102 protein-coding genes, 6 tRNA genes, 1 pseudogene and 1 other annotated feature (1 of these 110 cut by a window edge) are annotated in these 114,556 nt (G+C 58.9%); of the genes and pseudogenes, 57 read left to right on the top strand and 52 right to left on the bottom strand.

The genetic code is table 11. The features are described 5' to 3' along the window. Positions 1-246: 246 nt before the first annotated feature. The gene (locus AB5Y82_RS04885) at positions 247-1,932 is read right to left on the bottom strand and encodes an aspartate:alanine antiporter (protein ID WP_111900129.1); all 1,686 of its coding nucleotides are present in this window, start codon (positions 1,930-1,932) and stop codon (positions 247-249) included. Positions 1,933-2,069: 137 nt separating this feature from the next. Between AB5Y82_RS04885 and AB5Y82_RS04890 the strand changes: the two genes are divergently transcribed. Further along, complete coding sequence (locus AB5Y82_RS04890; RefSeq protein ID WP_159143790.1) at positions 2,070-2,234, top strand: hypothetical protein; 165 nt, start codon at positions 2,070-2,072, stop codon at positions 2,232-2,234. Positions 2,235-2,705: 471 nt separating this feature from the next. Here the strand turns inward: AB5Y82_RS04890 and AB5Y82_RS04895 are convergent. Continuing rightward, positions 2,706-2,781, bottom strand: a tRNA-Asn gene (locus AB5Y82_RS04895). A 133-nt stretch (positions 2,782-2,914) separates the two neighbouring features. Here AB5Y82_RS04895 and uvrB point away from each other — a divergent pair. The 3 genes from uvrB (at position 2,915) to AB5Y82_RS04910 (ending at position 6,008) form a co-directional block, all read left to right on the top strand. After that, positions 2,915-4,927: an excinuclease ABC subunit UvrB gene (gene uvrB, locus AB5Y82_RS04900; RefSeq protein ID WP_005336898.1), complete on the top strand. Its 2,013-nt coding sequence runs from the start codon at positions 2,915-2,917 to the stop codon at positions 4,925-4,927. After that, positions 4,924-5,181 carry a YkvA family protein gene (locus AB5Y82_RS04905; RefSeq protein ID WP_043820318.1) on the top strand — a complete coding sequence of 86 codons (258 nt, stop codon included), beginning with the start codon at positions 4,924-4,926 and terminating at the stop codon, positions 5,179-5,181. Before uvrB ends, AB5Y82_RS04905 begins: the two co-directional genes overlap by 4 nt. Positions 5,182-5,360: 179 nt before the next feature. Continuing rightward, a complete protein-coding gene (locus tag AB5Y82_RS04910; RefSeq protein ID WP_047437729.1) occupies positions 5,361-6,008 on the top strand; it encodes a DedA family protein in 648 nt (215 codons plus the stop codon). A gap of 78 nt (positions 6,009-6,086) precedes the next feature. Here the strand turns inward: AB5Y82_RS04910 and dsbB are convergent, their stop codons facing one another. Both dsbB and nhaB read right to left on the bottom strand, forming a co-directional pair. After that, positions 6,087-6,608 (bottom strand): disulfide bond formation protein DsbB, encoded by a 522-nt coding sequence (gene dsbB, locus AB5Y82_RS04915; RefSeq protein WP_005336895.1) that lies wholly within the window; start codon positions 6,606-6,608, stop codon positions 6,087-6,089. 98 nt (positions 6,609-6,706) lie between these two features. Continuing rightward, on the bottom strand, positions 6,707-8,287 hold the full coding sequence (gene nhaB, locus AB5Y82_RS04920) for a Na(+)/H(+) antiporter NhaB (protein WP_120414355.1): 1,581 nt from the start codon (positions 8,285-8,287) through the stop codon (positions 6,707-6,709). 333 nt (positions 8,288-8,620) lie between these two features. Here nhaB and fadR point away from each other — a divergent pair, with 333 nt between their 5' ends. The 6 genes from fadR to AB5Y82_RS04950 all read left to right on the top strand — a co-directional run bounded on the left by fadR (position 8,621) and on the right by AB5Y82_RS04950 (position 14,232). Next, a complete protein-coding gene (gene fadR, locus AB5Y82_RS04925; RefSeq protein WP_111900130.1) occupies positions 8,621-9,334 on the top strand; it encodes a fatty acid metabolism transcriptional regulator FadR in 714 nt (237 codons plus the stop codon). 265 nt (positions 9,335-9,599) lie between these two features. Continuing rightward, positions 9,600-9,740, top strand: a complete 141-nt coding sequence (locus AB5Y82_RS04930) for a TIGR02808 family protein (RefSeq protein WP_005345965.1) — start codon at positions 9,600-9,602, stop codon at positions 9,738-9,740. A 189-nt stretch (positions 9,741-9,929) separates the two neighbouring features. Next, complete coding sequence (locus AB5Y82_RS04935; protein WP_111900131.1) at positions 9,930-10,487, top strand: YaeQ family protein; 558 nt, start codon at positions 9,930-9,932, stop codon at positions 10,485-10,487. Positions 10,488-10,499: 12 nt separating this feature from the next. Continuing rightward, positions 10,500-11,384: an AEC family transporter gene (locus AB5Y82_RS04940; protein WP_159143789.1), complete on the top strand. Its 885-nt coding sequence runs from the start codon at positions 10,500-10,502 to the stop codon at positions 11,382-11,384. A 264-nt stretch (positions 11,385-11,648) separates the two neighbouring features. After that, entirely contained in the window at positions 11,649-12,113 is a 465-nt protein-coding gene (locus tag AB5Y82_RS04945; RefSeq protein WP_042055892.1) for a hypothetical protein, read from the top strand. 283 nt (positions 12,114-12,396) lie between these two features. After that, positions 12,397-14,232 carry a sigma 54-interacting transcriptional regulator gene (locus AB5Y82_RS04950; protein WP_159143788.1) on the top strand — a complete coding sequence of 612 codons (1,836 nt, stop codon included), beginning with the start codon at positions 12,397-12,399 and terminating at the stop codon, positions 14,230-14,232. A 170-nt stretch (positions 14,233-14,402) separates the two neighbouring features. On the opposite strand, the gene AB5Y82_RS04955 is transcribed toward AB5Y82_RS04950, so the two are convergent. From AB5Y82_RS04955 to AB5Y82_RS04985, 7 genes are all read right to left on the bottom strand, one after another. Next, a tRNA-Val gene (locus AB5Y82_RS04955) sits at positions 14,403-14,479 on the bottom strand. A gap of 38 nt (positions 14,480-14,517) precedes the next feature. Then, positions 14,518-14,594 (bottom strand) — tRNA-Val (locus AB5Y82_RS04960). A 34-nt stretch (positions 14,595-14,628) separates the two neighbouring features. Further along, a tRNA-Val gene (locus tag AB5Y82_RS04965) sits at positions 14,629-14,705 on the bottom strand. A gap of 18 nt (positions 14,706-14,723) precedes the next feature. Further along, positions 14,724-14,800, bottom strand: a tRNA-Val gene (locus AB5Y82_RS04970). A 13-nt stretch (positions 14,801-14,813) separates the two neighbouring features. Beyond that, positions 14,814-14,890, bottom strand: a tRNA-Val gene (locus tag AB5Y82_RS04975). A 159-nt stretch (positions 14,891-15,049) separates the two neighbouring features. Next, positions 15,050-16,429, bottom strand: a complete 1,380-nt coding sequence (locus tag AB5Y82_RS04980) for an MATE family efflux transporter (protein ID WP_005360967.1) — start codon at positions 16,427-16,429, stop codon at positions 15,050-15,052. Between the two features lie 149 nt (positions 16,430-16,578). Continuing rightward, positions 16,579-16,785, bottom strand: a complete 207-nt coding sequence (locus AB5Y82_RS04985) for a YaeP family protein (RefSeq protein WP_005352334.1) — start codon at positions 16,783-16,785, stop codon at positions 16,579-16,581. Positions 16,786-16,915: 130 nt separating this feature from the next. Here AB5Y82_RS04985 and AB5Y82_RS04990 point away from each other — a divergent pair, with 130 nt between their 5' ends. Continuing rightward, the gene (locus AB5Y82_RS04990; protein ID WP_368173726.1) at positions 16,916-17,818 is read left to right on the top strand and encodes a DMT family transporter; all 903 of its coding nucleotides are present in this window, start codon (positions 16,916-16,918) and stop codon (positions 17,816-17,818) included. A 102-nt stretch (positions 17,819-17,920) separates the two neighbouring features. Then, positions 17,921-18,535, top strand: coding sequence for a riboflavin synthase subunit alpha (locus AB5Y82_RS04995; protein WP_368173727.1), 615 nt, complete (start codon positions 17,921-17,923; stop codon positions 18,533-18,535). Between the two features lie 177 nt (positions 18,536-18,712). On the opposite strand, the gene AB5Y82_RS05000 is transcribed toward AB5Y82_RS04995, so the two are convergent. The 4 genes from AB5Y82_RS05000 to AB5Y82_RS05015 all read right to left on the bottom strand — a co-directional run bounded on the left by AB5Y82_RS05000 (position 18,713) and on the right by AB5Y82_RS05015 (position 22,132). Continuing rightward, positions 18,713-18,916 carry a CPXCG motif-containing cysteine-rich protein gene (locus AB5Y82_RS05000; protein WP_005336871.1) on the bottom strand — a complete coding sequence of 68 codons (204 nt, stop codon included), beginning with the start codon at positions 18,914-18,916 and terminating at the stop codon, positions 18,713-18,715. 272 nt (positions 18,917-19,188) lie between these two features. Continuing rightward, positions 19,189-19,848, bottom strand: coding sequence for a hexitol phosphatase HxpB (gene hxpB / locus AB5Y82_RS05005; protein ID WP_111901126.1), 660 nt, complete (start codon positions 19,846-19,848; stop codon positions 19,189-19,191). 129 nt (positions 19,849-19,977) lie between these two features. After that, complete coding sequence (purT, locus tag AB5Y82_RS05010) at positions 19,978-21,156, bottom strand: formate-dependent phosphoribosylglycinamide formyltransferase (RefSeq protein ID WP_368173728.1); 1,179 nt, start codon at positions 21,154-21,156, stop codon at positions 19,978-19,980. Between the two features lie 85 nt (positions 21,157-21,241). Then, entirely contained in the window at positions 21,242-22,132 is an 891-nt protein-coding gene (locus AB5Y82_RS05015) for a DMT family transporter (RefSeq protein ID WP_101530832.1), read from the bottom strand. A 226-nt stretch (positions 22,133-22,358) separates the two neighbouring features. On the opposite strand from AB5Y82_RS05015, the gene AB5Y82_RS05020 reads away from it, so the two are divergent. Continuing rightward, complete coding sequence (locus AB5Y82_RS05020; protein WP_005336864.1) at positions 22,359-22,946, top strand: FMN-dependent NADH-azoreductase; 588 nt, start codon at positions 22,359-22,361, stop codon at positions 22,944-22,946. 184 nt (positions 22,947-23,130) lie between these two features. On the opposite strand, the gene AB5Y82_RS05025 is transcribed toward AB5Y82_RS05020, so the two are convergent. The 4 genes from AB5Y82_RS05025 to AB5Y82_RS05040 all read right to left on the bottom strand — a co-directional run bounded on the left by AB5Y82_RS05025 (position 23,131) and on the right by AB5Y82_RS05040 (position 25,514). Beyond that, positions 23,131-23,310 (bottom strand): hypothetical protein, encoded by a 180-nt coding sequence (locus tag AB5Y82_RS05025; protein ID WP_005336860.1) that lies wholly within the window; start codon positions 23,308-23,310, stop codon positions 23,131-23,133. Positions 23,311-23,473: 163 nt separating this feature from the next. Continuing rightward, complete coding sequence (locus AB5Y82_RS05030) at positions 23,474-23,662, bottom strand: DUF4250 domain-containing protein (RefSeq protein WP_019445848.1); 189 nt, start codon at positions 23,660-23,662, stop codon at positions 23,474-23,476. A 2-nt stretch (positions 23,663-23,664) separates the two neighbouring features. Continuing rightward, complete coding sequence (locus tag AB5Y82_RS05035) at positions 23,665-24,129, bottom strand: MarR family winged helix-turn-helix transcriptional regulator (protein ID WP_005336856.1); 465 nt, start codon at positions 24,127-24,129, stop codon at positions 23,665-23,667. A 170-nt stretch (positions 24,130-24,299) separates the two neighbouring features. Further along, positions 24,300-25,514, bottom strand: a complete 1,215-nt coding sequence (locus tag AB5Y82_RS05040; protein WP_236563835.1) for a UPF0149 family protein — start codon at positions 25,512-25,514, stop codon at positions 24,300-24,302. A gap of 231 nt (positions 25,515-25,745) precedes the next feature. On the opposite strand from AB5Y82_RS05040, the gene AB5Y82_RS05045 reads away from it, so the two are divergent. Further along, positions 25,746-26,606, top strand: coding sequence for a S1 RNA-binding domain-containing protein (locus tag AB5Y82_RS05045; protein WP_368173729.1), 861 nt, complete (start codon positions 25,746-25,748; stop codon positions 26,604-26,606). Between the two features lies 1 nt (position 26,607). Continuing rightward, complete coding sequence (locus AB5Y82_RS05050; protein WP_139402020.1) at positions 26,608-26,919, top strand: DUF1289 domain-containing protein; 312 nt, start codon at positions 26,608-26,610, stop codon at positions 26,917-26,919. Positions 26,920-26,973: 54 nt separating this feature from the next. Here AB5Y82_RS05050 and AB5Y82_RS05055 read toward each other — a convergent pair whose 3' ends face one another. Next, positions 26,974-27,297 (bottom strand): HI1450 family dsDNA-mimic protein, encoded by a 324-nt coding sequence (locus AB5Y82_RS05055; RefSeq protein WP_005336851.1) that lies wholly within the window; start codon positions 27,295-27,297, stop codon positions 26,974-26,976. Positions 27,298-27,444: 147 nt separating this feature from the next. Between AB5Y82_RS05055 and AB5Y82_RS05060 the strand changes: the two genes are divergently transcribed. Next, positions 27,445-27,573 (top strand): hypothetical protein, encoded by a 129-nt coding sequence (locus AB5Y82_RS05060; protein WP_019445852.1) that lies wholly within the window; start codon positions 27,445-27,447, stop codon positions 27,571-27,573. A gap of 3 nt (positions 27,574-27,576) precedes the next feature. Here the strand turns inward: AB5Y82_RS05060 and mtgA are convergent, their stop codons facing one another. From mtgA to minC, 5 genes are all read right to left on the bottom strand, one after another. Beyond that, complete coding sequence (gene mtgA / locus AB5Y82_RS05065) at positions 27,577-28,368, bottom strand: monofunctional biosynthetic peptidoglycan transglycosylase (RefSeq protein ID WP_368173730.1); 792 nt, start codon at positions 28,366-28,368, stop codon at positions 27,577-27,579. Then, entirely contained in the window at positions 28,353-28,679 is a 327-nt protein-coding gene (locus tag AB5Y82_RS05070) for an HI1450 family dsDNA-mimic protein (RefSeq protein WP_005352317.1), read from the bottom strand. The genes mtgA and AB5Y82_RS05070 overlap by 16 nt, the downstream gene beginning before the upstream one ends. 196 nt (positions 28,680-28,875) lie before the next feature. Beyond that, positions 28,876-29,142 (bottom strand): cell division topological specificity factor MinE, encoded by a 267-nt coding sequence (minE, locus tag AB5Y82_RS05075; RefSeq protein WP_042012553.1) that lies wholly within the window; start codon positions 29,140-29,142, stop codon positions 28,876-28,878. A 2-nt stretch (positions 29,143-29,144) separates the two neighbouring features. Then, positions 29,145-29,957: a septum site-determining protein MinD gene (minD, locus tag AB5Y82_RS05080; protein WP_005336847.1), complete on the bottom strand. Its 813-nt coding sequence runs from the start codon at positions 29,955-29,957 to the stop codon at positions 29,145-29,147. Positions 29,958-29,975: 18 nt separating this feature from the next. Continuing rightward, on the bottom strand, positions 29,976-30,689 hold the full coding sequence (gene minC / locus AB5Y82_RS05085) for a septum site-determining protein MinC (RefSeq protein WP_201902071.1): 714 nt from the start codon (positions 30,687-30,689) through the stop codon (positions 29,976-29,978). Positions 30,690-30,796: 107 nt separating this feature from the next. Between minC and AB5Y82_RS05090 the strand changes: the two genes are divergently transcribed. Continuing rightward, on the top strand, positions 30,797-31,075 hold the full coding sequence (locus AB5Y82_RS05090) for a YcgL domain-containing protein (RefSeq protein ID WP_005360946.1): 279 nt from the start codon (positions 30,797-30,799) through the stop codon (positions 31,073-31,075). 849 nt (positions 31,076-31,924) lie between these two features. Here the strand turns inward: AB5Y82_RS05090 and AB5Y82_RS05095 are convergent. The 3 genes from AB5Y82_RS05095 to AB5Y82_RS05105 form a co-directional block, all read right to left on the bottom strand. Beyond that, positions 31,925-33,295 carry an L-serine ammonia-lyase gene (locus tag AB5Y82_RS05095; protein ID WP_005336844.1) on the bottom strand — a complete coding sequence of 457 codons (1,371 nt, stop codon included), beginning with the start codon at positions 33,293-33,295 and terminating at the stop codon, positions 31,925-31,927. Positions 33,296-33,570: 275 nt separating this feature from the next. Continuing rightward, positions 33,571-34,956: an L-serine ammonia-lyase gene (locus AB5Y82_RS05100; RefSeq protein WP_350236228.1), complete on the bottom strand. Its 1,386-nt coding sequence runs from the start codon at positions 34,954-34,956 to the stop codon at positions 33,571-33,573. 153 nt (positions 34,957-35,109) lie between these two features. Continuing rightward, entirely contained in the window at positions 35,110-35,394 is a 285-nt protein-coding gene (locus AB5Y82_RS05105) for a pyrimidine/purine nucleoside phosphorylase (RefSeq protein WP_042055930.1), read from the bottom strand. Positions 35,395-35,664: 270 nt separating this feature from the next. Here AB5Y82_RS05105 and AB5Y82_RS05110 point away from each other — a divergent pair, with 270 nt between their 5' ends. Continuing rightward, positions 35,665-36,906: a dicarboxylate/amino acid:cation symporter gene (locus tag AB5Y82_RS05110; RefSeq protein WP_005352303.1), complete on the top strand. Its 1,242-nt coding sequence runs from the start codon at positions 35,665-35,667 to the stop codon at positions 36,904-36,906. A gap of 1,622 nt (positions 36,907-38,528) precedes the next feature. Here AB5Y82_RS05110 and pfkA read toward each other — a convergent pair. The 3 genes from pfkA to elyC all read right to left on the bottom strand — a co-directional run bounded on the left by pfkA (position 38,529) and on the right by elyC (position 41,311). Then, complete coding sequence (pfkA, locus tag AB5Y82_RS05115) at positions 38,529-39,500, bottom strand: 6-phosphofructokinase (protein WP_005336840.1); 972 nt, start codon at positions 39,498-39,500, stop codon at positions 38,529-38,531. 149 nt (positions 39,501-39,649) lie between these two features. Beyond that, positions 39,650-40,405: a triose-phosphate isomerase gene (gene tpiA / locus AB5Y82_RS05120; RefSeq protein WP_047440675.1), complete on the bottom strand. Its 756-nt coding sequence runs from the start codon at positions 40,403-40,405 to the stop codon at positions 39,650-39,652. Positions 40,406-40,540: 135 nt separating this feature from the next. Next, a complete protein-coding gene (gene elyC, locus AB5Y82_RS05125) occupies positions 40,541-41,311 on the bottom strand; it encodes an envelope biogenesis factor ElyC (protein ID WP_058058823.1) in 771 nt (256 codons plus the stop codon). Between the two features lie 101 nt (positions 41,312-41,412). Between elyC and cmoM the strand changes: the two genes are divergently transcribed. The 9 genes from cmoM to AB5Y82_RS05170 all read left to right on the top strand — a co-directional run bounded on the left by cmoM (position 41,413) and on the right by AB5Y82_RS05170 (position 52,024). Then, positions 41,413-42,189, top strand: a complete 777-nt coding sequence (cmoM, locus tag AB5Y82_RS05130; protein WP_033113262.1) for a tRNA uridine 5-oxyacetic acid(34) methyltransferase CmoM — start codon at positions 41,413-41,415, stop codon at positions 42,187-42,189. Positions 42,190-42,289: 100 nt separating this feature from the next. Then, positions 42,290-43,624: a chromosome partition protein MukF gene (gene mukF, locus AB5Y82_RS05135; RefSeq protein ID WP_201902077.1), complete on the top strand. Its 1,335-nt coding sequence runs from the start codon at positions 42,290-42,292 to the stop codon at positions 43,622-43,624. Further along, complete coding sequence (gene mukE / locus AB5Y82_RS05140; RefSeq protein ID WP_005345759.1) at positions 43,605-44,324, top strand: chromosome partition protein MukE; 720 nt, start codon at positions 43,605-43,607, stop codon at positions 44,322-44,324. Before mukF ends, mukE begins: the two co-directional genes overlap by 20 nt. 3 nt (positions 44,325-44,327) lie before the next feature. Beyond that, positions 44,328-48,755, top strand: coding sequence for a chromosome partition protein MukB (gene mukB / locus AB5Y82_RS05145; RefSeq protein WP_368173731.1), 4,428 nt, complete (start codon positions 44,328-44,330; stop codon positions 48,753-48,755). Between the two features lie 259 nt (positions 48,756-49,014). Then, positions 49,015-49,401, top strand: coding sequence for a septal ring lytic transglycosylase RlpA family protein (locus AB5Y82_RS05150; RefSeq protein WP_162632607.1), 387 nt, complete (start codon positions 49,015-49,017; stop codon positions 49,399-49,401). Positions 49,402-49,540: 139 nt separating this feature from the next. After that, complete coding sequence (locus AB5Y82_RS05155; RefSeq protein ID WP_129503961.1) at positions 49,541-49,852, top strand: putative quinol monooxygenase; 312 nt, start codon at positions 49,541-49,543, stop codon at positions 49,850-49,852. A 306-nt stretch (positions 49,853-50,158) separates the two neighbouring features. Further along, positions 50,159-50,641 (top strand): N-acetyltransferase, encoded by a 483-nt coding sequence (locus AB5Y82_RS05160; RefSeq protein ID WP_159143774.1) that lies wholly within the window; start codon positions 50,159-50,161, stop codon positions 50,639-50,641. Beyond that, on the top strand, positions 50,641-51,144 hold the full coding sequence (gene def / locus AB5Y82_RS05165) for a peptide deformylase (protein ID WP_159143773.1): 504 nt from the start codon (positions 50,641-50,643) through the stop codon (positions 51,142-51,144). Before AB5Y82_RS05160 ends, def begins: the two co-directional genes overlap by 1 nt. Before the next feature lie 49 nt (positions 51,145-51,193). Beyond that, positions 51,194-52,024 carry a hypothetical protein gene (locus tag AB5Y82_RS05170; protein ID WP_159143772.1) on the top strand — a complete coding sequence of 277 codons (831 nt, stop codon included), beginning with the start codon at positions 51,194-51,196 and terminating at the stop codon, positions 52,022-52,024. A 79-nt stretch (positions 52,025-52,103) separates the two neighbouring features. On the opposite strand, the gene AB5Y82_RS05175 is transcribed toward AB5Y82_RS05170, so the two are convergent. Both AB5Y82_RS05175 and AB5Y82_RS05180 read right to left on the bottom strand, forming a co-directional pair. Beyond that, the gene (locus AB5Y82_RS05175) at positions 52,104-52,307 is read right to left on the bottom strand and encodes a hypothetical protein (RefSeq protein ID WP_005352285.1); all 204 of its coding nucleotides are present in this window, start codon (positions 52,305-52,307) and stop codon (positions 52,104-52,106) included. Positions 52,308-52,788: 481 nt separating this feature from the next. Further along, a complete protein-coding gene (locus tag AB5Y82_RS05180) occupies positions 52,789-54,030 on the bottom strand; it encodes a lipase family alpha/beta hydrolase (RefSeq protein WP_368173732.1) in 1,242 nt (413 codons plus the stop codon). 212 nt (positions 54,031-54,242) lie between these two features. On the opposite strand from AB5Y82_RS05180, the pseudogene AB5Y82_RS05185 reads away from it, so the two are divergent. After that, positions 54,243-55,247: pseudogene (locus tag AB5Y82_RS05185) on the top strand (Wadjet anti-phage system protein JetD domain-containing protein). Between the two features lie 40 nt (positions 55,248-55,287). On the opposite strand, the gene AB5Y82_RS05190 reads toward AB5Y82_RS05185, so the two are convergent. Continuing rightward, positions 55,288-55,881 (bottom strand): hypothetical protein, encoded by a 594-nt coding sequence (locus tag AB5Y82_RS05190; RefSeq protein ID WP_042055951.1) that lies wholly within the window; start codon positions 55,879-55,881, stop codon positions 55,288-55,290. A 610-nt stretch (positions 55,882-56,491) separates the two neighbouring features. Between AB5Y82_RS05190 and ygeW the strand changes: the two genes are divergently transcribed. From ygeW to AB5Y82_RS05220, 6 genes are all read left to right on the top strand, one after another. Next, a complete protein-coding gene (gene ygeW, locus AB5Y82_RS05195; protein WP_005336811.1) occupies positions 56,492-57,679 on the top strand; it encodes a knotted carbamoyltransferase YgeW in 1,188 nt (395 codons plus the stop codon). 137 nt (positions 57,680-57,816) lie between these two features. Further along, the gene (gene dpaL, locus AB5Y82_RS05200; RefSeq protein WP_368173733.1) at positions 57,817-59,016 is read left to right on the top strand and encodes a diaminopropionate ammonia-lyase; all 1,200 of its coding nucleotides are present in this window, start codon (positions 57,817-57,819) and stop codon (positions 59,014-59,016) included. A 139-nt stretch (positions 59,017-59,155) separates the two neighbouring features. Continuing rightward, on the top strand, positions 59,156-60,373 hold the full coding sequence (locus AB5Y82_RS05205) for a YgeY family selenium metabolism-linked hydrolase (protein WP_164536767.1): 1,218 nt from the start codon (positions 59,156-59,158) through the stop codon (positions 60,371-60,373). A gap of 114 nt (positions 60,374-60,487) precedes the next feature. Continuing rightward, complete coding sequence (gene hydA, locus AB5Y82_RS05210; protein WP_368173749.1) at positions 60,488-61,912, top strand: dihydropyrimidinase; 1,425 nt, start codon at positions 60,488-60,490, stop codon at positions 61,910-61,912. Between the two features lie 95 nt (positions 61,913-62,007). Beyond that, entirely contained in the window at positions 62,008-62,940 is a 933-nt protein-coding gene (gene arcC, locus AB5Y82_RS05215) for a carbamate kinase (RefSeq protein ID WP_042062637.1), read from the top strand. Positions 62,941-63,133: 193 nt separating this feature from the next. Continuing rightward, positions 63,134-64,057 carry a DMT family transporter gene (locus AB5Y82_RS05220; protein WP_368173734.1) on the top strand — a complete coding sequence of 308 codons (924 nt, stop codon included), beginning with the start codon at positions 63,134-63,136 and terminating at the stop codon, positions 64,055-64,057. Positions 64,058-64,127: 70 nt separating this feature from the next. Here the strand turns inward: AB5Y82_RS05220 and yqeB are convergent, their stop codons facing one another. Together yqeB and yqeC are read right to left on the bottom strand one after the other, a co-directional pair. Next, on the bottom strand, positions 64,128-65,720 hold the full coding sequence (yqeB, locus tag AB5Y82_RS05225; RefSeq protein ID WP_368173735.1) for a selenium-dependent molybdenum cofactor biosynthesis protein YqeB: 1,593 nt from the start codon (positions 65,718-65,720) through the stop codon (positions 64,128-64,130). A gap of 27 nt (positions 65,721-65,747) precedes the next feature. Beyond that, positions 65,748-66,596 (bottom strand): selenium cofactor biosynthesis protein YqeC, encoded by an 849-nt coding sequence (gene yqeC / locus AB5Y82_RS05230; RefSeq protein ID WP_368173736.1) that lies wholly within the window; start codon positions 66,594-66,596, stop codon positions 65,748-65,750. Positions 66,597-66,600: 4 nt separating this feature from the next. Here yqeC and mocA point away from each other — a divergent pair, with 4 nt between their 5' ends. Next, complete coding sequence (gene mocA, locus AB5Y82_RS05235; protein WP_111901144.1) at positions 66,601-67,260, top strand: molybdenum cofactor cytidylyltransferase; 660 nt, start codon at positions 66,601-66,603, stop codon at positions 67,258-67,260. A 109-nt stretch (positions 67,261-67,369) separates the two neighbouring features. Here the strand turns inward: mocA and AB5Y82_RS05240 are convergent, their stop codons facing one another. Next, a complete protein-coding gene (locus AB5Y82_RS05240; protein WP_147746113.1) occupies positions 67,370-67,597 on the bottom strand; it encodes a hypothetical protein in 228 nt (75 codons plus the stop codon). A gap of 136 nt (positions 67,598-67,733) precedes the next feature. Here AB5Y82_RS05240 and ygfK point away from each other — a divergent pair, with 136 nt between their 5' ends. The 10 genes from ygfK to xdhC all read left to right on the top strand — a co-directional run bounded on the left by ygfK (position 67,734) and on the right by xdhC (position 84,704). Beyond that, a complete protein-coding gene (ygfK, locus tag AB5Y82_RS05245) occupies positions 67,734-70,844 on the top strand; it encodes a putative selenate reductase subunit YgfK (protein WP_204477145.1) in 3,111 nt (1,036 codons plus the stop codon). A gap of 30 nt (positions 70,845-70,874) precedes the next feature. Next, complete coding sequence (gene ssnA, locus AB5Y82_RS05250; RefSeq protein WP_368173737.1) at positions 70,875-72,203, top strand: putative aminohydrolase SsnA; 1,329 nt, start codon at positions 70,875-70,877, stop codon at positions 72,201-72,203. Between the two features lie 80 nt (positions 72,204-72,283). Then, positions 72,284-73,060: a molybdopterin-dependent oxidoreductase FAD-binding subunit gene (gene ygfM, locus AB5Y82_RS05255; RefSeq protein WP_368173738.1), complete on the top strand. Its 777-nt coding sequence runs from the start codon at positions 72,284-72,286 to the stop codon at positions 73,058-73,060. Beyond that, positions 73,057-75,954 (top strand): molybdopterin-dependent oxidoreductase Mo/Fe-S-binding subunit, encoded by a 2,898-nt coding sequence (locus AB5Y82_RS05260; RefSeq protein ID WP_204356850.1) that lies wholly within the window; start codon positions 73,057-73,059, stop codon positions 75,952-75,954. The genes ygfM and AB5Y82_RS05260 overlap by 4 nt, the downstream gene beginning before the upstream one ends. 95 nt (positions 75,955-76,049) lie before the next feature. Then, positions 76,050-77,573 carry a nucleobase:cation symporter-2 family protein gene (locus tag AB5Y82_RS05265; RefSeq protein WP_111901163.1) on the top strand — a complete coding sequence of 508 codons (1,524 nt, stop codon included), beginning with the start codon at positions 76,050-76,052 and terminating at the stop codon, positions 77,571-77,573. A gap of 52 nt (positions 77,574-77,625) precedes the next feature. Then, entirely contained in the window at positions 77,626-78,942 is a 1,317-nt protein-coding gene (gene guaD / locus AB5Y82_RS05270; RefSeq protein ID WP_111901149.1) for a guanine deaminase, read from the top strand. 397 nt (positions 78,943-79,339) lie between these two features. Beyond that, the gene (locus AB5Y82_RS05275; RefSeq protein ID WP_180343373.1) at positions 79,340-80,641 is read left to right on the top strand and encodes an NCS2 family permease; all 1,302 of its coding nucleotides are present in this window, start codon (positions 79,340-79,342) and stop codon (positions 80,639-80,641) included. 391 nt (positions 80,642-81,032) lie between these two features. Beyond that, positions 81,033-83,351 (top strand): xanthine dehydrogenase molybdenum-binding subunit XdhA, encoded by a 2,319-nt coding sequence (gene xdhA / locus AB5Y82_RS05280; protein ID WP_111901151.1) that lies wholly within the window; start codon positions 81,033-81,035, stop codon positions 83,349-83,351. After that, positions 83,344-84,222, top strand: coding sequence for a xanthine dehydrogenase FAD-binding subunit XdhB (gene xdhB, locus AB5Y82_RS05285; RefSeq protein ID WP_111901152.1), 879 nt, complete (start codon positions 83,344-83,346; stop codon positions 84,220-84,222). The genes xdhA and xdhB overlap by 8 nt, the downstream gene beginning before the upstream one ends. Next, positions 84,219-84,704 carry a xanthine dehydrogenase iron sulfur-binding subunit XdhC gene (gene xdhC / locus AB5Y82_RS05290; protein ID WP_111901153.1) on the top strand — a complete coding sequence of 162 codons (486 nt, stop codon included), beginning with the start codon at positions 84,219-84,221 and terminating at the stop codon, positions 84,702-84,704. The genes xdhB and xdhC overlap by 4 nt, the downstream gene beginning before the upstream one ends. Positions 84,705-84,819: 115 nt before the next feature. On the opposite strand, the gene AB5Y82_RS05295 is transcribed toward xdhC, so the two are convergent. Beyond that, positions 84,820-85,359: a glycine zipper 2TM domain-containing protein gene (locus AB5Y82_RS05295; protein WP_111901164.1), complete on the bottom strand. Its 540-nt coding sequence runs from the start codon at positions 85,357-85,359 to the stop codon at positions 84,820-84,822. Between the two features lie 500 nt (positions 85,360-85,859). Here AB5Y82_RS05295 and AB5Y82_RS05300 point away from each other — a divergent pair, with 500 nt between their 5' ends. Both AB5Y82_RS05300 and AB5Y82_RS05305 read left to right on the top strand, forming a co-directional pair. Next, entirely contained in the window at positions 85,860-86,048 is a 189-nt protein-coding gene (locus AB5Y82_RS05300) for a hypothetical protein (protein ID WP_111901154.1), read from the top strand. A gap of 234 nt (positions 86,049-86,282) precedes the next feature. Beyond that, positions 86,283-87,905, top strand: a complete 1,623-nt coding sequence (locus AB5Y82_RS05305) for an acyl-CoA synthetase (protein ID WP_368173739.1) — start codon at positions 86,283-86,285, stop codon at positions 87,903-87,905. 86 nt (positions 87,906-87,991) lie between these two features. Here the strand turns inward: AB5Y82_RS05305 and AB5Y82_RS05310 are convergent, their stop codons facing one another. Continuing rightward, the gene (locus tag AB5Y82_RS05310; protein ID WP_368173740.1) at positions 87,992-89,281 is read right to left on the bottom strand and encodes a diguanylate cyclase; all 1,290 of its coding nucleotides are present in this window, start codon (positions 89,279-89,281) and stop codon (positions 87,992-87,994) included. Between the two features lie 363 nt (positions 89,282-89,644). On the opposite strand from AB5Y82_RS05310, the gene AB5Y82_RS05315 reads away from it, so the two are divergent. After that, positions 89,645-91,135 (top strand): P-loop NTPase fold protein, encoded by a 1,491-nt coding sequence (locus tag AB5Y82_RS05315; protein ID WP_368173741.1) that lies wholly within the window; start codon positions 89,645-89,647, stop codon positions 91,133-91,135. Positions 91,136-91,174: 39 nt separating this feature from the next. On the opposite strand, the gene hisIE is transcribed toward AB5Y82_RS05315, so the two are convergent. From hisIE to hisG, 8 genes are read right to left on the bottom strand one after another with little or no spacing between them, the layout of a single operon-like run. Continuing rightward, positions 91,175-91,825, bottom strand: coding sequence for a bifunctional phosphoribosyl-AMP cyclohydrolase/phosphoribosyl-ATP diphosphatase HisIE (hisIE, locus tag AB5Y82_RS05320; RefSeq protein WP_279485566.1), 651 nt, complete (start codon positions 91,823-91,825; stop codon positions 91,175-91,177). Next, positions 91,818-92,591, bottom strand: a complete 774-nt coding sequence (gene hisF, locus AB5Y82_RS05325) for an imidazole glycerol phosphate synthase subunit HisF (RefSeq protein ID WP_139429206.1) — start codon at positions 92,589-92,591, stop codon at positions 91,818-91,820. Before hisF ends, hisIE begins: the two co-directional genes overlap by 8 nt. Continuing rightward, a complete protein-coding gene (gene hisA, locus AB5Y82_RS05330; protein ID WP_139462465.1) occupies positions 92,591-93,352 on the bottom strand; it encodes a 1-(5-phosphoribosyl)-5-[(5-phosphoribosylamino)methylideneamino]imidazole-4-carboxamide isomerase in 762 nt (253 codons plus the stop codon). The genes hisF and hisA overlap by 1 nt, the downstream gene beginning before the upstream one ends. A 5-nt stretch (positions 93,353-93,357) precedes the next feature. Continuing rightward, a complete protein-coding gene (hisH, locus tag AB5Y82_RS05335; RefSeq protein ID WP_113739583.1) occupies positions 93,358-93,999 on the bottom strand; it encodes an imidazole glycerol phosphate synthase subunit HisH in 642 nt (213 codons plus the stop codon). Further along, complete coding sequence (gene hisB, locus AB5Y82_RS05340; RefSeq protein ID WP_368173742.1) at positions 93,999-95,108, bottom strand: bifunctional histidinol-phosphatase/imidazoleglycerol-phosphate dehydratase HisB; 1,110 nt, start codon at positions 95,106-95,108, stop codon at positions 93,999-94,001. The genes hisH and hisB overlap by 1 nt, the downstream gene beginning before the upstream one ends. Before the next feature lie 15 nt (positions 95,109-95,123). Further along, positions 95,124-96,194, bottom strand: a complete 1,071-nt coding sequence (gene hisC, locus AB5Y82_RS05345) for a histidinol-phosphate transaminase (RefSeq protein ID WP_368173743.1) — start codon at positions 96,192-96,194, stop codon at positions 95,124-95,126. After that, the gene (gene hisD / locus AB5Y82_RS05350) at positions 96,191-97,516 is read right to left on the bottom strand and encodes a histidinol dehydrogenase (protein ID WP_368173744.1); all 1,326 of its coding nucleotides are present in this window, start codon (positions 97,514-97,516) and stop codon (positions 96,191-96,193) included. Before hisD ends, hisC begins: the two co-directional genes overlap by 4 nt. 12 nt (positions 97,517-97,528) lie before the next feature. Further along, positions 97,529-98,425: an ATP phosphoribosyltransferase gene (gene hisG / locus AB5Y82_RS05355; protein WP_071910208.1), complete on the bottom strand. Its 897-nt coding sequence runs from the start codon at positions 98,423-98,425 to the stop codon at positions 97,529-97,531. A gap of 28 nt (positions 98,426-98,453) precedes the next feature. Continuing rightward, positions 98,454-98,578: a sequence feature (His leader region), on the bottom strand. 187 nt (positions 98,579-98,765) lie between these two features. On the opposite strand from hisG, the gene AB5Y82_RS05360 reads away from it, so the two are divergent. The 7 genes from AB5Y82_RS05360 (at position 98,766) to rnd (ending at position 106,407) form a co-directional block, all read left to right on the top strand. Beyond that, on the top strand, positions 98,766-99,011 hold the full coding sequence (locus AB5Y82_RS05360) for a hypothetical protein (RefSeq protein WP_047440092.1): 246 nt from the start codon (positions 98,766-98,768) through the stop codon (positions 99,009-99,011). A 67-nt stretch (positions 99,012-99,078) separates the two neighbouring features. Continuing rightward, positions 99,079-100,998 (top strand): ATP-dependent DNA helicase, encoded by a 1,920-nt coding sequence (locus AB5Y82_RS05365; RefSeq protein WP_257696248.1) that lies wholly within the window; start codon positions 99,079-99,081, stop codon positions 100,996-100,998. Positions 100,999-101,088: 90 nt separating this feature from the next. Further along, positions 101,089-101,790: a tRNA (adenosine(37)-N6)-threonylcarbamoyltransferase complex dimerization subunit type 1 TsaB gene (tsaB, locus tag AB5Y82_RS05370; RefSeq protein WP_162517452.1), complete on the top strand. Its 702-nt coding sequence runs from the start codon at positions 101,089-101,091 to the stop codon at positions 101,788-101,790. 118 nt (positions 101,791-101,908) lie between these two features. Next, positions 101,909-102,424 (top strand): Slp family lipoprotein, encoded by a 516-nt coding sequence (locus AB5Y82_RS05375; protein WP_368173750.1) that lies wholly within the window; start codon positions 101,909-101,911, stop codon positions 102,422-102,424. Between the two features lie 20 nt (positions 102,425-102,444). Continuing rightward, the gene (locus tag AB5Y82_RS05380) at positions 102,445-103,311 is read left to right on the top strand and encodes an alpha/beta fold hydrolase (protein ID WP_368173745.1); all 867 of its coding nucleotides are present in this window, start codon (positions 102,445-102,447) and stop codon (positions 103,309-103,311) included. Between the two features lie 198 nt (positions 103,312-103,509). Next, positions 103,510-105,186 carry a long-chain-fatty-acid--CoA ligase FadD gene (gene fadD / locus AB5Y82_RS05385; RefSeq protein ID WP_100654806.1) on the top strand — a complete coding sequence of 559 codons (1,677 nt, stop codon included), beginning with the start codon at positions 103,510-103,512 and terminating at the stop codon, positions 105,184-105,186. Positions 105,187-105,294: 108 nt separating this feature from the next. Beyond that, positions 105,295-106,407, top strand: coding sequence for a ribonuclease D (rnd, locus tag AB5Y82_RS05390; RefSeq protein ID WP_368173746.1), 1,113 nt, complete (start codon positions 105,295-105,297; stop codon positions 106,405-106,407). 190 nt (positions 106,408-106,597) lie between these two features. On the opposite strand, the gene AB5Y82_RS05395 is transcribed toward rnd, so the two are convergent. The 3 genes from AB5Y82_RS05395 to selD are packed head-to-tail and all read right to left on the bottom strand — an operon-like array spanning position 106,598 to position 109,414. Then, positions 106,598-107,242 carry an MBL fold metallo-hydrolase gene (locus tag AB5Y82_RS05395; RefSeq protein ID WP_279498245.1) on the bottom strand — a complete coding sequence of 215 codons (645 nt, stop codon included), beginning with the start codon at positions 107,240-107,242 and terminating at the stop codon, positions 106,598-106,600. A 22-nt stretch (positions 107,243-107,264) separates the two neighbouring features. Beyond that, the gene (gene mnmH, locus AB5Y82_RS05400) at positions 107,265-108,380 is read right to left on the bottom strand and encodes a tRNA 2-selenouridine(34) synthase MnmH (RefSeq protein ID WP_279498246.1); all 1,116 of its coding nucleotides are present in this window, start codon (positions 108,378-108,380) and stop codon (positions 107,265-107,267) included. Then, complete coding sequence (selD, locus tag AB5Y82_RS05405; protein WP_111901480.1) at positions 108,377-109,414, bottom strand: selenide, water dikinase SelD; 1,038 nt, start codon at positions 109,412-109,414, stop codon at positions 108,377-108,379. The genes mnmH and selD overlap by 4 nt, the downstream gene beginning before the upstream one ends. Positions 109,415-109,819: 405 nt before the next feature. Here selD and AB5Y82_RS05410 point away from each other — a divergent pair, with 405 nt between their 5' ends. Then, entirely contained in the window at positions 109,820-110,209 is a 390-nt protein-coding gene (locus tag AB5Y82_RS05410) for a GNAT family N-acetyltransferase (protein WP_368173747.1), read from the top strand. A 60-nt stretch (positions 110,210-110,269) separates the two neighbouring features. On the opposite strand, the gene AB5Y82_RS05415 is transcribed toward AB5Y82_RS05410, so the two are convergent. Continuing rightward, on the bottom strand, positions 110,270-111,454 hold the full coding sequence (locus tag AB5Y82_RS05415; protein WP_368173748.1) for an acyltransferase family protein: 1,185 nt from the start codon (positions 111,452-111,454) through the stop codon (positions 110,270-110,272). Positions 111,455-111,801: 347 nt separating this feature from the next. Then, a complete protein-coding gene (locus tag AB5Y82_RS05420) occupies positions 111,802-112,995 on the bottom strand; it encodes a class I SAM-dependent methyltransferase (protein WP_162632653.1) in 1,194 nt (397 codons plus the stop codon). Between the two features lie 294 nt (positions 112,996-113,289). Here AB5Y82_RS05420 and AB5Y82_RS05425 point away from each other — a divergent pair, with 294 nt between their 5' ends. Next, positions 113,290-114,556: the 5' portion of a flagellin gene (locus AB5Y82_RS05425; RefSeq protein ID WP_162632651.1), read on the top strand. 302 nt of this gene lie beyond the right edge of the window; only the first 1,267 of its 1,569 coding nucleotides appear in the window; its start codon is at positions 113,290-113,292; its stop codon lies off the right edge, out of view.

Consider the following 114,556-nt stretch of genomic DNA (forward strand, 5'->3'; position numbering starts at 1 on the left):
CAGAGCAGAGCAGAGCAGAGCAGAGCAGAGCAGAGCAGAGCAGAGCAGAGCAGAGCAGAGCAGAGCAGAGCAGAGCAGAGCAGAGCAGAGCAGAGGCCATGAAGAGTGGGTTAGTGGCAGATTTCAGCGCAGATGGTGGGGGAGGTGACGCCACACCAATGAACCGGATCTACATCTCTCTAGTGGAGTAGATAGCAAGAAGGGAGCCTTAGGCTCCCTTCTTTGTTAGCGATAATGTGATGGCTGCTAGAACCAGAAGCCAATGATAAAGGAGCCCGCCAGGGTCAGCATCACGTTGGCTACCGCATAGGTACCGGCATAACCGAGCGCCGGAATGGAGCTGTTGGCTGCCTCGTTGACCACATCCATCGCCGGGGCACAGGTTCGGGCACCTGTGATGGCACCGAGCAGCAGGGCCGGGTTCATCTTCAATACCCAGACCCCGAACAGGTAGCCGACCAGCACCGGCAGCGTCGTGACCAGCATACCGGAGAAGAGCACCACGGCACCCACTTCGCTCAGGTGATCCAGAATGCCGCCACCCGCCTTGAGACCGGTGCTCACCATAAAGACCGCCAAACCAAGATCTTTGGCCAGTCGCAGGGCGCCCGGGGGCACGTAGCCGACCGTCGGGTGGTTGGCCCGCAGATACCCCATCAGAATGCCTGCCAGCAGCAGACCGACTGCGTTGCCGAGGCCAAATTCAATCTGGCCGAACACCAGCGAGACGGAACCGATCAGCAGCCCCAGCACGAAGAAGGTGGTGAAGGCCACCAGATCCGTGGTCTGGCTGTGGATACTGATAAAGCCTATCTTGTTGGCCAGCAGTTTGACCCGCTGTTTTTCGCCGCTGATCTGCAGCACGTCGCCTTTTTGCAGCATGATGTTGCGATCGAACGGCATCTCGATTTGGGAACGCACCACCCGGTTGAGGAAGCACCCCTTCTCGGTCAGGTTGAGTTCCACCAGATGACGACCCACCACGGAGTCGTTCTTTACCACGATCTCTTCGGTGACGATCTGCAGGTCGAGCAGGTTGCGATCAAATACCTCTTTACCGTTGCGGTAGTTGACGTCCAGCTTCTCGTGGCTCTCGGGATAGCCCACCAAGGCGATCTCGTCCCCTTCCTGAATGACGGCATCTCCATCGGGGCTTGCGAGAATGCCGTTGCGGCGGATCCGCTCTACATAGCAACCGGTATGGGGATAGATGCCGGTCTCTCGCAGGGTACGGCCGCCAATCCAGGCTGCCAGCTCGGGGCCAACCCGATAGGCGCGGATGATGGGCAGATAGGTCTTGCGACTCTCGCTGTCGGAGAGACCCCGCTCACGGGCGATTTTTTGCGCCTCGGTATTGAGGTCGAGGCGAGCCAGTGAGGGGAGGTAGCGCACCACCAGCATCAGGCCCACCAGACCCACCAGATAGGTCAGGGCGTAGCCGATGCCCATGTTGTCGAGCACCGCCTGCATATCGGTTTGATGGGGCAGGTTGAGCAGACCACTGCGCAAGGCATCCTGGGCACCCACCAGCGCCGGGGTCGAGGTGAGGGAACCCGCCAGGATCCCCGCCGCCATACCCGGCCCCAGATTGAAGAACTTGGCGAGCCCCACCGTCAGCAGCAGGGCGGTCAGCAAGATCACCAGGGTCAGGGTGATGTAGTGGATGCCGTCGCGCAGGAAGACGCTGAAGAAGTGAGGGCCCGCCTCGATCCCCACACAGAAGATGAACAGCATAAAGCCGACGTTTTCAGTGGTGGCTGCAAATTCGAAGCCCATCTGGCCGAACAGTAGGGCGGTAAACAGCACACCTATGGTGTTGCCAATCTGAAAATTGCCAATTCGCACCTTGCCAAGCAGCAGGCCGAAGGCCAATACCACGAACAGCAGCAGGGAGTCGCTTTGATGCAGCAGTGTCACAAAATCTATGGTCATGCCCGGAAAAACCGAGGAAAAAAGTGGGGTCGATATTGTGCCGGATCTATCCCCAATAAAGAAGCGCAAGGGTGCGATTAATCGGACGTTATCGGACGCTATTTGTGGAGCCGGCGGCGTGATAGGGAGACAAGCGGATGAAATCTGGCAATTTTTGCTGTAACCGCCGTTGTCAATTAGTGAAATCTGCTGCCCGCAACCGAAGTGCTCTGGCGCAGGCCGATATTTTAGATTCTGCTGTCCGGCCGCTTGGCGGGGATCAGTTTCAGCAGATTCAACCGATGGCCACCATGGTTGGCTGAGGGGCAAGTCAGCTTGATATTTATCCGTTCGCCCACGGGGTATGGGTTGGCAAAAAGATACCTCTGAAAAGTGCCAATAGAGCCTATCACCTCACTGTTCCTGAGGGGGCAAAAAAACAGCATAAAATCAGGTTGGCCAGCAAAATGACTCTTCGCCGAGGGCCATCAAGGGCAATCCCGCGTCCTGACAGGGCTTGCTGCACTTACCCACAGAATCTGTGGATAACCCTGTTTATGAAACTTGTTCATCGCCCTGAAAGCCGCGCCAGTACTGGGATGCAAGGGCTGTTCAAAAAATACCGGAAGAAAAATGTTTGTATAAAAATCAAATAGTTAGATGCAACAGGAGAAAACTCTGTCGAGCCGGAACGGGTAACAAAAGGGAGCGTCAGCAGCAAGAAGGATCTTGTGCATTAAAATTGGCAGGAGAGGGCACTAAAGTGGATAACTTGCACCGAGATGGTGAGGAATTGGCTCCCCCGACTGGACTTGAACCAGTGACATACGGATTAACAGTCCGCCGTTCTACCGACTGAACTACGGGGGAACATCAGGCAAGGAGGAGCATCATACAGAAGGTGTCCGGGGTGGTCAAGCCATTCGCTGGATGATGGCACGGGTGTACCGCTGCCAAACCCTCGGTTACACTGCTCCTCTGCTGTTTTGTGTCGGGAGTGTTCATGAGCAAATTGTTCAAGTTAGCCAGCCAGTTTCAACCCGCCGGGGATCAGCCCACGGCGATTGCCCAACTGCTGGATGGCATCGAGTCGGGGCTGGCCCACCAGACCCTGCTCGGGGTGACCGGTTCGGGCAAGACCTTCACCATGGCCAACGTCATCGCCACCCTGAACCGCCCGACCATGATCCTGGCTCCCAACAAGACCCTGGCCGCCCAGCTCTATGGCGAGATGAAGGAGTTCTTCCCCGACAACGCGGTGGAGTATTTCGTCTCCTACTACGACTATTACCAGCCCGAAGCCTATGTGCCGACCACCGACACCTTTATTGAGAAGGATGCCTCGATCAACGATCACATCGAGCAGATGCGATTGTCGGCCACCAAGGCGCTGCTGGAGCGGCGCGACGTGGTGATCGTTGCTTCGGTGTCGGCCATCTATGGTCTGGGGGATCCCCAAGCTTATCTGAGCATGATGCTGCACTTGAAAGTGGGGGATGTGATCAACCAGCGGGATATCCTGCGCCGCCTCGCCGAGCTGCAGTACACCCGCAACGACATGGCGTTTCAACGCGGTACTTTCCGGGTGCGCGGTGAAGTGATCGACATCTACCCTGCCGAATCGGACAAGCTGGCCCTGCGGGTGGAGCTGTTTGACGAGGAGGTGGAGCGCCTCTCCCAGTTCGACCCGCTGACCGGCGCCATCGAGCAGACGGTGGTGCGCTATACCATCTACCCCAAGACCCACTACGCTACCCCGCGGGAGACCATTCTGGGGGCTATCGAGCATATCAAGGAGGAGCTGCGCAGTCGCCGCGAGCAACTGTTGTCTCTCAACAAGCTGGTGGAGGAGCAGCGCATCAGCCAGCGCACCCAGTTCGACATGGAGATGATGCAGGAGCTGGGTTACTGCTCCGGCATCGAGAACTACAGCCGCTACCTCTCCGGCCGTGCGCCGGGGGAGCCGCCGCCCACCCTGTTTGACTACCTGCCGGGGGACGGCCTGCTCATCATCGACGAGTCCCACGTCACGGTGCCGCAGATTGGCGCCATGTTCAAAGGAGACCGCTCCCGCAAGGAGACCCTGGTGGAGTACGGCTTCCGGCTCCCCTCGGCGCTGGACAACCGGCCACTCAAGTTCGACGAATTTGAAGCGCTGATGCCGCAGACGGTGTTTGTCTCGGCGACTCCCGGCCCCTACGAGCTGGAGAAGTCCGGCGGCGATGTGGTGCAGCAGGTGGTGCGCCCAACCGGCCTGCTCGATCCGGAGATCGAGGTGCGTCCGGTGACCACTCAGGTGGATGATCTCCTCTCCGAGATCCGCAAACGGGTCGCGGTGGAGGAGCGGGTGCTGGTCACGACCCTGACCAAGCGGATGGCGGAAGACTTGACCGAGTATCTGGCGGAGCACGACGTCAAGGTGCGCTACCTCCACTCCGATATCGACACGGTCGAGCGGGTGGAGATCATCCGCGATCTGCGCCTTGGCAAGTTCGATGTGCTGGTGGGCATCAACCTGCTGCGGGAAGGTCTCGACATGCCGGAGGTGTCGCTGGTGGCGATTCTGGATGCGGATAAAGAGGGCTTCCTGCGCTCGACCCGCTCGCTGATCCAGACCATCGGCCGTGCGGCGCGTAACCTCAACGGCAAGGTCATTCTCTACGGCGATACCATCACCAACTCGATGAAGGTAGCCATTGAGGAGACCGAGCGGCGCCGCGCCTTGCAGCATGCCCATAACCTCAAGCATGGGATCACCCCCAAAGGGCTCAACAAATCCATTGGCGATGTGATGGACATGGGGGGCAGCCGCACGGCAGGCAAACCAGGCAAGGGGATGCGCAAGGCAGCCGAGCCGCAAGGGGAATACCATGTCCGCTCTGCCAGCGAGATTGCCAAAGAGATCAAGCGGATGGAGGAGCAGATGTTCCAACATGCCCGGGATCTGGAGTTCGAACAGGCGGCGGCACTACGGGATCAGATCCAGCAGTTGCGCAGCGAGTTGATCGAGTCATGAGCCGCAAACGCTGGTTGATTTGGCAACGACTTCGTCGTCTCTATCAGGGCTTTCGCCATCCCGGTACCCCTTGGTGGGCGAGGGGACTGGTGATCCTTATCCTGCTCTATGGCATCAGTCCGGTGGATCTTATCCCTGACGTGGTGCCCTTGCTGGGATGGTTCGATGATGTGACCCTGCTGCTGGTGTTGCTATGGGGCTGGGAGCGTTGTTTGCCCCCCGCAGTGCGCAGCGAGCTGGAACAGGCCTCCTAGTTCACCTTTTCAACACCACGCTTGACATCACTCTTTGTGCTCCCACCCTCGAAGGAAGCGGAAAAACGGTTTCATTTGAAGGTGGGCGCGGCGGGATGAAAAAGAGGCTGCCCCGGTGATTGTCGCCCGAATGGCATTGGCGTAGACTCCACGCCGTTCACTTTATGGGTATGGAAAAAATGGATCTGATCCTCTTTGCAATCGACTTTATTCTGCACGTAGATGTGCATTTGAAAGAACTGTTCGAGAACTATGGCGTCTGGGTTTACGCCATCCTGTTTCTGATCATCTTCTGTGAAACCGGCTTGGTAGTGACGCCGTTCCTGCCGGGTGACTCCCTGCTGTTTGCCGCCGGTGCGCTTACCGTGGGCAGCGTGCTGGACGTCCATACCCTGGCGGCCGTGCTGATCATCGCTGCCGTGCTGGGCAACGTGGTCAACTACACCATTGGTCACTTCTTCGGCGAGCAGCTGTTCCGCAACCCGGACTCCAAAATCTTCCGCCGCGACTATCTGGAGAAGACCCATGCTTTCTACGCCAAGCATGGCGGCAAGACCATCATCATCACCCGCTTCCTGCCCATCGTGCGTACCTTTGCGCCGTTCGTGGCAGGGATGGGGGCCATGACCTATCCGCGCTTCCTGGCGTTCAACCTGGTTGGCGGCCTGCTGTGGGTACTCTCCTTCGTTTATGCCGGTCACTTCTTTGGCAATCTGCCGGTGGTGCGTCACAACTTTACCCTGCTGATCTTCGGCATCATCGGTATCTCCCTGTTGCCCATGGTAATTGGCGCGGTCAAGGCCAAGATGGGTACTGCCAGGGCGTAACCAGAAATACGGCCAACCAGAACGAGAAAGGGGGAGCCATTATGGCTCCCCCTTTTTATCTCCACGCGGGCATGACACTCAGTTGCAGCAACGTCCTTTCACCAGATTGCCGATGGCCACCACGGTGAAGACCAACAGGTAAGCGGCGAAGATGACAACCAGCCACTGGGGCATGGAGTAACCGAAGAACTGCCAGGTGATCTGGGCACAATCCCCTTCCGGCATAAAGAGCCAGGGGAGCCACTGATCGAGCGGAGCCCAGCTCGGGAAGTCGGCAAACGGGCTGCAGACGTTGAAAGGGGAGGGGTTGACCTGATAGTCCACATGCTTGAGGGCCAGCTGGAAGCCGCGGAAGGCACTGTAGCCCCATAGCAACATGGCACTCCAGCGAACATACCACTTATCCGGCGCCACCATGCCGAGCAGACCGGCGGCCAGCACCCCCAGGGTCGCCAACCGTTCGTAAACACACATCACGCACGGGGAGAGGCCCAGCACATGCTGGAAGAAGAGGGCGCACAACTCGAGGAACAGGGCTGATGCTGCCAACAGACCCCAGGCCAGCCGATGGGCGGCAATACGGCGGAGAAACTCGATCATCTCATTGATCTCTCAGAAAAAACAGTGGCTGAATTAGAGCAGAGCGGAACCGAAAAGAAAAGGGCCCTGAAAGGGCCCTCGGAAACCGTCGCAACGGATTAATGCAGCGCTGGCTGTACCGCTGGCAGCGTACTCTCCATCACCAGCCATCCGTGCTGATAGAACCACTCGGTGGCAGGACCAAGCAGCAATTCGACAGAGAAAAAGCCGATCAGCCCCAGCACTAGGGTGTAGGGCAGCGCCATCCAGACCATGCGGCCATAGGAGAGACGCAGCAGCGGCGCCAATGCCGAAGTGAGCATAAACAGGAAGGCGGCCTGACCATTGGGGGTGGCGACCGACGGCAGGTTGGTACCTGTGTTGATGGCTACCGCCAGCAGATCGAACTGGGCGCGGTCGATGGCACCATTGAGCATGGCCGTCTTCACCTCATTGATGTAGACGGTGCCGACAAAGACGTTGTCACTGACCATGGAGAGCACCCCGTTGGCCAGATAGAAGAGGGCCAGCTGGTTCTCTGGTTTGGCTGCCAGTACCAGCTGGATCACCGGCTTGAACAGCTGCTGATCGATGATGACGGCGACCACGCTGAAGAAGACCGCCAGCAGGGCGGTGAAGGGGAGTGCCTCCTGGAAGGCTTTACCCAGCGAGTGCTCCTCGGTGATCCCGGTCAGGGAGGTGGCCAGCACGATGACCGAGAGGCCAATCAGACCAACGGCAGCCAGGTGCATGGCCAGACCGACGATCAGCCAGACCGCAATCAATGCCTGAACGATCAGCTTGGCCTTGTCTTGCGGGCTGCGTTTTGCCTCTTCGTAGCGGTTGTACTCCTCCATGATGGCGCGCACCGTGTCCGGCAGGCGTGCGCCATAGCCAAACCAGCGGAACTGCTCCACCAGCACGCAGGTCAGCAGACCGCAGATAAAGACGGGGACGGTGACGGGAGACATGCGAATGGCAAATTCGGCGAAGTTCCAGCTGGCTTGCTCGCCGATGATGAGGTTTTGCGGCTCGCCCACCAGGGTGCAGACACCACCCAGCGCGGTACCGATGGCGGCATGCATCATCAGGCTGCGGAGGAAGGCGCGAAAATCGTCGAGATCCTGGCGATTGAGCTCGGCGACTTCCTTATCATCAGTATGGTCATGGCTGTGACCAAACTCCTTGCCGGACGAGACCTTGTGATAAATGGCGTAAAAGCCGGTGGCGACGCTGATCACCACGGCAATCACGGTCAGGGCATCGAGAAAAGCTGACAGGAAGGCGGAGACCAGACAGAAGGAGAGGGAGAGCAGGATCTTGGAGCGTACGCCGATCAGCAGCTTGGTGAAGACATAGAGCAGCAGCTGCTTCATGAAATAGATGCCTGCCACCATGAACACCAGCAACAGCAGCACCTCGATATTGGCGACCAGCTCGTGCTTGACCTGATCGGCGGAGGTCATGCCAATCAACACGGCTTCGATCGCGAGCAGACCACCCGGTTGCAGGGGGTAGCATTTGAGGGCCATGGCCAGGGTGAAGATAAACTCAACGACCAGTAACCAGCCCGCAATGAAAGGATCAAGGTGGAAGGCAATCGGATTGATCACCAGAAATAGCAAGATGGCGCTTTTATACCACTGTGGTGCATTGCCCAAGAAGTTCTTGGCGAATGCCTGCCCTAGGCTTATTGGCATGATAATGGGTCTCAACTTTGTTGTTAGGATCTGCTTCTATGCAGTCAAGGATGATTCGACCTGTGCCTCCGGATGTTGGCCTTTATCTGTCTGATTCCTCGTGATTTTAATCAAAAAGCGTGACGATTATAAATGATAGCCGATGGATCTCTGCCCATCTGTCTGTTTTATAACCACCTTGTCGGGGTTGGCTGGCTCCCTCGTGGCGATTAGATACATATTCCCAACACTATATTTGCCATATGTGAGCAGAGGACTGACCTTATGCTTGCCAGCCATCATCGCTTTGATATCATTCGTCAGCCTTTTTACGCATTACAACAGAGTCAATTCATGGTTATAAAAGCGCAGAGCCCAGCTGGGTTTGCCGAGGAATACATCATCGAGTCCATCTGGAACAATCGCTTTCCTCCCGGATCTATTCTGCCCGCCGAGCGTGAATTATCCGAGTTGATCGGGGTGACGCGGACCACCTTGCGCGAAGTGCTGCAGCGACTGGCCCGTGATGGCTGGTTGACCATACAGCATGGCAAGCCGACCAAGGTGAACAATTTCTGGGAAACCTCCGGCCTCAATATTCTGGAGACGTTGGCTCGTCTGGATCAGGACAAGGTACCTGATCTGATAGCTCAGCTGCTCTCCGCCCGTACCCACATCTGCACCATCTTTATCCGCGGGGCGATCCGTCACAATCCGGAACAGGCCGCCGAGATCCTGCGTGGCGCAGATGGGGTCGAGAACAACGCACAGGCTTATGCCGAGTTCGATTATCGCCTGCACCACCAGCTGGCGTTTGCTTCCGGCAATCCGATCTACGCCCTGATCCTGAATGGTTTCAAAGGGTTGTACAGCCGGGTTGGCAGCTACTACTTCTCCGACAAGCAGGCCCGCGAGACCGCAGATGCCTACTACAAGACCCTGCTCAATCTGGCGGATACCAAGAACCACGAAGCCGTGTTCATGACGGTGCGTCAGTACGGTATCGAGTCCGGCAAGCTGTGGACTCGCCTGCGTCAGGACATGCCAAGCGATCTGTGCGACAACTGATCCCTTGCCTGTGCTGTCCAAGAAACGCGCCATCCGGCGCGTTTTTTTATTCTGCCGTGTTTGTGTCTATCCTTGATTGGCGGTAGTAATTGCTTGAACTGCATGGATATTTGGCCAAAAAGCTTGATCCAGCGCAAATGAACCCTGCATTTATCACTTTGGTGGCATAGGACCCAACCGCTGATTGAGGTCAAATGGAGGCATCAAGAGCGGAACCAATATCCGCCAGAAGGAACACACCTTTCACCGGATGAAGGACACAACAATGAGTCTTCTTGAACACACCATCTGGACAGTACTGGGATACGGGGCCATGCCCTTTATCTTTCTGAGCGGATTCGTGGCGGTGGCAGTGACCTGTTGCATGCTGCTGAATGCGTTCGGGGTACAGTCCGCCGAGAAGTGAGTCGCTTCTCCATGCCGCCAAATGCCAGTCTTCGGACTGGCATTTGTTTTTTGTGTTTTTTAAAGCACTTATCCCGGCAGGGAAGGGGAAATCTTTGGTCAGGATGGTCGAACCTGCCGCCGATTTTGATTACACTGGCGCCCGTATTTCCCACTCACCCTTCTCTAATCCAGGTGTTCAAGGTTTTCTATGGCTCTCAAGGCAACCGTATTCAAGGCCCAGATCAGTTTGTCTGATATGGATCGCAATCTGTATCAGGACTTCTCCCTCACGCTGGCGCGCCACCCCTCCGAAACCGATGAGCGGATGATGATCCGGCTGGCGGCCTTTGCCTGGCACGCCGCCGAGCGACTGGAATTCACCAAGGGATTGAGCGCCGATGATGAACCCGAGCTCTGGTGCAAGAACTACTCGGACGAAATAGAGCTCTGGATCGAGCTGGGCCAGCCCGATGAAAAACGGCTCAAAAAAGCCTGCAACCGCGCCCGTCAGGTGGTGCTCTATCTCTACGGCGGTCGTGGCACCAGCGTTTGGTGGAAGCAGAACCAGGGCAAGCTGAGCCAGCATGACAACCTCAGCATCATCGAACTCTCCGACAGCCAGACTCTGCCGCTCACCGCCATGGTCGAGCGTACCATGCAGCTCACCTGCACTATCTCCGATGGTCAACTCTGGGTCAGTAACGGTACACTGGAAGTGACGCTGGATCCGGTGGTGCTGATGGGCAAACCGGCCCGCGAACTGTAACGGACGCCGCTCATGTTCAGCGCCTTGCTCAATATCGTCATCCCGGTGTTCGGTGTGGTCGGGCTCGGCGCACTCTACGGGCGATGGCGACCGGGGGCCGCGCTCGGTTACGTCAATCGGGCCAATATCGAGCTGTTTACCCCGGCGCTGGTTTTCTCTGCGCTGGTCAGGTATCCGCTGGCGCTGGCGGAGCATATGCCGCTGATTGCGGCGGGGGCGCTGGTTATCCTGTTACCCGGTCTGCTGCTCGCACTGATCAAACTCAAAGGGATTGAGCGGGCAGCGCTGATCTTGCCCGCCATGTTCCGAAATACCGGCAATCTCGGTATCCCCTTGATGGTGCTGGCGTTTGGCGAGCAGCAACTGGGGGCCATCGTGATCCTCTTTGTGCTCTCCAATCTGCTGCACTTCTCGGTCGGTATGTTTATTCTCTCGGCTAATACCTCCCGCTGGCTGTGGCTGCGCAGCCCAGTGCTGTGGGCCGCATTGGCCGGTTTGCTGGTGGCCAACCTGCACATCGCGCTGCCGGAATATGTGGTGACCACGGCCTCGCTGCTTGGCCAGATCTCGGTGCCCCTGATGCTCTTTGCGCTGGGTATTCGCCTGATGGAGGGGGAGCTCGATCACCTGGGCCTCGCGCTAAAGTGCAACCTGCTCTATCTGCTGGCGGGGGGATTGTCGCTACTGCTGGCGATCTGGCTGTTGCCGCTCAAGACGGAGTGGATCCCGCTGTTGATGTTGTCGGTTTCCTTGCCCCCTGCGGTGTTGAATTACATGCTCTGCGAGCAGTATCACTGTCAGCCGGACAAGGTGGCCAGTATCGTGCTCGGCGGTAATGCCCTCTCCGTGCTGGTGATCCCGCTGGCGGTCTGGTTGGCACTTCATCTGCCCAGCTAAGCCAGATTGCATCGGTGCGGCGGTGCAACTCACTGTTCAATTGCTTGATCGAACCGAGTCACAGTCGTTCGCATCTCATCCTTGCAGGGGAAAGTTAGCCTATCAGGATCAGCAAGCTTTTCCATGCCATCTCTGTCCATTATTGCCTCCGTGATATATCTGTCGTCCCCCTATCCAACCCTGAGCCCCGGGCCTAAGGGCGACAGCTATAGTTGAAAAAGAGCTGACTGACACTGTTTAACCAATGCCAGTGAGGGAAACCGGATGGGCACAAGTGAGCAATCTGATCCTGTGGGGCAGGCAAAATCGCGCTATGACCCGGCATTGCCTACCGGTTATGACTGGCGCAGACACCGCCGTTTTATCCTTAGTGGGGGTGGTTACAAGGCGGAATGTCGCCGTCGCAACTGGTTTCTGGAGTTGCTCAATCCGGTGCCCTATGTGGTGGTGCGCGACATAGCCATCGGCGGCATCGGCATTCTGGGGGCCATACGGTTGAAAGAGGGGGATGAATTGGTGATTGCCATTCCCTCTGGCGAGAAGCTGCGTGGTCTGGTCGTGAGATCCCAGCCAGACCCACTCTTTCCCAAACTCTATCGCACCGGTATTCGTCTGCATCGTTATCCGACGGCCGAGCTGTTTGCCCGCTGGCAAAGTTACATTCAGCCGCAAGATAAAGCGGATTTCGACCATGAGTGTCAAGTCTTGAAACAGGTACGTGGCGCGTGAGCCAAATGCCATTTCAGTGGCTGTTTTCCCCACCTTCAGCATGATTTGTCGATGGATTCCGCAGATCTGCAGGCTTGGCTGTCCCGAGTGGTTTATCTTGCTGCATGTGTTTTCATCTTTATGTTTTTATTGAATTTTATCTGTGCCTCTGAAGTCGCGGAGGATGCAGAACATTTTCCCTTTTCGTGATCCCCCCCGAAGTAGTTCCCCCTGATATCCCTTAGTATCTGGCCAGCATGACTCCCTTTAGGGGGAGGATAACAAGAACAAAAAGGAATGATGGATGAGATCCGTGAGCAACCAGTGTCTGTTGATGCAGATCCAGCCGACCATCTTGCGCTTTGCCAAGATGCTCGCGAGTGTGCTGCAGCTTGAGGTCGAGATTGTGGATGCCGATATGGTTCGGGTGGCTGGCACCGGGCCCTATGGCAAGTTCTTCGGACGTCAGCTGGAGGGGGATTCCCGCCTGCTGCGCTATGTGATTGATAACCAGCGGGAGAAGATCGTTACCCACACCAGCGATGATCCCGTGTGTGACGGCTGTACCTGCAAGGAGAGCTGCCGTGAGCGCGCCTTCCTTGGGGTGCCCATCATGGTGGACGAGCGCTGCATCGGGGTGATCAGTCTGGTGGCCTTCAGCGACGAGCAGCAGGCGCGCCTCAACAACAATCTTCAGGATGTGTGCGACTATGTGCGCCATATCTCCACCATCTTTGTGGCCAAGTTGCTCGATTCACGCGGGCTGTCGGACGGGGTCAACAAGGTGTTCCTCAATCTGATGACCAACATGGATCAGGGTTGCCTGCTGCTCGATGACAAGAGTCAACTGCTCTACGCCAACGAGGCTGCACTCCATCATCTGGGTTGCCAGCAGGAACAGCTGCAGGGGCGTGAAGTGGGGATCCGTCCGCTCACCTTCTCCCAACATGGGCTGAGTGGTCATCTTCAGCACATCATCACCTTTGAAGGCCGTCAGGAGCTGATCATTGGCCAGCTACACCATGTGCAGGGCCAGCAGCTCTTTCTGATGGCGTTTCACCAGTCCCACTCCGGTCAGGTTCAGGAGCCGGATCCGGATGTGCGGATCGATCAGCTGATCGGCGAGAGCAAACCGATGCGCACCCTCAAGCGGCTGCTGCACCGCATCGCCCAGAGTCCCTCCAGCGTGCTGATCTGTGGCGAGAGTGGCACCGGTAAAGAGGTGGTGGCCCGCGCTGTCCATCGCCTGAGTCCCCGTCAGGACAAGCCTTTTATTGCCATCAACTGTGCCGCCATTCCCGAACAACTGCTGGAGAGCGAGCTGTTTGGTTATGTGAAGGGCTCCTTTACCGGTGCCTCCAGCGGCGGCAAACAGGGCCTGATCCAGGCGGCCCATCAGGGCACCCTGTTCCTTGACGAGATTGGCGACATGCCGCTCACCATGCAGGCCAAGCTGCTGCGGGTGCTGGAGCTGCGGGAGGTGACTCCCATCGGGGCCAGCCGACCGGTGCCGGTGGATATTCGCATCATCGCCGCCACCCACCAGCATCTCGATCAATACATAGCCGAGGGGAAGTTTCGCGAGGATCTCTACTACCGCATCAACGTCATCCCCCTCAACCTGCCGCCACTGCGGGAGCGGGAAGGGGACGTGGAGCTGCTGACCCACTACTTCCTCAACCTCCACACCAGCCGCATTGGCATTGTCTATCCCGGTCTGGCGCCCGAGGTGATGGCGCTGCTCAAGGGGTATCGCTGGCCGGGCAACGTCCGTGAGCTCAGCAACCTCATCGAATATCTGGTCAACGTCAGCCAGGCGGGCGAGGTGATTGACGCCAGCCTGCTGCCCCCCAACATCATCCGCAATCAGGAGCCCCATCGCGTGGTGGCCCAGTCGATCCCGGTGACCAATCTGGATGCGGCGTTCAATGTACCTGCCACCGCTCCGCTCGCCTCCACGCCGGAGAAGCTGCCTGAACCCGTTCCGGGTGAGAGCGGCCTTGAGAGCATGGAGAAACAGATGATAGAAGAGACCCTGCAGCGGCTTGGCAACAAGAAACTGGCCGCACAGGCGCTGGGGATTGGGATTGCCACCCTCTATCGCAAGATAAAGAAGTACGAGATTGCCGTGCAGAGCTGAGGCGCTGGCGGCGTTTATCCGGCCCGTGTCATTCATCGGATGGCACGGGTTTTTTTATGGGAACAAGGCTCTGCGTTATTGCCGAATTGTGCTGAACGGATTGGCGGGGCAGGGGAGTGGCTAAATGGCAGAATGCAAAAAGCCCGCTCGATGAGCGGGCTTTTTTAATCTGGTGCGTCCTAGTGGATTCGAACCACCGACCCCCACCATGTCAAGGTGATGCTCTAACCAGCTGAGCTAAGGACGCAGGGTGCGCAATGCGGCTTTTATTTCTTTATGCAGAAGTGGTGGGTTTAATTGGATTCGAACCAACGACCCCTACCATGTCAAGGTAGTGCTCTAACCAACTGAGCTATAAACCCACATCTGGAATATCTGCAAAGTTTTGAAACTGAATGGTGCGTCCTAGTGGATTCGAACCACCGACCCCCACCATGTCAAGGTGATGCTCTAACCAGCTGAGCTAAGGACGCATAATCAGTGTTCTGTAATGGTGCGTCCTAGTGGATTCGAACCACCGACCCCCACCATGTCAAGGTGGTGCTCTAACCAGCTGAGCTAAGGACGCATCACAGAAAAAGTGGTGGGTTTAATTGGATTCGAACCAACGACCCCTACCATGTCAAGGTAGTGCTCTAACCAACTGAGCTATAAACCCACTTTCTATCACTTCACTACGCCAGCGCTGCTGACGTGGTCGGCATACTACCCATGCCCCCCAAGGCTGTCAACAGGCCATATGCACAAAGGAGACTGTTTGCCCAGTTCTTGCGCAGCCTGTTGATTTTGCAGGCGAGTTGTCGCTTGCCAAGCCCTGTTACTGAGATCGCGACAGGGTAGTGCAGGCTTCCGGAGTGGCAAAGCGGCCATAGATGTAGCGCAATCTCGCCCCCAGCATCAGGGCCGCACTGGTGAGGCCGACGATAAAGCCGATCCAGAAGCCCTGCGGCCCCATCCGCGGCACCAGCCAGTCGGTCAGACCCAGGATCATGCCGGTGGGCAGCCCCAGTCCCCAGTAGGCGACGATGGTGACGTAGAAAATCGCCTGGGTATCCTTGTAACCGCGCAGCGCGGCGGCCGCGACCACCTGCACCGAGTCGGAGATTTGATAGATGGCGGCGAAGAACAGCAAGATGGCCGCCAGGACGATCACCTGCTGATCATCGGTATAGATGGATGCGATCTGCTCGCGCAGCAGCACCGTCATGGCGGCAGTGGCAGCAGCGATGGCCATCCCCAGCATCAAGCCGGTGCGAGCCGCCACCCGGGCGTGATGGGGTTGCCCTTCGCCGATGCTGTGACCGACCCGGATGGTGACACCCACCCCGATGGAGAGGGGCAGCATAAAGACCAGGCTGGAGAAGTTGAGCGCAATCTGGTGGCTCGCCACCGTTTCGGCGCCGAAGGGGGCCAGCATCAGGGCCACCACGGTAAACAGGGTCACCTCGCAGAAGATCGCCATGGCGATGGGGAACCCTAAGCGGAACAAGCGCCAGATCCGGCTGCCGTTGGGGCGAGCCAGCTGGGAGAAGAGCCGGATCTCGGTGAAGTGACGGGAGAGCTTCACATAGAGGATCATCGCCAGCAGCATGGCCCACAGCACGATGGCCGTGGCCACGCCACAACCCACCCCGCCCAGTTTCGGCATGCCGAAGTGGCCGTGAATGAAGATGTAGTTGGCGGGAATATTGACCGCCAGCCCGACAAAGCCGATCACCATGGTAGGCATGGTGTGGGAGAGCCCCTCACTGAAGTTGCGCAGCACCTGGAACAGCACGAACGCGGGCAGACCCCACAGGATGGCGTGCAGATAACCAGTGGTCTTGGCCGCCATCACCGGCTCCACATCCATGAACTGCAACGCCAGCGGGCTGTAATAAAGCGCAATCATCGCCAGCGGGGTGACGATCAGTGCCAGCCAGAAGCCCTGATGAACTGCCGGACGGATTGCCTCCCGTTTACGGGCACCATTGAGCTGGGAGACGATGGGGGTGAGCGCCATGATGATCCCCTGCACCAGCAGGATCACCGGTAGCCAGAAGCTGGACGCCACCGACACGGCGGCCAGATCGACCGCACTCACCTGACCCGCCATCACGGTATCGACGAAGTTCATGGCGACCTGGGCGACCTGGGCGACCAGAATGGGGCTGGCTAGACGGACGAGCTGCTTCGCCTCGGACCAATAACGTTGCACTGACACCTCCGAGTGGATCAGATAAGAGTAAAAAAGAGCGGAAATCGGGAAGAGCCTTTGCACTTTCGGACGAAAGTGCAAAGGGTGGGGGAGGCATTCTAGCCTGAAATTCAGCCAGGACGAAATAGTTGCCGCCCCGGGGGGCAGGATCAGGCGTCTTCGTGATCGCTGATCAGCAGGTTGGCAGCGGCATAGGCAGCCTGTTCGCGAAGTTCGGCGGGTACCCGCTCATCGGCGGCGACCGCGTTGAGGGCACGGATGGTGGCGGCGATGGCCTTCGGCACATAGCCCTGCTCGCCGGAGCCAATCTGGTTATAGGCGATACGGATCGCTTCACAGCACTCATAAACCATCATGATTTGCTTCCTTGAAAGTAAAAAGGCGAGCAAATATAGCGGTTTTGCTCCCATTTTGTCAGTATCGCGGTTGTAATTTGCGGCAAGCCCGTTAATTTGGTTACCCCCTTTTCCTGTTTCGGCCTCTTTGATGCTGCTCTCTTCGCGCAACTCACTGGCGATCTTTCTGACGCTGTTTGCACTTCTCGCTCTGACGCTTAAGGATGGTGCGGACAAATATCTGGTACTCCATGGCTACTCCGTGATGGAGATGGTCTGGTTTCGCTTCTTTGTTCCTTTCCTCGGTCTGCTGCTGTTGTTGCCAAGGCGCACCATGTCGGCGCTGCTGGCGGTGGATCGCTGGCTATTGTTGCGCTCGCTGCTGTTTCTGGTCTGTGCGCTGGTCTCGGTGATTGCGCTGGCCCATGTACCGCTCAACGTCTACACCATCATTTGCCAGCTTGGTTCACTGGCTTTCGTGGTGGCGGGCGTGATCTTTTTCAGGGAGCGTCTGACCCGGACCAAGGTGGCGGCCGTGCTGCTGGGGTTGTTTGGCGTGCTGGTGGTGATCCATCCTGACGGGGGCGACGCGAACCTCTACTATCTGCTGCCACTGGTTATTGTACTGGCCAACACCGGCTACAACCTTATCACCAAGCTGGTGGATCCACGTTTGACCACCCTCGATATCCTGATCGTCACCTGCTTCATGCTGGGGATGGTGGCAATGGTCGCACTCTGCTGGCAGCCTGCACTGTGGCGCTTTCCGGCGCTTGCCGACTGGCCCTATCTGCTGGCGCTACCGGTGGTGACCCTGCTCTCCCAATATTGCCTTATCAAGGCGATGCAGTATGCGCAGGCCTCTACTCTGGCGCCCTTCTTCTATTTCCAGATCTTTTTTTCAACCCTCTGCGGCTATCTGATGTTTGGTGAAATGCCGACCCTCAGTAGTATGGCGGGGTGTCTGCTCATTGTGCTGGCTGGCATAGTGGTCATCCATTCCCAGCGCCGGGATCGTGTGCTGGCGCGGTCTGAGGCGGCGGAGCAGGTGTGACAGTTTGTACGAAACGAATTGTGTAAAAACGGATTATGTAAAAGAAGCGGCCACAGGCCGCGATAAAAAACAGAGCGTGTTACCAGAAACAAAGAGGTGATGATGTTTACCGGAATTGTGCAAGGTGTGGCCGAGCTGGTCGCCATCGAAGAGAGTGCTTCATTTCGTACCCACGTGATCCGCATGCCCAGCCGGGAGTGGGGGGAAGGGCTGGCCCTCGGCGCTTCGGTCGCCCACAACGGCTGCTGCTTGACCGTTACCCGGGTAGAGGGTGAGCTGGTCAGCTTCGATCTGATGCAGGAGACCCTGCGCCTGACCAACCTCGGCAAGCTGCAGGTGGGGGACAAGGTCAATGTGGAGCGGGCTGCCCGCTTTGGCGATGAGATCGGCGGTCATGCCATGTCTGGCCATATCATCGGCATGGCAGAGGTCACCTCGGTGATCGACACCCCCAACAACCGTCAGGTGTGGTATCGCCTCGCCCCCGAGCTGATGAAATATGTGCTGACCAAGGGGTACATCGGCATCGACGGCATCAGTCTGACCATAGGTGAGGTGCGCGAGCGGGAGTTCTGCGTCCACCTGATCCCCGAGACGCTGGCTCGTACCAACCTCGGTTGGGTGCGCGCCGGCTGGCCGACCAATATCGAGATCGATCCCCAGACCCAGGCCATCGTCGATACCGTGGAGCGGGTGCTGGCGTCACGCGGGGGGTAACTGAAAGGAAACGGCCGGTTTCAATCGCCTCATAAGCAAGGGCCTGCAGTGTGCAGGCCCTTGTTATTCATGTGGTGAAAATATCCACTCAACTTTCTATGACTCGCAGTCACAACATCTGCTCAACTCTTTGCGACTTGCAGGCAAAACAGCTGCTCGGCCTTTTGTGACTCGCAATCAAAACAGTTGCTCGTCATCCGCATCCACAAACAACTGCAAACAGTCGCGGGCTTCGTCGCGGTGAAGCCGCAGGTGGATCGGATTGCAACAGGCCATGCAATCTTCGTAAAACTCCTGATCTCCCTGGCTGGCATCCAGCTCGACCCGGGTATGGTGGCCACAGTGGGGGCAGACGATGCGCTTGCTGGTGTACTCGATCATGATAACCTCCTCGGGCCCTGGGGCCGCCTATCTACCCTGATTCTAGTCGGGCTGCAGGGGGTTAACCGCGAGCAAACGCACGTTTATGACAGAGATCAAGCCTGAGGGATGGCAAGGTGCAACCGGTTGGACTGGTCGTGTGCGAGAGGAACAATCTGGTTGTGAATGACGGGTGAAAAGAGGGGAATTGCCAACGGTTGTTTGGCAATCACAGGGGGCTGGATGCCCCCTGCGGATATGAGAACGCGAGCGCAGCAAGGCGCCGACAGGCGCTACTTGACCCCGCTGGCCAGCATCTCGCTATTCAGCTCGGCCAGCGAGCTCAGCTGGTAGTTGGCGATGGTCAAGCGTGGGTCACCCACTAAAGCGGGATCCGGCACGATCAACGCGGTCATGGAGGCCGCCTTGGCCGCCAGCAGACCGGTAAAGCTATCTTCGATGGCCAGACAGTGTACCGGTTCCACTCCCAGCTTTTCGGCGGCGTGGATGTAGACATCCGGGTGCGGTTTGCCGAAACGCTCTACTTCAGCGGAGTGAACCGCCATAAAGCGATCGCGAATGCCAAGTTTGCCGAGCACCGCTTCTACCATCGCAAAGGGTGATGAGGTAGCCAGACCCACTTTCAGCCCGCGGGCCTCGATAAGGTCGAGCGCTTCCAGCACACCTGCTTTGGCCTGACCTTCGGAGAGGATCAGGGCGTTGACCCGATCCAGAATGCGCTGTACTACCTCTTCCTGAGTTGGGCCGCTCCACGGGCGCAGACGATACCAGTGGGCGACCAGCTGATCGATGCGCACGCCGATGGTCGACTCACAATCCTCGACGGTGTGGGGGTGACCCAGTTCGGAGAACACGGCGATCTGGGCCCGTTGCCAAAAGGGTTCCGAGTCGATCAGAACACCATCCATATCGAAGATCACGGCAGCTAACATCTTGTACTCCTGACAAATTTGAAGAGTGGATTATAAGCCTGACGGGCAAATGCAAAAGGGGCATTGCCATGCCCCTTGCGCCCGATCACACCGGCAAACGTTTGTTTCGGTGTGGCGAAAAAGCAGCGTCTAGAAAATGACCTCGACGCTGGCGGCAACCGCCTTGGCCTGTTCGACCGCCTCGCGGCAATCTTCACCCCGGGCCAGCGCCACGCCGAGACGGCGGCGACCGGCGATCTCCGGTTTGCCAAACAGTCGCAGCTGGGCACCCGGCACTTTGGCAAGCGCCTCGCCAATCCCCTGATAGCGGATATCCTGACTGTGCCCGTCGCGCAGCACCACGGCGGAGGCGCTCGGCCCGTACTGGGTGATGGTGCCGACCGGCAGCCCCAGAATGGCGCGCACATGCAGGGCGAACTCGGAGAGATCCTGGGAGATCAGGGTCACCATGCCGGTATCGTGGGGGCGAGGCGAGACTTCACTAAACCACACTTCATCCCCCTTGATGAAGAGTTCGACCCCGAACAGGCCGTAACCACCGAGGGCCTCAACCACCTTGGCCGCTACCTCTTTGGATCGGGCCAGCGCCAGCTCGCTCATCACCTGCGGCTGCCAGGATTCGCGATAGTCGCCATCTTCCTGCCGGTGGCCGATAGGGTCGCAGAAGTGAATGCCATCGACGGCGCGTACCGTGAGCAGGGTGATCTCGTACTCGAAGGGAACGAAGCCCTCGACGATCACCTTGCCACGACCGGCGCGGCCGCCTTCCTGGGCGTAGGTCCAGCTCTCATCCAGCTTGGCGAGATCGCGCAGTACGCTCTGCCCCTTGCCGGACGAACTCATCACAGGTTTCACCACGCAGGGCAGGCCGATAGCCTCGACGGCGGCGACAAACTCCTCTTTGCTTTGGGCAAAACGGTAGGGGGAGGTGGGCAGGCCCAGGGTCTCGGCGGCGAGGCGGCGGATCCCTTCCCGGTTCATGGTGAGCTGGGTAGCGCGGGCGTTGGGCACTACCTTGACCCCTTCTTGCTCAAGGGAAGCAAGGGTATCGGTGGCGATCGCTTCAATCTCGGGGATGATGAGGTCGGGTTTAACCTCGGCAACCAGGGCACGCAGGGCGTTGCCATCGAGCATGTCCAGCACGTGGGCTGCGTGGGCCACTTGCATGGCGGGGGCATTGGGGTAGCGGTCGGCGGCGATCACTTCGATCCCGAACCGTTGCAACTCGATGGCGACCTCCTTGCCAAGTTCGCCAGAGCCCAGCAGCAGGGCACGGGTGGCGCCGGGGCGGGTTGCGGTTCCAAACATACGATCTCTCCTGATGTCGATGGTCATTGTTGATGATCGCTATTACACAAATAGCGGACAAAAAAAGAGGCACGCATGGCGTACCTCAGGAAACGGGTTTGTGAGCGCGCTGCTCCAGATGGGTCAGCAAGGTAATGGCGCCAATGATGATGGCGGCGCCAAGCCACAGACGGCCGGGGGGCGCCCAGCCAAACACCAGCCAGCCCGCCAGCACGTTCATCGGCAGCTTGGCAAAATCGAAAGGTTGTACGAAGGAGGCCTCCGCCACGCTGTAAGCGCGGGCGATGGACATCTGGGCCAGCGCCGTCAGCACGCCGGAAGCGGCTACCAGCAGCCACTGGCTCTCGCTTGGCCACTGCCACTCCGGCAGGGCCAGCATGACGTTGAACGGGGTACTGAAGATAAGCAGATAGACCACAATGGTGTGGGATGATTCGTTGGCTGCCTGATAGCGCACCATCAGGGAGTAGCCGGCCCAGAACAGCGCCGCTGCCACCGGCAGCAGGGAGGCCCAGTTGAATTCGTCAGTCCAGGGGGCGAGGATCAGCATGGCGCCGGCAAAGCCCGCCAGGGTGGCCAGAATGCGGGCGCGGCTCACCTGCTCCTTGAGCAGCAGGGCGGAACCCAGGGTGGCAAACAGCGGTGAGGTCATCAGCAGAGCGATCCCCTGCCAGATGGGGACGGGGTACGCCAGCGCCCAGAGCCAGAGCTGGATGCCGATCACTGCCAGCAATACCCGCAACAGGTGCAGCCGGAACTGATTGGTCATCAAGGATTGGCGCAAGCCATGACGAACCAGCCAGGGCAACAGGCAGATCAGGGCGATCAGGTATTGATGAAAGGCGACCTGAGTAGAGGCAAGGCCGAGTTTGAAGCTAACATACTGGCTCAGGCTGTTGACGGCGGCGAAGCAGAGTCCTGCCACCATCATCCAGACTGCACCGGCCAGAGGAGAGTGCCTGCGCGAGGGTATCATGGGATCCGGGTCGCTGGAAAAAAGTGCGGCGGATCATAACGGCAATCGTTTGTTCTGCCAAGGGTTGAAGCGCGGCCGCAGGGCTGGCTGGCGAGTAAGTGGCCTTGCATCAAAAATTTTGAACAAGTTGAGCATCTATTTTCGCTATCAGCAAATAAGCACAATGTTTAGAGTGACCTCCATCGACAGCAACGCTGTTCAACCGACAACCAAATGGAGTTTCACCATGGCCAATATCCTCGTACTCAAATCCAGCATCTTGGGTCAATATTCCCAATCCAACGCCCTGATCGACGGCTTCCTGGCTGACCATCAGGATGATGTCGTCACCGTGCGTGATCTGGCTGCCCTCAACCTGCCGGTGCTGGATGGCGAGCTGGCCTCCGGCCTGCGTGGTGGTGATAACCTCAATGAGCGTCAACTGGCGGTGATCGCCCAGTCCGACGAGCTGATCGCCGAGCTCAAAGCAAGCGATCTGGTGGTGATTGCTGCCCCCATGTACAACTTCAACATCCCGACCCAGCTGAAAAACTGGATCGATCTGGTGGCTCGCGCTGGCGTCACCTTCCGCTACACCGAGACCGGTCCGGTGGGTATGGTTGAAAACACCCGTGCGCTGGTGATCAGCCCCCGCGGCGGCATGCACGTCGGCAGCGCCACCGATCTGGTCACTCCCTACATGCGTACCGTGCTCGGTTTCATCGGTATCAAAGAGGTGGATTTCATCTACGCCGAGGGGATGGGTATGGGCCCGGATGCCCAGAGCAAGGGGATGGAAGCGGCCAAAGCGCAGCTTGAGGCTCTGGCTATCTAAGGGCTCTATTCTATGAGGGCTCTCTATCCCGTCAGGGGTTATCTCTTCAAGGGGTTGCCCTGCGAGATACAAGAACGCAGCCATCAGGCTGCGTTTGTTTTTGGGCTAGATATGATTGCGACAGATGTTGCTGCTACAGAGAGTATCGCGGCAAGCGGTCGGTATAGACGTTCCGGCGAAATCGCTACTCCATCATAAAGCGACGACAACCACGCACCAGCAGCAATGCCACCGCGACCAGTAGGCCAAGCAAGAGGGTGGTCAGCCACTGTTCGGTACTTTGCGGCAAGTGGGGCGTGAAGAGGCTGATCATCAACAGGGTACAGAGCGTGATCAACAGGCTCTGTCGGGTCATCAATATCATGGGGTCATCCTTGGTTTGCTCACCTGAAACGATTTTAATGCCCTCTTGTGACAGGGTGATGTATCCGTGCATCACCCTGTTGGGGCTCTTCAGACCATATCAGGTTTTTACCGCAGAGCCAGCGCCATCACTGGCGCTGTGATCCCGATCCCGCTAGCTCTCTTTATCTGAACTGTTTCTGCGCTGGCTGGTAGTGAAAATCGCCGCTGGCGAGGCGAGCTTCCAGTGCTGCCTGATCGATCTCCTGCGCCTTGCAGAGATCATCCAGATCGTCATAGCGATCACGCAGTTGCATATTGACGACGCTCAGCAGCATGTTGATGTCCATGGTGGCGAACTTCTTCAAGTCCATGATTACTTCTCCCGATCCAGTGATTGCAGTTGCTCAATGGCGGCGCTGACGCTGTGCAGATGCTGGCGGATCGCCTCGCGGGATTCGCTAGGCAGATAGTCGGTCAGGGTGTGTTGCCAGCTGCCCGCTTCACTCTTGAGCTGCAGGAAGAGGGCGAGCCCGGCATTGGTGAGGGAGACCAGGCTGATGCGTTTATCCTGCTCGCTGCTCTCGGTAAAGATGATCCCTTTTTCGACCAGACGGCGGATCTCGCGGGAGATGCGCACCTTGTCCATGCCGCTCGCCTCGACCAGCTCTTTCTGGCTGATGGGGTAGTTGGGGCCGAGCACCATCATCAGGCGCCATTGCGGCACGGTCAGCTGGTAACGCTGTTCATAAAACTGTTCGAAGGTATCCCGTAGCATCTCGGCGGCATGTACCAACTGATAGGGCGGGTAGTGAGCGAGTAACGCTATGATTTTTGACATATTACACCCTGCTGTGACGGCTGCATCAGATGCAGTTTCTTTTGATACTTTGACATTGATGATACGAAACTCAAGCTGATTTGTCTGACCCGGTTGCGATGAAATGTGCGGTGGCGCACGCCCTCAAGGAAAAACCGGGTCTGACCGACTGGATTTTAAGCCAACGCTGTTCAGCCTTTACGCAACCAGATGAGGGCGTTCTGCTTGAGCCAGGCTTCGCGAGTGTGGATGGCGTAGAGCGCGGCTTCGTCGCGGCTGCCCGCTTGCCAGCTTTGTGGCTCCTGTTTGGGCAGCTTGCGCTGACCCAGCAGGCAGGCCGGAATGTGCGGGTTGGCCTCGATGGCGACCAGCAGATGGGGCTTGGCTGCCTCGGCACCCTCGGTAGCAAAGACCATCAGCGCCTTGTTATAGAGCAACCAGCTGGAGGCTTCATCGAAGCGCACCAGCAGGGCGGCCAACGCCTGCCAATCCCCTTGCAGTGCATAGAGGGTGGAGAGGTTGTAGCGGCAACCCAGCTCATCGGCCATGCAGATTGTCAGCAGCGCCAGATACTCCGCTTTGGCCTCGCCCAGCTTGCCAAGGCGCAGCAGGCAGTCGGCGCGGCCGGCTCTGGCGGCCAGCAGGGGGCGCAGTTCGGGGGCACTCCAGCCGTGACCGGCGATTTGCTGCCAGAAGGCTTCATCAAAGAGCGGAGTGGCATCAGCGATGATCTTCTCGAACCAGCCGAGGCGGGCCTGATGATCGCGGCAGCTGTCGGCCAGCTCGAACCAGGTCTGCCACTGTTGGGCCTGCTCGCCATTGAGGGCCACATCAGCGCTGGGGGCGGCCTGATACTGGTCGAGGTTGAGCAACTGGTTGAGGGCGGTTTTCATATTCTGGCGCTGGCGTTTGCAGAACTCGACAAAGGGGAGTTCGCTGGCGGCTGCGCTATAGAGCATCTGGGCCATCTGCTTGTCGCGAAACAGGCTCAGCTCGGCGGCCAGACTGAAGCGGTACTGGGTGGTCGGGTCGTTCAAATCCTTCGGCTTGGGCCAGGTGGCAAAACCCATGCTGAAGCCATAACACCATTGACCGAGGGGGTGGCTCTGTTCGAACACCTGCTCGGGGTTATCGCTGGGCAGGCGGCACTGGCTGGGCAGGGCCAGCTGGGCGTCGTCGGCTTGGGATTCCAGTTCGGCGATCAGGTGGTTGAGGGCTTCTGCGCTTTTTTCATCCAACTCGGCATCCTGTTCCAGCAGACCAGCCAGCGGGCGTTGCCAGTCAGGGGTCTCTGGCCCCACCAGACGGGCACAGAGAAAACCGTGCAGGGCCGGGTAGGTCATGTCCTGATCGCTGTGGCTCTGGATCCATTGATTAAGATGGCGGGTACGAGTGGATGGGTTCATCGACAGTTCCTCTGGATTTGAACAGCCGCGAAGTCTACCTAAAAGTGGGGTTATTTGCAGCAAATGGTCGCCTGTTTGGCGATTTAATCACCATTGGCGGATAAGATAGGGGCGAAAGAGCGGCCAGTGGTGGCTTGGGGACTAGGCCGGATCACCGCTCTTGAGGTAACATGCGCGCCCATAGGGGCCATGTTCAGTTGGCCCATCCGGGTAATGAAAAAAGAGAGCACCATGATACAGATTGGCAAGATGAACACCCTCACCGTTGTTGAACTCGAAGAGCGTGGCGCCTGGCTTGCGGCCGATGAATACGGTGAACTGCTGCTGCCCAAGCGTCAACTGCCGGAAGGGGTGAAAGAGGGGGATAGCGTGCAGGTCTTCCTCTATCTGGATGCCGACTGCGAACCGGTGATCACCACCGACAAGCCATTTGCCATGGTGGACGAATTTGCCGGTCTGAAAGTGGTCAATGCCAACAAGATTGGTGCCTTCCTCGACTGGGGCATGAAAAAGGATCTGTTTGTGCCGAGCCGCGAGCAGAACAAGCCGATGCAGGTGGGCCACGTTTATCTGGTGCGTCTGCAACTGGATAACGAAGGGCGCATGGTGGGTACCAGCCGCCTCGAGCGTTTCCTGACACCGGCTGGCAGCAACTTCAAGGTCGGTGACGAAGTGACCGCGCTGCCGGGCGAGCACTCGCCCCTCGGCATCAAGGTGATCGTCAACGGTCAGTATCCCGGCATGCTGTTCAAGAATGAGGTGTTTGGCCGGGTGATGACCGGTCGGCCGCAAACCGCCTGGGTCAAGCAGGTGCGCGACGATGGCAAGTTGGATCTGACCCTGCAAAAGCCGGGGATGGCCAAGGTGGACGATGCCGGCGAACGCATTCTGGCCCGGATGAAAAAGCAGGGTGGCAGTCTGGCTGTGGGTGACAAGAGCGAACCCGAGCTCATCTACAAGCTTTTTGCCATGAGCAAGGGCACCTTCAAGAAGGCGATCGGCGGCCTCTACAAGCAGGGCAAGATTGTCATCGAAGATAACGCCATCACTCTGGTGGCCACAGAGACCGACTCGGCAGTGGATAGCGAATAAGATGCCGAGCCCCTGTGTTGGCCTCTGCAAGGCGAAAGATGGGCTTTGCCTTGGTTGTGGCCGCACCCTGACCGAGATCGGCCACTGGTCGGCGATGGATAGCAAGGCCCAGCTGGCGGTGATGGCCGAGCTGGATGGCTCGAAAAGTACCCACCGCTGCCCGGGTTGTGGTGAACCGGCCTATTGCGCCGTCTCTGCCGGTCAGACCATTGCGCAGTGCTGGTGTAGCCAGTTGCCGGCATTGCCGATGCAGGAGGCCAGCGCTTGCTGGTGCCGCCGCTGTCTGGCCAAGGCCATCGCGGCGCAGGATTAGCAGAGAACAGAAATAACAGAGCACAAAACAAGAAAGGCGCCGATGGCGCCTTTCTTATGCCTGCTGCTGGCGATGCCAGCGCACATGCACTTGATCTTCGGTCAGCAGACGGGGCAGCAGGAAGGTGGCGAAGATCACCTCAAACTCATCCTGATGATCCAGCAAACCGACCCACACTTCGACCCAGCGCTCCATATCGACCGGCTCACCCAGCTCGGTCGACCAGTCGGCATTGGGCAAAGTCGCCTCCACGGCGCCACGCTGCTCAAACTCCAGGGTGATGTCGACAATTTGTTCGGGGGCCAGCATATCGGCGGCCTGCTCAAGAAACTGATCATAGGCCCATTCGACCAGCTGATCCGGGGTACGCTGTTCCATGAAATCACTCCAGATACATCGAGGTTCGCTACTGTAACAATTATTGGCTGTGGCGGCCAGACCAGTGCGCCGGGCGTGCCTTACCTGTCCAAGTTGCCGTTGGGGGAGTATGGTTAAGGCGCGGATCATCTGGCAGGGAGTAAGGGGATGAAGCAGCGGGGACGGCGGCAACAGATCAAGCGACGGCGCGAGGCCTGGTGGTGGCACTATCTGCCGCTCCATCGCGAAACGGTGGGCGGCCATCTGGGCCCACCGGAGAAACCCGATGAGCCCTGAGGATCAGTCGGCCTGATGCACCCGATTGAGGGTGATCTGGCCCAGTTGACCCATTTGGCGGCGGATCCAGACCGAGCGCTTCTGCACATAGGGTGAAGGGGGCTTGACCCGATAGCGCCACGGGTTGGGCAGGGCGGCGGCCAGCAGGGATGACTCGTAGCGGGTCAAGCGGCTGGCCGGTTTGCCAAAGTAGGTGCGGGCCGCGGCTTCGGCGCCATAGATGCCGGGGCCGAACTCCACGATATTGAGATAGACCTCGAGAATGCGTGCCTTGTCCCAGCCCAGCTCCATCAGCAGGGTAAACCAGGCCTCCAGCCCCTTGCGCAGGAAGCTGCGATCACTCCACATAAAGAGGTTCTTGGCGGTCTGCTGGCTGAGGGTGCTGGCACCGCGCACCCGTTCGCTGTGCTGGTTGTGCTTGAGAGCGGCGTTGATGGCATCCATGTCAAAGCCGTTGTGATCGGCAAAGCGCTGATCCTCGGCGGCAATCACCGCCAGTTGCAGCTCCTTGGAGATGGACGCTAGATCTACCCATTGATGGCGCACCTGGGTGATCTTGGCGGGCGGAAAGAGGGCCCGCTCGATACGCCAGCTCCACATCGGCGGATCGATAAAACGTAGCAAGGCGACCGAGCCGACCGAGCAGAGCAGCCCGGCCAGCGCGATCTTGCCTGTCCACCTCAACACTCGGCGCCCAAGCGATACAGATGGACGTTCAGGGGCCACAGAGTCAGGGTCAGACTCCCACTGATAATGGCTGGGATCATCGGGATCCGGAATTATTGGGGCAGCCATTCGATGTGGCAGAACTTCTCGTCAACACGGCGGGAGAGCAGCATGCGGGCAAACAGGTGCTCATACTCTTGTTCTTCATTGCCAAGGCCGACCCAGATCTCGGCATAGTCGGTGTCGCTCACCGCAAAACCCACGTCCGCTTCCCAGTCATCGGCCGGGTCGGTTTCGGCCAGCAGGCCGCGGTCGTTGAACTCCTGATTGAAACGGGCGATCTCCTGCTCCGGCAGGTTGTCAGAGGCCAGCTCCATAAAGAGTTCGAGGGCGGTATCGAGCAGTTCCTCGACGCTGTGCATTTCGTCATTCATAGACATAAGCGGTCTGTTCCAGAAAAGAGAAAAAGGTGCCGGCGCAGATCACAGCCTGCGGGGCGGCGCTATTCTAGCGGTCGGCAGACCCCTTGGCGAGATGAGGCGAGCTGCTGTGACCTGTTTTTGTGCCAATAAAAAACCGGATCCAGTGACAGATCCGGTCTTCATTGGGGGAAGGGGTCACGCATAGGGCGTCAGCTCATCCCTTCTTGTCATCGGCGAAGGTGATGTTGAGCTCCAGTACCGACAGCTCATCACTCTTCTGATCCAGTTGGACGGTTATCTTATCCGGATCAATGTTGACGTATTTGCGGATCACATCGAGGATATCCTGCTTGAGCTGGGGCAGGTAATCCGGCCCCCCTCTGGATGAACGCTCGTGAGCAACAATGATCTGCAACCGCTCTTTGGCCAGTTGTGCGGTGTTCTGTTTCTTGTTGGAACGAAAATAATCCAATAATGACATGTTTAACTCCCGAACAGTCGGCTAAAGAAGCCCTTCTTCTCTTCTTCCAGAAAACGAAATTCCTTGGCATCGCCCAGCAGGCGGGACACCGCATCTTCGTAGGCCTGACCGGCATCGGACTCCTTGTCCAGAATGACCGGTTCGCCGGAGTTGGAGGCGCGCAGCACCGCCTGGGACTCCGGGATCACCCCGAGCAGCGGGATGGCCAGGATCTCCTGTACATCCTGCACGCTCAGCATGTCGCCGCGGTTGACGCGGGTCGGGCAGTAGCGGGTCAGCAGCAGGTGCTCCTTGATGGGGTCTTCGCCACGCTCGGCGCGGCGGGACTTGGAGGCCAGGATACCAAGGATGCGGTCGGAGTCACGCACGGAAGAGACTTCCGGGTTGGTGGTGACGATCGCTTCATCGGCAAAATAGAGCGCCATCAGCGCGCCCGCCTCGATCCCCGCCGGGGAGTCGCAGACGATGTAATCGAACTTCATCTCCGCCAGTTGATCCAGGATCTTCTCGACCCCCTCACGGGTGAGGGCATCTTTGTCCCGGGTCTGGGAGGCGGGCAGGATAAACAGATTTTCAGAGCGTTTGTCTTTGATCAGCGCCTGATTGAGGTTTGCTTCCCCGTTGATGACGTTGACGAAGTCATACACCACGCGCCGCTCGCAGCCCATGATGAGATCCAGGTTTCTCAGACCGATGTCAAAGTCAATGACCACTGTCTTGTGACCACGCTGGGCTAAGCCGGTGCTCAGGGCCGCACTGGTTGTGGTCTTGCCAACGCCACCTTTACCCGATGTAACGACTATGATTCGCGCCATTCTCGCTTCCTTGTAACTCTATTTGATACGGTCTATTCGGAGTTGTTCGTTGTCCAGCCGGACGTGTACCGGTTGCTGGATCAGGCCTGCCGGCAATGCATCGCTCAGCTGGAATGTGCCCGCGATGGAGAGCAGCTCGGCCTGTAATTGCTGGCAATAGATCCGGGCCTGGGTGTTGCCCCGGGCACCGGCAATGGCTCTGCCACGCAGGGTGCCATAAATATGAATGCTGTCGTCGGCGAGCACTTCGGCTCCCGGACTGACGGACCCCAGCACCACCAGCGAGGTGCCGGCGGCGTAAATCTGCTGGCCGGAACGAACCGGTCCCACATGTACCTTGCTCGGGATCAAGGGGGCGGGTTCGGGCTCGGGAACCACCTCAGGGGCGGCTGGCGCGGGGGCGGGCTCGGGTTCGCTCTTGCGACTCTTGCCCGAGGCCATCACGGCCAGTCCCACCGCCTTGGCGGCTGTCTTCATCTCTTCACTGCGTGCCCCCGTGATGCCAACCAGCACAAACTCTTCGGACTCCACCAGCTCTTTGAGCTGTTCGAAATCGGGAATATGTTCCAGTCGGGATACATTGATCACCAGCGGCGCACAATTAAAAAAGTAGGGTGCCTGGGCCACTTTTTCGGCCAACAACTGACGTATCCGCTCAGGCTCGCCATCGCTGATATGCAACACAGAAATAGTGAAGGTGGTCCCTTTCAATTCGTTATCGCGCTCAACCATGAATCTTCCCCGAGGCAGAGATGCTAATCCGTTATTGTTATTCAATTCCTGATGTTATAGTTTGCCCCCATCAGAGGCAATAAACTCGTCGGATTATATCAATTTCCATGTTGTGTGCAGTCTATAAAAGTCGCAAAAAAGCCGAGACCTACCTTTTTGTTGAAAAAAGAGAGGATTTCTCCCGCGTTCCCGAGCCACTGCTGAGCGCATTCGGGCGTCCCGAGCTGGTGCTGATGACCAAGCTGGATCCGGCCAAGCCCTTGGGTCTGGCTGATGTCGGCAAGGTGATGGCCGCGCTGACCAACCAGGGGTTCTACCTGCAGGTGCCGCCGCCCCCTGAGAATTTGCTGGAGCAGCACAAGGCCAGCCTGAAAAAACCATCCTGAATATCCAGCCCCGTGGTGCGTTCTGCCCAGCGGGGCTAATTCTTTGTGACTCTGCATGACGCATTCCGGCTCCGGAGAGGTAGCTTGCGATAATCCCGTGACAGGATCTGGCCAAATTAAACCCTCCCTTTGGTGATATTCACTTTTCGCTGTTTAAATAGAAAGTCAATCTGCTCCCAACTCCATATCCTCAACCTTTGCTGGCGCTCACAAAAATAGCGAGTGGCGCACGCTCATATCCTCCATTTCAACGGCTATTGGCCCATTCATCGATTATTTTCAGCCCCTTCTTTGGGCGCTTTTGGCCTCCACTGCTCGATGCGTTTTACATCAAATAGGGAGTAAAGAGGGCGGTGATAACTATGCTAAAACCAGTTTGCGCGATGCGCTGTGGCCAAAATGATGAGCTAACCCCCTGTTTGTGTACTTGATTGTTTGCCCTGATCACGAAAGTGCCACATAGGAGGCAATCAACGTGGTGACGTGATAATCCGCAGGGTGAGCGGTAACCGCGTCTTGCCAAACAAGGGTATGCCCAAAGTGGAGGGGATTGAGCTGAGGGGGTATCTCGATATCGATTAGTTGTGAAACCGTGACCGGGTCAAGATAGCTGGTAAAGGTTTCATGTAGGGGCGTAATGTCCCTTTCAATGCATTGAGAAGAGTGAATCAAGGCATGTTATTAGAGAGGCATTTAGATAAGGCAATCAGCATTGCTGTGGCGTAGCAGGGACATATCAGCGACGCCCTACAGTGAAATGGTCGGTATGTCGATATAAGTGCCCGGCATCCCATTCGGGAATAAAAAAGGCGGGATATCCCGCCTTTGTTCAGATAAGGGTCGCAACCCTTATTCGCAGGCAACCTGCATCACCTTGATGGCCAGACCGCCACGGGAGGTTTCACGGTACTTGGAGTCCATGTCCTTGCCGGTGATGTACATGGTCTCGATCACCTTGTCCAGGGAGACGCGCGGCTTGGAGGTACGACGCAGGGCCATACGGGAGGCGTTGACCGCCTTCATGGCTGCGATGGCGTTACGCTCGATGCAGGGCACCTGAACCTGGCCGGCAACCGGGTCACAGGTCAGACCCAGGTTGTGTTCCATACCGATTTCCGCGGCTTCGCAGACGTGCTCCGGGCTACCGCCCATCAGCTCGGTCAGACCGGCAGCGGCCATGGAGCAGGAAACACCCACTTCACCCTGGCAGCCCACTTCGGCACCGGAGATGGAGGCGTTCATCTTGTAGAGGATGCCGACGGCACCGGCAGCCAGATAGAAGCGGGTGTATTCGTCGCGGCCAACCGGCTGGATGAACTTGTCGTAGTAGGCCAGTACGGCCGGGATGATACCAGCAGCGCCGTTGGTCGGGGCAGTGACCACGCGGCCACCGGCAGCGTTCTCTTCACTCACGGCCAGAGCGAACATGTTGACCCAGTCAACGATGTTCATCGGGTCGCTCGAGAGGTTCTCGTTGGTGTTGAGCTGACGGTAGAGCGGTGCGGCACGACGGGGTACGCGCAGCGGGCCGGAGAGAACGCCTTCGGTACGGCAGCCGCGCTCGATACCTTCGCGCATGGTGTTCCAGATCTTGCCGAACTTCTTGTAGATCTCTTCCGGAGTGTTGAAGCACTTCTCGTTTTCCATCATCAGGGCAGAGATGGAGAGACCGGTCTGGCTGCAATGGGCAACCAGCTCGGCGGCGCTTTTGAACGGATAGCGTACGGACATGTCACCGCTGTCAGCCTTGCCGAAGTTCTCTTCGTCAACGATGAAGCCACCACCGATGGAGTAGTAGGTCTTGCTGTAAACCACTTCATCTTCGATCAGGGCAGTCAGCTTCATGCCGTTTTCGTGCAGCGGCAGGGCTTCGTCGTGGAATACCATGGCGTCGCGCGGGAAGCTGACGGTGTGGCAGTGCAGGCCGATCGGCAGGCGCTCGGTCTGTTCAACACGGGAGATAAACTCGGGGATCGCATCGATATCGACATTTTCCGGCAGGTTGCCAGCCAGGCCCATGATGATGGCAGTGTCGGTATGGTGGCCTTTGCCGGTCCAGGAGAGGGAGCCGTAAACATCGACATTGATCCGGGTTACATCGCGGATCTTGCCGCCCGCGCGCAGCTCGTCAACAAACTGTTTGGCCGCTTTCATCGGGCCAACAGTGTGGGAAGAAGAGGGGCCTACACCGATTTTGAAGATATCAAAAACGCTGATCATGTCACTATTACCTCAGGGTAGAAGGGGGCGGCATGCCCACTCACAGAAATTTGGGAGATCCATGGAACGCGCTTGTCAGCGCAGGTCACAGAACCAGATAACCGTAGTGTAACGGCTCCAGACCTAAAAAAAGTTGAAATAGATCTATTTTTGTTGAATCTGAGGCGCGAGTATAAAATTTATTTTTGTGCTTATCCATTTTGTTAAGCGTTTGCCCATAAAAATACCCGGCGATGCCGGGTATTTAGGAACCAAATGGAGTCATTTGCCGTTTTTTAACATTCGGTAATGTTAACGGCGAGGCCGCCACGGGCCGTCTCCTTGTATTTGGTCTTCATGTCGTTGCCGGTCTCCCACATGGTCTTGATCACCTTGTCCAATGACACCTTGTGCTCGCCGGTGCCGCGCAGGGCGAGGCGGGCGGCATTGATCGCCTTGACCGCCCCCATGGCGTTGCGCTCGATGCAGGGCACCTGCACCAGTCCGCCTATGGGATCGCAGGTGAGGCCGAGATTGTGCTCCATGCCGATCTCGGCGGCGTTCTCCACCATGGCCGGGCTGCCGCCCAGCAGTTCGGTCAGTGCGCCAGCCGCCATGGAACAGGCGACTCCCACTTCCCCCTGACAACCCACTTCGGCGCCGGAGAGGGAGGCGTTCTTCTTATATAAGATGCCGATGGCAGCCGCGGTGAGGAAGTAGCGGATCAGCGTCTCGTCATCCACCTTGTGCACGAAGCGATCGTAGTAGTGCAGCACGGCGGGGATGATGCCCGCAGCGCCATTGGTGGGGGCGGTGACCACCCGGCCACCGGCGGCGTTCTCCTCGTTGACCGCCAGCGCAAAGAGATCGACCCACTCCATCACCATCAGCGGATCTTTGTTGAAGTTGGTCTCGCAGCTTAACTGGCGGAACAGCCCCGGGGCGCGGCGCCGAACCTTGAGGCCGCCCGGCAGCACCCCTTCGCTTTTGCAGCCTCGCTCGACGCAGCCCTGCATCGCCTGCCAGATCTTGCGCAGCCCCGCTTTTATCTGCTCATCGCTGCGAAATATCCGCTCATTGGCGAGGATAAGCCCCGAGATGGAGAGGCCGCTCTCCTGACAGTGGGCCAGCAGCTGGGCGCCGCTGTCGAACGGGTAGGGGACAGGGTGTTCGGCATCAGACTTGGCGGCCTCTTCCTTGGCGGTGGCAAAGTGGCTCTCTTCAATGATGAAGCCGCCCCCGATGGAGTAGTAGGTCTGGCTGAAGCGCAGGTTTTCCTCTTTATCAAAGGCCCGCAGAGTCATGCCGTTGGTGTGGGCCGGCAAGGTTTTGCGACGGTTGAAAATGATGGCACCGGTGCGGGGAAAATGGCTTGGTTGCTCGCCTGCCAGCGGCAGGCTCTGTTCCTTTTCCACTCGAGCCAGAATGGCGGGAATCGCATCGATATCGACCGATTCCGGTTCAAAGCCCGACAACCCCAGAATGATAGCCTTGCCGGTACCGTGCCCTTTGCCGGTCTGGCCCAGCGAGCCGTAACACTCCACTTCGACCCGCATGACTTGTGGCAGATGCCCTTGAAGCTTGAGCTGCTGGACGAAGGCATAAGAGGCACGCATGGGGCCGACGGTATGGGAAGAGGAGGGGCCAATTCCGATGGAAAACAGGTCAAACACGCTGATCATGACATCAATCCGGTGATGGTTTATGTCTGTTTATTCTAGGATTTTTGCCGTGGATGGAAAGCGGGGATGTGCGGTGCTGTGACATGGACACAGATAATAGGGCTGGGGGGAACCAAGAAGGTTGAAGGGGCTGATCCCCTTCAACCGGCCTGATCAGTCGAGAAATTCGCACAGATAAGCTGTGGGGGTTTTCACTTCCAGTTTGAAGGAGGAGTGACCGGCCACCAGGAAGGATTCACCCTGGTTGTAGGTGTGCCACTCATCTTCATCAGCCAGCTGGATGGTGAGGGCGCCCTTGATCACTGTCATCCGTTCGGGGGCGGCAGTGTTGAACAGGTAGTCACCGGCGTTCATCACCCCGACGGTTGATTTCTCGCCTTTTTGTTCGAAACCGATGGATTTTACATTTCCGTCGAAATACTCGTTAACTTTCAGCATCTTTACATCCCTGTGTGTACGTTTGTGCAGCCAAACTAGCACAATCTTTTGCCAGTTGTCATGGGGGATGAGGTAAAAATAGCCGAGACCGCTTTGAATCTTCACTTTTTCGCAAACTTATTAATAGCCAAGGTTAATGATTTGCTGATTTAAAACAGCAATTAAATGTGAGATAACACGCGCAAACAGGGGAATGGGCAGCCGCTCATTCCCCTGTTTGGTTAATTGCACTGGGAAAAGTGTGAATTTTGCTACATAAAGGAACATATTGTGTTAACTAAAGGACTCATTAAAAACATCGGCTTCCAGGTTGTGGTCGCCATGGTACTGGGCGCAGTGGTCGGCGCGTTCATGGGTGAACAAGCCACCGTGTTTGCACCGCTCGGTACCCTGTTTATCCAGCTGATCAAGATGCTGGTGATCCCGCTGGTGGCGGTTGCCATCCTCTCCGGCGCCGCCAATCTGGGTGCCAGCCCGGCTGCGGGCAAGATCGGTGCGGCTACGCTGGCCTTCTTCCTCGTGACCTCAGCGTTGGCCGTGTTGCTGGCGCTGGTGATGGGGCAGATCTTCAAACCGGGTGTCGGGGTCGATTTCGCTTCCGTTGCCTCCATGTTTGGCGGTGACTATGCCGATAAAGGGGCGTTGCCGGATGCAGTCGCCACCTTGCTTGGCATGATCCCCACCAACGTCTTCAACTCCCTCAACGAAGCGAACATCCTGCAGATCCTGGTGTTCTGCATGTTCCTCGGCATTGCGCTGGCCAAACAGCCGCGCGAGCGGGCCAAGCCACTGGTCGATGGGCTCAATACCCTGGTGGATGCCTTCGTCTGGATGATCAACAAGGTGATGATCATCGCGCCGCTCGGGGTGTTCGGTCTGATGGCGGAAGCCATCGGTACCTATGGCTTCGATGTGCTGACCCTGGTACTCAAGCTGTTCGTGGTCTATGTGGCTGCCATCCTCATCTTCGGCTTCGTGGTCTATCCGCTGCTGGTGATGATGTTCTCCAACACGCCGGTGATGAAGTACCTCTCTGCCATGAAGAAGCCGCAGATCGTGGCCTTCTCCACCGCCTCTTCCATGGCAACCCTGCCGGTCAATATGGAGACCTGCGAGCATGATCTGAAAGTGACCAACGCGACCGCCTCCTTCGTGTTGCCGCTGGGTGCCACCATCAACATGAGCGGCAACGCCATCTATTACGGTCTGGTCGCCATCTTCTTCGCGCAGGTTTACAACATCGATCTGAGCGTCGGTGCCTGGGCGGCCATCATTGTGACCTCCACTCTGGGGGCGATCGGCCAGGCCGGTGTGCCGGGCCCAAGCTTCCTGGTGGTTGCCGTGCTGCTGGCGGCCGGGATCCCCATCGAAGGGTTGCCGCTGCTGTTCGCGCTGGATCGTCTGTTCGACATGATCCGCACCTCCCTCAATATCACCGGCGATGCGGCCTGTGCTGTCATTGTTGACCGCTTCAGCCCGGAATATGATCCGCAGCGCTGGAACAAGGCATAATTGCTTTGAGCTGGACTGAGATACAACAGCCCTAAGCTGACACTGCGTAACGCGAGCCCCTGCCATGATGGCGGGGGCTTTTTTATATCTGCCGGACAAGTATCAGAGCAAAGGTGTGCACAAGAGATTGCTGACGGATTTAGCTGTGTTGAATGGAGAGTACAGGAGGGGAAAACATCAGTTGTGGGCATGGGCCGTATGGCGTCAACCGGCCTGTTGTAGATGCCGGGGTAGGGTATTGTCAAACGGCGGGTAACAAAAAGGGGAGCCTCGCTCCCCTCGGATATGATCTGCTGCTGGTTCTACTCCATCAGGCCATATGGTTAAACCATCCTGGTTACACCCTTGTGGCGAAAGAAACAGCGTCAACGTGATGAAATCATATCTATGTTGACCATCTCGGCATTATTACTGAAAAGCGCCAGTTGGTGGCGATTAAACAGACATGGCAAAGAGGGTCGGTCCGGATTGATGCCTCTCTATCCGGCTCAGAACTGTGACAGTGAGGGCAGAGAGACAGCAACCAGGGTGAAAAACACCGTGAAAACGGCAGTAACGACAAACTCTTTCATTTTTCTCTCCCTAAGTTGTTGGTTGATGTAGTCAAGATACCATAACAAGGGGGTAAAACAAGGTGTAAATTGATAAAACAGCTTCTTTGCTTGTTAGGTTGGTTGAGATGGCTATTTTTGTCATATTGAGCTGATTTTATCACCCGCTATGGCATGGTAGGCATTAAAAATTCTGTCTTTATGATTATTTCATTTAAATTCAATTGGTTGGTGAGTTGCTGGTTGGCTTGGTGATGGGTTTTGTATGGGGCTTTAGTGGCATTTTATAAGTTTTCCTCCTCGTAATAGTGTCATTGAGGCCATAAAAAGTGCGCAAGGCAATGATTTGACGATTCCTGACGTAGATAGCCCATCCAAAAGAAGTCTATGGAGAGAGTCTGGTTGCCAACCCTTGTCACACCATCACTTTATCAGTCCAGAGTCTCCGCATTTTTACAGCAATACACTGGGTTCATAGGGAGGAGAGCCGTGCATCGGGGGGATACAGAGTAGCAGCTGGCTGTTTTATCACCGCCAATTTCCCCGTTGGCCTCGGAATAGACATGGCTGCAGCAAGAGTGAGGTGCGCAATAGAGCAGAGGCGTACTCTCTGGCTGGGCTGGGCTGGGCTGGGCTGGGCTGGGCTGGGCGCGAGTAGCGATCCGCGTGGCCGGTGCATCTGCGTGAGTCATGTGAGTGCAATACGAGCGCAGCGCCGGAGCATGGTTGGGGAAGATATCTGAGTCCCTTCTACAAGATTGAGATATAAAAAGCGGTGTATGACGAGGAGGCTGAACAAGCTGGTTTCAGGGGCGACAGAGCGCAGGTCAACTCAATCCGGTGCGCAGTGATAAAACATCCACGACGATACCGGAACTTTGTTCGTATGCTGATGTCGGTTGCTGTGAGGAGAGGAAGGCTAGTGATCTGTCAGATGGCGCAAGGGTTGGTAATCAGGCAACCCGTATGGTGAGGGCCACACAGCGTGCCGATGCACCCGTTTTTGTAAGATATTAAAAAACCCTCCGATGGAGGGTTTCTGTCATCAACAGCCGGTAAAAGCCGCTTGGCTTAGAACAGGGTGGTGGAAAGGTTGTAAAGCTCCTGATCGAACGGACGCTTCATGTTCTCGATGCAGTCGATGATGTCGTGGTGTACCAGCTCGTTGCGCTGGATACCGACGCAGCGACCACCGTGACCAGCCAGCAGCTGCTCAACAGCGTAAGCCCCCATACGGCTGGACATGATGCGGTCACGGGCAGTCGGGGCACCGCCACGCTGGATGTGGCCCAGGATGGTGGCGCGGGTTTCACGACCGGTCAGGGCTTCGATGTCTTTAGCCAGTGCGTTCACGTCGGTAACGTGCTCGCAGATGGTGATGATGGCGTGCTTCTTGCCCTTGGCTTCGCCTTCCTTGATCTGCTTGAGCAGCTTCTCTTTGTCGAAGGCTACTTCCGGCACGATCACATACTCGGCACCACCGGCAACGGCGGCAGACATGGCCAGATCGCCACAGTGGCGGCCCATGATCTCGACCACGGAGATACGGTGGTGGGAGCTGCAGGTGTCACGCAGACGGTCGATGGCGTCAACCACCACGTTCAGAGCGGTATCAAAACCGATGGTGAAGTCGGTACCGGCGATATCGTTGTCGATGGTGCCCGGCAGGCCGATGCAGGGGAAACCCTCTTCGGTCAGCTTCTTGGCCCCCATGTAGGAGCCGTCACCACCGATGACGACCAGCGCATCGATACCGTGCTTTTTCAGGTTTTCGATCGCTTCGGCGCGCACTGCGGGGTCTTTGAAGGCAGGGAAACGGGCGGAGCCGAGGAAAGTACCACCACGGTTCACCACGTCGGAGACGCTGTGACGCTCCAGCTTGACGATGCGATCCTGGTGCAGACCGAGGTAGCCATCATAAATACCGTAAACTTCCAGGCCATGATGCAAACCGGCGCGAACCACGGCGCGAATGGCTGCGTTCATACCCGGTGCGTCGCCACCACTGGTCAAAACACCAATACGTTTGATTTGTTTGGTCATGAGTGCCTCTGGATCTGAGTTGTCAAATACGAATGTTTAAATAGACAAGCCACTTTTACTATATCGGCTTTCATATGGGATGCGGGGGCCACCATAGGAAAAGCGATACAAGAGAGGGGACGAGCCCCTCTCTTTGCCGTAATCAGCGATTACTTGGCAGCGCCAGCGATGATCTGGGAGAAATCGTCCACTTTCAGGGACGCACCACCGACCAGGCCACCGTCGATGTCCGGCTGACCGAACAGGTCGGCTGCAGTGGCGCCAGTGACGGAACCGCCGTACAGGATCTGTACTTTGGCTGCAACGGCGGCATCAAAACCGGCCAGGTACTGACGGATGTGAGCGTGAACGGACTGAGCGATTTCCGGAGTGGCAGTCTTGCCAGTACCGATGGCCCATACCGGCTCGTAAGCGATAACGGCGTTGTTGAAGGAGGCGATACCGCAACGGTCGATAACGGCTTTCAGCTGGGTCTCAACCACGTTCTTGGTCACGCCGGCTTCGAACTGCTCCAGAGTTTCACCGATGCACAGAACCGGGATCAGGCCGCCTTTCTGGATCGCTTCGTACTTGGCAGCAACCACGTCGTCAGTCTCTGCGTGCAGGGTACGACGCTCGCTGTGGCCGACCAGAGAGTAGGTGCAACCGAAGGCTTTCAGCATGGAGGGGGCGTTTTCGCCGGTGAAGGCACCAGACTCGTGTACGTCGGCGTTCTGGGCACCGTAGGCAATCTTGCTGCCAGCGGTCAGTTGCTCAACCAGACCCAAAAAGATAACCGGCGGGCAGACGGCGACTTGCACAGAAGGATGAGCGGCAGCAGCCGGGGTCAGTCCTTTGATCAGAGCTTCTACAGAAGCCTTGGTGCCGTTCAGTTTCCAGTTACCCATTACCAGGTGCTGTCTCATCTTGTATATCTCCTAGGCATTTGATTGCGCGACATTATATGAATTGAACCGAGCCCAAGATAGCTGACCCGGCGGCAAATGACGTAATTTTTTTTCGCTTTCCTGATCCAAATCAGGAATGAAACGCTTGATCGCTCATTCGTTAACCTGCCCCCGCAAGCGAGCCCACCATACCCCAATCCATTCGTGGATGGCAGCTTCGGAATACATCAGATAACGCCCTTTGGGTAAATAACTGTAGAGGGGCTGGGGTACCTGGCTCTGCTTGGCGGTGTAGTCGGTGGGGGCTGGCACGGCCTTGAGTCCCTGACCCTGATAGAGGGCCATGGCGCGCGGCAAATGAGTGGCCGAACTGACCAGTGCCACCTCTTTTCCCTTGAGGTGACGACTGATACTGACCGCTTCATCATGAGTGTCTTTGTTGTTTTCAAACAACGTCATTCGCGAACGGGATATGCCAAGGCTCTCGGCCATCCGGGCATTGACCTCGGCATTGGAGAGGGTATCCCCCGATACATAGCCGGAGAACACCAGCTCGGCGTCCGGATAGGCCTGGGCGAGGCGAACCCCTTCGAGGGTGCGGGCCAGGGCGATATTGTTCTGCCAACTGCGCATCGGCACCGCCGGGTCGCTGACATGACCATTGCCGAGCACCACTATGGCCTCGATGTTGGGATGCTGGCTCACCTCGAACGGCGGGTAGGTCTGCTCCAGCCCGCGGGCCAGTTCATAGCTCACCGGCCGCATCCCCATCAGCGCCACAATGAGCAGCGAGAGGGTGGCCAGCAGCTTGCCGGTTTTCTGAAAACGGGTGAACCAGAGCAGCAGCAGGGCGAGCAGCAGCAGGGAGAGGGAGAAGGGGAGCGGCATCAACAGCTGACCAAGCCACTTTTTGAGCACAAACACGGCAGACACTTCCTTGAGTTTTCAGCAAATTCGGGATGTGACAGAATACCTCTCTTTTTTGGGATGGCCACAACCCTGTGGCGCTAATGTTGAGTTTCTCCTTGAAGCACGATCAGAGTTTTGACGGGCGCGCCGACAAGTTCGCTCGCAACATTTACGACTCCACCAAGGGGCGCATCCGCACCACCATTGTCTGGAGCGACATCGAAGCCTGCCTGGCCCGCCTTGGCAACCGACCGCTGCGCATCCTCGATGCGGGGGGCGGTTTTGGCTATTTTGCCCAGAAGCTGGCGGCCATGGGCCATCAGGTGGAGCTGTGCGATCTGTCAGCAGAAATGCTGGAACTGGCCCGCAGCCAGATCGCCGAGAAGGGGCTGGAAGACAAAATTCGTCTCATCCATTGCCCCATTCAGGATCTGAAGCAACACGTGACCGGGACCTTTGATCTGGTGCTCTGCCATGCGGTGCTGGAGTGGCTTGCTGAGCCGCGCCAGACCTTGCTGGGTCTGTTCCCTTTCGTCAATGCCGGGGGCATACTGTCGCTGCTTTTCTACAACCGTCATGGCTTGCTGTTCCAGAGCCTGGTGGTGGGCAATTTTGACTATGTGCGCCTTGGTCTTCGCAAGAAGCGTCAGACAGCGCTTACGCCCACTAATCCCCAGCTGCCGGAGCAGGTCTATGACTGGATTGGTCGCGGGGGGCTGCGCATCATCGGCAAGACCGGGGTGCGGGTCATCCACGACTATATGCGTCACAAGCAGGATCAGGTGGAGAAGTTCGACGATCTGCTGGCCATGGAGCAGCAATATTGCCGTCAGGAGCCTTTTGTCTCCCTCGGTCGCTATATCCATGTGATGGCCCAGAAGCCGGCCAGCTGATTGTTCGCTGTTCACGTCGATGTGGACCATGTTTTCGATGCTACCGGATGTAGCCGCGCGCACGATTTTGCGCCCAATACAACAACGAGATGACAACATCATGATGAGTACATCCCGTACCCTGCCAGAGCGTTCTTTGCCGGAGCTAGTAGGGTGGGTCAGGCAGGAGGGGTTGGCGTTGAGCCTGCCAACCGACCGGCTGGCCTTTCTGATTGCAATCAAGACCTTGTCCGAGGATGAGTCGGACCTGTCGGAAGCAGCACTGCACGACGCTTTTGGCTATGTCAGCAGCGCTTTTGGCCAGATGGACGAGACCCTCACAGGTCGCGCCAACAACGCCATCAACGATCTCATTCGCCAGCAGCTGCTGTCGCGTTTCAACACCGACATGGTGGCGGGGGAGAGCCTCTACCGCCTGTCGCGCCTGGGTGTGAGCATCGTCGACTTCTTTATGGATCAGCGTCAGGTTGACTCCATCAAGCTCTCCATCCTGCTCGAGCACCTGGCTTCCGAGCTCGACACCGCCCGCAAGGCGGCGCTTGAGACCAACACCCGTGAACAGTGGGATGCCGAGGTGCTGCCGCGCCTCACCTTCTCGCTGGAAGAGACTCTGGGGCGCATCGATCTCACCCAGCGCGCCATGGATGAGCAGCAGAATCAGGTCAAGAGCGAAATCGCGGCCCTGCTGACCCAGAACTGGGTCGATGCCATTCACAGCTGCGAAAAACTGCTGCACGAAACCGGCCAGACCCTGCGCGAGCTGCAGGATACCCTGGACGCTGCCGGCCACCGCCTGCAGGCGGGGCTGCTCAACATTCAGGAAGCGGCGCAGGGGCGCGACGATCTGTTCCACGTCGAGGAGCTGACTCACGCCTTGCAGGGGCGGCTGGATGTGATCACCAGCTGGGGTCAGCAGTGCATCGAGCTCTGGTCCCGCTACGACAGACACGTCCACAAATTTATCCGCAACGCCATCGATATGGACAAGAACCGCGCCTTCAGCCAGCGGCTGCGCGAGTCCATTCGCAACTTCGAGCAGCACAACTGGCAGCTGCGGGTGGCCGAAGAGCCCCGTCTGCTGGAGCTGCGCGACGAAACCATCGCCATCCACGACGAGGAGGTGACCGGCGAGGTGCCCCTCGAGATGGAGTACGTCGAGATGGTGGACATCAACCAGGAGCTGGCCGAGCGCATCGAGCGCTATCTGGCCCGCTACCCCGAGCAGGGCCGGCAGCTGGACTTGGCCGATGTGCTGCGGGAATACCTGCTGGACTACCCGGCTCATGCCCACTTCGATGTGGCGCGTCTTCTGATCGACCAGGCCGTGCGCCTGGGCCATGCCAGCGGCGAGCGCGAACTGCATCGCCAACCCGCATGGAAACCCATTAACCAAGCTGGATCCAAGGTTCAGGCCTATGTCATTGATCAATACTGAGTTTCCCTTGCCGCTGCGGCTCGCAGAGGCGATTGCCAACCCCTTGTTTCCGCGCATCGACACCGCCTTGCGCTCCGGTCGCCACATCAGTGCCGACGAGTTCGAGCAGCATTCGGCGCTGGTCGAATATCACAGCGAGCTGGAGATCTTCTACGGCCGCTATCAGGTGGAGCTGATCAAGGCGCCGGAAGGCTTCTTCTACCTGCGTCCGCGCCCGAGCTCCGACATCGGCACCACAGTGCTCTCCGAGCTCGATATGCTGGTGGGTAAGGTGCTCTGCTACCTCTATCTGAGCCCGGATCGTCTGGCTTCGGAAGGGGTATTCGCCATGGCCGAGCTGCAGGAAGAGGTGCTGAGCCTCGCCGACGAGAAGCAGTTGCTGCGGATGGTCAACAGCCGCTCCGGCGGTACCGATCTCGACAAGAAGAAGTTGCTCGAAAAGATCCGTACCTCCATGCGCCGTCTGCGCCGCCTTGGCATGATCACCGCCCTTGGCAACGGAGATAAATTCCGGGTCAACGAATCGGTGTTCCGTTTCGCCGCCGACGTGCGCTCTGATGAAGATCCGCGTGCCGTCCAGCTGCGGATGATCCAGGAGGGTGAAGCCATCTTCCACGACGACGAAATGCCGAGCAGCGACTCGCTCTTTGATGACATCGAGGCGGATCTCGATGAAGAACAACTGGATCTGGAGGTATAACCGGTGCGAGGCAAGTTCAAATCCCTGACCATGGTCAACTGGAACGGCTTCTTTGCCCGGACCTTCGATCTCGACCAGCTGGTCACTACCCTTTCCGGCGGCAACGGCGCGGGCAAGTCCACCACCATGGCGGCCTTTATCGCGGCGCTCATCCCCGACCAGTCACTGCTTCACTTCCGTAATACCACAGAAGCGGGATCGAGCAGCGCCTCCCGTGACAAGGGGCTCTACGGCAAACTGCAGCGCGGTCACTGCTACTCACTTCTGGAAGTGATGAATAGCCGCGAACAGCGGATCTGGGTCGGCGTGCACCTCGAGCAGGTGGCCAACCGCGACAACAAGGTCAACATCACTCCATTTGCGCTGGTGGATGTGCCGGAAAATCTGGCACCGACCGATCTGCTGCTGGAGAAGCTCGATGGCGGCAAGGGGCGGGTACGCGCCTTTACCGATCTGAAAGGGGCGGCCGCCGAGCTGGGGGCGCTGAAAGTCGCCAAATTCAATACGGTGACCGACTATCACAACTTCATGTTCGAGTTCGGCATCACCCCGAAGAAGCTGCGTGATCAAAAAGATCGCGGCAAGTTCTATCGCCTGATCGAAGCTTCCCTCTACGGCGGCATCTCCTCGTCCATCAGCCGTTCCCTGCGCGAATACCTGCTGCCGGAGAACTCCGGGGTGCGCAAGGCGTTTGCTGACATGGAGGCGGCCATCTATGAAAACCGCCGCACGCTGGAAGCGATCAAGGAAACCCAGGGTCAGCGGGATCTGTTCAAGAACCTGATCACCGAGACCACCCACTATGTGGCGGCGGACTATGTGCGCAACGCCGCCGAGAAGAGCCGCCTCTCCGAGCTGGCCCTCAAGGCGCGCCAGGAGCTGGCCGACAAGCGCCGCATTCTGGCCGAAGAGAAACAGCGCGCCATCTATCTGGCCGACGAGGTGGAGCAACTCACCAACCGCGAGAAACTGCTGACCGACGAGCTGGAGTCTGCCTCCGAGCACCTTGCCAAGGTGATGGCGGCTGTCAGTTTGCAGAAGAAGATCGAGATGTATCGCGCCGATCTGGCGGATCTCTCTGACAAACTCGAGCAGCAGCAGGCGGTGGTGGAGGAGATCCACGGCCAGCTGCTGGAAGTGGAAGAGCGCAAGGAGCTGGCGCAGGCAGAAGTCGACAGCCTCAAGACCCAGCTGGCCGACTACCAGCAGGCGCTCGATATCCAGCAGACCCGCGCCATCCAGTACCGTCAGGCGGTGCAGGCGCTGGAGGCTGCCCGCGAGCAGTGCGAGCTGCCGGGGCTGACCGCCGAACAGGCGAGCGACACCCTGCACCAGTTCCGCGCCGCCGAGCAGAGCCTCACCAGCCGGGTGCTGGGGGCAGAACAGCAATTGGCGCTGGCCAAGGCGGCAGTGGCCGAGCACGAAGCGGCGCTGGCGCTGCTTTTGAGCATCGCCCCCGAGACAGTGCGCGAGGCCGCCTGGCCCACCGCGCAGGCGCTGCTCAAGCGTCACATCGAAGACAAGGCCCGTATTGCCCAGGGGCAGGGGCTGCGCGCCGCGCTGGCTCGCCTCGAGAAAGAGAGCGAAAGCCAGAAAAATCTCTTCAAGCTGCGTGACGAGCTGCAGCAGGCCTCTGGCCAGCTTATCGCCAGCAGCGATGAGCTGGAGATCTTCCTCGAAGCCCAGCGCACCCGTCAGGAGGAGCTCTCCGAGCAGCAGGCGGAGGTGAATCAGCGCCGCGCCAGCCTCGAGCATCAGGGCACCCAGCTGGGCCGCGATATTGCTGAGCTGACCAAGCTGGCGCCGCGCTGGCTCAAATCCTTTGAAAAGCTCGAGCAGCTGCGCGAGCAGAGCGGTTTGCCGCTGACTACCGCCGAAGAGCTTTCGGCTGGCATGCAGACAGTGCTCGACAAGGAACGCGAGTTCGAGCAGGAGAGCAACCGCATCGCGGCGCAGAAACAGGCGCTGGAGCTGCAAATTCGCAATCTGCAGCTGGGGGCAGGCGAGGCGGATCCGCGCTTGGCTCGCATCGCCGAGCAGGTGGGGGGGGTGCTCCTCTCCGATGTCTACGACGACATCTCCATCGACGATGCCCCTTACTACTCCGCGCTCTACGGCCCGGCTCGCAGCGCCCTGGTGGTGCTCGACCTTGAGGGCGCCATCGAGCGGCTGAAAAAGCTGGAAGATTGCCCGGAAGATATCTACCTGATTCAGGGCAACCCCGACTCCTTTGACGAGGATCTGGTGGAAGCCGATGAGCTGGGGGACGCCGTGCTGGTGCGCACCAGCAAGCGTCAGGTGCGCTTCTCCCGCTACCCCGAGCTGCCGCTGTTTGGCCGCGCCGCCCGTGAAAAGCGGATCGAGCAGCTCGACCTTGAGCGTGAAGGGCTGATCGAGGGTTACGCCAAGGCCGCCTTCGAGCAGCAGAAGTACCACCGTCTCTACGGTCACTTCCGCGACTTTATTGGCCAGCATCTGGATATCGCCTTCCGCCCCGACCCCGAAGCCGAAGTGCAGGCCAAGCAGGCCGAACTGCGCGCGCTGCAAGGGGCCATCGGCGAGTGCGACAAGCAGCTGAGTGATGCCAAAGCGGCCGCCGCCCAGCTGACCCGCCATATCCAGCTGGTGCAGGGGATGCTGCCCTTTGCTCACCTGTTTGCCGAGACTGATCTGGCTGCCCGCCTTGAGGCGGCTCATGCTGACGTGGACGCGCTGAAACAGGCCGAAGCCTTTATCGCCAAACACGGCAAATCGCTGGAAAAACTGGAAACCATGGTGCAGGTGCTGCGTCAGGATCCGCAGGATCTGGCGGCGCTGCAGGCAGCTTACGATGAGGTGAGCGACCTGCTGGCCGAGCAGAAGCGCCGTTGCTACGCCCTCGATCAGCTGGTGGCTCGTCTGCCGCATTTTGCCTATCAGGATGCGCAAGACCTGCTGGGCAAGGCCTCCGAGATGAGCGAGCGACTCAAAGAGAAGCTGAAAGCGGCCGAGCTGGCAGCCCGCACCGCTGGCGAGCAGCACAAGCAGATTGCCCTGCGCCACACCGAGGCGCTACAACTGCGCACCGCCCTCAACTCCAGCGTCGAGGCCAAGCGCCAGACCCTGACCGAGTTCGAGCAGGAGCTGGCGGCCATGGGGCTGACCCTCTCTGATGACATGGAAGAGAAGGCGCGCGCCCACAAGAAAGAGATCGAAGAGCTGCTGATCCGCACCCGTTCCCGTCGCACCAGCGCCGAGGCCCAGTTGCAGGTCACCAAGCGCGAGATCGAATCCCTTGGCGGTCGTCTCAAGCTCGAAGGCAAGGATTACTACAGCGCCCGTAAATCTCTGGTGGGCCACAAGGCGAGCTGGTCGCGGGTGGTGCGGCTGGCGCGGGAGACCGATGTCGAGAAGCGTTTAAATAAGCGCGAGCTGGCGTATCTTGACAGCGACGAGCTGCGCTCTATGTCAGACAAGGCCCTTGGCGCCCTGCGGGTAGCGGTGGCCCACGACGAAGCTCTGCGCGATGCGCTGCGTCTTTCCGAGGGCAACCGCAGCACCGAGCAGAAGGTCGCCTTCTACGTGCAGGTTTACCGTTACCTCAAGGATCGCATCCGCAACGACATCATCCGCTCCGATGATCCGGTGGAAGCGATCGAGGAGATGGAGATCGAGCTGGCGCGTCTGGCTGACGAGCTCAAGCAGCGGGAAACCCATCTGTCGCTCTCCTCCCACGAGGTGGCGGCCAAGATCACCAACATCATCCGCCGCGAGCAGAACCGCATCCGGGTGCTCAACCAGGGTTTGCAGAACATCGCCTTCGGTCTGGTGCGCGGGGTGCGCCTCAACGTCAATATCCGCGAGGCCCACACCCGTTTGCTGACGGCGCTGGCCGACCAAACTGCCATGCACAACGATCTGTTCGCCGACAAGGAGCTCAGCTTCTCCGAGGCGATGGCCAAGCTGTTCCAGCGCCTGAATCCGCAGATCGAGCAGGGGGATCGCAGCTATCAGGTGATGGGCGACGTGCTGCTCGACTATCGCAACTATCTGGAGCTGGAGATCGAGGTGCAGCGCGGGGCCGACGGTTGGCTGCGGGCCGAGAGCGGCGCGCTCTCCACCGGTGAGGCGATCGGTACCGGTCAGGCGATCCTGCTGATGGTGCTGATCAGCTGGGAGGAGGAGTCCCGCCGTCTGCGCGGCAAGGATATCGCTCCCTGCCGCCTGCTGTTCCTCGACGAAGCGGCCCGACTGGATGGCAAATCCATCGCCACCCTGTTCGAGCTGTGCGAGCGGCAGGATATGCAGCTGCTTATCGCGGCGCCCGAGAACATCAGCCCCGAGAAGGGCACCACCTACAAGCTCATCCGCAAGGTGCAGGGCAAGCACGAGCACGTGCATGTGGTGGGTTTGCGTGGCTTCGGCTTTGCCGACGACAAGCTGATTGCCTGAGAAGTTTCTGGCCCATCCCGACACGGGATGACCGGTAACTAGTTGAAAGGGAGGCATTTGCCTCCCTTTTTACATGGAAGATATGGCAAAGTAGCCGCACGGTCGCTGCTGCCTGACAACAAGGCGAGTAACATGGTGAGTGCCTTGGAGCTATGGCAAGGTGAGAGCTCCCGCCTGCAAGTGTGTCGCCAGCGTCACCGGCCGCATCGAAGAAGAAAAATGGCGCATAGCGAAAAGAAGAAGAGAGGAGAGGTGAAAGGTGCAACATATCCAGAAAGGGCTGCTGTTATCTCTTTGCCTGCTGCTGGCGGCCTGTAGCAGCCGTTATGACGAGAGTCACGGCGGTAGCTGGCGCGGCTATAGCGAGACCGGTTACGCCAGCTATTATGCCGACCGTTATCATGGCAAAAAGACCGCCAGCGGCGAGATCTATCGCAACAACCTCAATAGCGCCGCCCATATGGAATTGCCCTTTGGCACCATCGTGCGGGTCACCAATCTCGCCAACGGCAAGAGCGTAGTGGTCAAGGTCAATGATCGTGGCGCCTTTAAAAGCGGGCGAATTATCGATCTCTCCAAATCTGCCTTTAGCGCCATCGGCAATATTCGCGACGGGATTATCAAAGTAAAAATAGAGGCGCTCTAGCAGTCCACTTGTTCAGTGGCGTGAACAGAGTGTCCGTTCTGTATGGCTATATCCTGCAAGTCTGCCCTCTTACACTGCTCCGTATCCAAGAGGTACACCCAATCGAAATACTTGAATGATTGATCTGATAACGGAGCAGATGAAGATGAATGAAGAGAAACTGGTGTCCATCGCAGTGCTTAAAGCTAGAGCCGGTATGAGGGAGCAGCTGCGCCGGGAGTTGATCAAGCTTATTGAGCCTACTCGGCACGAACCGGGTAACTTGGACTATGTGCTGTTTGAATTGCGGGATGAGCCAGGCACCTTTTACATGCGTGAGGCATTCGTCAGCCAAGCCGCGTTGGATAGCCATTGTCAGACTGACTATTTTCAGGCCTTTGCCGCTCAGGCTGAGTCTCTGCTTGCAGAGCCACTGCAGCTTATTTTCCTGGATGAGGTCAGTTACTCTTAATCCATTCGGGCCAGAGGGCCCGATTTTTTATTCATATCTCAAGTGCGAGATAAGATGCGTTTCAAGCAAGTTATCACGCCAGTCTTTTGCCAGCCTGCATCTACTAATCCTCTGATTTTTAATTACTCTCTCCTGTTTATATCCAAGATGTTTTCATCTTCCTGTTAACGGATGAGATATCCAAATGAGAATTTAATTTGGGCTCAAGCCCAGTGGTAGTGGTATAACCTGCTATCGCAGGAAGGCATACCAAAAGATGGTGCTGACCATCAGCGCGTCGATATGAGGTAGGCAGGGAGGACGATAATGGTTATTGAACTTGTAGATGTACCGCAAAGTGAATTTGAGCAGGTCTTTACTGCCGTGAAACAGGGGATTTTTCCCTATGTTGAGGCGCTCTTTGGCTGGGATGACCAATTTCAACGCGAGCGACTAACCAGCTCCTATCTGCCGCAATGGTTTTCGTGGATCCTGCATGGTGGAGAACGCATTGGTTTGCTATGTAGCAAGCCATATGAGGATGCCCAGCATGTTCATCTGCTGATCATTTTCCCTCAGTATCAGGGGCGGCAGCTTGGTGCTGCCGTGATGGAACGCCTTCATCAGGAGGCTGAGCGTGAGGGCAAATGCCGGGTCACCTTGTCCAGCTTCACAGAGAACCATAGGGCGATACGGTTTTATGAGCGCCTTGGTTACAACGTGGTCGAAGAGGATCAGGCGTTTGTCTCCATGTCCCGGCCGTTGGGCTGTGACCTCGGATTGAAAAAAGTGGTTAATGGAGAGTTGTGATGGCGGTTTTGAATATTTTGACGACACCAGACCCCAGGTTGAGGCTCAAGGCCGAGCGAGTTGAGGATATTGCTGCCGTACAGGGGCTGATCGATGACATGCTGGAGACCCTGTATGCGACGGAAAACGGGATTGGCTTGGCCGCGACTCAAGTCGGGCGCAAAGAAGCAGTCGTTATTATCGACTTGTCCGAGAGCAGGGATCAGCCGCTGGTTTTGATTAATCCACAAGTGATAAGCGGTACTGAAAAGATGCTTGGGCAAGAGGGCTGTCTCTCCGTGCCGGATTACTACGCGGATGTCGAGCGTTACAGTTCGGTGGTGGTATCTGCACTGGATCGAAAAGGCAATCCGATTACGATTGAGAGCAGCGATTTTTTGGCCATAGTCATGCAGCATGAAATTGATCATCTGGATGGCAACTTGTTCATTGATTACCTGTCACCGCTCAAACGGCAGATGGCACTCAAACGAGTTAAAAAATCTCTCAAGTCCGCCAGTTAACATCTGCGGATAGTGGCTGGCCGTTTTAGTTATGTGGAGAGCAGGCAGAATGAAAGTGGCAAGATGGAATGTCAGGGCGCTGTTTGGCCGCAATAGCAATGAGGTGCGGGGACGTTATGGGCTGAAGGCTCTGCTGTTGCTGGGAACATTGTGGGTAGCACTCCCCGTATCAGCCGACGAAGAGCAGTTGCCGGCCGAATATCGCCCCTTTGTGCAGCAGTTGGTCGATGCGGCGGAAGCCCGGGATCATCAGGCCCTTGCCAATCAAATGAAATACCCCTTCAAGCAGGAGTATCCCATTCCCGCCATTAAAAACGCGTCGGAGATGCTGACCCGTTTCGACGAGGTATTTGATGACGCCATATTAAAAAGCATCGCGACCTCCCGGGTCGGGCAGGATTGGCAGGCCATGGGCTGGCGCGGCATCATGTTGGGCAGTGGTGAGGTCTGGATGGATTTCGATGGCAAGGTGATCGGTATCAATCATCAGACGGCGCAGGCCGCCAAATTGAAAGCCGAGCTTATCGCCAGGCAGAAGAGCGGTCTGCATCTTAGTGTGCGGGAGTACAAGAACCCCGCTTTGATGTGGCAGACCGAGAAATTTAACATCCGCATCGACGAGTTGGACGATGGCCACTATCGCTACGCCTCCTGGGCCAAGGGCAAGATGCTCGCCGACAAGCCGGATCTGGTGCTGAAAAATGGCACCGTCAGGGTGGAGGGGACGGGGGGCAATCATACCTATCTCTTCACGAGCGGCCCCTATCGCTACGAGTGCGTTGTAACCGTATTGGGTGAGCGAGGCGTGCCACCGGGTGAGCTGGTGGTCTATAAAAACGACGTCGAGATAGTGCACCAACCGGTGATCAAGGTGCTGTGACAGCAAATCCACATAAAGAGAGATCAAAGAGCGGCCAGGTGCCGCTCTTTTGCTTTCGCAAACTGAGGGATGAGCTTCGCTAGCTTTGCGGCACCCTGACCCCTTTATCGAGATAGAGGCTGCTGTAGTGGGCGCGGTGGGTGACAAACATCACCTGATGGCGGCTGCCGTCGGAGAGGATAATAAAATCCCCCGCCTGGGCGGGGCTCTGCAAGGTGATCTCCTGCTCGGGGGCGGTCAGGCGATCGACATCTTCCTTGAAGGTGAGGGTGTAAGAGTACATATGGCGCTCCACTGCTGGCTCATATCAAACGCTTCGTTGAAGGTAGTTGCTGGCAAGGGGACGCGCGGCGCCCGATTGGCGCTGTTAGACCAAATAGCGGTGATGAGAACGTGCGTGGTTTCAGCTGGGTTGTTTTGCTGAGGTGCGCTTGAGGCCTTTACATCAAGGCCATTGGTATCAAAAGCGATGGGAAAGGGGCGAAAAGGAGGATGAAAAAACCGCCAGTTGGCGGTTTTTCTTATGCGATGGGTCCTACTTCAGGGCCTTCTTCAGCTTCTTGATCTTGCCTTCATGCTTGGCAATTTTCTCAAGACGAGCGGCGATCTTCTTTTTGATCTCTTTCTTGCTTGCTTTGGCCATCGGTGGCGCTCCTTTGCAGTGGGGACACATGAAGTGTCAGTGTGGGTCTTCCCTTTGACGTCCCAGAGTGCCACAGGGCTCCTTTGTGAACCAGTACTCTGTTGCTTTAATAGCCAGCTCGCTATAACTGCAAGGGGCTGAGCCAGCGCAGCAGTTGCTGGCCCACTTGCGGGCTGGTGAGCAGGGCCATATGGCTGGTGCGATAGACAATCAGGGTATGGGCAGGAAGAAAAGCCAGCTGATGGCGCGCCTCGCTGTGCTGGCCAAGGGCGCTGCGCAGCGGCACCAGTCCATCGCCAATCAACCGGTCGGCCAGCAAGCTGCGCTTGGCGGCAGTGGTCGCGGCGATGGCATAGCAGTTGACGCCACCGGGCAAGGGGAGTGGCGAGCGAGGATCCTGTGAGGGGACGGCGGGATCCGGCCGTGCAACGGTATCGCTCACCTTGCCGTGGCGCAGATCCTTGATGCCAGCACTGCGCAGCCGCGCCAGCCTGACGAAGGGCTCGCTGTAGGCGGTGGCGGGCAGCAACTGTTCCAACCAGTGACCTGCATGTTCGAGCGGTGCGCCGTGGTGTGGTGTGCCGAGAAAGATCAGGTTGGCAAGGTGCGCAGGCCAGGTGAGCCCGGCCACGCCGGCATGGTGGCAGGCGCTGCGGGCAACCAGTCCCCCCATGCTGTAGCCCATTATCGTTATCTCTTTGAGCTCTCCCGGCCAGTGGGCGAGCAACTGCTCCAGCAGCAGGGCAAGTTGCTGCCCGTTTTGTGCGATGGGCAGGCCCGAGTTGTAGCGCAAATAAAGAGGCTGATAGCCAAGCGCGTTGGCAAGTTGCTCCCCGTGATTGACCGGTTTGCCTTGGTGCTCGGTCTGCCACTGTAGATCGTTCATGCAGAGGCCATGGATCATCAGCAGTACCCGTCCCTCGCGGGGTAGATCCTTTGGCATCGCTTGCCAATCGAGGGGCTTGCCCTGATAGCGCAGTGTCATGGGGGTGGCGAAGGCATTGTGGTGCTCGACCAGCTTGTCCCCCAATACGCCGTTGAGCGTGGCGATCAGGGCCGCGCGTTTCGGGGTTTCGGGGATCTGGTGTGGCGGTGGTGTGGCTGGCAGGCGGCTGAGCAGTTGGTTGAGGCCGCTGCTTAGGTTGTTGGCGGCGCCATGTACCCCCTTGTAGACCAGCCCGGTGATCCCGGCTGTTTTTCCCTCATCCACTCCCTTGAGCCCCATACCGCTCAGTACCGCCTGATGTACCGCTTCGGTGATCTCTACCGCGGCGGGCAGCGCCAGAGACAGCAGGTGCGCCAGCTCGCGGATATCCGAAAGATGCCAGGAAGAGGATGGCGAGGGGTTTGTGGCGTCGGTCATGGCAAGCCCTTGTGAAAGCGGGTATCGCGTTGTCGTGCCGCGAAGAGCGCAGCGTATCTCTATATCAAACCAGCTTGCGCCCTTTGTGGCGGGTTTACCAGTAACGGGACGGGCATGGCTGGGCTGATAAGAACCGCTTGCGAAGCCGGTCACGGTAATGACAGGGAAAATCACCTCTACTTCGTCATATGAAGCTACATGGAGAGGTGAGGATGTCGCTGTTTGATGAGGTGCAGGTACAGGCGCTCTGTGCAAAGTTGCTCGATAGCCAGAACGAGAAGGGGTGCTCCCTTGAGAGTCGGCATGGCCGCAAGTTGAAGGATCTGTTGCAGGCAGTAGCCGGGAGCAAGCCGGTTGGCCGAGGTGCTCATTATGTGTTGACCGACGCGGGGCGGACTTATCTGACCTGACAACTGGCACGGGCAGCGCCCCCCGAACCGGACAAGCGTAAGCAGCTGCGACGTCTGGGAGTGAGTTTGCCTGCACGGCTCAATCAGGCCTGCTTTTATGCCCTCTGGTATGGGGATAGCAAGCATCCGCGGTCAGCACCCCTTGCCGCGCCAAGGCTTGCGGACTTGACGCTCACGCAAGATGAGGTGATCCGCATCCGTACCCTCGAACCGTTCTCGCTAGTCGATCGGCAGGGTCAGCAGCACGATATGACGGTAATGATGGCGCTGCTGGGGGAGTTGGCGTTGCCGGAGCGGACTCTGGGCACGCTGGCGGCCATCGGCTGGCAAGGGGAGCGGGTCATTACGGTGGAGAACAAGGGAGCCTTTGTCGACTACCCGCTGCAACCCGGGCAACTGCTGCTTTTTGCCCCCGGTCGCAATACCACCCTGGCCAAGCAGCTGATCCCGCTGCTGCCTGCGGGCGTGCAGTGGGCACATTTCGGTGATCTCGATCAACGGGGTATCGATATTGCCGTCGAGCTGGCGCGCGAGCTAAATCGTCCTGCCATGCTCTGGCTCCCCTGTGAGCTGCAGCCTTATCTGGAGCACTATGCCCGTCCGGTACGCACCTTTGCGGCGGGCAGTGGCAAGGTGCCCAGGCGTGTGACGACGCTGGCTGATCAGGTTGATGGTCATGGCTCGCCGGCAGGCGTTCCCTGGCTTGAGAAACTGATCAAAGACGGGACTTGGCTGGAGCAGGAGGTATTGATTCTGGCCCCTCACTGGCGGAGCTGGTCATTGGAAGAGATGGGCAATCAGGTGTGAAACGGGGAGCCCGGGCTCCCCGTCATTTGTGGTCTGCTGCTTACTTGGCGTTGATGGGCCCCTTGGTGCCGGCATCATTATCGACCCAGCCATCTTCACCCTTGATGCGGCGATCCCCCTGAATGGTGTAGATGACCATGCCATCCTTGAACACCAGCGCACCATCGGATTTCTTGGCATTGACCTTCTTGTCGTTGACCCACACCTGATCCTTGCCATCGATGCGGATATTGGCCACGGTGGCGCCGGTTTGGGGGAAGGTGGCGATCCAGTTGCCCGCATAGGGGCTGGCGCTGGTTGCCGCGGCCGGAGCATTGCCAACACCGGCAGCCGCGTTCTCAGCCTTGGTTTTATTGATATCGCAGCCATTGAGCTCGCTCACCTGAGTGCAGCCCGAGCGCTCCAGCTTCTGCTCATAGCTCAGATTCAGACCGCCCTCCGCGGCCGGGGCGGCCGTGCCAAATCCCGCCTTGGCATTTTCCGCTTTGGTTTTGTGAATGTCACAGCCCTGCGCCTCGGTGACCTGGGTGCAGCCGGATCGCTCCAGTTGCTCGGCATATTTGGCACTGATGGCGTGGGCAGGGGCGATCCCGAGCAGGGTCAGGGTGATGAGCAGAGCAGCATTCCTGGACATAGATAATCCCTCAAAGATGTAAGTCATGCAGGTTCATCCGCGCAGTTGCGGCAGTGAACGTCGGCCTCTTCTGAGCATCCGAGACAGATGCGCAGCTGGCGTATTCACGTTAGCACCTTGGGCCAACCGCGCCCAGCGATGTGGCCGGAAGATAAGGCGAGAGGTGATACAGGCGGGGAGCGAAGGGGAGACGGGATAGCAGCAGTGTCAACGCTGGAGAGATCCTTCCAAGAGAAAAGGTGTTGCGGGCATTATCATAATGATAACGACAGCCCAGCTGATATCATTTCAGCCCCTGAAACTGACCTTTGATGATAATTCTCACCGATGCCGAGATATCGCCTCTGATTATTATCACCCGGCAATTTTATCGCTTGGTCACCCTATCCATCCTTTTATGGAATAAACCGCTGAAATAGCCGCTGATTTTGTGGGTGGCATCACACACTTTTGCCATTTATTAATATCTGCCTGCATTTTATTGGTTTGGCACGGTTATTGATTGCCTCATATCGACGCTAACCGACGCGCTCACCCACAACCGGGATGCTGGTGACATCGTGAGTGAAAGGGGAGCTATCCATATCTCATCCAATGATTGGGGCGAACGATGAAAGCAGTTAACGAATTAATCAAAGAGATCAGAGCACTCAAATCCAACCTGCATGAAAAAGATTTTCTGCTGACCTGGGAGCAAACGCCTCAGGAGCTGGAGCTGGTATTGAAATTGGCCGAATCTCTCAAGACCCTGCGCGCCGAAAATATCTGCACCAAATTGTTTAACAGCGGGCTCGGTATCTCGGTTTTCCGCGATAACTCCACCCGAACCCGCTTCTCTTACGCCTCTGCGCTGAACCTGCTCGGTCTGGCCCAGCAGGATCTGGATGAGGGCAAATCCCAGATCGCCCATGGCGAAACCGTCCGTGAAACGGCCAACATGATCTCCTTCTGCGCCGATGCCATCGGGATCCGTGACGACATGTTCCTCGGTGCCGGCAACGCCTATATGCGCGAAGTGGGCGCCGCATTGGATGAAGGATTCGAGAAGGGGGTGCTGCCCCAGCGTCCGGCGCTGGTCAACCTGCAGTGCGACATTGATCACCCGACCCAGTCCATGGCTGATCTCGCCTGGTTGCAGGAGCACTTCGGCAGCCTGGAGAGCCTCAAGGGCAAGAAGATTGCGATGACCTGGGCTTACTCCCCCAGCTACGGCAAGCCGCTCTCCGTGCCCCAGGGCATCATCGGCTTGATGACCCGTTTCGGTATGGACGTGACCCTGGCCCATCCGGAAGGGTATGACCTGATCCCAGACGTGATCGAAGTGGCCAAGGAGAATGCCAAGGCCTCCGGTGGCAGCTTCCGTCAGGTCACCTCGATGGAAGAGGCGTTCAAAGATGCCGATATCGTCTATCCCAAGTCCTGGGCCCCCTACAAGGTGATGGAGCAGCGCACCGAGTTGCTGCGCGCCAATGACCACGCCGGCCTCAAGGAGCTGGAGAAACATTGCCTTGAGCAGAACGCCAAGCACAAGGATTGGCACTGCACCGAGGAGATGATGAAGCTCACCAAGGGTGGCGAAGCGCTCTATATGCACTGCCTGCCGGCCGATATTTCCGGCGTCTCCTGCAAGGAAGGGGAAGTAACCGAAGGGGTATTCGAGAAATACCGTATCGCCACTTACAAAGAGGCGAGCTGGAAGCCCTATATTATTGCCGCCATGATCATGGCCCGTAAATTCTCCGCCCCGGCAGAAACCCTGGAAAATCTGATTAAAGAGGCGCAAAAGCGGGTGAAATAAATAACGGCAGGGCAGGGTGAATATTCATCCTGCCCACACTGTCGAACCCATTATTTTGAGTTTTCTCTCCGTGTTATCTGAATAACGGATCTCCCGGCGAGGCAGCTCTTTGTCAGGTAACGCCTAGTGAGGTAAGCATGTCCCAATTTTCGCTGAAGATGGATATTGCCGATAACCGCTTTTTTACCGCCGAGCCATCTCCGCTTTTTTCTCGCGCCGAAGCACAAAAGGCCCGTGCCTTTCATAAAAAACTGGCCGGTTATGAGCCGACCCCATTGTGTGACCTGAAAGATCTGGCCGCCTATATCGGGGTGAAAAATATATTGGTCAAGGACGAGTCAAAGCGCTTTGGCCTCAATGCCTTCAAGATGCTGGGTGGCGTTTATGCCATCGCCAACCTGCTCTGTGAAAAGTACGGGGTGGCCATCGAGGATTTCTCCTTCGATCTCATCAAACGCACCATCAAGGAGCCGATGACTTTCGCCACCACCACAGATGGCAACCACGGTCGCGGCGTTGCCTGGGCCGCCAAGCAGGTGGGCCAGCATGCGGTGGTCTACATGCCCAAGGGCTCGGCCCAAGAGCGGGTTGACCACATTCTCAATCTCGGTGCCGAGTGCATCGTCACCGACATGAACTACGACGATACCGTGCGCCTGACCATGAAAATGGCGGAAGAGCGCGGTTGGCACATAGTGCAGGACACCGCCTGGGAGGGCTACACCAAGATCCCGACCTGGATCATGCAGGGTTACTCCACTCTGGCCGACGAAGCGGTCGAGCAGATGCAGGCCATGGGCATCAAGCAGCCGACCCACGTGCTGCTGCAGGCCGGGGTCGGGGCGCTGGCGGGCGGTGTGCTCGGTTATCTGGTGGACTGCTTCGGGGCGAAAAACCTGCACAGTATCGTGGTCGAACCGGATCAGGCCGACTGCATCTACCGCTCCGGTGTGGTGGGGGAGATGGTCAACGTGGGGGGCGATATGCGCACCATCATGGCCGGTCTCGCCTGTGGCGAACCCAATCCGCTCGGTTGGCCATTGCTCAGAAGCTGTACCACCCAGTTTATCTCCTGTCACGACAAGGTGTCGGCATTGGGCATGAGAGTGCTTGGCAACCCTCTTGGCAATGATCCCCGCATCATCTCCGGTGAGTCCGGCTCGGTCGGTACCGGCGTGTTGGCGGCGGTGCGTCACCACCCGGATCGCGCGGCGCTGATGGAACGTCTGGGGCTAAGTCGCGACTCCGTGGTGCTGATCATCAACACCGAAGGGGACACCGATGTGACCCACTACCGGGAAGTGGTGTGGGAAGGCAAACATCCTGCCTGCGATTAACCCCGGCTGTGAGTAATCCCTGCGAGAGCAGAGACTCGAATTGAAGCATTGATCGCGCCTCGCCAACGGGGCGCGGTAACGGGCACAGGGCGCTGCCGACGAACAGGCCGCGCACTCTCAGTTGTTATGGAGAATCACAATGAGCAAGCAAATTCCGTTTGAAATGGTGTTGGAGAAGGCCTACCAGTACAAGGCCGAGATGAGTCAGTTCCTGCGCGACATGATCGCCATCCCGAGCGAGAGCTGCGATGAAGAGCGCGTGGTGCTGCGCATCAAGCAGGAGATGGAGAAGGTTGGCTTTGACAAGGTCGAGATCGACCCCATGGGCAACGTGCTGGGCTATATCGGCCACGGCCCGCACCTGATCGCCATGGATGCCCACATCGATACCGTGGGGGTCGGTAACCGAGCTAACTGGACCTTCGACCCCTATGAGGGGATGGAAGATCACGAGATCATCGGTGGCCGCGGCGCATCTGACCAAGAAGGCGGCATGGCCTCCATGGTTTACGCGGGCAAGATCATCAAGGATCTGGGGCTGGAAGACGAGTACACCCTGCTGGTGACCGGCACCGTGCAGGAAGAGGACTGCGACGGTCTCTGCTGGCAGTACATCATCGAGCAGAGCAAGATCCGCCCCGAGTTTGTGGTCAGTACCGAGCCCACCGACTGCCAGATCTACCGTGGCCAGCGCGGCCGCATGGAGATCCGTGTGGAAGTGCAGGGGGTGAGCTGCCACGGCTCTGCGCCTGAGCGCGGTGACAACGCCATCTTCAAGATGGGCCCCATCCTTGGCGAGCTGCAGGAGCTCAGCCACAACCTCGGTCATGACGACTTCCTCGGCAAGGGCACCCTGACCGTCTCCGAGATCTTCTTCACTTCGCCAAGCCGCTGCGCCGTGGCGGACAGCTGCGCCGTCTCCATCGACCGCCGTCTCACCTGGGGCGAGACCTGGCAAGGGGCGCTGGACGAGATCCGCGCCCTGCCTGCGGTGCAAGCCGCCGGTGCCGAGGTCTCCATGTATCAGTACGACCGTCCGGCCTACACCGGTCTGGTCTACCCGACCGAGTGCTACTTCCCGACCTGGAAGGTGGAAGAGGATCACATCACCGTCAAAACCCTCTCCAAGGCTTATCGCGAGCTATTCAACAAGGAGCCGGTGGTGGACAAGTGGACCTTCTCGACCAACGGGGTCTCCATCATGGGTCGCCACGGTATTCCGGTCATCGGTTTTGGCCCGGGTAAAGAGCCGGAAGCCCACGCCCCGAACGAGAAGACCTGGAAAGAGCATCTGGTCAAGTGCGCCGCCATGTACGCCGTGATCCCCATGCTCTATCTGGCCGAGCTGGACAAGTAAGGGGGCTGCTGGGTGGTGACTGCCATCGCCGCCCGGCTGTCGCAAGTGTGGCAAGTGCCCCGTCTGTGTTGAGGCGGGGTTTTGCTGTTTGAAGTGATGTTCGAGGTGGTGGGGATGAAACGGCTGATCAAAAACGGTGTGTTGGTCGATGCGCAGGGTGAATATAGTCAGGATCTGCTGATCGAGCACGGGGTGATCCGCGCCCGTGCCGCCGATATCCAGCCCGATAGCGAAACCGAGCTGATCGATGCCAGCGGCTGCTATGTGATGCCGGGTGGCATCGATGTCCACACCCACTTCAACATCGATGTGGGGATTGGCCGCAGTTGCGATGACTTCTTCAGCGGTACCCGTGCCGCCGCCTGTGGTGGCACCACCACCATCGTCGACCACATGGGATTTGGCCCGGCGGGGTGCAATCTGCATCACCAGCTGGCCCGTTATCACGACTACGCCGCCGATCAGGCGGTGATCGACTACAGCTTTCATGGCGTGATCCAGCATGTGGATGACGCCATCCTTAATGAGATGGCCGCCATGGTGCAGGAGGAGGGGATCAGCAGCTTCAAGCTCTATCTCACCTACCAGTACAAGCTGGGGGACCATGACGTGCTGCGCGCCCTGGCCCGCCTCAAGGAGGTGGGGGCGCTTGCCACTGTCCATCCCGAGAACGATGCCGCCATCGCGGCGCGCCGGGCGGCACTGCTGGCCGCGGGTCACCATGAGCCCTGGTATCACCCGCAGAGCCGCCCGCTGGAGTGCGAGGCGGAGGCCATCGCCCGGATGATCAATCTGGCGGGGCTGGCGGGCAATGCGCCGCTCTATATCGTCCACCTCTCCAACGGACTGGGGCTGGAGTATCTGAAACTGGCGCGCCGTCAGGGTCAGCCGGTCTGGGTGGAGACCTGCCCGCAATATCTGCTTTTGGATGATTCCTGCTACTACTGGGAGAACGGGGTCGACTATCTGCTCAGCCCGCCGCTGCGCTCGCGCCGCGAGCAGGACAAGCTGTGGGTCGGTATCGCTGCGGGTGACATCGACACGGTGGCGACCGATCACTGCAACTTCTCCCACGCCCAGCGCATGACCCTCTCGGGGGGCGATTTCAGCCGCTGCCCCAATGGTTTGCCTGGGGTCGAAAACCGGATGCTGCTGCTGTTTTCCCACGGGGTACTAGGCGGGCGCATCTCGCCGTCGCGCTTCGTGGCACTCACCAGCGCCAACCCGGCGCGCCTGTTTGGCCTCTGGCCGCGCAAGGGCAACCTGCAAGCGGGGTCTGATGCCGATCTGGTGATCATGGATCCCCGCGGTGACACCCTGATTTCTCACCCACTGCTGCATGACAACGGCGACTACAGCCCCTACGAGGGGATGCATTGCCCCGGCCGGATCAGGATGACCCTCAGTCGTGGCGAGATAGTCGCTCGCGACGGCGAGTTTCTGGGGCGGCGTGGTCATGGTCGGTTTTTGGCCAGAGCGCCCTTTGATCCGGCGTTGGCTCCGGATCTGCACTCGCCTTGCCCCGCGGTGTCAGGCTGACAATCCGTTCGAAACAGACAGAGCAGCAAGGTTATGTGAACAACGAAAGGTGGGCCGGTATTGCGCCGGCTTGTCCCATCACTGGAGATAACAAGATGAAACAGAGAATCGTACTGGCCCTTGGTGGCAATGCGCTGGGCAACAACCTGCCCGAGCAGATGAAGGCGGTGCAGAGCACGGCGCACACTATCGCCGACCTGATCGCCCAGGGGCACGAGGTGGTGGTGACCCACGGCAACGGGCCGCAGGTGGGGATGATTCAGCAGGCGTTCGAGGTGGCGGCTCGCCACGAGCCCAAATCCCCCCATCTGCCCATGTCGGTCTGCGTGGCCCTGAGTCAGGGTTATATCGGTTATGACCTGCAAAATGCCCTGCGTGAAGCCCTGCTGGAACGCGGCATCCACAAGCCGGTTGCCACTCTGGTGACCCAGGTTGAGGTGGATAAAAACGATCCCGCCTTCCTTGACCCGAGCAAGCCCATCGGCGGCTTCTTCAGCAAGGAGGAGGCCGAGGCGCTGATGGCCAAGGGCGAGCGGCTCAAAGAGGATGCCGGCCGTGGCTATCGCAGAGTGGTCGCATCTCCCAAACCCGTAGATATCATCGAGAAAGAGACCGTCTCTGCCATGCTGGCCGCCGGTCAGGTGGTGATCACCGTCGGTGGCGGCGGCATTCCGGTGCTGCGGGAGGGCAATCACCTGCGCGGTGCCAGTGCGGTGATCGACAAGGATTGGGCCAGTGCCAAGCTGGCGGAGCTTATCGACGCCGACATGCTGATCATCCTCACCGCGGTGGAGAAGGTTGCCATCAACTTCGGCAAGCCCGATGTGCAGTGGCTCGATCAGCTGAGCGTGGCCGATGCCAACAGCTTTATCGCCCAAGGGCAGTTTGCCAAAGGATCCATGTTGCCCAAGGTGGAGGCTGCGCTCTCGTTTGCCACATCTCTGCCGGGGCGAAAATCTCTCATCACCCTGCTGGAAAAGGCAGCCGAGGGGATCGCTGGCAAGACCGGTACCGTGATCAGCCTGTAGCGTGCAACGCGATGACGGGGTGATAGACAGGGGGCCTTGGCCCCCTGATGTTTTTGGCTCGGGCGCTACTGTGGCTGAGGTCGATTTCCCATAGATCGTGGGCAGCCCGCCAGCACAGGGGTAAGATAGCCACCCCGATAAGGGTTGGCCCATCGGAACAAAAGGCGAAAGGCAGAGCTATGCGTGGTGAGAGATGAGCGGAAAGATCAATATGGCGGCGCTGGTGGGATTGATCCTGCTCACCGCCATCTGGAGTTACAGCTGGATCGTGATGAAGCAGGTGATGCTCTACGCGGGGGCCTTCGAGTTCACCGCCCTGCGCTGCCTGTGCGGATCTCTGGTTCTGCTGCTGGTATTGGCGCTGCGCGGGCGCCGTTATCTCAAACCCACCCCGTTTCGCTATACCCTCGCCATCGCCCTGTTCCAGACCTGCGGCATGGTGGGGTTGGCCCAGTGGGCGCTGATCAGCGGCGGGGCGGGCAAGGTGGCCATTTTGAGTTACACCATGCCGTTCTGGGTGGTGATCTTCGCGGCGCTCTTTCTCGGCGAGCGGATGCGCAAGCTCCACTATCTGGCAGTCGGGGTAGCGGCCGGCGGGCTGCTCTTGGTGATCGAGCCCTGGCAACTGCATCTGGATTCCATGAAGAGCGCGCTGCTGGGGATTGCCTCCGGCATCTGCTGGGGGATCAGCGCCATCATCGCCAAGCGGATGTATGCCCGCCACCCCGGGGTGGATCTGATGTCCCTCACCACCTGGCAGATGATCTACGCAACCGTAGTGATGGCGCTGGTGGCGGTGCTGGTGCCGGAGCGCCCCATCGACTGGCAGCCCTACGTGATGGGGGCGCTGGCCTATAGCGCTATTTTTGCCACCGCCATCGCCTGGAGTCTCTGGTTGTTTGTGCTGAAAAAACTGCCAGCGGGTATCGCCAGCCTCAGCACTCTGGCGGTGCCGGTGACCGGCGTGCTGCTCTCCTGGTGGCTGCTCGGGGAAAACCCGGGGCCGGTGGAGGGGAGCGGTATCGCCCTTATCGTGCTGGCATTGTTGGTGATCAGTCGCAAGGGCAACCGCTCCGTGGTGTCGGTCGCAGGAGAGACCCGCATCAAACACGGTTGAGCCGATTGCTGGCAACGAAATAAAAGGGCCCGCCATCATGGCGGGCCCTTTTGGTTTTAAGAACACTCTATTATCGGCGCTGGGCTAGATGCATCATGGCTTCCAGCACGGCGCCGCCGATGGCGCGTGCCTTGTCCGATACCGTAGTGGCGTCGGCCCGCTCGCCTCTGGGGTCGATGTCACCGATCTTGAAGCCGACGGTCACCTCGATGTCATCGCTGAGCAATCCCCGTACCATGCCGGAGAGCGGCGCGATAATGGGGGTGTCACCTACATGGGCGATCACATCTCCCTCCTGCACCAGATCACCGAGCTTGATAATGCTCTTCATCACCCCGGCGACAGGGGCGCGCACCACCCGGCGGGCGGAGTGCCCCTCGATCACCCCGGGAATGCCGGTATTGGGCTGGGCAGGGCCCTGATAGATGACCCGGCCCAGATGATGACCGCGGTTGGTCTCAATGACCGCATCGCAGTCGCGCCCGGCCTCAAACCCCGGGCCAAGGGCCACCGTAATGGGGGCCATCTCCTTGTGGGTGCCGAGATTCTGCTTGGCGAGGATGGCATCCACCAGATAGCGGGGCTTGAGCTCGGCGAGGGTGGCACAGTCAGGGTCAACCAGTAGCGGAATGACGCCCCGATCCAGCTGCTCGAACGCCTGTTCGACGCTCTCGACCCGCTTGGCTCGCACTCCCTCGACCCTTGTTTCGCCGTCGAACATCCCCTGAGCGAAGGCGACGGTGCGGCGGATCACCGTGGGCTTGTCGAGATCCAGCATCACCACCTTGAAGCCTGCATTGTGCAGGCGCAGCGCCACCCCGGTGGCGATATCGCCGGAGCCGCGCATCACCACCAGCTGATCCCGCTTGAGGCGAACATCGTCCTGCATCAGCCCACCCGCTTTGCCGTTTTTCACCTGCAGCAGCTCGGCGAGGATACTGATGGCGATCTCCTCGGGGGTTTCGGCTCCGATGTTGTAACCGATGGGGGCGTGCAACTGCTGCAGTTGCTCTTGGCTCACCCCTTGCTGGCGCAGCGCCTGGGTGAAGGTCTGCACCTTGCGCTTGCTGGCGAGCAGTCCCAGATAGGCGAGGGGACGGCTGATGAGCCGATCCAGCGCCTCCTTGTCTTGATGGTTGGTGGCAATGATGACGAAGTTGGCGGGCTCGATGGCCAGTTTCTCGATCACCGCACTGATGGTATCGGCCTGCACCAGATGGGTACCGGCCGGGAAGAGGTCAGGGTTGAGGCTCCCCTCGAAGCAATCCCCTACATGGACATCAAAGCCGAGCGGCGCCGCAGCACGGGCCACAGCCCGGTTGACGTGGCCGGCACCAATGAGCACCAGCCGTGGTCGCAGACCATAGACATCGATATAGACCGACATGGCACCACCGCAATCCGATCCGACCGCATGCTCACCGTTGCGTGCCATCCGGCCGTGGAAGATGCGCGGCTTGCGCTCGGCAATCGCGGCCATCGCTTCCTCGATCACCAGCCGCTCGATCATGCCGCCGCCGATGGTGCCGAGGATCTGGCCATCGGCCATCACCAGCATCTGGGCCTGATGGCGGGGGGTGGAGCCACGGCTCTCGATGATCTGGGCAATGGCAAACGGCGTGTTCTCCTGTTCCAGTCGGGCTGCGTGTGCAAAAAGATTCATAAGGTACCTCTTCTTATCCTTAAACCATCATGGGCGAGGCGGCTGTGCCTCATCCTGAGCGAAGTAACCGAGTGCGAGGCGAATGGGCTGTGGCTCGCGAACCGCCCCCTGCCAGATGGCGTGGATCTCGGGGTGGCGGCTATGCAGCTTTATCAATTCATCGAGCCACGACGCCTCATTTTGATAATCCCCATTGATAAACCAGATCCGGCGCGCCCTGGCCGGGGTGCCCTTGAACAGCCCCTCGGGGTGGGAGAGCAGCTGGTGAAACAGGGCCCAGTCGAGCGGGTCACCGGCCTCTATCCCGCACAGGGCCTGAAGCTCTGCCCAGCGGTGGATCTGCTGCGGGTCGGCCTTGGCCCCCACCATGGCGCCGCCTGTCAGGGCGATCACCCAATCACTGCTCTGGGGAATGCAAGGTTCGTGCAAAGCGGGTACTTTCAATAACTTGTGATTGGCGCCATCCGCTTCGACCAGGATAAGATCGAAGCGCTGCTGCCCCTTGATGAGATCAATCTGCTGGGGCGTGGGGCCCGCCACCTTTCCGGTGCGCTCGTCGAGATGGCTGAACAGGGCAACCAGGGTCGGCTCATCGGGCAGTTGCTGACAGCGGGTCAGCTGGCGGACGGGATCGGCTTCCAGGATCAATTCCCGATAGTGTGACGGGGCAGGCAGAAACATCCGGGTGGTGGTGGTAATTAGCACCCTTTTACCCTGTTGATAAAAATATTCCGCCAGCCAGGACAGGGTGCTGGTTTTTCCACCGGCGCCGCAAAGGCTAATTAGCGTGGTATGGTTGTCACTATTTTCAAGCAGTGGATTTAAAAGCGAACCAATATCCGGAAACGCGTGAATAACAGAGTGTGGCAAGGACATGACAATGACCGAAATAAATAGCGAGGTGAATGAAAAGGTGCAGGCTCGGGGGCGTGAACAGTGTGACTGTATAATTACCGCAGCAGGTTTGTCATCCCGCATGGGGGCATGGAAAATGATGCTACCTTATGGCTCGGGGACAATTCTTGATGCAAGTCTCAAAAATGCCCTGGCCTTCTGCTCCCGGATTATTTTGGTCGTGGGTCATCGCGGGGCCGAACTCGCTGCCTGTTATGGGAATCGCCCCGACATTCTCATCGTCCATAACCCTGACTATGAGTTGGGGCTGGGCAGTTCCATCCGCTGCGCTCTGGCGGCCAGCAATGCTGACTACCTCTTTATCAGCCACGGGGATCTTCCCTGTATCCCGTGCGAGGTCTATCAGCAGTTGTGGCAGGCGCGCGGAGAGCTCGCCCTGTTCCCGAGCTTTGAGGGGGAGACGGGTCATCCGGTCTTGCTGCCAAAATCCCTCGCAAGGGAGCTGGCTGCCGCGCCGGCACAGGGTTCGGTGCGCCGCTGGTTGCTGCAACGTCCCCATCGCACCATACCGGTCGAGAGTCCTGCCATCCTCTTTGATATCGATACCCCCGAGCGCTATCAGGCGCTGATCCGTGGCGAACTGGAGCTGCGTTCTGCCGACGAGCTTACGACCGAGCAGGGCTGAGTCGCATCGTTGGGGCCCAGCTCCCTTTGCGTGCAATGGCAGCCAGCGGGGCGGTAACGCCGAGTCATCTCGCAGCCTTCGGATAAACCGAAATAACGACGACTGCCTTTTATATGGCAGTGACTTTTAAGCCAGCCCCGACCATATTGGCCGGGGCTGGCTTGCGATAATGCTGGATGATTTTCACCCTATCAAAGTGATATTTATCGCTGCCGATTTGATACTTCTCTTTTTTCTCTGGCATTGCCTTGAATAAAATTTCAAGTGATTGATAACCACTCTCATCAATCATGATGGCGGCATGCCAAACACCCTTCATTAATTCGAGCCATCTCACGCTTTTACCCTAAAAAATAGTTTTGCCGATGGAGTGGCCTGATAGTTGCTCCTCTCCTTGCCAAGGGGTAATGCCCGTGCGGGATACCCCATTTATTCATGCTGCCAATGGGCAGAACAGCTGCAAGGAGATAGCTATGGGCGATATTATGCGACCCGTTCCCTTCAAGAACCTGCTGACCCGTATTTTTGCGGAATATAAAGAGAGTCAGAGCATTTTCGGTATTCCCGCCGCACAATTTTATCGCAAGCAGGACGAGCGCAAGATCAAGGTGTTCGGTGAAACCTGCGAGACTCCCATTGGCCCGGCAGCCGGCCCCCATACCCAATTGGCCCAGAACATCGTCACCTCCTGGCTGACCGGCGGGCGCTTTATCGAGCTCAAGACGGTGCAGATCCTGGACCGTCTCGAACTGGAAAAGCCCTGCATCGATGCCGAAGACGAGTGCTTCAACACCGAGTGGTCTACCGAGTTCACCCTGCCCAAGGCGTTTGACGAGTATCTGAAAGCCTGGTTTGCCCTCTACCTGCTGGAAGAGGTGTTCGATCCCCGTCTCGACGGAGAGGCCAAGTCCTTCATCTTCAACATGAGCGTGGGTTACAACCTCGATGGCATCAAACAGCCATCGATGCAGCAGTTTATCCACAGCCTGATGGATGCAAGCCAAAGTCCGAAATTTGCCGAGTACCAGCAGGTGTTGCGCGAGCTGGTGGCCGACGAGCAGTTTATCGCCGAGCTGGGGCTGGGAGCGCGCCGCGATCGTCTGCAACAGCTGGTGGATCGCATCCCGGCCGAGCTGGTGCACGGTGTCACCCTCTCCACCATGCACGGCTGCCCGCCGAACGAGATCGAGGCCATCTGCCGCTACATGCTGGAAGAGAAGGGACTCAACACCTTCGTCAAACTGAACCCGACCCTGCTGGGCTACCCGCGGGTGCGCGAGATCCTCGACACTTGCGGCTTTGATTACATTGGTCTGAGCGAAGAGTCGTTCGATCACGACCTAAAGCAGGATCAGGCCAAGGCGATGCTGACCCGCCTGCTGGCGCTGGGGGCCGAGAAGGGGCTCACCTTTGGGGTGAAACTCACCAACACCCTGGGCACTATCAACCGCAAGGGGGCGCTGCCGGGTGATGAGATGTATATGTCCGGCCGGGCACTGTTCCCGCTCTCCATCAACGTGGCCGCAGTGCTGTCACGCGCCTTCGATGGCAAGCTGCCCATCTCCTACTCGGGTGGTGCCAGCAAGTTCAACATCGCCGAGATCTTCGAGACCGGTATTCGTCCCATCACCATGGCCACCGACCTGCTGAAACCGGGTGGTTACCTGCGCCAGATCGAGTGCCTCAAAGAGATCGACGCCTCCGATAGTTGGGGCATGAGTCAGGTGGATGTGGCGAAGTTGGAAGCACTTGCCGCCAAGGCCCTCACCATGGATTACACCCAGAAGGAGTGGAAGTCCGACGATCGTATCGAAGTGGGTGGCGGTCTGCCGATGACCGACTGCTACGTGGCGCCCTGTGTCACCGCCTGCGCCGTGCATCAGGATATCCCCGAGTACATTCGTCTGATGGGCGAGGGGGAGTATGTGGCAGCCCTTGAGCTGATCTATCAGCGCAACGCCTTGCCCGCCATCACCGGCCATATCTGCGATCACCAGTGTCAGTACAACTGCACCCGTCTCGACTACGACAGCCCGCTCAATATCCGCGAGCTGAAAAAAGTAGCGCTGGAGCGCGGCTGGGAAGGGTACAAGGCGCGCTGGCACAAACCGGCAGGCAGCGGTGACAAGCACCCGGTTGCGGTTATTGGTGCTGGTCCGGCAGGTCTCTCTGCTGGCTACTTCCTGGCCCGTGCCGGCCACCCGGTCACCGTGTTCGAGCGCGAAGCGGATGCCGGTGGCGTGGTCAAACACATCATCCCCGAGTTCCGCATTCCGGCCGAGCTTATCCAGCACGATATCGACTTTGTCGCCGCCCACGGGGTCAAGTTCGAGTTTGGCTGCGATCCGGCGCTCACCGTCGACAAGCTGCACGCCCAGGGCTTTACCTATGTATTCGTCGGCATCGGCGCCGACAAGAATGGCGGCATGCGCCTCGAGGGGGGGCACGAGCGGATTTACAAATCCTTCAACTTCCTGCGCAGCTTCAATCAGGGCAAACCGCTGCCGCTGGGCCGCCATGTGGCGGTGATCGGTGCCGGTAACACCGCCATGGACTGTGCCCGCGCCGCCCTCAAGGTGCCGGGTGTCAGCGATGTGACCGTGATCTACCGTCGCAGCGAGAAAGAGATGCCCGCCTATCGCGAGGAGTATCTGGAAGCGGTGGAGGATGGGGTGCGTTTTTGCTTCCTCACCAATCCGGAGCGCTTTGACAAAGATGGCAAGCTCACCGTGCGGATGATGGCGCTGGGGGATCCTGACGAGCAGGGCCGCCGCCGTCCTGTGCCCACCGAGCAGACCGAAGTGATGCAGATGGATGCGCTGATCACCGCCATCGGCGAGCAGCCTGACTGCGAGGTGCTCAAAGCGATGGGCATTCCTCTTGGCAGCGATGGCTGGCCCGAGGTGGATGGCCAGACTGGCGAAACCAGCCGTCGCAACGTCTTCCTTATCGGTGACGTGCAGAGCGGCCCATCCTCCATCGTCGGTGCCATCGGTGGTGCCCGCCGCGCCGCGGATCTGGTGCTCTCTCGCGAGCATATAGCCAGCCAGCAGAGTGAAGTGACCATCCAGCCGTCGGGCAAGGATGAGATCTATCGCCGCAAGGGGAGCATCGCCGTCACCCTGGTCGACAAAAACGAGCGGGATGCCTTCGTGGCGCAAGAGGCGCACCGCTGCCTCGAGTGCAACTACCTCTGCAGCAAGTGCGTGGATGTCTGCCCCAACCGGGCCAACGTCGCCATCGCAGTCCCGGGCTTCAAAGACCAGTTCCAGACCCTGCACCTGGATGCCTACTGCAACGAATGTGGCAACTGCGCCCAGTTCTGCCCGTGGCAGGGCAAGCCCTATCAGGACAAGGTCACCATCTTCAGCCTGCCCGAGGACTTCGACAACAGCCGCAACCCCGGTTTCTATCTGGCTGACGGTGGCGAACTGCGGGTGCGTCAGGATGGCGAGACCTATCGCCTGACCATAGATGCCCAGAGCCGGATCAAGGATGTGCCAGCGGCCCTTGGCGACATGTGCCGGATCATCAGCCATGTCCACGCCCATCACCACTACCTGCTGGGGGCCGTCGAGGCCTGAGCGAATAACGAATAAGCGAAGGAGCAAACCATGTTTATTCTGAAGAACGTCACCGCCGTCCAGCTGGAGCCGACCCGGGTACTGGAAGGGGTGGATATCGCCATCGAAGGCACCCTTATCAAAGCGGTAGGGCCCAATCTGCGGGCCATCTACCCGGAGGCCAACTATCGGGAGATGGGCGGCAAGCTGGTGATGCCGGGCATCGTCTGTGCCCACAACCACTTCTACTCAGGCCTGTCGCGGGGGATCATGGCCAATATCGCCCCCTGCCCGGATTTTATCTCCACCCTGAAAAACCTCTGGTGGCGGCTCGATCGGGCGCTCGATGAAGAGTCCCTCTACTACAGCGGTCTCATCTGCTCGCTGGAGGCGATCAAGAGCGGCTGCAGCGCGGTGATCGACCACCACGCCTCGCCCAACTTCATCAAGGGCTCCCTGAACGTGCTGCGCAAAGGGTTTGTGGAAGCGGGCCTGCGCGGCATGACCTGCTTCGAGACCACGGATCGCAACGGCGGTCTCGCCGAGCTGCAGGCCGGGGTAGAGGAGAACATCCTGTTCGCCCAACAGATCGATGCGACCAAAGCCAAGGGGAACGAACCCTATCTGGTGGAGGCCCATATCGGTGCCCACGCCCCCTTCACCGTACCTGACGAGGGGCTGGCCATGCTGCGCGAAGCGGTGCAGGTCACCGGTCGCGGCCTGCATATCCATGTGGCGGAAGACCGCTACGACATGGCCCACGGCCACCACCACTATGGCAAGGAGCCCATCGCCCGGCTGGACGAGTTTGGCCTTATCGACAGCAAGTCGCTTGTCGCCCACGGTATCTACCTGAGCCCGGCCGACATCGAGCTGCTCAACAGCCGCGATGCCTTCCTGGTGCACAACGCCCGCTCCAACATGAACAACCACGTGGGCTACAACATGCACCTGCCGGAGTATCGCAATCTGGCGCTCGGTACCGATGGCATCGGCTCCGACATGCTCGAAGAGCTCAAGTTCGCCTACTTCAAGCACAAGGATGCCGGTGGCGCGCTGTGGCCCGACAGCTTTGCCCGCTTCCTGTGGAACGGCAACACCTTGCTGGAGCGTAACTTCGGCGCCAAATTTGGCCGCCTGGAGCCCGGCTACAAGGCCGACCTCACCATTTGCGACTACGACGCACCGACCCCGCTGGCGCCGCGCAACCTCGGGGGCCATCTCGCCTTTGGTATGGGATCGAACAGCGTCAACAGCGTGATGGTGGAGGGGCGCATGGTCTATCAGGATCGCGAGTTCGCCTTTGACGTCGCGCCCATTTACGAGCAGGCCAGCAAGGTGGCGAGCCGCCTGTGGCAACGGATGGATCAGCTGGCCTAAGGCCATCTTCCACAGTTTTGGACCGGATTGCCCGCCCTGTGGATCTCCCCGGCGGCGGGCAGCAAGAGTAAGGACGACACATGATTGAGCAATTCTTCCGACCCGAGCAACTGGGTCAGGCTTTGGAACTCAAGGCCAGCTTCGGCAACGACGCCGTCTACATGGGAGGCGGCAGCAAGCTTAACGCCGCCCCGACCCGCACCGACAAGAAGGTCGCTATCTCACTGGACAAGCTGGGACTGAACCAGATTGAGCAGCAGCACGGCCAGCTCCATATCGGCGCCACCGTCACCCTGCAGACCCTGAAAGAGGATCCCCGCACCCCGGCCGCCCTGTGCGACGCGCTGGGGTTTGTCTACTCCCGCCATCTGCGCAATCAGGCCACCATTGGCGGCGAACTTGCCTGCCAGCAGCAGGACTCCCCGCTGTTGCCGGTACTGCTGGTACTCGAAGCCGTGGTCGTGCTGGAGAACAACCTGCTGCAACCCATCGACGCCTATCTGGCGGGCCAGCGCAATGCCCTGGTGCTGGGGATTGTGTTGCCGGAGCCTGAACTGCGCTGCGCCACCCGCCGCATCAGCCGCAACGCCGATGGGCTGGCGGTGATGACCGCCGCGGTAGCCCTCGACAGCATTGGCGAGATGCGGGTGGCCGTCGCTGGCGTCACCCCGCAGCCGATGCGCCTGCGGGATCTGGAGCGCCGTGATCTGCACGATGCCGCGCTGGAGGCCGCCGTGAGCGAGCTGATTGCGCCCCGTGAGGACTTGGCGGGTAGCATAAGTTACAAGCGGTATATCACCGGTGTAGTGGTGGCGGATCTGCTGGTGGATTGCCAGCAGCAGGAGGTGCAAGCATGATGGAACTCAACTTTACCCTGAACGGTGCCCTGCGCACCGTCATCTGCAAGGCCGGTGACAATGCCCAACGGGTGCTGTTCAACCAGTGCCGGATGCACTCGGTGCGTAACAGTGACGACAGCTTCGGCTTTGCCGGTTCCGATGCCATCCTGTTCAATGGCAAGGTGATCAACGCCTCCCTGCTGATCGCCGCCCAGCTGGATGGATCAGAGGTGCGCACCGCCGAGTCGCTGGGCAGCTGGAACCAGCTCAGTCTGGTACAGCAGGCGATGGTGGATGTGGGGGTGGTGCAGTCCGGCTACAACGATCCGGCCGCCGCGCTCATCGTCACCGACCTGCTTGATCGCCATCCCGAGCCTACCCGTGATCAAATCGACGATGCCCTCTCGGGCCTGTTTCACCGCGATGGCGGTTATCAGCAGTTCTATCAGGCCATCGAGCTTGCCTGTTCACGGATGAAGGATCCCGATTACCTGTGCCAGATCGCCCCCGAGTTTCGCGACGATTTGCGCCATATCGGCAAGAGCTGCCCAAAAGTGGACGCCGCCAAGATGGTGCAGGCCAAGCCCTGTTATGTGGAGGATCGGGTTACTGAAGATGCGTTGATCATCAAGATGCTGCGCAGCCCCCATCCCCATGCGGTGATCACCAAACTCGATGTGAGCCGCGCCGAGGCGCTGCCGGGCGTCGTGCATGTCATCACCCACCTCAACTGCCCGGATGTGTTTTACACCCCGGGTGGTCAGAGTGCTCCCGAGCCGTCACCCCTCGATCGCCGCATGTTTGGCCGCAAGCTGCGTCACGTCGGTGATCGGGTCGCCGCCGTGGTGGCCGAGAGCGAAGCCATCGCATTGGCGGCCCTCAAACTCATCGAGGTCGAGTATCAGATGTTGCCAGCGGTCATGAACATCGATGAGGCGATGGCCCCCAATGCACCCCTGGTGCACGACGAGCCCATTGTCTATATGGCCGGGGCGCCTGCGGATCTCGAGCAGCAGAACGCCTGCTCGGTGCGCCGCGGCGACGAACACATGATCATCAACTTCCCCATCGGTTCCCGCCCGCACGAGAACCTGGCCGCCAGCGTCCATGGCCAGATCGGCGATGTAGCCAAGGGCTTTGCCGAGGCGGACGAGATTGTCGAGCGCACCTACGAATCAACCCAGGCCCAGCAGTGCCCGACCGAGCCGCACATCTGCTTCACCTACATGGATGGTGATCGTCTGGTCATTCACGCTTCCACCCAGGTGCCGTGGCACGTGCGCCGTCAGGTGGCGCGCATCGTCGGCATGAAGCAGCACCAAGTGCATGTGATCAAGGAGCGGGTAGGGGGCGGCTTTGGCTCCAAGCAGGATATCCTGCTGGAAGAGGTATGCGCCTGGGCCACGAAAGTCACCGGCCGTCCGGTCACCTTCCGCTATACCCGTGAAGAGGAGTTCATCAGCAACACCTCCCGCCACGTGGCCAAGGTGAAGGTCAAAATAGGGGCCAAAAAAGATGGCACTATTACCGCCATCGACATGGATTTTCGCGCCAACACCGGCCCTTACGGCAACCACTCATTGACGGTGCCGAGCAACGGCCCGGCGCTCTCCCTGCCGCTCTATCCGTGCGACAACGTGCGCTTTACCGTCAACACCTACTACAGCAACATCTGTCCGACCGGGGCCTATCAGGGTTATGGCGCGCCCAAGGGCAACTTCGCCCTGACCATGGCCATTGCCGAGCTTGCCGAGAAACTGGGGATCGATCAGCTCGACATGGTGGAGCACAACCGGGTGCATGAAGGGGACATCCTCAAGGTGCTGGGTGCCATCGGCGAGGGCAAGATGCCTACTTCGGTGCCCCATGCGGCCAGCTGCGCCCTCGAGCCCATCCTCAAACAGGGTCGCGAACTGATTGCCTGGGATAGCCCCAAACCCGCCGACGGGGATTGGCGCATCGGCCGTGGCGTCGCCATCATCATGCAAAAATCGGGGATCCCGGATATCGATCAGGCCAACTGCATGGTCAAGCTGGAATCTGACGGCACCTTTATCGTCCACTCCGGTGGCGCCGATATCGGTACCGGCCTCGATACCGTGGTCGCCAAGCTGACCGCCGAGGTGCTCGGTTGCCCGCTCAGCGATGTGCATGTGATCTCTGGCGATACCGACCATGCCCTGTTCGACAAGGGGGCCTACGCCTCGTCAGGTACCTGCTTCTCCGGCAACGCGGCCAAAAAGGCGGCCGAGAACCTCAAGGAGAAGATCCTGTTCCACGGCGCCGCCATGCTGGGCGAGCCGGTGGAGGATGTGGAGCTGGTTCATCCGGGCATAGTGCGCGGCAAGCAGGGGGAGGTGACCCTCGCCAAGCTGGCCCACAAGGCCGAGACCGGTACCGGCTTCGGTATCCTCGTGGGCACCGCCAGCTACATCACCTCTGAGCTTGCCTTCCCGTACGGGGCCAACTTCGCCGAGGTGGCGGTCAACGTCAGAACCGGCGAGATCCGGCTCGACAAGTTCTACGCCCTGCTCGACTGCGGCACCCCCATCAACCCGGAACTGGCGCTCGGCCAGATCTACGGGGCGACCATGCGGGCCATCGGCCACTCATTGACCGAGGAGATCTGCTACGACGGCAAGGGCATTCCGCTCACCCGGGATCTGAAGAGCTATGGCGCGCCCAAGATTGGCGACATTCCGCGCGACTTCCGGGCCTTCCTGGTACCGAGTGACGACAAGGTCGGCCCTTACGGCGCCAAGTCCATCTCGGAGATCGGGGTCAACGGCGCCGCGCCTGCCATCGCCACCGCCATCCACGACGCCTGTGGTGTCTGGTTGCGCAAGTGGCATTTCACGCCGGAGCAGATCCTGCGCGAGCTGGGCAAGCTGGAGCAAAAAGTGTCGGTATAACAAAAGAAAAGGTGAGGGGCGGGCGCCAGCTCGCCCCCAGCGCCTGACGGCGGAATGAGTACTCCGCCTACATTCTGTGTGATGGGACAAACATGATGTCTAAAACAACACGCAAGCACTCGGATCTCATTTACGAGCTGGAAGACAAACCCCCGTTTTATCAAACCCTGATGGGCGCAGTGACCCATCTGCTGGCCATTTTTGTTCCTATGGTAACCCCGGCGCTGATCGTCGGCGGCGCCCTGGGTCTCTCCACCGAGATCACCGCCTATCTGGTCTCCATGGCGATGATCGCCTCCGGTATCGGCACCTGGCTGCAGGTGAACCGTTATGGCCCCATCGGGTCTGGGCTGCTCTCCATCCAGTCGGTCAACTTCTCCTTCGTCACCGTGATGATCGCGCTCGGCGGCGCCATGAAAAAAGATGGCATCCATGAGGAGCTGATCGTCTCGACCCTGCTCGGGGTCTCCTTTGTCGGTGCCTTTCTGGTGATGGGCTCCTCCTTTGTGCTGCCCTACCTCAAGCGGGTGATCACCCCGACCGTGAGCGGGGTAGTGGTGCTGATGATTGGCCTGAGCCTTATCAAGGTGGGGATCATCGACTTTGGCGGCGGCTTCTCCGCCATGAGCAGCGGCACCTTTGGCAAATACGAGCACATCGGGCTGGGGCTCTTGGTGCTCTGCGTCATCGTCGCCTTCAACTGCAGCCGAAGTCCGCTGCTGCGGATGAGCGGGATCGCCATCGGTCTGATGGTGGGCTATGCGGTGGCCCTGATGCTCGGTATGGTAGATTTCTCCGCCCTTGAGGACCTGCCGCTTATTACGGTGCCGATCCCGTTCAAGTACGGTTTCTCCTTCGATTTTCACGCCTTTATGCTGGCGGGCACCATCTATCTGTTGAGCGTGCTGGAGGCGGTGGGGGATATCACCGCCACCGCCATGGTCTCCCACCGGGATATTCAGGGCCCCGAGTTTCAAAAACGGCTCTCCGGCGGTGTGCTGGCGGACGGTCTGGTATCGGTGATCGCCTCGGCCCTCGGCTCTTTGCCACTCACCACCTTTGCCCAGAACAACGGCGTCATCCAGATGACCGGGGTGGCGTCACGCCATGTGGGCAAGTTTATTGCCGTCATTTTGGTGCTGCTGGGGCTCTTCCCGGTGGTGGGGCGCTTCTTTACCACCATACCGTCACCTGTGATGGGTGGCGCCATGGTCATCATGTTCTCCATGATCGCCATCGCTGGTGGTCGCATCATCATCAGCCACGGTTTCGATCGGCGGGAGACCCTGATTGTCGCCACCTCGCTGGGTCTTGGGCTCGGGGTCTCCTATGACCCGAACGTCTTCAAGGTGCTGCCGGCGGGTATCTACATGCTGGTGGAGAACCCCATCTGCGCCGGCGGCATCACCGCCATCATCATGAATCTGGTGCTGCCGCAAAGCCGCAAGCGCAAGGCAGCCGTCAGGGATGCCGAGGCGGTGGAGGTGATCCAGCTGAGCGACAAGCCGGATGTGATCTTTACCGCCCGCAGTGCGGGCCAGCCATCGGCCAGCAAGGGTGAGGGTTCACCAGAGCCAGTACCCGGGGAGGCGGTGGCGCCACAGGTGGAACGGATCTGACGGTTAAACCGGCAAAAAACGTCAACAGAACAAGAAAAACAGGGAAACGGTTATGAAAAACGACAACTCTGTCAAAGCGGTACGCGGCAGCTTCTTCGATATCACCCGGGTGGTGGATCAGCCCGAGGAGATTGAGTCCAACGCCCGCCTTATCGAGGATGGTCTGCTGATCATTCGCAACGGCTGCATCGACTGGTTCGGTGAGTGGGAGGAGGGGAAAGATCGCATTCCGACCGAAGTGCGGGTGCGCGATTATCGCGGCAAGATGATAGTGCCGGGCTTTGTCGATACCCACATTCACTATCCCCAGAGCGAGATGGTAGGGGCCTATGGCGAGCAACTGCTGGAGTGGCTCAACCGCCACACCTTCCCCGCCGAGCGGCGCTACAACGATCTCGAATATGCCCGCGAGATGTCCACCTTCTTTATCAAGCAGCTGCTGCGCAACGGCACCACCACGGCGCTGGTGTTCGGCACCGTTCACCCCGAGTCGGTAGACGCCCTGTTCGAGGCGGCCAGCCGTATCAATATGCGGATGATCGCGGGCAAGGTGATGATGGATCGCAATGCGCCCGATTATCTGCTCGATACCGCCGAGAGCAGCTATGTGCAGAGTAAGCAGCTTATCGAGCGCTGGCACGGCAATGGTCGACTGCTCTATGCCATCACACCACGATTTGCACCTACTTCGACACCCGCGCAGCTGGCGATGGCACGGCGACTGCGCGAAGAGTTTCCCACCACCTATCTGCACACCCATCTGTGCGAGAACAAGGACGAGATCGCCTGGGTCAAATCCCTGTTCCCGGCGCACAAGGGCTATCTCGATGTCTATCACCAGCATGGGCTGACCGGCCACAACTGCGTGTTTGCCCACTGCGTCCATCTGGAAGAGCAGGAGTGGGATTGCTTGAAGGAGACCGGCTCCACCATCGCGTTTTGTCCCACCTCGAATCTTTATCTCGGCAGCGGCCTGTTCAAGCTGCACAAGGCGTGGCGCAAGCAGGTGAAGGTGGGGATGGGCACCGACATCGGCGCGGGCACCACCTTCAACATGCTGCAGACCCTCAACGAGGCCTACAAGGTGATGCAGTTGCAGGGCGAGCGGCTATCGGCCTATCAGGCCTTCTATCTGGCCACTCTGGGCGGCGCCCATTCGCTGGGGCTTGACGAGAAGATCGGCAGCTTTGCGGTGGGCAAGGAGGCGGACTTCGTGGTGCTCGACCCGGTCGCCACCCCGCTGCAGCAGCTGCGTTATGACAACTCCACAACCCTGCGGGACAAGCTCTTTGTGCTGTTGACCCTGGGGGATGACAGATCCATCTACCGCACCTATGTGGATGGCCAGCTGGTGCATGAACGGGGGTAGGGGCTGGAGTGGGCTGCCGCGGCGCAGCCCCGACGAATACGGCGGCTGGCGTGCCCCACAGGGGCGCCAGTCTTGCCGCACCACAGGGGATCTCCCCGCATAGAACGTGAAATGGCCCGGTTTTTTTGACCAGCAAGGCAAACGTTTGAGTCAAGGCTGCCTGCCCTGGTCTGTCTGTCGCATCCTCTGCCACCATCGCCTGTTTCTCATCAGGCTGGCGCTCGGCAGACCCGCAGATCCTGTCGCCATTTCGTCATGGAACATTCAGGCGCGTGTGAAGGAGTTGGGTATGACCCAAGCAAACAGCAGGACAAACAGCGTGGAACAGCTGGCCAATGATGACGCCAGCCAGAGCGCAGCAAAGCAACAGCCGCTCACGGCTCTTGATCGCTACTTTATGATCAGCGAGCGGGGCAGCAATGTCAGACAGGAGGTTCTGGCGGGCCTCACCACCTTCCTTGCCATGGTCTACTCGGTGATCGTGGTGCCGAGCATGCTCGGCAAGGCGGGTTTTCCTCCCGGCGCCGTGTTTGTCGCCACCTGTCTGGTGGCGGGGTTCGGTTCGCTCTTGATGGGGCTCTGGGCCAAGTTGCCGATGGCCATCGGCTGCGCTATTTCCCTCACAGCGTTTACCGCCTTCAGTCTGGTGCTGGGGCAGCAGATCCCCATTCCGGTGGCGCTGGGGGCGGTCTTCCTGATGGGGGTGCTGTTTACCGCTATCTCGGTGACCGGGGTGCGTAGCTGGATCCTCGACAACCTGCCGATGGGGATTGCCCACGGCACCGGCATCGGGATTGGTCTCTTCCTGCTGCTTATCGCCGCCAACGGGGTGGGGCTGGTGATCAAGAACCCGCTCGAGGGGCTGCCGGTGGCGCTGGGGGCCTTTACCTCGATGCCGGTCATTATGTCCCTGATCGGCCTTGCGGTGATCTTCGGGCTGGAGAAGCTGAGAGTACCGGGGGGGATCCTGCTGGTGATCATCGCCATCTCCATCTTCGGCCTTATCTTCGATCCGGCGGTGAAGTATCAGGGATTGTTCGCCCTGCCGAGCCTCTCGGACGATCAGGGCAAGTCCCTCATCTTCAGTCTGGATATCATGGGGGCCCTCTCGCCGCTGGTGTTGCCCAGCGTGCTGGCGCTGGTGATGACGGCGGTATTCGATGCCACCGGTACCATCCGCGCCGTGGCGGGGCAGGCCAACCTGCTCGATAAGGATGGTCACATCATCAACAGCGGCAAGGCGCTCAGTGCCGACTCGGTCAGCAGCATCTTCTCCAGTCTGGTGGGGGCGGCCCCCGCTGCCGTCTATATCGAATCGGCGGCGGGCACGGCGGCGGGAGGCAAAACCGGCCTGACCGCGACCGTGGTCGGCGGCCTGTTCCTGCTGATGCTGTTCCTCTCGCCGCTCTCCTATCTTGTGCCCGCCTATGCCACTGCTCCGGCCCTGATGTATGTGGGGCTCTTGATGCTGAGCAACGTCACCAAGCTCGATTTCGATGACTTTGTCGGGGCCATGTCCGGGTTGGTGTGCGCCGTCTTTATCGTGCTCACCTGCAACATCGTCACCGGCATCATGCTTGGCTTCAGCTCGCTGGTGATCGGCCGCATCTGCTCGAAGGAGTGGCACAAGCTCAACGTCGGCACCGTGGTCATCGCCCTGGCGCTGGTGCTCTTTTATGCTGGAGGGTGGGCTATTTAGGGATAACCCTCCCGTTTGGGGTCGCTCTGGCGGCCCCATTTTTATGTCTGCTATTTTATCCCTGCGTTGATCAGCCTGCCTTGGCTGGCTATCACGCCTCGGCCGTCTCCGCAGTTGGGGGATTCATCGCGATACCATTTTGATAAATCCCTCTACCAGATTGATAGGCTTCCACCCTTGCTCTCCTCGCTTTGCCGTTTTTTTCACCGCCGACGGGCCCCGTTTGCTCAGGGGCTGCCCTTGGCTTGTCGCTGCGAGCCAACAAAAGCAGGCTAGATGGGATCCCCTTCACACTTCTCCCCATTCTCCTGACGATGGCGGGAAACAGGCGCATATCTTGCTGTTTTTTATGCCGGTTCCAGATTTTTCCCTTCGAAAAAAGGACTTGCATATGTCCATAGGATTACCGCTCAAGCGGGTGGATGCCGAGGCCAAGGTGACCGGCAGCGCTCGCTATACCGATGACAACATCATGCTCGGGATGCGCCACGCCAAGTACGTGCGAAGCAATATTGCCCACGGCAAGGTGCTTGCCATCGATGCGACCGAAGCGCTGGCCCTGCACGGGGTCGAAGCCGTGTTTACCCATGAAGATGTCCCCACCACCTGTTTTCGCACCGCCGGTCACGCCTGGTCTCTCGATGAGGCGAAACGGGATGTGAAAGACCGCCGTCTGCTCACCGACCATGTACGCCACTTTGGCGATGGGGTCGCCATAGTCGTGGCGCGCGATCCGCTGGTCGCCGAAAAAGCGGCCGCGCTGGTCAAGGTGACTTACGAGCCGCTGCCAGTGATGACGGATGCCGAAAGTGCCCTTGCCGACGGAGCCTATCCCATCCACCCGAGCGGCAATCTGCTGCGCCAAAGCCAGCTTCGCGCCAATGACCCGGAGCAGGCCATTGCCTCCGCTGACCTGCAATTTCAGGCGCACTACCGGACGCCGGTGGTGCAGCACTGCCATCTGGAGACGGTGACCTGCTACGCCTACATGGATCAACCGGACCACATCATAGTGGTCAGTAGCACCCAGATCCCCCAGATAGTGCGCAGCCGGGTCGCCAAATCTCTCGGCCTGCCCTGGTCGAGCGTGCGGGTGATCAAGCCCTATATGGGCGGCGGCTTTGGCAACAAGCAGGATGTGCTGGAAGAGCCGATGGCGGCGTTTTTGAGCTACAAACTTGGCGGCGTGCCGGTCAAGGTGACCTTGAGCCGGGAGGAGTGCTTCTTTGCCTCCCGCACCCGCCACGGTTTTGCCATCGATGGCAAGATGGGCCTCAACCGCGACGGCACCCTCAAGGGCTATCAGCTCGACGTGCTCTCCAACACCGGCGGCTATGCCTCTCACGGCCACTCCATCGCCAGCGCCGGGGGCAACAAGATCAGCTACCTCTATCCGCGTAGCGCCTTCGGTTATGACGCCAAAACCTTCTACAGCAACCTGCCCACCGCCGGTGCCATGCGCGGTTACGGTGCGCCGCAGGTGATTTTTGCCCTCGAATGCATGCTGGATGATGCCTGCGCCGAGTTGGGCCTGGATCCGCTCGATGTGCGGATCGCCAACGGGGCGCGGGAAGGGGATGTCAATCAGGTCAACCAGAAGACCATCTACAGCGCCGGGTTGCCGGACTGCCTGCTGCGTGGTCGCGAGATGTTCGAGTGGGATCGACTCAAGGCCGAGTGTCTGGGGCAGGATCCTGCCAGCCGGGTGCGGCGCGGCATCGGGGTAGCGTGCTTTAGCTACGGCTCCAACACCTATCCGGTGGGGGTCGAAATTGCCGGTGCCCGCATGCTGCTCAATCAGGATGGCACCGTCAATCTGCAGATCGGTGCCACCGAGATAGGGCAGGGGTCGGACACCGTCTTTGCCCAGATGGCGGCCCAGACGTTGGGCATTCCGTTTGAGCAGATCCGGGTCATCTCGACTCAGGATACCGACATCACCGCCTATGATCCGGGCTCGTTCGCCTCGCGCCAGAGTTATGTGGCAGCCCCAGCCATCCATCAGGCGGCGCTGCAGTTGCGGGCCCGTATCCTCTCACTGGCGGCCCGGCTCTGCCATCAGGATGTAGGGTCGCTGACCCTGATCGACGGCTACGTGGTGCTGGCCGGTGCGCCGGACAAGGTACTGATCAGCGTGGCCGAGGTGTCGGTCAACGCCTACTACCACCTCACTATCGGCGGCCAGATCACCTCCGAGGTCTCCCACAAGACCACCACCAACCCGCCCAGTTTCGGCTGTACCTTTGTCGATCTCAGCGTCGATATCGATCTCTGCAAGGTAACCATCAATCGCATCATCAACCTGCACGATGCAGGCAAGATCCTCAATCCGCAGCTGGCGGAGGGACAGGTGCACGGCGGCATGGGGATGGGGATCGGCTGGTCGCTGTTCGAGGAGATGATCATCGACGCCAAGACTGGCGTGGTACGCAACCCCAACCTGCTCGACTACAAGTTCCCCACCATGCTGGATTTGCCAGAGCTTGAGTGCGACTTCGTGCAGACCTATGAGCCCCAATCGGTCTATGGCCACAAATCCCTGGGGGAACCGCCGATCATTTCGCCGGGCCCGGCCATCCGTAACGCCATTCGCATGGCGACCGGGGTGGCCATCAACGAGCTGCCCATCACCCCCAAAACCCTGTTCCGGGAGTTTGTCGCGGCGGGTTTGATTGGCGAGGGATCAGGGGAGGAGCAACACCATGTTTGATATTGCCCGTTACTACAAGGCGCACAGCGTGGCCGAGGCGGTTGCTCTGCGCCAGGCCGACCCCGAGGCGCGCCTCTTGGCCGGTGGCACCGATGTGATGATCCAGCTCCATCACCTCAACGCCGCCTATCGTCATATCGTCGATATTCACGACTTGCCCGAACTCAAAGGGGTGTGCGAGCTGGCTGACGGTTCTATCCGCATCGGCTCTGGCACCACCTTTACCGAGATCATCGAAAACGAGCTGGTGCAGCGCCGCCTGCCGATGCTGGCCGAGGCGGCCGCCACCATCGCCGGCCCGCAGATCCGCAACGTCGCCACCTATGGCGGCAATATTTGCAACGGCGCCACCAGTGCTGACTCGGCGGCGCCTACCGTGGCGCTGGAAGCGGAGCTGGAAATTGCCGGGCCCAATGGTACGCGCCGCATCCCCATCGCCGGTTTTCACACCGGCCCCGGCAAGGTTGCGCTGCAACCGGCGGAGATCCTGGTGGCGTTTCATTTCGCCCCGGATACTCACCCCCAGGTGGGCTCCCACTACTTCAAATACGCCATGCGCGATGCCATGGATATCGCCACCATCGGCTGCGCCGCCTACTGCCAGATTGAGGATGGTCACTTCAAGAATTTGCGGCTGGCCTACGGGGTGGCGGCACCGACACCGGTGCGCACGCCCCACGCGGAAGCTGCGGCCGAGGGGCAACCCCTGACTCGCGCCACACTGGCCGCCATTGCTGAGGCGGTGGTGGCCGATGTGGCGCCACGATCCTCCTGGCGGGCGGAGAAAGAGTTTCGCCTGCACCTTATCAAAACCCTGGCGCAGCGGGTGGTCGCCTGCGCAGTCGAACGTGCCGGAGGCAAGATCCTATGATGCAATCGCAAAGCTGTCCCGCCGTGGAGATCCAGTGCGAGATCAACGGCAAGCCTTACTCCTATGCAGTGCCGCCCACCATGTCGCTGCTCCACTTCCTGCGCGGACAGGGGCTCATCAGTGTGAAAGAGGGGTGCAGTGTCGGTGAGTGCGGCGCCTGTACCGTGCGGGTTAATGGCACGGCTATCGACAGCTGCCTCTATCTGGCGGTGTGGGCCGATGGCAAATCCATTCGCACCGTGGAGGGAGAGCGCAAAGGTAACGAACTCTCCGATGTGCAGCAGGCCTTTATCGACGAGGGGGCGGTGCAGTGCGGTTTTTGCACCCCGGGCCTCGTGATGGCGAGCGCCGCCCTGCTCGACAAGACCGAGCGCCGTCCTCTGACCGATGCGGAGATCCGCCGCGGGCTGTCGGGCAACCTCTGCCGTTGTACCGGTTATCAGAACGTGGTGCGGGCGGTGAAGAAGTGCTGCAAAGGGTGATAGTTCGGGTGCCGTGAGTGGTGCGTGCTGTTGTGTGAGAAAGGAAACAAGCCGCCCAAAAACACAGACCCGCCTCGAAAGAGGCGGGCCTGCTGCTGAGTGGGGTCAGGAGACATCACACTTTTGGCTGGTCGATCACCAATTTGCCATCCTTGACCGGAATGGTGGCGCCGGGTGCTTGCTTCATGCGGGTCACCCCCTCCTGACCTGCGAGGCGATAGGTCACGTCATAACCAATGGTATTGACGTTCGTATCCTGCACGGTTTTGCAGCGCTGCTCGGTGGTGGTGTAGGTATCGCCGGCCTGCATATTGCCCTGCACCTGATTACCGGCATAGCCACCCGCGACCGCCCCGGCTGCGGTGGCCACCTTCTTGCCGCTGCCACCGCCAAACTGGTGGCCGACCACGCCCCCCAGCGCCGCGCCAACCACGGTGCCGAGGATCTTGTGCTCATCCTGTACCGGCTTGCGATGGGTCACGGTGACGTTGCGACACTCCTGTCGGGGAGTCTTGATGGTCTCGGTGATCGGCTTGCTGGCGATCACCTCGGCAAAGGTGGGCTGGGGTGTAAAGAGGGAGCCGCTGGCCGCCGCCGAGAGTGCCAGGGCCGAGGCGATGCCAATACCGATACCTGCCATCATGGATCTGTTCATCTTGTTGTTCTCCTGCATACCCATACGGGCTCTTCCAATCTGGCGCCATCTTGTCACAACCGGCTGGCCGGACAAGGCGAGGGGGATGGGTCTGCGACAGGCGCTGGCAAGGTCAAAAAATAGCCACCATGAAAAAGTGTCTGACTTTGGCGACAACGGACTAAAAGTGACCAGTTTCCGGCGCATGGCGGGCTTTGCCTGTGTGATAAGGAGCAATTCGAGTCGCAATTTGCAAGGCGGGCGGTGAGCAGAATGCCAGAGTGGCAAAGTGCTGACGGGGGCAGGTCAAGGGAGGCCTTGAGCAAGGGCTCTGTTCGTTGAGATGGCCACGCAAGTGGTTGATAAATGGCTCCAGCTCCATCGGATGTTAGCCGATAAGAGATCACGGCAAGCATTTTGCTTTGATTGGGTGAAGCAGAGGGTGAACGGGTCGGCAGACAACGGCGTAAGACCGAAATAAAGATGTTCACCCGAGATCACCGGATCAACGAGGGGGAGATATGTCAATGTTACCCAGCTGGATCAACCCGGCCATTCAGGCCAACATCATCACGGTGCAGCAGGCCGAGCGTCTGCTCTCATCCCTCTACCAACCCCTGGCCGAGCAGGGAGAGGAGCTTCCCGCCGATATCGCCGACATCAGCCTTAAACTCTACTGCTTCCGCCAGCAGGGGCGGGTACGCCACTAACGATGATTGAGGTAAAGCCTTCGCCATTGGCGGGGGCTCGCTTGCCCGAACTCGCACCGAATACCTTTTCCGCTCTTCCTCTAAGACGTTTTGCTAATACCTGCCGCTGCAGGCTCGCTGTTAGGCTGTCATCCCCATAAGAGACCAGTGACGGGCAGGATGCCCATGTCGCTTGCTGATCTCTGAATCATCCCGAAACTGCCCGTTTTGTGCCACTTGTGAGGAAGGAATCCGATGACAGTGCAGAACATCTATGAGCGCGACCTTGCCAAAACTGCTGCCAATTTTGAGGCCCTGACCCCCATCAGCTTTCTGGGGCGGGCGGAGCGGGTCTATCCCGACTATCCGGCGCTGATCCATGGCTCGCTGCGCCAGAGCTGGGGCGAGACCGCCCGCCGTTGCCGCCAGTTGGCCTCGGCCCTGCGGCTTCACGACATCGGGGAGGGGGATACCGTCTCCATCGTTGCGCCCAATATCCCGGCGATGTTTGAAGCTCACTTCGGGGTGCCCATGAGCGGCGCCGTGCTCAACACCATCAATACCCGGCTCGATGCAGAGTCGATGGCCTTTATCTTCCAGCATGCCCAGAGCAAGGTGGTGCTGGTGGACAGGGAGTTTGGTGCCGTTGTGTGCAAGGCATTGGATCTGCTGGAGCGCCAACCGCTGATCATCGCCATCGACGATCCCCTCTACCGGGAAGGGGCGCTTGTCAGTGACCTCGACTATGAGACCTTTATTGCCACTGGTAACGGCGATGAACCCGGCTGGCTGCCACAAGATGAGTGGCAGGCGATATCCCTTAACTACACCTCCGGCACTACCGGCAATCCCAAGGGGGTGGTCTATCACCATCGTGGCGCCCACCTCAATGCCATCAACAATGTGCTCTCCTGGGAGCTACCCAAACACCCCGTCTACCTCTGGACCCTGCCGATGTTTCACTGCAACGGCTGGTGCTTCCCCTGGACGCTGGCGGCGACGGCCGGGGTGAGCGTCTGTCTGCGTCATGTGCAGGCGGCCGCCATTTATGAGGCGTTGCATGAGCACAAGGTGACCCATTTTTGCGCAGCGCCCATCGTGCTCAATATGCTCAACAATGCCGATCCGGCGCTCAAGCAGGGGCTGGATCACCCCATCAAGGTGATGACCGCTGGCGCTGCGCCCCCCGCCACCGTGATCGCCGGTATGGAAGCGATGGGGATCGCCGTGACCCACGTTTACGGCCTCACCGAAACCTATGGCCCCTGCGTGTTGTGCGAGCCGCAAAGAAGCTGGCAAGGACAGGATGCCACCACGCTGTCGCGTCTCAAGGCACGGCAGGGTGTTGCGTCGCCCCTGCAGGGGGAGATGCGGGTTATCAATCCGGTCACTGGCGAGCCGGTGGCCAAGGATGGCAAAACCATGGGGGAGATAGTGCTGCGCGGTAATGTGGTGATGAAGGGCTATCTGAAAAATCCGGCGGCCAGCGCCGAGGCGATGGCGGAGGGGTGGTTTCGCAGTGGCGATCTGGCGGTATGGCACCCGGATGGTTATGTGGAGATCAAGGACAGATCCAAGGACATCATCATCTCCGGCGGAGAGAATATCTCCAGTCTGGAGGTGGAAGATGTGCTCTATCGCCATCCCGATGTGGACGAAGCGGCAGTGATCGCCATGCCCGATGAGAAGTGGGGGGAGGTGCCTTGCGCCTTCGTGAAATTGAAAGAGGGGCGAGAGACTACCCAGGCGGAGCTGATCGCCTTTTGTCGTGAGCAGATGGCGCACTTCAAGGCCCCCAAACGTATCATCTTCACCCCATTGCCCAAGACCTCCACCGGCAAGGTGCAAAAGTTTGTGCTGCGCAAACAGCTGGGGTAGCAGCCTGTTCGTAAGGAGCCAGCACAGCCATTCATAGGAGGGAGATACAAGGGGTCTGGAGGGCTGCTGGCCCTCCCGTTGTGTGGCTAGGGAGCCTTGCAAGCGACGCAGTTGCGGCCGCTCTGTTTGGCCTGATAGAGCATCTGATCGGCGCGGGCGTAGAGGCTCTCCATCAGCTCCCCTTCGCCATTTTCCACCAGTCCGGCGCTGATGGTGATGACCAGCTTATCCCCATCGGGCAGGGGGAGCGGGCTTTGCATCACCTGCAGGCGCAGCCGCTCGGCCAGGGATGCGGCGGCCAAGAGGGTGGTGTTGGGCAGCAAGATGGCAAACTCGTCACCGCCGATGCGGGCCAGCACATCTTCGCTGCGCAGCACCGATTGCATCACCCTGCCCAGATGCACCAGCGCGCTATCCCCAAGGGGATGGCCGAAGCGATCGTTAATGCACTTGAACTGATCCACATCCAGCACCATCAGCACCGAGGTGAGGTGGTGGCGCATGTCCAGACTGAGGTTCTTCTCGCACAGTTCGAAAAAGAAACGGCGGTTGTAGAGACCGGTGAGGCCATCGCGCACCGACTGCTGGTGTAGCTGTTCCTTGAGCTGGTGCAGTTCGGTAATGTCGGAGGAGATCCCGATCAGGGTCGGGGTGCCATCCCCCAGCAGAAAGGGCACCTTGACCGACCAGTAGTAGTGCTGATTGCCTTCGGGATCGGTCAGCATCTCTTCCCCGGCTTGCAGCTCGCCGGTTTCGAATACCCGGTTGTCCAGCCGCCACAGCTGGCAGGCGCTGGCCGCGGGGATCATCTCATCATCGCGCCGGTTGATGATCTGCTCGGCAGGAAGGCCCAGCAGATCGGCGACCTTTTGGTTGACGTAGAGAAAGCGGTGCAGGCTGTCCTTCATATAGATATGGGCATCCACGTTGGCGAGGATGATTTCCAGCAGCTGATGCTGCTCCGCCATGCGGGCCTCAATCAGCTTGTGTTCGGTGATATCGGTGGAGATGCCGCACAGGCCGATCAGGTTGCCATCCTTGTCATGGATGGGCTTTTTAACGGTCCAGTAGCAGCGCTTTTCCCCGGTGGATTTGAGGTAGTTGATCTCCTCCTGGGCGATGGCGAGTTGTTGCTCCATTACCAACCGGTCGTTGCGTTGAATGGTGTCGGAGAATTCGAGATCAAAAAAGGCCCGATCATCCTGCCCCTGCAACTCGGCGAGGGTGCAACCAAAGAGATCCAGCACCGCCTGATTGGCATAGGTGTAACGGCCCGCCAGATCCTTGGTAAACATGTAGGCGTCCGTCTCGTTGAAGATGGCTTTGAGGTGATCCAGCTCATGCTGTAACTGGATAGAGAAGGGTTCATCCTTCATGGGGCTAGCCATCCTTGGGTCGCTACGATGGGTCGGTTGAACAAGACGCGCAACAGAGATCAACAGCTTTAAATAAAGCACCGAACAGGTCAGGTTTCGCGTTTATTTCCGCAAGTTCTGCGCCATGTCACACGGTTGTCATCGTTGGCGAGCTCAAAGGCAATCAACCGAGTCTGTGGTTGTGCAGATCACCCTGTTCCCCTCATTATCGGCCCGGCATCGTTGGTTAGCACCAGAGAAATTAATCAGCAATCAAATACGCCACCCCGAGCGGTAGAAAGGGCAACAAACAGGTCTTTAATCAAACTATTTTCACTGTGCCCCTGATATCATCCTCAGCAACGCAATATGGAGAGATACGAGATGGCAGTGGCACCGTTTAATTGGGATGACGCAGTTCAGTGGGACGGGCCGGGGGCTATTGCGGGTAGCGAAGAGAGTTTGAGTGCCGATCGGCTGGATCGCGCCCGCTATGCCGAATTTCTGACCAACTACCTGGCCGCCGAAGGCAAGCAGCGCAACTATGTGCTTAACCTCAATGCCGAGTGGGGGGCGGGTAAAACCTGGTTTATCAAGCGCTGGTATATGGAGCTGAAAGCGCACTATCCCACCGTCTATATCGATGCCTGGCAGCAGGACTTTTCCGATGATCCCTTATTGACGGTGATTTCGTCGATTATCGATCAATTGAGAGATGCAACAGGAAATAAGGTTGCAATACCTGATGGCATCAAGTCCAAACTATTGGGTTTGCTCAAAGTGGGCGGGAAATTGGTGCTCAAGTCAGCCATTAAAAAAGCTGGATGGGAAGATAGTGATTTTTCTGTGGAAGGTGAAGACGCAGATAAGCTGGTTGATACGCTTTGTAGCAATCACAAAGAGCGTTATGAATCTATCCAGTATCTTAAACAAGAGATCCGTCAATGGGTGGAAGGGGCTGTTGGTTTAAGTGAAGGAGAGCTGGATTATCCCGCATTTATTTTGATAGATGAGCTTGATCGTTGTCGCCCTTCCTATGCTGTGGAAATGCTGGAGACTATCAAGCATATATTCGACATTCCTAAAGTTGTTTTTGTATTGGCAACGGATACCGAGCAATTGCAACATGCAGTGAAGGTGATTTACGGCGCTGATTTTGATGCACATACATATTTAAGTCGTTTTTTTAGTAGGCGCTTTAGCTTGTTAGCTGGCTCAAAACGACATTTTATAGAAAGTAATTTATCTAATAGTGTACTTGTAGATCATTCTTTTGATAAGGTCTGGCCTAAAGGGTTAAATATAGAAGCTATTACCACAGTATTGTCATCTATATCTGATGCATGCCACTTATCTTTGCGAAGTACTGAGAAGTTAATTGACCGTATGACATTGGTACTTTTAAATTTAGAGAAAGACGATATTAATGTAGTCTTCTTGGCTTATATGCTTGCATTACATGAGATAAAACCATCCGATTATGAAATGATAATCACAATGGCAAGAAGTAGACAGAAACTGGAAAATGTAAAAATGCAGGAAATAAAGCCAAAGGCATTAAATGAACTGCAAGGATCAATAAATATCTCGATGAGAGCAGTGCAGGGAGTCGAATTTGTTGCTGGCGACTATAGTATTAAAATTGAAAATTTAATTAGAGACTATCTTTGGAGTTATCTTGGTGAGCACGATAATGCATCTGCTCATCTATTAGGTCAAAATAAAATTTTAATTGATCAACATCCTCGGTTTACTAGAGATGAGCATAGCGAGGCTTTGAAGTATTACATTTTAAATTCAGAGCTATATGAAAAATCCAGATTAGATATGTCGGTATATAGAAGCTGGGTTGAGTTAGCTATGTCATTTGAATGAGATTAACGGGCCAAATAGCCCGTTAATCAATAAGAAAATTTATTTATTATGCCGCTCATAAAGCCGCTGAACGACATCCTGTAATCCCAGCCCTTCATTTTGCAGCAGCACGGTCAGGTGGTAGAGCAGATCGGCGGATTCGTTAATGAGCTCTTCCCGATCCTTGGCCATGGCGGCCAGCGCCACTTCAACACCCTCTTCACCGACTTTCTGGGCGATGCGCTTTGTCCCTTTGCCATAGAGGCTGGCGGTGTAGCTGGTGGCCGGATCGGCCCCTTTGCGGGCTGCCAGCACCTGTTCCAGCTCTGCCAGAAAACCGAGTGGTGGCACCGGGTGACCATGGAAGCAGGAGGTTGTCCCTTTGTGGCAGGTGGGGCCGACGGGATTGGCGGCAATCAGCAGAGAGTCCTGATCGCAGTCGGTGCTGATGGCCACGAGTTGGAGCACATTGCCCGAGCTTTCGCCTTTGGTCCAAAGCCGCTGTTTGCTGCGGCTAAAGAAGGTGACCTGACCTGTGGTCTGGGTCTTCTCCAGCGCCTCGCGGGTCATAAAGCCCTGCATCAGCACCTCGCCGCTGGCGGCATGCTGGACGATGGCAGGGATCATGCCGTCGCATTTTTCCCAGTCGAGCTGCTCGGCAAGAGGGCGCGCGCTGGCGGTTGTTTGTGTGTTATCTGAGAAGTTATTCACGGATGGCGACTCCTTCGGTTTTCAGCCAGCGTTTCAATTCGGGAATGGGGATAAGGCCCTTGTGGAACACAGAGGCGGCCAGCGCCCCGTCCACATCGGCGAGGGTGAAGGCATCGCGAAAGTGCTCCATGGCACCGGCGCCGCCGGAGGCGATCAGCGGCACCTTGCAGACGCTGCGCACCAGCTTGAGCTGGTCGAGATCATAACCTTGGCGCATGCCGTCCTGATTCATCACGTTTAGCACGATTTCGCCCGCGCCGCGCTTTTGCACCTCCTGTACCCAGTCGAGGGTGTGCCAGGCGGTGGTGCGGGTGCGGCTCTCGTCACCGGTAAACTGTTTGACCTGATAGTGGCCCGTGTCGGCGTCGAAGTAGGAGTCAATGCCCACCACCACGCACTGCACGCCAAAGCGCTCGGCCAGTCGACTGATGAGGGTCGGATCGGCAAGGGCAGGGGAGTTGATGGAGACCTTATCGGCGCCAAATTCGAGGATCTGGCGGGCATCTTCCACACTTTTGATGCCACCGGCGACGCAGAAGGGGATATCGATCACCTCCGCCACCCGGCTCACCCAGCTCTTGTCCACCACCCGGGCATCGCTGGAGGCGGTGATGTCATAGAACACCAGCTCGTCAGCCCCTTCCTCGGCATAGCGGCGCGCCAGCTCGACTATGCCGCCCATCACCTCGTGGTTGCGAAACTGCACCCCCTTGACCACCACGCCATCTTTCACGTCTAGGCAGGGGATAATGCGTCTTGCCAGCATCAGTTGCCTCCTGTGGTATCGGCTGCGGGGGCTTGCCAGCAGGCGATGGCGTCACCTACCGAGAACTTGCCCTCCAGCAGGGCGCGGCCAAGGATGATCCCTTTGACGCCGGAGCCCTTGAGCGCCTCGATATCCGCGATGCCGCCAATGCCGCCAGAGGCCTGAAAGGCGACGCTCGGGTAGCGGGCGCAGAGATCCCGATAGAGCTCGACGTTGGTGCCAGCCAGGGTGCCGTCACGGCTGATGTCGGTGCAGAGCACATGCTTGAGCCCGGCGGGAAGGAAGCGCTCGATCAGCGCCTCGATGGTCACGCCGCTGTTCTCCTGCCAGCCTGCCACCGCGATATGGCGATTGCCCTGCTCATCGATGTTGACGTCCAGCGCCAGCACGATCTGCTCGGGGCCATATTTCTCCATCCAGCTGGCCACCAGATCCGGTGATTTGACGGCGGTCGAGCCAATCACCACCCGGCTGGCACCGGCGGCCAGCAGATCCGCTACATCCTGTTCGGTGCGCACGCCGCCGCCGACCTGCACTGGCGCTTCGGTGGCTGACAGCAGTTGGGTCAGCAGGGGCAGCTGGCGCGCCTTGGCATCCTTGGCACCGTCCAGATCCACCAGATGGAGCTGCACCGCCCCCTGGGAGACATATTCATCGAAGCGGGCCTGCGGGCTGCTGCTGTATTCGGTCTTCTGGCCGTAGTCCCCCTGATAGAGGCGAACCACCTGACCGTTGATAAGGTCAATTGCGGGAATGATCATGCTAGTCACAGCTCCAGAAAATTTTGCAGCAAACGGGCACCGGCTGCGCCTGAGCGCTCCGGGTGGAATTGGGCGCCGAAGAAGTTGCTGTGCTCTGCAACCCCACCGACGATGGCGGTAAACGGCTTGCCGTAGTCGCAGGTCGCCAGCGTCGCTTCGGTCACCTCCAGCGCATAGGAGTGCACGAAGTAGAAGTAGCTGCCGCTCGGGATCCCCTTGAGCAGAGGATGGGTCTCGTCATGCTCAATCTGGTTCCAGCCCATATGGGGCAGGCGCAGATTACCGACCTCCATCAGGCGGATCTTGCCCGGTACTATGCCAAGGCAGTCGATGAGATCGCCTTCACTGCCATCGGCATTCATGCTCTCTTCGGAGGCCTCCGCCAGCATCTGCATGCCGAGGCAAAAGCCCAGCAGCGGCTGCTTGGCGGCGCGAATAAGGGACACCAGCCCCCGCTCGTTGAGGTTCTTCATGGCGGCTACCGCGGTGCCGACGCCGGGCAGGATCAGCTTGTCCGCCTGCTCGATATCGGCCGCCACGCTTGAGACCAGCGGCTGCACGCCGAGGCGCTCGAACGCCATTCTGACCGAGGCCAGATTGGCGCAGCCAGTATCGATAATGACCAGCTTCTGCTTGCTCACATCCATCACAGCACTCCCTTGCTGGAGGGGAGCTCGCTCCCTTCCACCCGAATAGCCTGACGCAGGGCGCGGCCAAAGCCTTTGAACAGTGCTTCCACTTGATGGTGGGTGTTGCCGCTGCCCACCTTCATCTGCAATGTGATGGCCATGGCGTCCGACAGCGAGCGGAAGAAGTGGGGTACCATCTCGGTAGCCATCTCGCCCACCTTGTCGCGGCCAAAGCCGCTCGGGCAGTCAAACACGAAGTAGGGGCGACCGCTGAGATCCAGTGCTGTGCTCACTTCCTGCTCGGTCAGCGGACGCGCATCGATCACCGCCTGTACCTCGTCCATCGCCAGCACGAAGCCGAAACGGCCGATACCGCGCTTGTTGCCAAGGGCCTGACGCAGCGCCTGACCTAGGGCCAGTCCGACGTCTTCCACCGTGTGGTGATCGTCGATATGCAGATCACCGCTGACGTTCAGCTTGAGCTGGAAACCGGCGTGAGTCGCAATCTGATCCAGCATGTGATCAAAGAAGCCGATGCCGGTGGCGATCTGGTTGCCGCCGCTCTTGTCCAAATCTAGGGCCACCTTAATACGGGTCTCCTTGGTGTAGCGTTCCACCGAGGCTACGCGCCCCTTGGATAACAGCTGATCACGGATGGCAAGCCAGTTGTGATCCTGCGGGTGGTAGCGAATACCGCCAATGCCCATGTTCTCGGCCAGCTGCAGATCGGTCTGGCGATCACCAATAACGAAGGAGTTGGCAAAGTCGATGCGACCGGAGGCGAGATACTCCTTCACCAGCCCTAGGTGGGGCTTGCGGCAGCTGCAGCCGTCGGTGGGGAAGTGGGGGCAGATCAGCACCTGCTCCCACTTCATCCCTTGCGATTCAAACAGATGCATCATCAGATCATGGGGGGGCTGGAAGTTCTCCAGCGGCAGGCTGGCGGTGCCCAGCCCATCCTGATTGGTCACCATCACCAGCACGTAGCCGGCGGCCTGTAACTCCCGCAGTACCGGAATGACCATGGGCTCGAAGCGCAGCTTGGAGAGGCTATCTACCTGCTTGTCGGTCACCGGTTCTTCAATCAGGGTGCCGTCGCGGTCGATAAATAAAAACGGGGTCTTCATCGCTACATCCTTGTCTTACAAAGTGGGAGAGGGCAGATCACGCAGCACGGCCAGCACGGCATCCATCTCGCCCTGATAGCCGATGGTGACGCGAATGCTGTTGTCCAGACCCGGCTTGCTGGAGAAATCCCGCAGTATGATGCCAGCGGCCTTCATGGCAGCAAAGACGGTGGCGCCATCCACAAAGCGCACCAGCACGAAGTTGCCCTTGTCCTCGAATACTTCCTTCACGCAGGCAAGCGTTGTCAGCTCTGCCTTGAAGGCGGCTTTTTGCTTGTTGAGCTCTACCACTCGCTCGCGCATCAGCTCCAGTCCCATGGGGGAGAGGGCTTGCGCCGCGATCTGGGCGATGGGCTCGGGGATGGGATAGGGGGCGATCACCTTGGCCAGCATGGCGATCACCTCTGGGCTTGCCAGTGTAAAGCCGCAGCGGATCCCCGCCAGCGCAAAAGCCTTGGAGAGGGTGCGGGTCACCACCAGATTGGGGAAGCGGGCCAGCAGGTCCACCACGGACGCTTCTGGGCAGAACTCGATATAGGCCTCGTCCACCACCACGATGGCGCGGTCCCGGGCTTTTTCCAGCAGGGCGATAAGGCCGTCGCGCCCCACCAGATCCCCGGTGGGGTTGTTGGGGGAGCAGAGAAACACCAGCTTCACATCTGACAGACGGTCCGCGATGGCGGGCCAGTCAGGCTGGCGGCTGGCGGTCAGCGGCTGCTCAACAATCCCCACCCCACAGGTCTCGGCGCTGATGGCGTACATGCCATAGGTGGGCGGGCAGATGAGGATCTGATCTTCACCCGCTTCACAGAAAGTGCGAATAAGCAGCTCGATGGCCTCGTCGGCGCCGCGGCTGACCAGCACCTGATCCGGATTAACCCCGGCGTAGGCGGCATAGCTGTTCACCACCTCGGCCGGTTGGCACTCGGGGTAGCGGTTGAGGCGGCTCCCCTCGATGGTAAAGGGATAGGCCTGCGGTGCCTCGTTGGCGTTGAGCCAGACGTGGCCCTTGCCGCCGATGCGGCGAGCGGATTGATAAGGGGTGAGGGCCCGCACCACGCGGCGCGCCAGATTGGCAATGTTCATGACAATTCCTTCTGCTGTGCTGTTGGCTGGGGTGCGGCGGCCAGGGCGTTCAATCTGAGGGTGACGGCATTTTTGTGGCCATCGAGCCCCTCGGCCTCTGCGATGCGCTCGACAATGGGGCCAAGGCCCTGAATGCCGCGCTCGCTCAGCTCCTGCACCGTGTAGCGGCGCTGATAATCGGCAAGGCCAAGGCTCGAGCAGGTACGGGCATAGCCATAAGTTGGCAGAGTGTGGTTGGTGCCGCTGGCGTAATCGCCGACCGATTCCGGCGTCCATGCTCCGAGGAAGATGGAACCTGCGTTCTCGAGCTTATCCAGCAGATCGCGGGGGGCGCGGGTCTGCACAATCAGGTGTTCCGGCGCGTAGGCGTTGGAGATGGCACACGCCTCGGCCAGATCGTCACAGAGGATCACCAGACTGCTGCCGAGCGCCTGCGCGGCGATATCGCGGCGGCTCAACTTGGCCAGCTGGCTCTTGATTTCGCCAGCGATGGCATCGGCCAGCAGGGGCGAGGTGGTCACCAGCACTACCTGACTGTCGGGGCCGTGCTCGGCCTGGGAGAGCAGATCCGCCGCCACGAAGGCGGGGTTGGCGCTCTCGTCGGCAATCACCAGCACCTCGGAGGGGCCGGCGGGCATGTCGATGGCGGCGCCGCGCCAGTCGCGGGATACCTGCCCCTTGGCTTCGGTCACATAGGCGTTGCCCGGGCCGAAGATCTTGTCCACCTTGGGAATGCTTTCTGTTCCGTAAGCCATCGCCGCGATGGCCTGTGCGCCGCCGATGGCGAACACCTTCTCGACCCCGCAAGCGCGGGCGGCAAACAGGATCTCGTCGCTCGCCGGAGACGGGGTGCAGAGCACCACTTCACGGCAACCGGCTAAGCGTGCCGGAATGGCCAGCATCATCACGGTGGAGGGGAGCGGCGCGCTGCCCCCCGGCACATAGAGGCCGACCCGACTGATGGGCTGGGTGCGCAGCTCGCACACCACTCCGGGTTGGGTCTCTACCCGTACCAATGGCTGCATTTGGGCGGCGTGGAAGGTGCGAATGTTGGCAATGGCCGCTTCGATGGCATTTTTGATGTCGTCATCCAGCCGCGCGCAGGCAGCTTCAATCTCATCTTCGCTGACGCGCAGCTGCTCACGGGGGGCGCGCTCGAAGCGCTGGCTCAGCTCGCGCAGGGCCTCGTCGCCACGGCTACGCACCGCGGCGATGATATCCCGCACTACGGCGCCAATATCGGCCTCGTCATTGAGGGCGGGCCGAGTCAGCACGTCGGCCTGCTGGGCAGGGGAGAGGGTCTTCCAGATCAGGGTCTGCATGATGTCCCTTCCTTATTCCATCATTTTTTCGATGGGCAGCACCAGAATGGAGCTGGCACCGAGGGCCTTGAGCTGCTCCATGGTCTCCCAGAACAGGGTCTCGCTGGAGACGACGTGCAGCGCCACCTGATTGGTGTCACCGGCCAGCTGCATGATGGTGGGGCGCTCGGCACCCGGCAGCAGATCGGTGATGGCATCGAGCTTGTCTTTGGGGGCGTGCAGCATGATGTACTTGCTCTCGCGGGCCTGCTGCATCCCCTGAATGCGGGGCAGCAATTTGTCGATGAGCTTCTGCTTGGCATCGGACAAGGGGTTGGGGGCCTGTACCAGTACCGCCTTGGAACGGTAGATCACCTCCACCTCTTTGAGGCCATTGGCTTCCAGGGTCGCGCCGGTGGAGACCAGATCGCAGATGGCATCGGCCAAGCCCGCGCGGGGCGCCACTTCCACCGAGCCGCCCAGCATCACGCTCTTGAAGCCGAGCCCCTTTTCGTCAAAGAAGCGCTTGAGCAGCCCGGGGTAGGAGGTCGCGATGCGTTTGCCGGCAAGGCTCTCTGGCCCTGTGTAGGTCACATCTTCCGGCACCGCCAGCGAGAGGCGGCAGCCACCAAAGTCCAGCTGCTTGAGGGTTTTGACCTCGAAGGGCAGTCCCTGTGAGGCACGAATAAGCTGCACCTCTTCCAGCACGTTCTCGCCGATGATGCCAAGGTCGACTACCCCTTCCATCACCAGACCCGGGATGTCGTCATCACGCACCCGCAGGATATCGATGGGCATGTTCTCGACATGGGCGATAAGGCGCTGCTCGCGCAGGTTGATCTTGAGGCCACAGCTCTTGAACAGGGCTTGGGAGTCCTGGCTCAGACGACCGGACTTTTGCATGGCGATACGCAGACGTTGTGTTTCCATTACTCGATTTCCTTCTAGTCAAAAACGAAAAAACCCTCGGAAGTGGGTGCTTCCGAGGGTTTATGAATCTTGCGGTCCTTTTGGAAGTCACCAGTTAAGTGTCTTCCAGCAGTCAACCTCCTGAAAGACTAGTCGGGATGATGATGGTGGTGATGAGTCTTCAGGGTGGTGAACTTCATGTAATCAATCCTTTACAAAATAAGATGTCGTAATTGACGCCTGATTTAAACTACCTGCCTTGACAGAAAATGCAACCCGAAATTGTGATTTGATCGATTAAAGTGGCGAAAACGATTTTCTGGTCGATAACTAGACAATAACCCCTGCAGGAGTCGCCATCATGCCCAGCCAGGACCTGTTGTTCCCCATTTTGCCCCGGGCGCCCGCTGCGCCCGGCAGCGAAGAGATCAAGCGGGAAGTGAACCAGATCAGCAAGAAGCACCAGCTGCGCAAGACCAGCACTGACAACAGTGACTCCCAGCAGCGCCAGCAGGCATATAACACGCCAGCCAAGCGTGATCAGCCCAAGGCGGAGGAGGGTGATCACAAGCCGGACCCCGAGCATCAGATCGATCTGTTCGTCTAGGCAGATTATCTGTCCCGCTTTTGCCGCGCTTTTGGCATAATGGCCGCTTTTGCTGCGGGACGCCCTTTTGACCATCCAGACCCTGTTCAAGCCAGATGGCCCTCTGGCCAGCCATATCGACGGTTTCAAAGCCCGCGCTCCCCAACTGGAGATGGCCGAAGCGGTCGCGCGCGCCATCAAAAGTGGTGGCCGTCTGCTGGTGGAGGCGGGGACCGGTACCGGCAAGACCTACGCCTATCTGGTGCCTGCGCTGGAATCCGGCAAGCGGGTGGTGATCAGTACCGGTTCCAAGAACCTGCAGGAGCAGCTCTTCTATCGGGATCTCCCGACCATCACCGGCGCGCTCTCCTACACCCCGCCGGTGGCCTTGCTCAAGGGGCGCAGCAACTATCTCTGCATCGAGCGGATGAACAGGCTCTTGAGCGAATCCCATCTGCAAAAGCCTGAAGTGCTCAACGATCTGGTGAAGGTCAAATCCTGGTCCACCGCCACCGACAACGGTGATGTGGGGGATATTCCGGGATTGCAGGAGAACGCCGAGATCCTCGCCCACGTCACCAGCACCAACGATAACTGTCTCGGTCGCGATTGCCCCTATTACGACGACTGCCATCTGGTGGTGGCCCGACGCCGCGCCATGGACGCCCAGGTGGTGGTTATCAACCACCACCTCTTCTTCGCCGATATGGCGGTGAAAGACACCGGATTTGGCGAGTTGGTGCCCGAAGCGCAAGTCTATGTCTTTGACGAGGCGCACCAGCTGCCGGAGATCGCCACCAACTACTTCGGCAAGTCGGTGGGCAGCCGAACGATTCAGGATCTGGCGCAGGATATCCAGCTGGCCTATCGGGCTGAGGCCCACGACATGGCCCAGCTCGGCAAGGCGGCGGACAGGCTTGCCATCGCCAGTCAGGATTTACGGCTCGCCTTCGGAGTGGATGGCGGTCGCGGCAATACCCGCGACATGTTGCGCCAGCCGCTTTGGGGGCAGGCCCTGGCTCGTCTTAACGATGCCATCGGGCTTTGCTACGAAGTGCTGAAACTTGCTCTTGGCCGTGGCGAGCAGCTGGATCATGCCTTCGAGCGCATCAGTGAACTGCGCACCCGCCTGGGTGAAGTGCTGGCGGTCAACCAGACCGGTTTCTCATACTGGTACGACTGCTCACGGCTTCATTTCACCCTCAATCTGACCCCGCTCTCGGTGGCCGAGCGATTCAGTGCCGAGGTGCAAAGACCGGAAGTTGCCTGGGTCTTCACCTCCGCCACCCTGACGGTGGACATGCGGTTTGATCACTTCAAGGCCGAGCTGGGGCTGGCGGGCAGCGCCGAGCTGATCCTCGACAGTCCGTTCGACTATGGCGAGCAGGCGCGGCTCTGTGTGCCCCGTTATCTGCCGGAACCCAACGCCTTTGGCCGTGGCGAGCAGCTGGCCAATCTGATGATCCCGCTCATCAACAAGACGCCGGGGGGCTGTTTCTTCCTCTGCACCAGCCATCAGGTGATGCGTCAGGTAGCCGAGGTGCTGCGCCGGGAAATTGGCCGTACCGTCTTGTTGCAGGGGGAGGATAACAAGCAGCGGCTGCTCAAGGAGTTTGTCGAGAATGGCCGCGCCGTGCTGGTTGCGACCAGCAGTTTCTGGGAGGGGATCGACGTGCGAGGTGCTGCGTTGTCGTGTGTTATCATCGACAAACTGCCGTTTGCCAGCCCCGATGATCCGCTGCTCAAGGCGCGGGTGGATGATTGCAAGCTCAAGGGGGGTGATCCCTTCGCCGAGCTGCAGTTGCCCAAGGCGGTGATTGCCCTCAAGCAGGGGGTGGGGCGGCTTATTCGTGATCGCAGTGATCACGGGGTGCTGGTGATCTGTGATCCCCGAATGGTCAACAAACCTTACGGCGCCACCTTTATCAAGAGTCTGCCCGCCATCCCCCGTACCCGGGAGTTGGGAACGTTGGGGAGTTTTTTCGATCGCACTGAACGCGGTGAATAAGTGTGCCGCCAGCTAACAGATTTGAACAACGGGTGAGCATATCTCGCTTGCCGGTTATGTAATTGACTGATTTTATAGAGATTGGAAAGCATGAACGAGTTGAAGATCCTGGCAGTTGATACCGCCACCGAAGCCTGCTCCGCCGCCTTGCTGGTGGGTGACAAGCTGTTCTCCCGCTGGGAGGAGGCGCCACGGGATCACACCCGAAAAATCCTGCCCATGGTTCAGGCTGTGTTAGAGGATGCCGGGATAAGTTTGAGTGACCTCGATGCCATTGCGTTCGGTCGCGGCCCGGGCTCCTTTACCGGGGTTCGGATCGGCATCAGTGTGGCGCAAGGTCTGGCGTTTGGTGCGGGTGTGCCGATGATTGGCATCTCGACCCTGGCCGCCATGGCGCAAGGGGCCTATCGACTGGATGGCGCCGAGCAGGTGCTGACCGCCATCGATGCGCGGATGAACGAGGTCTATTTCGGCCGCTATGAGCTGATTGATGGCCGCATGCAGCTGGTGGGGGACGAGGTGGTGAGCGAGCCCGCGGCACTGGTTGACGTTCGTGGCAAGCTGGCGGGCCCTGTGACCTGCGTCGGCACCGGTTTTGAGACCTATGGCGAGACCCTGAGTGGTCTGGCCGATGAGCTGGCGGTGAGCCAGGTGCGTTTCCCGGCGGCAGAAGACATGTTGCCGTTGGCCCGCGCCGCCTGGCTGGCGGGGGAGGCGGTACCGGTTGAACAAGCAACGCCGGTCTATTTGCGTGACAAGGTGACCTGGAAAAAACTGCCGGGTCGCGAATAAGGGCAGGAGCACTGACGTCATGTCGCTCTTGCCGCTCATCAGCTGCAATAAAAGCGGATGGCCCGACGGGCCACGCCGGCAACAGGAGAGTGACATGATGCGTAATAGCAGAAGCGACATGATGAAACGCACTATGGTGGTCGGGGCGCTTGCTCTGCTGCTCGGGGCCTGCAGCTCGGTCCCCAAGGAGCTGGCCTATGAGCCAGAAAACCAGCTGGTGGCCTATCAGCCCGCCCTTGGCGGAATGGAGGGCAAACCGGCCCGCTGGAGCGGCGTTATCTCGGCGGTGCACAACAAGGCGGATCAGAGCGTTATTGAAGTGGTCTATCTGCCGCTCAAGTCCAACGGTGTGCCGGAGCAGACCGAGCAGAGCCCGGGCCGTTTTCTGGCCATCATGAAGGGTTTTGTCGATCCGACCCTCTACGCCAAGGGGCGCAGCCTGACGGTGCTTGGCACCATAGGCCAACCGGTGGATAGCCAGATTGGCGAGCACAAGTACCGCTTCTCGGTGCTCAATGTGACGGGCAGCAAGCTGTGGCCGCCAGTCAAGGAGGTGGAGGTGCGCTATATGGACCCCTACTTCTATGACCTCTTCTATGATCCCTTCTGGCCGAGACGGCCGCTGCGTCGTTAAGGCTTGCCATGATCAACCCCATGATGAGTACTCTGTACGAACGTCTGCTGACCCTGGCAGGTGGGCGGCGGGTAGCCCTGCTGGAGAACCACTCCGCTGAGTATGATCAGCAGGGCAAACCCCTGCTGATCGCCCTGCATGGCTGGCTCGACAACAGTGCCAGCTTCTTGCCGCTGGTGCCGCATCTGGGGGATTTTCACCTCATCTGTGTCGATCTGCCGGGGCACGGTCACTCCGATCACAAAACCACCCCTTATGTTTTTGTAGACTGGCTGGACGATCTCTATCAGATCGTGCAGGCGGCAGGGTGGTCGCGTTTCACTCTGCTCGGTCACTCCCTCGGGGCGCTGATCGCCTCCGCCTATGCCGGGGTGTTCCCCGAACAGGTGGAGCGGTTGATCATGCTGGAGGGGCTGGGGCCGCTGAGCCAGCCCGATGAGGAGGTACCTGCCCAGCTGCGACGTGCAATTTTAAACCGCAGCCGCACCCGGGAGCGCAGTGCCAACGGCTTTGCTTCCATCGATGAAGCTGTCGCCGCCCGTTGCAAAGTGGCGGATATCACGCCGCAGGCGGCGCGTATTATCTGTGAACGGCAGCTTGAGATGAGGGCAGGGCGCTGGCACTGGCGCAGCGACCCCCGCTTGCGGGATCTGTCGCCTCTGAGAATGTGCGAAGGACAAGCTCGGGCACTGATTGCGGCTATCCGCTGTCCTGTGCTGTTGATTCAGGGGGTGCAGGGCTTTGCTGCACTTGAAGCCCAATGGCAGGCCCGTCAGGATGCCTTCCAGCAGATCGAGCGGGTCATATTGGGTGGAAACCACCATTTTCATATGGAAAATTCGGTTGATACGGCCGTTTGTATCGTAAAGTTTTGTCAAGTTCGGTAGAATCGCCAGCTTTCAATAATTCCAGGTTTGTTTTCTCCCTCACATTTTTCTGTTGTTAATTTGCTGTTAATTGATGTTGCGCTGTGTAAATATGTGCGGCATTAGAGCATCAGCTTAAAACAACCGATTAAAATGGATGTGAACCGGGACGGAGGCAACACAGTGAGCGCACAGGTGCTAGTTATGCAGGAGAAGTTTGTGGAAAAAGTCTGGCTGAAACGTTATCCGGAAGGGGTCCCCGCCGAGATCAATCCAGACCAATACAGCTCCCTGGTCGAGATGTTCGAATCCTCGGTGACCCAGTTTGCCGATCAGCCCGCCTTCGTCAACATGGGCCAAACCATCACCTACCGCCGGCTGGAAGAGCAGTCCCGCGCCTTTGCTGCCTACCTGCAAAACGAGCTGAAGCTGGAGAAAGGGGATCGGGTTGCGGTGATGATGCCTAACCTGCTGCAATACCCCATCGCCGTGTTCGGCATCCTGCGCGCCGGCATGATCGTGGTCAACGTCAACCCGCTCTATACCCCGCGCGAGCTGGAGCATCAGCTCAAGGACTCCGGTGCCAAAGCCATCGTCATCGTCTCCAACTTCGCCCATACCCTGGAAAAAGTGGTCTACGACACCCCGATCAAGCACGTTATCCTGACCCGGATGGGGGACAATCTGGGGCTGGCCAAGGGCACCCTGGTCAACTTCGTGGTCAAGTACGTCAAGAAGCTGGTGCCGAAATACAATCTGCCCCACGCCACCACCATGCGTCAGGCCCTCTCCAAGGGGCGTTTCCTGCAGTACATCAAGCCGGAGATCACCAACGACGACCTCGCCTTCCTGCAGTACACTGGTGGCACCACCGGCCTCTCCAAAGGGGCCATGCTGACTCATCGCAACATGATTGCCAACGTCGAGCAGTGCCTCGGCGTCTACGGCCCCATGCTGGAGCGCGGCAAGGAGTTCGTGGTCACCGCGCTGCCGCTCTACCACGTCTTTGCCCTGACCGTGAACTGCCTGCTCTTTATGCGTATCGGCGGTTACAACCTGCTGATCAGCAACCCGCGCGACATTCCGGGTTTTGTCAAAGAGATCAAGAAGTACCCCTTCACCTGCATTACCGGGGTCAACACCCTGTTCAATGCGCTGGTCAACAACGAAGAGTTTCAGGGGATCGCCTTTGACAAGCTCAAGCTCACCATCGGCGGCGGCATGGCAGTGCAGCGCGCGGTTGCGGAGAAGTGGAAGACGCTGACCGACACTCCGCTGCTGGAAGGCTATGGTCTGACCGAGTGCTCGCCGCTGGTGAGCGTCTGTCCCTACGACCTCACTGATTACAACGGCTCTATCGGTTTGCCGGTCTGCTCTACCGAGATCCGTCTGGTAGATGACAACGGTCAGGTGATCCACACCCTCGGCACCCCGGGCGAGATGCAAGTGCGCGGCCCGCAGGTGATGGTGGGCTACTGGCAGCGTCCCGAGGCGACCGCCGAAGTGATGCAGGATGGCTGGCTCTGTACCGGTGATATCGCGGTGTGCGACGAGCAGGGCTTCTTCAAGATCGTTGACCGCAAGAAGGACATGATCCTGGTCTCCGGCTTCAACGTCTATCCGAACGAGATCGAAGATGTGGTCGCGTTGCACCCGAAAGTGCTGGAAGTGGCCGCCGTCGGCGTGCCGCACAAGGTCTCCGGTGAGCTGGTGAAGATCTTTGTGGTCAAGAAAGATGCAAAATTGCAGGAGGACGAGATTATTGCCCACTGCCGCAAACATCTGACTGCCTATAAGGTGCCGAAACTGGTAGAATTTCGTGACGAACTTCCCAAGACCAATGTAGGCAAGATCCTGCGCCGCGTATTGCGCGACGAGGAGATTGCCAAGCAATAACCGGACTGCGGCTGCAGAATCTTCTGCAAACCAGCACCGTCGTTATGCAAAACCGTGGGTCATCCCACGGTTTTTTCTTTTTGGCCCTGATCAACCGCGCAGGCACAGATGCACTATCAACTTATCACTCAGCAAGACGAACTTGAGCAGTATCTCGCTTCTCTGGCCGACGTTCCCCTGGCTATCGATACTGAATTCGTTCGCACCCGTACCTACTACCCCCAGCTTGGCCTGTTCCAGATCTATGACGGCGAGCATCTGGCGCTGCTGGATCCGCTGACGCTGGATCTCTCCGCCCTCTGGCAACGACTGGGCAGGGAAGGGCAGATCGCCATCCTGCACGCCTCTGGCGAAGATCTGGAGCTTATCCAGCATCAGGCGGGCCACCTGCCCAACCAGATGCACGATACCCAGCTGGCTACTGCCTTTCTCGGTTACGGCGTCTCGGTCGGCTTTGGTGCGCTGGTGAACGAATTCCTCGGGGTCGAGCTGGAAAAAGATCAGGCGCGCACCGATTGGCTGGCCCGCCCGCTTACACCGCGTCAGCTCGAATACGCGGCGGCGGATGTCTTCTACCTGATGCCGCTTTACGAGAAGGTGATGGCCAAACTGCGAGAAAGCGGCAAGTTTGCCTGGTTCGAGCAGGAGTGTCAGAACCACTCTGCCCGCAAGACCCAAGGTAGCGATCCCCGTCAGGCTTATCTTGACATCGTCAACGCCTGGCAACTGGGGCGCCGCGAGCTCGCCATCCTGCGTGAGCTGGCCGCCTGGCGCCAGCAAGAGGCGGTGCGCCGTGATCTGGCCCTCAACTTCGTGGTCAAAGAGCTGCACCTATTCAAGGTGGCAGAGCGTCGTCCTGCCACCCTGCGGGATCTCAACGAGCTCGGCCTATCGCCCATCGAGATCAAGATCCACGGCAAGCGGATGCTCGATATCGTCGCCAAGGCGCAGCAGAGCGATCCTGACAGCTGGCCAGAGCCCATTCGCCGGCTGGTGGACTTCCCCCAGTACAAGGCCGAGCTCAAGCGCATCAAGGCCATGGTGGAAGAGAAGGCCAAGGCGAGCAATATTCCGCCCGAGCTGATTGCCAGCAAGAAGATCATCCACCAGTACTTCACCTGGAGTTGGCGGATGAACGACGAAGAGCGGGCCCGCAGCGACAAGCCGATGCTGCTGCAAGGGTGGCGTCATGAGCTGGTCGGTCACCTGCTGGCACAATAAGCCACCAGACGGTTGCACCCCATAAATCAATCCTCACCCTCGGGTGGGGATTTTTATTGGGCGAAAGAGACAAACAGGCATGCTGAACTGGAGAACGCAGAGGGGTCATGGCTGGCCGGATGGCAGGAGTCGAGAATGAAAAAGAGAGCAGAGAAGAAAAGGCAGCGGCTAACACCGCTGCTTTTTTTGATCACCAGATAGGCTGGGTCAGATAGGGGTTGCTCACCTTCTCGCGACCGAAGGTGGAGCTGGGGCCGTGGCCCGGGATAAAGACGATCTCGTCACCCAGCGGCAGCAGGGTCTCGGTGATCGACTTGATAAGCGTCCCATGATCCCCACGGGGGAAGTCGGTGCGGCCGATGCTGCCGGCAAACAGCACGTCACCAACCCAGGCGAGTTTTTCGGCCTGGTTTAGCAGCACGATATGACCCGGGGTGTGGCCTGGGCAGAAGTAGACATCCAGCTCGCACTGGCCAACCTGCACCTTGTCACCCTGCTCCAGCCAGCGATCCGGCGTGAAGGCGGGGGTATGGGCGAAGCCGAACATCTGGCTCTGCTGGGGCAGCATGTCGAGCCAGAAGGCGTCCTCCTTGTGGGGGCCGGTGATGGTGACGCCAGTTTTTTCCCGCAGCTCGGCGGCTGCACCGACGTGATCCAGATGACCGTGGGTCAGCAGGATATGGGTCAGAGTCAGGCCGCGCTTGGCGATGGCAGCCAGCAGTTTGTCCGCTTCGCCGCCCGGATCGATCAGGGCCGCCTGATGGGTCTCGTCACACCAGATGAGGGAGCAGTTCTGGGCGAACTGGGTGACCGGGATCACCTCGAATTTCAACATAGAGTTCCTCGCTTGGGATGGGTCAGCCGCGCAGCGCGCTGGCATGCTGCTCGGCGAAATAGTCGAGACAGGCCTGCTTGTCACCGCGAAACACGATGCGCTCCTGCTTGTTGCCAAGCTGATAGAGATACATGGGGTCGTAGTAGCGGGTCAGCAGCAACGTGATCCAGGCCAGATGCAGTGCGGTATCGCCGCTCTTTTCCTGCTCGGTGAGGGCGGTCTGCATCAGGGCATCCAGCTCGCGGTGGGCCTGATCGCCAAGACGGCGTTTGAGACGGGCCAGCGCATCGGTGAGGTAGGCGGCAAACAGCGGCCAACCGGTTTCCTGGCCATACATGGCTTGATAGCGCAGCCAGAGATCGTGCACGTAATCTTCACGGATCTGCTCGGCCCGATCGATTTGCGGAACATCCACCACCACCAGCGGTGCCTGACTCATGGCCTCATGGAGGGAGAGGGGCAGGCAGCAGCGGCCGATCAAGCGACTCTCATCTTCGACCACGAAGGCATGCTCGCCCTGATGGCGGCGCTTGAGCAGCTCGATGGCCATGTTGTTTTCAAAATTGATGTTGCTGGGCTGGCCGCCGGGCAGCTGACCGAAGGAGGAACCCCTGTGATGGGCGTGTCCTTCCAGATCGAGCGCCTGAGCAACGTGGTCCAACATATGGGTCTTGCCGGAGCCGGTCATGCCGGTCAGCACAGTCCAGCGGCACTCTGCAGAGGCCTTGTCCTGGGTGTCGATCAGGAAGCGGCGCAGCTCCTTGTAGCCACCGGCGACGCGGGGGCGAGTCACCCCGGCATCAGCCAGCCACTGTTGTACGGTTTGCGAGCGCAGGCCGCCGCGAAAGCAGTAGAGCAGGGCATCGGGCTGCTGGCGCAACTGCGCCAGCCAGCCTTCAAGTCGTTCGGCACGCACTGCTCCCCCCACCAGCTTGTGTCCAAGCTCAATGGCGGCGGCCTGACCCTGCTTCTTGAAGCAGGTCCCCACCTGGGCGCGCTCATCGTCTGTCATCAAGGGCAGGCTGGTCGAGCAGGGGAAGGCCCCCTCCTTGAACTCGATGGGGGCGCGCACATCAATCAACGGCACATCGCCTAAAAAAATCTGGGCGTAGTCCGTGGCCAGTGGCAATTCACTCATTGGACAATCTCGATAAAGCGGGTGCCCTCAAGGGGCTTGATCTGGCCGATGGGCGAGAGCGCAAGGCCTGCTTCGCGCGCGATGGCGAGCAGCTCGGCTTCGCTTTCTTTCCCCACGGCGACCAGCAGGCCGCCGCTGGTTTGCGGATCGCACATGATGTTGCGGGTGCGATCGTCCATGGCATCGAGCTTGTGGCCGTAGGAGTCGTGGTTGCGCAGGGTGCCACCCGGTACGCAGCCCTCGGTGAGGTAGTAATCCACCTCGTCCAGCAGCGGCAGCGCCTTGAAGTCGAGGCGGGCGCTGACATTGGATCCTTCGCACATCTCCAGCAGATGGCCAGCCAGACCAAAACCGGTGACGTCGGTCATGGCGTGGACACCGGGCAGCTCGGCAAAGCGCTGGCCAATCTTGTTGAGAGTGCACATGGCGTTGGGCGCCAGTTGCTCATGCTCGGGCTTGAGCTTGCCCTTCTTCTGGGCGGTGGTGAGGATACCGATACCAAGGGGCTTGGTCAGATAGAGGGTGTCACCCACCTTGGCGGTGTCGTTCTGCTTGATGGCGTCCAGGGGCACGATACCGGTCACCGCGAGGCCGAAGATGGGCTCGGGGGCATCGATACTGTGGCCACCGGCCAGCGAAATCCCCGCTTCATGGCACACCTGACGGCCGCCGTCGATCACCTGCTGGGCCACTTCTGCGGGCAGGGTATTGATGGGCCAGCCGAGGATGGCGATGGCAACGATAGGCTTGCCGCCCATGGCGTAGATATCGCTGATGGCGTTGGTGGCGGCGATGCGGCCAAAGGTGAAGGGGTCATCGACGATGGGCATGAAGAAGTCGGTGGTGGAGACAATGCCCTGACCGTTGCCGATATCGACCACGGCCGCGTCATCCTTGCTGCTGTTGCCAACGATCAGGGTCGGGTCGTTGAAGCCCGGGATCTGGCTCTTGAGAATGGTGTCGAGCACCTTGGGAGAGATTTTGCAGCCACAGCCAGCGCCGTGGCTGTATTGGGTCAGACGAATGGAAGACATACTTACCCCTTTTATTTGCAAACAGAGCAGAGGCTCTGTGGAGCCGTCTTGGTCAATGGGCGGTCTTGTAGAGAGAATGACAAGAAGCCGCAAATATGGGTGGCCTCGGTGCCAACAGGGGCAGCGATGACTGGCAGTTATGGAGGACCGCCAGGCCGGACGGGGAACAAGAGGGCGACAAGGTGCGCCAGCGCAGCCCCGCCAAGGGCCACAGGACGGAGCATTATGCCACATTTGCCCCTTGGGGTTCGAACAGGAATTCACATAAACAGCAGGGAATTGCCAGCACTTGCCTGTCATCGGTCTGGATCCGGCGCTGACTGAATGATTACAGTACAGATGCAGCAAAGAGAACGTCAAAGAGACCAACAGCACGCAACTGCCGATCTACAACAGGAGAGCTTAGTGACCACCACACTTTTGGTTAACCACCCCATCACCACGGCGCAGTTTGCGGCATTGTTGGCGCAGACCTCGTTGGGGGCGAGACGGCCGCTGGACCATCCCGCCACCCTGCAGGGCATGCTGGATCACGCCAATCTGCTGATCACCGCCTGGCAGGGCGAGACCCTGGTCGGAGTGGCCCGCTCGGTGACAGATTTTCATTTTTGCTGCTACCTCTCGGATTTGGCGGTGGCCGAGTCGGTGCAGGGGCAGGGGATTGGCAAAGCCCTTATTCGCGAGACGTTTTTGCAATTGCAGCCGGGCTGCAAGCTGATCCTGCTGGCCGCACCGCAGGCGGTGGAGTATATTACCCCAAGCTTGGATTTGGCCAGCACCCGAGTGCCTGGGTGATGAGCGGTCTGGATGAGTTGGCATAAGCCCGTCAACTCATCCAGACAGGGTGGGGGTAACTTATCCGGCTCGCTCCAGCGCCGGTTGCCGTGACTTGCCCCAGCGGCGCAGACGCCGTTGCAGTGGCCGCTCCAGCAGGTTGTAACTCAACGCCGAGAGCCCGATCAGCACCGCCAGCATCAGCAAGGTTGCCACTACCCCCAACAGCGGATTGGTCTGGCCATACCACCACTCGGTGAGCCCCGGTGCCAGATAGTGGATGAGCTCGCAGCCGGTGAGTAGCACCAGCGCATGGAGCAGGTAGATGGAGTAGGAGAGATCCCCCAGCCAGTTGGTGAAGCGGTTATCCAAAAGGCGCAGCAGCGGACTTTTGCGCTCCCCCTGGGCGGCGGCAATCCAGATCAGCAGCACGTAGGAGGCGATCAGCAGCAGTGTCAGCTGCGGCGTCATAGTGAACTGCATCAGCGCGAAGGGCAGCACAAAGGCGACCAGCAGCGGCAGATCATGCTTCATCATGGGCAAGCCTTGCGCGGCCTTGACCCTCGGCAGCAGCCAGAGGCCGAGCACAAATTCACTCACCCCGCGTCCCACCGCCAGCGCCCCGCTGGTGACATCCAGGGTGCCGCGACTGTGTACGATAAAGGCCAGCACCGTCAGCGCCAGCAGGGGGGCGAGATGGCTCCAGCGACTGCGGGTGACCGCCAGCGGGATCAGCAGCGGGAACAGCAGGTAGCTGGTCCACTCCACGCTGAGCGACCAGGCGGCGAAGTTCCAGGTCAGCCCGTGATCGGTCACCACCTGCAGCAGCAGGAAGGCGCTTGGCAGCGCCTCGGCCGGGGTGAAGGGGGAACCGAAAGGCGGCATCCCTTCCCACTCCCACATTTTGAACAAGGGGCCGGCGTAGAAGCCCACCCCGTGTTGTGCCTTGTAAAGCTCCCAGCCAACCAGCAACAGCAGGGTCACAAGATAGAGGGGGTAGACGCGGGTCAGCCGCAGCCAGAGAAAGCGACCATAGCTCACGGTACGGGGCGTGCGGGTGAAGGCCTCGCCATAGACATGGGCCAGTACCACGCCGCTCAAAATAAAGAACAGGTCGACCCAGAGGTAGCCATTCTCGATGAGTTGGGTGTGGCCTGCGATTGACTCCATCCATTGGGGAAAGAGTAACAAGCGGGCATGGAACAGCACCACCATCAGGGCCGCGATGCCCCGTAGCGGCGTTAACAGCGGCAATGATTGATTCATAACGGGATCCCTTGTGATGTTCAGCTTGGCCTGACATCTATTTTGTTGTTGTGCCGCCCATCAATCCTGACGGGACGGTTTCCCCGGCTCGGCTGCCGCAGGCGGGATCACACTACGGAAAAGAGAGTCATACGGATGTGATTTAAATCATAAATGTGCAGTTATTGTGCAAAGTAATTTAAACAGAGAAGAAGTGGGGCGCTGGCAGCAAAAGAGGAGAAGGAACGCGAATAAAGCAGAGAGGGTGGTCATCGGGGCGAGCGTCAGGCTCAGGTTTATACGGCGCGATGAAAAACAATCAGGCCCGCAAGGGGCCTGATTGATCACAAGGGGAGGGTGGTTGCCGATCAGCGGGCGCGAACCACCAGACCCTTGAGGTAGAAGCCTTCCGGATAGGCGGTACCGATGGGGTGATCGGAGGCCTGGGAGAGCAGCTCCAGGATCTGGGCATCGCGACCAGCATCGAGCGCTGCATCGGCAACGATCTTCTGGAACAGGCTCTGCTCCATCAGGCCGGAGCAGGAGTAGGTCAAGAGCACGCCACCCGGTGCCAGCAGCTGGAACGCCAGCATGTTGATGTCCTTGTAGCCACGGCAGGCACCCAGCAGCTGGGCCTTGCTCTCGGCGAACTTGGGCGGATCCAGCACGATGACATCGAACTTCTCGCCCTTCTCGCGGTATTCACGCAGCAACTTGAACACGTCGTGACGGACAAACTGGGTGTTGCTGGTATCCAGCCCGTTCAGCTCGGCGTTCTGGCGGGCGATATCCAGCGCATTCTGGGAGAGATCGACGTTGACCACTTCCTTGGCGCCGCCCTTGAGGGCATAAACGCCAAACCCGCCGGTGTAGCAGAAGCAGTTGAGCACCCGCTTGCCTTCGGTGTACTTGGCGGCAGCCTGACGGTTATCCCGCTGATCCAGATAGAAACCGGTTTTGTGACCGTTGCGAATATCCACCAGGATCTTGACGCCGCCATTCTCCTCGATGACCACCGGCTCGTTCGGGGTCTCGCCATAGATGACGCCGGTGCGCTCTTTCAGCCCTTCCTTCTTGCGTACCGCCACATCGGAGCGCTCATAGATGCTGCACTCTGGGTAGAGGGTACGCAGTGCTTGCGTTATCAGCTCACGCTGGAACTCGGCACCGGCAGAGAGGATCTGGCACACCAGAAAATCGGCATAACGGTCGATGGTCAGACCCGGCAGACCGTCGGATTCGGCGGCGCAGAGGCGATAGCCGGTGAGACCCTGACGCTTGATCAGCGGATCGCGAGACTCCTGCGCATATTTGAGGCGATGGATAAAGAAGTCGAGATCGACGGTCTCATCCTTGTCGAAGGTCCAGACTCGGGCACGGATTTGGGAGCTGCCTGACCAGGCGCCACGGGCGAGCCACTTGCCATCGTTGGCATAGATCTCGACGGTATCGCCGTCAATGGGGTTGCCCTGAACCCGCTCAATCCCCTTGGAGAAGATCCAGGGGTGGCGACGCAGCAGGGATTTTTCACGGCCTTTGACGAGATAGATGGAAGCGCTCATGGATGTTTGCCGATGGTAGAAAGAAAAGGGGCCACATTCTATGTGCAATAGTGCGGCTAAGCCAGCCTTTGCTGGTATATGGCAGAGTGACGAATTGTACGTCTGGACAACGCCCGAGTGTTGCATATGCAAGATTTGCAGAATATCAATGTTGGCGTTTCACGCTGTTTATCTTATATGCCACAGTTGGTTGTGCTTGTTTTTTGTTCAGTGATGGCACACTATGTGTGCGCAATGTAGTCAATAAAGCGTTTTAACCTTACTTTATAGTGATTTTCGCTAAAGAGTCATTTGATGATGTCGATAGTGGGGGAGACCATTTTGAATCTTTCCTGTATCGAGCTGTCCATGTTCCTCTCCATCGCTACCAATATTTCTGCCCTCAATGCTTCTCGCCATCTTGGTCAATCATCCAACACGCTGGATTCGGTATATCGACGACTCTCATCCGGCTTGCGCATCAACAGTGCCGCTGATGATGCAGCAGGCTTGCAGATCAGTAATCGCCTCACCAGTGAAGTGAACGGGACCAACACCGCTATTCGCAACGCCAATGATGGGATCTCGGTGATCAATGTCGCCGATGGGGCGCTTGATGAGTCGGTGAACCTGATGCAGCGGATGCGCACCCTGGCACTGCAGTCGGGAAGCGGTGCCAATACGGCAGAGGATCGCGTAGCCCTGAATGCTGAGTTCAAGCAACTGCAGTTGGAGATGGACCGGATTGCCACAGGTACCCGGTTTGCCGGACAGGACCTGCTGGCGGGGAGTTACGAAGGTATCTTCTTGGTCGGTGCCTATGCAGGACAGAATACCGTCATTACCGATCTCAATGCCCAAACCAAAAATCTGGGGGAGATGGAGTGGCAAGCGCGCAGTCCGGCAGGCCGCAAACCGGGGGCATATGACATAGCTGATCTCAAGCTTTCATCTCAGCCTATCACCCTTAATGGCGTCACCTTTGACAAGGACTATTCAACCCTGGAAGCGTTCGTGGCAGATATTAATGGCACAACCTTTCCCAATAATCAGGGACCGGTACAAGCGCAACAACTGCCATTTTCAGTTGCCTCCGCGGTCGATTTATCCGCATTACCCTCCTATATCGATGTGGCGGGCCACTCTGTGGATTTGACCACAGGCATTGATATGACCGGATGGGATCCGGTCAATCCGACAGCAAAAAATAGTGCCATCATGGCAACCGTGGTTCAACGCATCAACAGTACTGCGCAATCGGCAGGTCTGGGTTTTTATGTGAGTGCCTCCAACAACAGCAATCCCGCCAGCAATGCATTGACCATGCATAGCGCCCAGGGCAACAGCCTTGCGTTGGCCAATGGCACAACCCCCCCTCCGCAGCCAGCACCACCGGCGCCTCCGGTGATCAGTAGTTCCTCTCTGAGCTCTCTGTTACCCGATGTTACATCGACGACGTATATCGGTCAGATGGAGCTGCGCTCATCAGGCGACAAGTATTCCAATATTGATATGCAGGGATCCAGCTTGCATGCGCTTGGCTTTTATCAAGAGGACAAGAAGAAATATACCGTTGATAATA

Source organism: Aeromonas sp. s13 (assembly GCF_040907905.1).
In the GTDB taxonomy this organism is placed as follows: domain Bacteria; phylum Pseudomonadota; class Gammaproteobacteria; order Enterobacterales; family Aeromonadaceae; genus Aeromonas; species Aeromonas veronii.

Coding starts and splice junctions, on each gene's coding strand:
- minE (WP_042012553.1), bottom strand. CDS start 29,142: ATGTCATTATTGGATTATTTTCGTTCCAACAAGAAACAGAACACCGCA.
- mtgA (WP_368173730.1), bottom strand. CDS start 28,368: ATGGCTGCCCCAATAATTCCGGATCCCGATGATCCCAGCCATTATCAG.
- AB5Y82_RS05380 (WP_368173745.1), top strand. CDS start 102,445: ATGATGAGTACTCTGTACGAACGTCTGCTGACCCTGGCAGGTGGGCGG.
- minD (WP_005336847.1), bottom strand. CDS start 29,957: ATGGCGCGAATCATAGTCGTTACATCGGGTAAAGGTGGCGTTGGCAAG.
- hxpB (WP_111901126.1), bottom strand. CDS start 19,848: ATGTTAGCTGCCGTGATCTTCGATATGGATGGTGTTCTGATCGACTCG.
- AB5Y82_RS05090 (WP_005360946.1), top strand. CDS start 30,797: ATGTTGTGTGCAGTCTATAAAAGTCGCAAAAAAGCCGAGACCTACCTT.
- AB5Y82_RS05030 (WP_019445848.1), bottom strand. CDS start 23,662: ATGGACTTGAAGAAGTTCGCCACCATGGACATCAACATGCTGCTGAGC.
- AB5Y82_RS05375 (WP_368173750.1), top strand. CDS start 101,909: ATGATGAAACGCACTATGGTGGTCGGGGCGCTTGCTCTGCTGCTCGGG.
- arcC (WP_042062637.1), top strand. CDS start 62,008: ATGAAACAGAGAATCGTACTGGCCCTTGGTGGCAATGCGCTGGGCAAC.
- ygfM (WP_368173738.1), top strand. CDS start 72,284: ATGATTGAGCAATTCTTCCGACCCGAGCAACTGGGTCAGGCTTTGGAA.
- fadR (WP_111900130.1), top strand. CDS start 8,621: ATGGTTATAAAAGCGCAGAGCCCAGCTGGGTTTGCCGAGGAATACATC.
- mocA (WP_111901144.1), top strand. CDS start 66,601: ATGACCGAAATAAATAGCGAGGTGAATGAAAAGGTGCAGGCTCGGGGG.
- AB5Y82_RS05220 (WP_368173734.1), top strand. CDS start 63,134: ATGAGCGGAAAGATCAATATGGCGGCGCTGGTGGGATTGATCCTGCTC.
- AB5Y82_RS05315 (WP_368173741.1), top strand. CDS start 89,645: ATGGCAGTGGCACCGTTTAATTGGGATGACGCAGTTCAGTGGGACGGG.
- AB5Y82_RS05295 (WP_111901164.1), bottom strand. CDS start 85,359: ATGAACAGATCCATGATGGCAGGTATCGGTATTGGCATCGCCTCGGCC.
- AB5Y82_RS05035 (WP_005336856.1), bottom strand. CDS start 24,129: ATGTCAAAAATCATAGCGTTACTCGCTCACTACCCGCCCTATCAGTTG.
- AB5Y82_RS05305 (WP_368173739.1), top strand. CDS start 86,283: ATGACAGTGCAGAACATCTATGAGCGCGACCTTGCCAAAACTGCTGCC.
- hisA (WP_139462465.1), bottom strand. CDS start 93,352: ATGATCATTCCCGCAATTGACCTTATCAACGGTCAGGTGGTTCGCCTC.
- hisC (WP_368173743.1), bottom strand. CDS start 96,194: ATGAACATTGCCAATCTGGCGCGCCGCGTGGTGCGGGCCCTCACCCCT.
- AB5Y82_RS05265 (WP_111901163.1), top strand. CDS start 76,050: ATGTCTAAAACAACACGCAAGCACTCGGATCTCATTTACGAGCTGGAA.
- dpaL (WP_368173733.1), top strand. CDS start 57,817: ATGTCCCAATTTTCGCTGAAGATGGATATTGCCGATAACCGCTTTTTT.
- AB5Y82_RS04940 (WP_159143789.1), top strand. CDS start 10,500: ATGTTCAGCGCCTTGCTCAATATCGTCATCCCGGTGTTCGGTGTGGTC.
- rnd (WP_368173746.1), top strand. CDS start 105,295: ATGCACTATCAACTTATCACTCAGCAAGACGAACTTGAGCAGTATCTC.
- AB5Y82_RS04945 (WP_042055892.1), top strand. CDS start 11,649: ATGGGCACAAGTGAGCAATCTGATCCTGTGGGGCAGGCAAAATCGCGC.
- AB5Y82_RS05055 (WP_005336851.1), bottom strand. CDS start 27,297: ATGGAACAGCGTACCCCGGATCAGCTGGTCGAATGGGCCTATGATCAG.
- dsbB (WP_005336895.1), bottom strand. CDS start 6,608: ATGATCGAGTTTCTCCGCCGTATTGCCGCCCATCGGCTGGCCTGGGGT.
- AB5Y82_RS05160 (WP_159143774.1), top strand. CDS start 50,159: ATGGTTATTGAACTTGTAGATGTACCGCAAAGTGAATTTGAGCAGGTC.
- guaD (WP_111901149.1), top strand. CDS start 77,626: ATGAAAAACGACAACTCTGTCAAAGCGGTACGCGGCAGCTTCTTCGAT.
- AB5Y82_RS05300 (WP_111901154.1), top strand. CDS start 85,860: ATGTCAATGTTACCCAGCTGGATCAACCCGGCCATTCAGGCCAACATC.
- tsaB (WP_162517452.1), top strand. CDS start 101,089: ATGAACGAGTTGAAGATCCTGGCAGTTGATACCGCCACCGAAGCCTGC.
- tpiA (WP_047440675.1), bottom strand. CDS start 40,405: ATGAGACAGCACCTGGTAATGGGTAACTGGAAACTGAACGGCACCAAG.
- AB5Y82_RS05015 (WP_101530832.1), bottom strand. CDS start 22,132: ATGATACCCTCGCGCAGGCACTCTCCTCTGGCCGGTGCAGTCTGGATG.
- AB5Y82_RS05275 (WP_180343373.1), top strand. CDS start 79,340: ATGATCAGCGAGCGGGGCAGCAATGTCAGACAGGAGGTTCTGGCGGGC.
- AB5Y82_RS05415 (WP_368173748.1), bottom strand. CDS start 111,454: ATGAATCAATCATTGCCGCTGTTAACGCCGCTACGGGGCATCGCGGCC.
- ygeW (WP_005336811.1), top strand. CDS start 56,492: ATGAAAGCAGTTAACGAATTAATCAAAGAGATCAGAGCACTCAAATCC.
- AB5Y82_RS05050 (WP_139402020.1), top strand. CDS start 26,608: ATGCCGAGCCCCTGTGTTGGCCTCTGCAAGGCGAAAGATGGGCTTTGC.
- AB5Y82_RS05105 (WP_042055930.1), bottom strand. CDS start 35,394: ATGCTGAAAGTTAACGAGTATTTCGACGGAAATGTAAAATCCATCGGT.
- AB5Y82_RS05395 (WP_279498245.1), bottom strand. CDS start 107,242: ATGTTGAAATTCGAGGTGATCCCGGTCACCCAGTTCGCCCAGAACTGC.
- AB5Y82_RS04990 (WP_368173726.1), top strand. CDS start 16,916: ATGCTGCTCTCTTCGCGCAACTCACTGGCGATCTTTCTGACGCTGTTT.
- AB5Y82_RS05170 (WP_159143772.1), top strand. CDS start 51,194: ATGAAAGTGGCAAGATGGAATGTCAGGGCGCTGTTTGGCCGCAATAGC.
- AB5Y82_RS05420 (WP_162632653.1), bottom strand. CDS start 112,995: ATGAGCGCTTCCATCTATCTCGTCAAAGGCCGTGAAAAATCCCTGCTG.
- nhaB (WP_120414355.1), bottom strand. CDS start 8,287: ATGCCAATAAGCCTAGGGCAGGCATTCGCCAAGAACTTCTTGGGCAAT.
- AB5Y82_RS04995 (WP_368173727.1), top strand. CDS start 17,921: ATGTTTACCGGAATTGTGCAAGGTGTGGCCGAGCTGGTCGCCATCGAA.
- hydA (WP_368173749.1), top strand. CDS start 60,488: ATGAAACGGCTGATCAAAAACGGTGTGTTGGTCGATGCGCAGGGTGAA.
- def (WP_159143773.1), top strand. CDS start 50,641: ATGGCGGTTTTGAATATTTTGACGACACCAGACCCCAGGTTGAGGCTC.
- hisD (WP_368173744.1), bottom strand. CDS start 97,516: ATGCAGACCCTGATCTGGAAGACCCTCTCCCCTGCCCAGCAGGCCGAC.
- ssnA (WP_368173737.1), top strand. CDS start 70,875: ATGTTTATTCTGAAGAACGTCACCGCCGTCCAGCTGGAGCCGACCCGG.
- AB5Y82_RS05020 (WP_005336864.1), top strand. CDS start 22,359: ATGGCCAATATCCTCGTACTCAAATCCAGCATCTTGGGTCAATATTCC.
- AB5Y82_RS05060 (WP_019445852.1), top strand. CDS start 27,445: ATGAAGCAGCGGGGACGGCGGCAACAGATCAAGCGACGGCGCGAGGCC.
- AB5Y82_RS05095 (WP_005336844.1), bottom strand. CDS start 33,295: ATGATCAGCGTTTTTGATATCTTCAAAATCGGTGTAGGCCCCTCTTCT.
- minC (WP_201902071.1), bottom strand. CDS start 30,689: ATGGTTGAGCGCGATAACGAATTGAAAGGGACCACCTTCACTATTTCT.
- AB5Y82_RS05025 (WP_005336860.1), bottom strand. CDS start 23,310: ATGATATTGATGACCCGACAGAGCCTGTTGATCACGCTCTGTACCCTG.
- purT (WP_368173728.1), bottom strand. CDS start 21,156: ATGTTTGGAACCGCAACCCGCCCCGGCGCCACCCGTGCCCTGCTGCTG.
- hisH (WP_113739583.1), bottom strand. CDS start 93,999: ATGGATGTGAGCAAGCAGAAGCTGGTCATTATCGATACTGGCTGCGCC.
- AB5Y82_RS05260 (WP_204356850.1), top strand. CDS start 73,057: ATGATGGAACTCAACTTTACCCTGAACGGTGCCCTGCGCACCGTCATC.
- pfkA (WP_005336840.1), bottom strand. CDS start 39,500: ATGACCAAACAAATCAAACGTATTGGTGTTTTGACCAGTGGTGGCGAC.
- AB5Y82_RS05360 (WP_047440092.1), top strand. CDS start 98,766: ATGCCCAGCCAGGACCTGTTGTTCCCCATTTTGCCCCGGGCGCCCGCT.
- AB5Y82_RS04930 (WP_005345965.1), top strand. CDS start 9,600: ATGAGTCTTCTTGAACACACCATCTGGACAGTACTGGGATACGGGGCC.
- AB5Y82_RS05205 (WP_164536767.1), top strand. CDS start 59,156: ATGAGCAAGCAAATTCCGTTTGAAATGGTGTTGGAGAAGGCCTACCAG.
- AB5Y82_RS04935 (WP_111900131.1), top strand. CDS start 9,930: ATGGCTCTCAAGGCAACCGTATTCAAGGCCCAGATCAGTTTGTCTGAT.
- xdhB (WP_111901152.1), top strand. CDS start 83,344: ATGTTTGATATTGCCCGTTACTACAAGGCGCACAGCGTGGCCGAGGCG.
- AB5Y82_RS05155 (WP_129503961.1), top strand. CDS start 49,541: ATGAAGATGAATGAAGAGAAACTGGTGTCCATCGCAGTGCTTAAAGCT.
- hisF (WP_139429206.1), bottom strand. CDS start 92,591: ATGCTGGCAAGACGCATTATCCCCTGCCTAGACGTGAAAGATGGCGTG.
- AB5Y82_RS05045 (WP_368173729.1), top strand. CDS start 25,746: ATGATACAGATTGGCAAGATGAACACCCTCACCGTTGTTGAACTCGAA.
- xdhC (WP_111901153.1), top strand. CDS start 84,219: ATGATGCAATCGCAAAGCTGTCCCGCCGTGGAGATCCAGTGCGAGATC.
- AB5Y82_RS04890 (WP_159143790.1), top strand. CDS start 2,070: ATGAAATCTGGCAATTTTTGCTGTAACCGCCGTTGTCAATTAGTGAAA.
- mukE (WP_005345759.1), top strand. CDS start 43,605: ATGTCATTGATCAATACTGAGTTTCCCTTGCCGCTGCGGCTCGCAGAG.
- hisG (WP_071910208.1), bottom strand. CDS start 98,425: ATGGAAACACAACGTCTGCGTATCGCCATGCAAAAGTCCGGTCGTCTG.
- xdhA (WP_111901151.1), top strand. CDS start 81,033: ATGTCCATAGGATTACCGCTCAAGCGGGTGGATGCCGAGGCCAAGGTG.
- AB5Y82_RS04905 (WP_043820318.1), top strand. CDS start 4,924: ATGAGCCGCAAACGCTGGTTGATTTGGCAACGACTTCGTCGTCTCTAT.
- yqeB (WP_368173735.1), bottom strand. CDS start 65,720: ATGAATCTTTTTGCACACGCAGCCCGACTGGAACAGGAGAACACGCCG.
- AB5Y82_RS05040 (WP_236563835.1), bottom strand. CDS start 25,514: ATGAACCCATCCACTCGTACCCGCCATCTTAATCAATGGATCCAGAGC.
- AB5Y82_RS05180 (WP_368173732.1), bottom strand. CDS start 54,030: ATGACCGACGCCACAAACCCCTCGCCATCCTCTTCCTGGCATCTTTCG.
- AB5Y82_RS05070 (WP_005352317.1), bottom strand. CDS start 28,679: ATGTCTATGAATGACGAAATGCACAGCGTCGAGGAACTGCTCGATACC.
- AB5Y82_RS04885 (WP_111900129.1), bottom strand. CDS start 1,932: ATGACCATAGATTTTGTGACACTGCTGCATCAAAGCGACTCCCTGCTG.
- AB5Y82_RS05000 (WP_005336871.1), bottom strand. CDS start 18,916: ATGATCGAGTACACCAGCAAGCGCATCGTCTGCCCCCACTGTGGCCAC.
- uvrB (WP_005336898.1), top strand. CDS start 2,915: ATGAGCAAATTGTTCAAGTTAGCCAGCCAGTTTCAACCCGCCGGGGAT.
- AB5Y82_RS04950 (WP_159143788.1), top strand. CDS start 12,397: ATGAGATCCGTGAGCAACCAGTGTCTGTTGATGCAGATCCAGCCGACC.
- AB5Y82_RS05190 (WP_042055951.1), bottom strand. CDS start 55,881: ATGTCCAGGAATGCTGCTCTGCTCATCACCCTGACCCTGCTCGGGATC.
- AB5Y82_RS04910 (WP_047437729.1), top strand. CDS start 5,361: ATGGATCTGATCCTCTTTGCAATCGACTTTATTCTGCACGTAGATGTG.
- mnmH (WP_279498246.1), bottom strand. CDS start 108,380: ATGAGTGAATTGCCACTGGCCACGGACTACGCCCAGATTTTTTTAGGC.
- ygfK (WP_204477145.1), top strand. CDS start 67,734: ATGGGCGATATTATGCGACCCGTTCCCTTCAAGAACCTGCTGACCCGT.
- hisB (WP_368173742.1), bottom strand. CDS start 95,108: ATGAAGACCCCGTTTTTATTTATCGACCGCGACGGCACCCTGATTGAA.
- mukF (WP_201902077.1), top strand. CDS start 42,290: ATGATGAGTACATCCCGTACCCTGCCAGAGCGTTCTTTGCCGGAGCTA.
- AB5Y82_RS05100 (WP_350236228.1), bottom strand. CDS start 34,956: ATGATCAGCGTGTTTGACCTGTTTTCCATCGGAATTGGCCCCTCCTCT.
- yqeC (WP_368173736.1), bottom strand. CDS start 66,596: ATGTCCTTGCCACACTCTGTTATTCACGCGTTTCCGGATATTGGTTCG.
- AB5Y82_RS04985 (WP_005352334.1), bottom strand. CDS start 16,785: ATGATGGTTTATGAGTGCTGTGAAGCGATCCGTATCGCCTATAACCAG.
- AB5Y82_RS05175 (WP_005352285.1), bottom strand. CDS start 52,307: ATGTACTCTTACACCCTCACCTTCAAGGAAGATGTCGATCGCCTGACC.
- AB5Y82_RS05310 (WP_368173740.1), bottom strand. CDS start 89,281: ATGAAGGATGAACCCTTCTCTATCCAGTTACAGCATGAGCTGGATCAC.
- selD (WP_111901480.1), bottom strand. CDS start 109,414: ATGTCTTCCATTCGTCTGACCCAATACAGCCACGGCGCTGGCTGTGGC.